The organism is Sulfitobacter sp. 1A13353 (assembly GCF_043557255.1).
GTDB classification, from domain to species: Bacteria; Pseudomonadota; Alphaproteobacteria; order Rhodobacterales; family Rhodobacteraceae; genus Sulfitobacter; species Sulfitobacter faviae.
The window spans coordinates 451,628-560,810 of the sequence record NZ_JBIFFS010000003.1; the positions used below are offsets into that span (position 1 = coordinate 451,628).

Here is a 109,183-nt window from a genome sequence, read left to right on the forward strand (position 1 = left end):
AGGCGTCACCCTGCATGTCTCTACGTATCGACATGACCCGCGAAGGGCCTCATCTTCCGTGAATGTCGCGACGGGGGTGGTTTTACGGCAGGGGTGCTAACGCGCGATAGCCGCAGCGTGCGCCGCCTGCGCAACGAAAAGGGGCGGACCCTTGGCCCGCCCCGTCGTCTTACATGTGGATCGGCCCGTCGCCGCAGGCCAGTGCGGCTTCGCGCACGGCTTCAGAATAGGTCGGATGCGCGTGGCAGGTCATCGCCAAATCCTGCGCCGAGGCACCAAATTCCATCGCGACGCAGACCTCGTGGATCAGGTCGCCCGCGCCGGGGCCGATGATGTGGCAGCCGAGGATGCGGTCGGTCTCCTTATCCGCGATCAGCTTGACGAAACCGTCGCCGGCAAAGACCGCTTTGGCCCGCGCGTTGCCCATGAAGGAGAATTTGCCGACTTTATAGGCGCGGCCCGCTTCCTTCAGCGTCGCCTCGGTCTCACCCACGCTGGCGACTTCCGGGTGGGTGTAGATCACGCCGGGGATCACGCCGTAGTTCACATGGCCATGCTTGCCCGCGATGACTTCGGCGGCGGCCATGCCTTCGTCCTCGGCTTTATGCGCCAGCATCGGGCCCTCGATCACGTCGCCGATGGCATAGACGCCTTTGACGGAGGTCTCCCAATGCTCGTTGACGGCGATCTGGCCGCGCTCGGTCATCTTGATGCCGAGATCATCGAGCCCCATGCCTTTGATCACCGGCTTGCGGCCTGTGGCGACGAGCACGGCATCGGCTTCAATCTCATGTTCGCTGTCGTCCTTGCGGAGCTTGTAGCTGACCGTGGCCTTGCCTTTGGCGACTTCGGTCTTCTGCACGGCAGCGCCCATGACGAAGTTCAGCCCCTGCTTTTTCAGCATGCGTTGGAAGGTCTTTTGCACCTCGGGGTCCATGCCGGGGGTGATCACGTCGAGGTATTCGACGACCGTAATCTCGGTGCCGAGACGGGCGTAGACGCTGCCCAGTTCCAGACCGATCACGCCTGCGCCAATCACCACCATCTTCTTGGGGATCTTGCCCAGTTCCAGCGCGCCGGTGGAGGTCACGACGGTCTTCTCATCGACCTCGACACCCGGCAGCCTTGCGGGCTCAGACCCGGAGGCGATGATGATGTTCTTGGCCTCATGGACCTCATCGCCGACCTTGACCTTGCCCGCCTCGGGGATCGACCCCCAGCCCTTGAGCCAGTCGATCTTGTTCTTCTTGAACAGGAATTCGATGCCCTTGGTGTTGGTCTCGATGGTCTTGTCTTTGTAGGTCAGCATCTGCTTCCAATCGACGGTCGGCGCTTTCGCCTTGAGACCCATCTCTTCGAAATTATGCTCGGCCTCATGCAGCATATGCGTGGCGTGGAGCAGCGCCTTGGAGGGGATGCAGCCCACGTTGAGGCAGGTGCCCCCGAGGGTCTCACGGCCTTCGACACAGGCGGTTTTCAGGCCCAGTTGCGCGCAACGGATGGCGGCGACATAGCCGCCGGGGCCGGAGCCGATCACGATGACATCATAGCTCGACATGGGGGGTCTCCTTAGCAGTCGGGTATTGCAGGCAAGGTATGAGGCGCGGGTTTCAGGTGCAAGCGCCGCTGCCTGCGGGTGTTGGGGGAAAGGGTTAAACGAGGGCCGCCAGCAGCATCAGCATGGTCGCGGCGAAACCGACGATCCAGATGAACGACCGATGCGGGCGCAGGCCAAGCGCATAGGCGGGAATATAGAGCAGCCGGGCGATGAGATAGACCCAAGCGCAGGCGGCGGTGAAGGCGGTGTTCTGGGCCGACATTTGCACCACGCCCACGGCGATGCCGAAAAGGATCAGCCCTTCGAAATGGTTGTCAAGCGCCCGACCCAGACGGGCGGTGCGGTCGCTCATCGCGCGCGACGGTTCACGGTCACGCGCCGACATGGTGTAGCCGGGGCCAAGCTCACGGTTGGCGGGCACGGCGTAGAGCACGAATTGCAGCCCCTGTAGCAGGGCCGCGAGGGTCAGGACGGTCAGCTCGGCGCTCATGCGGATTTCACGAAATAGGCGGTGGAACTGGTCACGGTGCCCTTGTCATCGCTGCTCAGCGCATCTGATCGGGCGAGCCAGTCATCGGCCTTTTTGCGGTCGTTCACATCCAAGAGAACGGAGGCTTTGCTGCTGCTGTCGGCGTGTTGCCAGATTTGCAGCACCGAGAGCCCCGCATTGCGCCGCGCCTCGGCATCGGCGTCGAATGCGTCTTTCCAAGCGGCGAAATCGGTGACGTCGAAGTGGCAGATCATCTGCATGGGAATGCCTTTCAGAGCGCGTGGAAATAGAGAACGGCGGTGGCGGCATAGCCCGCCAGCCAAGCGAGGGTGCGGATTGTCGGCACGCCAAGAGCGTAGACGATCACGTAGATGATCCGCGCCAGCAAGAAGACCTGGGCGGCGAGCAGTGTGGCGCTGTTGTTGCGGCCCAAGATCTCTACCAGCAGCACGGCGGGGGCGAAGATCGCCATGGCCACGACAGAGTTATCAAGCGCGCGGCCCAGACGTGCGGTCATGCCGGTGGTGGTGCGCGTCTCATCGCGCGAGGACATCAGGTAGCCCATCGACAGCTGCCGGGTCGCGCCCAGCACCTGCAAGAGGATCGTCAGCATGACCAGAAGGCCATAGGCGGCGAGGAGGGTGGTTTCGGTCATTTCTTTAGCTCCACATGAGGGGCCAATCGCATACCTTTTCGAATCTCGGTGCCATATGATTTCGGTACTCTTGCGAGCTCACAGATCTCTTGAATGTTCTGGCCTTTGAGTTGCTCGGCAAACTCAATCCCGAAGAGGTGAATCGACACGACCACCTGTCGTTCTGCGGCATTGTGATATCGATCGGCAAATGTATTGGCTAAATCTGCGGTTCTCATGGCCTTCTCCTTAAATTGAATGATGCAACAACTTCAGACTACATAATTCGATCTGAAACTTCGCCTATCATTCTTCTAAGAGCGACGGGCCGTATAGCGATAGGGCGGGGGTCGCCCCCCGCCCATAGTATCACAGATCCATCAACAGACGGCGCGGATCTTCGAGCATCTCTTTGACGCGGACAAGGAAGGTCACCGCGCCCTTGCCGTCGATCAGGCGGTGGTCGTAGCTGAGCGAGATATACATCATCGGACGGATCACGACCTCACCGTTGATCGCCATCGGGCGGTCCTGGATCTTGGCCATGCCGAGGATGCCGGACTGCGGCGGGTTCAGGATCGGCGCAGTCATCAGCGAGCCGTAGACACCGCCGTTGGAGATGGTGAAGGTGCCGCCGGTCATGTCGGCCATGGTGAGCTTGCCGTCACGGGCCTTCTTGCCCATGGCGTTCACCGCCTTCTCGATCTCGGCAAAGGACATCGCGTCAGCGTCCTTGATCACCGGCACCACGAGGCCCGTGGGCGTGCCCGCGGCGACGCCCATATGGACGTAGTTCTTGTAGATCACGTCGGTGCCGTCGATCTCGGCGTTGACCTCGGGGATCTCTTTCAGCGCGTGGCAGCAGGCCTTGGTGAAGAAGGACATGAAGCCCATCCGCACGCCGTGCTTCTTCTCGAAGTCGGCCTTGTAGGCGTTGCGCAGGGCCATGACCTCCGTCATGTCGACCTCGTTGAAGGTCGTCAGGATCGCGGCGGTGTTCTGCGCTTCCTTAAGGCGGCGCGCCATGGTCTGCTTGAGGCGGGTCATCTTGACGCGCTCTTCGCGGGCGGCGTCATCGGGGGCGGAAGCGGCGCGCGGTGCGGCGGGCTTCGCCTCGGCCTTGGGCGCGGCGGAGGTGCCAGCGGCCACGGCTTTGGCAACATCTTCCTTCATCACGCGACCATCGCGGCCCGAACCTGTGACCTGATCGCGGCTGATCCCCGCTTCGGCCATGGCTTTCTTGGCGGAAGGTGCGTCTTCGACATCTTTGCCATCGGCGGGCTTGGTCTCAGGCGCGGCACCGGCACCGGATTTGGCGTCTTCACCCTTGGGGGCAGCAGCGCCTGCGCCGGTGGTCAGCGCGGCCAGTGTGGCGGACGCTTCGACGGTGCTGCCTTCTTCGGCAAAGATCTCGGCCAGCACACCTGCGGCGGGGGCGGGGACTTCGACGCTAACTTTGTCGGTCTCCAACTCGCAGAGCATCTCATCGGCTTCGACCTTGTCGCCGACCTTTTTGAACCAAGTGCTCACGGTCGCTTCGGTCACCGATTCGCCCAAGGTGGGCACCTGTACGTCGATGCTTTGACCTTCGCGGGCGGCGACTTCGGTAGCGCCTGCGTCGATGGCTTTGGGCGCATCACCGCCACGGTCGGACTGGGAGGCGGCCTCATCGTCCTTGGCGGCTTCTTTGGCTTTCGGCGCGGCGTCCGAGCCAGAATCGCCTTCGCTGACATTGGCCAACAGGGCATCAACGCCCACGGTTTCGCCTTCTTGCGCAACGATCTCGCTCAATGTGCCAGCGACGGGGCTAGGCACTTCGACGGTGACTTTGTCTGTCTCCAACTCACAGAGCATTTCATCCACCGCGACGGTATCGCCGGGTTTCTTGAACCATGTGGCAACGGTGGCTTCTGTGACGGATTCGCCCAGCGTTGGGACGCGTACTTCGCTTGTCATGGTTTACTTTCCTTTGATGGTCAGCGCCTCGTCAACGAGGGCGGCTTGTTGTGCTTTGTGCTGGCTGGCCAGACCCGTGGCGGGCGAGGCCGAAGTGGCGCGGCCCACATAGGAGGCGCGGCCATGTTTCGCGTCGATGCGGCCCAGAACCCATTCGATATTGGGCTCGATGAAGGACCATGCACCTTGGTTCTTGGGCTCTTCCTGACACCAGATCATCTCGGCCCCTTTGAAGCGTTCCAGCTCCTTCACGGCGGATTGCGCGGGGAAGGGGTAGAACTGCTCGAAGCGCAGGAGGTAGATGTCGTCGATGCCGCGGGCGTCGCGCTCTTCCAGCAGGTCGTAATAGACCTTGCCCGAACACATCACCACGCGCTTGATCTTGTCATCCGCGACCAGTTTGGTGTCGGAGTTGCCCTTTTCGGCGTCATCCCAGAGCACCCGGTGGAAGCTCGACCCGGTGGTGAATTCATCGGCCTTGCTGACGGCCAGCTTGTGGCGCAGCAGCGACTTGGGCGTCATTAACATCAGCGGCTTGCGGTAGCTGCGGTGCAACTGACGGCGCAGGATGTGGAAGTAGTTGGCGGGCGTGGTGCAGTTCGCCACGATCCAGTTGTCGCCGCCACACATGGTGAGGAAGCGCTCCAGACGGGCCGAGGAGTGCTCGGGCCCTTGACCCTCATAGCCATGCGGCATCAGGCAGACGAGGCCTGACATGCGCAGCCATTTGCTCTCACCGCTTGAGATGAATTGGTCGAACATGATCTGCGCGCCATTGGCGAAGTCGCCGAACTGCGCCTCCCAAAGCGTCAGCGCATTGGGTTCGGCCAGCGAATAGCCATATTCGAAACCCAGCACCGCATATTCGCTGAGCATGGAGTCGATGACCTCATAGTCGGCCTGCCCCTCGCGGATGTGGTTCAGCGGATAGTAGCGGTCTTCGTTCTCTTGGTTGATGAAGGCCGAGTGGCGTTGGCTGAAGGTGCCGCGGGTGCTGTCCTGACCCGACAGGCGGACCTTGTAGCCCTCGGTCAGCAGGGAGCCGAAGGCGAGCGCCTCAGCCGTGGCCCAGTCGAAGCCCTCACCGCTTTCGAACATCTTCTTTTTCGCGTCGAGCAGACGGCCGATGGTTTTATGCAGCGGGAAGCCCTCGGGCGCGGTGGTGATCGCCTTGCCGACATCTTGCAGCGTCTCGGGGGCGATGGCGGTTTTGCCGCGCTGGTAGGACTTGTTCTTTTTGTCCATGCCGGACCACTTGCCGTCGAGCCAGTCGGCCTTGTTTGGGCGGTAGTCTTTCCCGGCCTCGAACTCATCGTTGAGATGGTTCTGGAAGGCGGTCTTCATGTCTTCGATCTCACCCTCGGGGATCAGACCGTCGGCTACCAGACGCGAGGTATAGAGGCTCAGCGTGGTTTTCTGTTTCTTGACGCTCTTGTACATCACCGGGTTGGTGAACATCGGCTCGTCGCCTTCGTTGTGACCGAAGCGGCGGTAGCAGAAGATGTCGATGACCACGTCCTTGTGGAACTTCTGGCGGAACTCGGTGGCGACGCGGGCGGCGTGGACCACGGCTTCGGGGTCATCGCCGTTGACGTGGAAGATCGGCGCCTCGACCACAAGCGCGTTGTCGGTCGGATAGGGCGAGGAGCGCGAGAAATGCGGCGCGGTGGTGAAGCCGATCTGGTTGTTCACCACGATATGCATGGTGCCGCCGGTCTTATGGCCCTTGAGGCCCGACAGCGCGAAACATTCGGCTACGACGCCTTGGCCTGCAAAGGCCGCGTCGCCGTGCAGCAGCACGGGCATGACGGCGGTGCGGTCCTCGTCGTTCAACTGGTCCTGTTTGGCGCGGACCTTGCCCAGCACGACGGGGTTCACCGCCTCTAGGTGGGAGGGGTTCGCGGTCAGCGACAGGTGCACGGAGTTGCCGTCGAACTCACGGTCCGAGGACGCGCCGAGGTGGTATTTCACATCGCCGGAGCCGTCCACATCGTCGGGTTTGAAGCTGCCGCCTTGGAATTCGTTAAAGATCGCGCGGTAGGGTTTCTGCATGACATTGGCAAGGACCGAGAGGCGGCCACGGTGCGGCATGCCGATAACGATGTCCTTGACGCCCAACTGGCCGCCGCGCTTGATGATCTGCTCCATCGCCGGGACAAGGCTTTCGCCGCCATCAAGGCCGAAACGCTTGGTGCCCATGTATTTGACGTGGAGGAATTTTTCGAAACCTTCGGCTTCGACCAGCTTGCTCAGGATCGCCTTGCGGCCTTCCTTGGTAAAGGCGATTTCCTTGCCGTAGCCTTCGATCCGCTCTTTCAACCAACCGGCCTGTTCGGGGTCGGAGATATGCATATATTGCAGCGCGAAGGTGCCGCAGTAGGTCGAGCGGACGATGCCGACGATCTGCTTCATAGTGGCCACTTCGAGGCCCAGCACATTGTCGATGAAGATCGGGCGGTCCATGTCAGCATCGGTGAAACCGTAGGACTTGGGGTCAAGCTCGGGCTGTTCGCCCATGTCGCGCATGCCCAGAGGGTCGAGCGTCGCGGCGAGGTGGCCACGAATGCGGTAGGCGCGGATCAGCATGAGCGCGCGGATGCTGTCGAGCACGGCGGCGCGGATTTGATCGTCGGAAACGGGCACGCCCTTTTCCTCGGCCTTCTTCTTGATCTTCTCGCCTGCGGCTTTCGCCTCGGTCGGTTCGGGCCAGACACCGGTCAGCGCGCCCATCACCTCGCTTTGGGGGGCGGGGGGCCAATCGGGGCGCGCCCAAGAGGGGCCAGCGGCCTCGGCCTGCGCGGTTTCGGCGTCATCGCCCATCGCCGCAAAGAACGTTTGCCATGCCTCGTCAACCGCGTTGGGATCGTTGGCATAGCGGGCGTACATCGCCTCAAGATATTCCGCGTTGTCGCCTTCCATAAAGGAAGAGGCGTGGAATTGTTCGTTGGCGGGTTGGTCGGTCATTGGGTCACCTTTGTTCGGCGGGGCAGACGGGACAGGGTCAGAATCAGGGTCGGTCTATAGTCAGGCCCGGGGCGGGGGGCCATAGGTATCAGAGGCGGAGGTGCAGGGCCCTGCGGAGCCGCCGGATCGGGCGTTTGCCCGCGGGCCGGCGCCGGGCGAAAGCGGGCAGAGATTGACCGCGGTCTGAATGTGCATCTTGCCCTCCTTCGCTGTCGGCGGCGCCGGGTGGTTTTTATCAAGACCCCGCAAAACATAGTGCTTTGCGGAGTGGGTCAATGGGCGGGCCGTGGCCCGCCCGGCAGGCATCAGCCTTTGTCGATCGCTTCTTTAACCGCTTCGCCCAGTGTCGCGGGGCTGTCTGCCACGACGATACCGGCTTCTTTCATCGCTTCGATCTTGCTCTCCGCGTCGCCTTTACCACCGGCGACAATCGCGCCTGCGTGGCCCATGCGGCGTCCGGGAGGGGCCGTGCGGCCTGCGATGAAACCAGCGGTGGGCTTCCAGCGGCCCTTCTTCTTCTCGTCGGCAAGGAACTGTGCCGCTTCCTCTTCGGCGGAGCCGCCGATTTCGCCGATCATGATGATCGACTGTGTTTCGTCATCGGCAAGGAACATCTCCAGCACGTCGATATGCTCGGTCCCTTTGATCGGGTCGCCGCCGATGCCCACGGCCGAAGACTGGCCGAGGCCCATGTCGGTGGTCTGCTTCACCGCCTCATAGGTGAGGGTGCCCGAGCGCGACACGACGCCGACGGAGCCGCGGCGGTGGATGTGGCCCGGCATGATGCCGATCTTACAGGCGTCGGGCGTGATGACACCGGGGCAGTTCGGGCCGATGAGGCGCGACTTGGAACCTTCGAGCGCGCGGGCGACGCGGGCCATGTCGAGCACCGGGATGCCTTCGGTGATGCAGACGATCAGTTCCATCTCGGCGTCGATCGCCTCAAGGATCGAGTCGGCAGCGAAGGGGGGCGGGACGTAGATCACGGAGGCATTGGCCTCGGTCGCGTGTTTGGCTTCGTGCACGGAGTTGAAGACCGGCAGGTCGAGATGCGTTTGACCGCCTTTGCCCGGGGTCACGCCGCCGACCATCTTGGTGCCATAGGCGATGGCCTGTTCGGTGTGGAACGTCCCCTGCGAGCCGGTCAGACCCTGACAGATGACTTTGGTGTTTTCGTTGACTAGTACGGCCATGATTTCTTCCTTGGTCGGTGATGTTTAATCCCGGGGGCAGGCCCCGGGGGCGTCAGACGCGGTGCGCCCGGTTGGTGGGATGGGCCGTGGCAGGCGCAGGGCCGGGCCACAGCAGGATGGCGACGAGGAACATGACCGGGATGCCAAGCTCCCCGATCTCCTCGACGACGAAGGCGGTGCGTTCGGCATCGGCGCTGACCTCGATCCCCAAGGGGGCGAGTTTGCGCGCGATGCCGTCGAGCAGTTTGTAAGCGACGGTGAAACCGATCCCCAGCAGGACGGCCCCCGCCCAAGCGCGGCCCCGAAACAGAGCCGTGAGATAGGGCCGGGCGTGACGCCAGAGCATCAGCAGGATGGCGGTGACGATCAGCGCAAGGATCAACCCGGCGATCAGCCTTTCGCCCAGCGGGACGCCCTCACCAGTATATTGCCGGGCTTTGAACAGGCCGCGGGTGAACAGGCTTTTGTCGAGGTCCAATTCACGCGCCGCCATGACCGCGAGTACCAGCGGCAGATACCAGACCCGCTGCACCGCGCCGCGCAGGGTCCAGACCAATGCGAGAATGCAAAGGATGTAACCCACGACGGAGAGGCTTTCGTAAAAGCCGCCTTCGGCCAGTAGCGTGGTTTGGGTGGCGGCGGGCAGGCCGTTCACGACGACCATCTGCGCGGCAAAGGCCAGGATCAGGGCAAGGATCACCCACCAGCCCGCGCGGGAAGAGGCAAACGCCTGTGTCATAGGCCCGCCTTTCGCGGGGCGCTGTCGCGCTTGGCCGCATGTTGGGTAAAGGGGGCGAGCGACAGCACGGGCATCAGTAAAGCTGCTCATCTTGATCGACCAATAGGTCCAGCACCCGCAGGGTCAGCAGACCCGCGCCCATGATCATCAGGCTGCGGCCAATGGAGCCAGTGAGGTTCGACGGCAGGATCATCGCCAGCCCGTCACGGGATTTCCGCGCGGCGCGGCGTAACCCGCGGTCGTGGCGCCGGTGGTTGACCGGTTCGGGCAGGCGCAGGGCGCCGGGTTGCCATTGGCGGATCAGAATGCCCGCCCCCGATAGCGCAATACCCGTCAGAACGGGGGAGGATTTGGGAGATTGATCCATACTGACCTCATTGCGTGATCGGGTGGGCGCGGCGCGGTGTCGTCGCATCTGCCCCCGCCGCCAAGGGGCGGCGGGAACGGTGATATCGGCCATGCCCGCGGGGCGCCGTGCCCTGCGGGAACGGCCAAAAAGGCTTAGCCTTTGACCGCTTTCACGATCTTCTGCGCGCCATCTTTCAGGTCGTCGGCGGCGATGACGTCGAGACCGGAGTTGTTGATGATCGCCTTGCCTTCTTCGACGTTGGTGCCTTCGAGACGGACAACCAGCGGCACTTGCAGGCCGACCTCTTTCACCGCAGCGACAACGCCTTCGGCGATGACGTCACAGCGCATGATGCCGCCGAAGATGTTGACGAGGATGCCTTTGACGTTCTCATCGGAGGTGATGATCTTGAACGCCTCGGTCACCTTCTCCTTGGTCGCGCCACCGCCCACGTCGAGGAAGTTGGCAGGCTCCGCACCGTAGAGCTTGATGATGTCCATGGTGGCCATCGCCAGACCCGCGCCGTTCACCATGCAGCCGATCTCACCGTCGAGCGCGATGTAGTTCAGGTCATACTTGGAGGCTTCGAGTTCCTTGGCGTCTTCCTCGGTCTCGTCGCGCAGGTTGGCGATGTCGGGCTGGCGGTACATGGCGTTGCCGTCGAAGCCGACTTTGGCGTCCAGCACCTTGAGTTCGTTGCCGGGCATGACGATCAGCGGGTTGATTTCCAGCATCTCCATGTCCTTCTCGATGAAGGCTTTGTAGAGCTGACCCATCAGCTTGACGCATTGCTTGACGGCGGCGCCTTCGAGGCCCAGCGAGAAGGCCACGCGGCGGCCATGGTAGGGCTGGTAGCCGGTCGCCGGATCGACGGAGAAGCTGAGGATTTTTTCAGGTGTCGCTTCGGCGACTTCTTCGATGTCCATGCCGCCTTCGGTGGAGCAGACAAAGGAGATGCGGCTGGTCTGGCGGTCGACCAGCAGGGCGAGATACAATTCACGCTCGATGTCGGAACCGTCTTCGATGTAGATGCGGTTGACCTGTTTGCCTGCGGGGCCGGTCTGGTGCGTGACAAGCGTCTTGCCCAGCATCTTCTTGGCTTCCTCGGCCGCTTCTTCCACGGATTTGGCAAGGCGCACGCCGCCCTTTTCGCCAGCAGCGGCTTCTTTGAAGCTGCCCTTGCCGCGACCGCCTGCGTGAATCTGCGCTTTGACAACCCAGAGGGGCCCGTCCATTTCGCCGGCTGCGTTCTTGGCGTCTTCTGCCTTCAGCACAACGCGGCCGTCGGAGACAGGGGCGCCATAGCTGCGCAGGAGGGCTTTTGCCTGATATTCGTGGATGTTCATGAAAACGGTCCCGTTTCTGTTCCAGTTGCCCCGTAGTATGGGGATGACTTTCGTTCCTGTAAGGGTTTTTGCCGAGAAAGCCGGGTTTGGCCAGTTAAAAATGAGTTTTGTGATCACACGATAATTACGTGTGATCACATTTCCGCTCAGCGGCTCCGAATCGGCTGATTTTTGCTTGAATAAGGGGGGATAGGCCGCCCCACCGAAGGGGCGGACCGGCTGTTTAGCGCGGCATGAGCGCCCAGTAATCGAGGTCAAGCAAAACCTCGGGGCGGTATTTTCCGGCCTCATCGCGCAGCTCGAAGGGGGCGCCGCCCTTGGTCGCCACAAGGCGCAGACGCAGCGCACCGACACCGGGGGCCGCAGTCTCGGCCATGTCGAGCACTTCGGTCCAGGCACGTACGGTATCGCCCGCAAGGCAGGGGTTGGCATGGGCGCCGCCGTTCAGCCCCACGACCATCTGCGCATTGGCCAGCCCGTTAAAGGACAGCGCGCGGGCCATGGAGATTACATGGCCGCCATAGATCAGCCGCGAGCCGTCGGGGCGGGCGGAGGTGTCGAAATGCACCTTGGCGGTGTTCTGCCACAGGCGCGTGGCCATCATGTGCTCGGCTTCCTCAATCGTAACGCCATCGACGTGATCGATCTTTTCGCCGACCTCATAATCGCCCCAGCGGTGCGGTTCCCCGGCGCGGGCGAAGTCGTAATTGGTAAAGTCGAGGCCCTGCGGGATGTGCAATTGATCCACAGTCAGCGCATCGGGCAGGTCCGGCAGGGTGGTCTCGGGCGCGGGGGCGTCGAGGTCACCTTTGCGCACCATGACCCAGCGGACATAGTCGAGCACCTTTTCGTCATTCTGGTTCAGCCCGGTGGTGCGGACCCAGACGACGCCGGTCTTGCCGTTGGAGTTCTGTTTGAGGCCGATGACCTCGCTTTCGGCGCGCAGCGTGTCGCCGGGCCAGACGGGGTGCAGCCAGCGGCCTTGGGCATAGCCCAGATTGGCCACGGCATTGAGCGAGACATCCGGCACGGTTTTGCCAAAGACGATGTGAAAGGCGATCATATCGTCGAGCGGGCTGGCCTTCAGCCCGCAGGACTGGGCGAAACTGTCGGCGGAATAGAGCGCGTGCCGCGCGGGGTAGAGCGCGTGATAGAGCGCACGTTCGCCCGCACCGACCGTGCGGGGCACCGCGTGATGCAGCACCTCGCCCAGTTTGTAGTCTTCGAAAAAGCGGCCCCGGTTGGTCTTGCTCATCACTGCTCGCCCAATTTGGTGTCGGGCGAATAGGTGCCGGGGGCGTCTTTCACCACGGCTTGGCCGCAGCGCATGACCCCGGCCTTGTGGTCCCATGTTTGGGTGGGAGAGCCGTAAAGCTCCCAGCCTTTGTTCAGCGCATCGGTGACTTTGTGGCAAAAGGCGGATGTATCTTCTTCGGAGAGGAAGCGGTAAACTTTCATGGAAGGCTCCGGGATCAATGGGGGAAGGGGATGACGCCGAGCCATGTGTGAATGCCGGCGACGAGAACGAAGAGGATCGTGGAGATCACGATGAGGCGGATATAGGTGGCGCGGCCTGCGTGGGGCGGGGGTGTCCAACCCGGCTCGGCGCGGTTGATCAGGATGACCTCGCTCACGGCCCAGCCCAGCATGGTGCCAAAGAGCAGGATGGAGGCGAGATCGCCGTTGACCAGAAGGTGTGCCGTGGCCCAGATCTTCACCGCCAGCAGTTGCGGGTGGCGGGTTTTATAGGCGGGCCATGCCTTGGCGCCCTTGGCGGCGCTGGAGCCGAAGACCCAGAAGGCCAGTACCATCAACAGGTTGTTGATGTGGATAAAGAAGCTGGGCGGGGTCCAGACCGGAATGAACTCCGCTGCGCGATAGCCCCAGATGATGAGGGCCAGCGCCACGACCAATGCGGTGGCGACCGCGCCCCGGCCTGCGGTGCCCATCTGCGCCCGTTGGGCAGGCATCAGGCGTTTGAGGAGATGGGCCCCGATCCAAAGGATCAGGCCGAGGATGAGGATTGTCATGGCGAAGGCTCCGGGCTCATGGCTGCAATTGCCGCCAGTTTTGCCAGTGTTTCGCGGGCGGTGGCAACATGGAGATTTTCCACGATTTTACCGTCGACGACCGCCACGCCCTGACCTGCGGCCTGTGCCTCTTCATAGGCGTCGATCTGGCGGCGGGCGAGGGCGGCTTCTTCCTCTGACGGGGTGAAGGCGGCATTCGCGATGTCGAGCTGCGCGGGGTGGATCAGGGTTTTGCCGTCAAACCCCATGTCGCGGCCCTGTTCGCATTCGGCGCGCAGGCCGTCTTCGTCTTTGAACGCGTTATACACCCCGTCGATGATCGCCACGCCATGCGCTTTGGCGGCCAGCAGGCAAAGCCCGAGGCCGGTGATCAGCGGCAGCCGGTCGGGGCGGAAGCGGGTTTGCAGGTCTTTCGCCAGATCGTTGGTGCCCATGACCATGGCCTGCAACTGGCGGTGCCCGGCTATGGCGGCGGCATTCAGCATGGCGCCGGGGGTTTCCATCATCGCCCAAAGGGGGATGTCGCCCACGATCTCGGCCAGCGCTTCGAGATCGGCGGGGGAGCCGACCTTGGGCAGGAGAATCGCATCGGGGTTCATTGCGGCGGCGGCGCGGGCGTCATCGGCGCCCCATTCGGTATCGAGCCCGTTGATCCGCACCACCCGCATCCGCGCGCCGTAGCCGCCTTCGGCCAGTGCCTCGGCCAATGTTTCACGTGCAGCGACCTTCTCATCGGGGGAGACGGCATCTTCGAGATCGAAGATCACCGCGTCGCAGACCAATCCGCGGGCTTTGTCCAAGGCACGGGGCTTGGAGCCCGGAATGTAGAGAACGGAACGCAGGGGGCGGGTTGTGGCGGTCATGAAAGGCTCCTCAGGCAGGGCGGCGCGCTGGCCGCCTAACATTGTTGCGCACAGAGGGGCATTTTTGTGCGAAAACTTCAAGGCAAAACATGCCGCGACGCAGCGAAGCTGTTGCGGTGATTTCCGCGCGGCGGATTAACCAGTCTTTCAGCCTTGGGGCGCACTGTCTGTTGCATCGCATCTGCCGCAGTTTCCAGCGCAGCGGATGCAGTCATTTCAACCAAGGCTGCTTTGGGGCCGGTGCGAAAGACGGCGCATTGCCACCCCCAAGGATCACGCCTTTCGATGCGAAGGCAGATGCTATGACAGGTTTCGTTAAATTTCTTCACCTCGCGGCGCTCACCGCGGCTTCGGCGATTGTGCTGGCCACCACGACCGAGGCGCAGACGCCGCGCAATTGCGCGCCGCGCGATCATGTGGTGCTGCGGCTGGCCGATGGCTATGGCGAGACGCGCCAGTCCATGGGACTGGGCGGCGATAATGCGGTGGTTGAGGTTTTCGCCTCCAACCAGACGGGCAGTTGGACGATCACGGTCACCGGGGTCAACGGTATCACCTGTCTCGTCGCCTCGGGCCAAGGGTTCGAGACGCTGGCGGAGGAGTTGCCCGCCAAGGGCGAAGACGCCTGAGGGCGGAATATATCGTGGAAGCGCGGGCGGCCTAGGGCCGCCTTTTCTATGTTTGGGGCCTGCCGCTGCTTGGGCGAAGTCCCGCCATTTATTTGTGCCGCCGTGGAACTGGAGAGGGCCATCCGGGTTGTGGTTCCAGAAGAGCAAGCAACGCTCATTTTTGGAAGGAGACCTACAATGAAACGTTTTCTGAGCACGACGGCCATCGTATTGACCATGACCGGCACAGCCTTTGCTGACGCGCATTCCGAAGGCTTTGGCAACGTTGCCGTAGAGCAGACTGATTTCCTTGCATCCGACCTGATCGGCATGCGCATCTACAACTCCGAAGCCGAAGTTGACGCGGCAACCCCCGTTGCCGATGGCGCCGAGCAGGAGTGGGATGATATTGGCGAGATTAACGACATCATCGTGTCGCAGGACGGCGAAGTGACTGCCGTGATCCTTGGCATCGGCGGCTTCCTTGGCATGGGCGAACGTGACGTTTCCATCTCCATGGACAAGATTCGCATCCTGAACGACGAAGGCGGTGAGCGCTTCCTCGTTGTGAACACCTCGAAAGAGATGCTGGAACAGGCGCCTGAGTTCGAACGTCCCATGATGGATGGCGAGCGGATGGAAGGCGACGCCATGAACGAGACTGACGCGAACGTCACCGTCATCAACGGCGAGACCGAAGCCGAAGAAATGGCGAACGATGTCGAAGCCGAGACCGAGGAAATGGCCAACGACGTAGAGGCCGAGACCGAGGAACTGGCGCAAGACACCGAGAACGCGGCCGAAAACCTTGAAGCCGAGACCGAAGAGATGGCCAATGACGTAGAGGCCGAATCCGAGGAAATGGCGCAAGAAGCCGAAACCATGATGGAGAACGCCGAAGCCGAGACAGAAGAAGCTGTCAACGAAGCCGAAGCCAACACCACCGTGATCACAGGCGACGAAACCGTTGAGCGTGAACTGCTGCCGCGCCCCGAAGTTGAGCGTGAAGGCTATGCCAATGCCGAAGCCGAGATGATCGAGCAGATGAGCGCCGAGGACCTTGAAGGCTCCTATGTCTATGGTGCCAACGACGAAACCGTGGGTGAGATCGACTCGCTGCTGATCGGCGACAACGGCCAGATTGACCGTGTGGTCATCAACGTGGGCGGTTTCCTTGGTCTGGGCGAAAAGCCGGTGGCCGTGACATTTGACGAACTTCAGGTTCTGCAAAACGTGGAAGGCGACGACGTGCGCATCTACATCGACAGCACCGAAGAGCGTCTGGAATCGCAGCCTGAGTACCAAGGCGACTAATTCTTCGCCTTAAAGTTCAGCAATTGGCCGCCCCTCGGGGCGGCCTTTTTCGTGGTGAGGGCAGGGGTTAGCCGCCCGCCAATGCTGCAACTTGCACGGGACCGTGCATTTCGGTATCTCCGGCGCAAATGAAACCTCTGTCGGAGACATGACCATGGCCAGACCCAAAATCGCGCTTATCGGCGCGGGGCAAATCGGCGGCACTCTCGCCCATCTCGCAGCGTTGAAAGAATTGGGCGATGTCGTCCTGTTCGACATTGCCGAGGGCACCCCTGAGGGCAAAGCTCTCGATATCGCGTCGTCGGGCCCCTCGGGCAAGTTCGACGCCACCATGTCGGGCACGCAAGATTACGCCGATATCGCGGGCGCGGACGTCTGCATTGTGACCGCCGGTGTGGCCCGCAAGCCGGGTATGAGCCGCGACGACCTGCTGGGCATCAACCTCAAGGTCATGAAATCCGTGGGCGAGGGCATTGCCAAGCACGCGCCCGACGCCTTCGTGATCTGCATCACCAACCCGCTCGACGCGATGGTCTGGGCGCTGCGCGAATTCTCGGGCCTGCCGCACAACAAGGTTTGCGGCATGGCTGGCGTGCTCGACTCCGCGCGTTTCCGCCACTTCCTCGCGACCGAGTTCAACGTATCGATGAAAGACGTCACCGCCTTCGTTCTGGGCGGTCACGGCGACACGATGGTGCCGCTGGTACGTTATTCCACCGTCGCAGGCATCCCTCTGCCCGATCTGGTCAAGATGGGCTGGACCACACAGGACAAGCTCGACGCGATCGTGCAGCGCACCCGTGACGGCGGCGCCGAGATCGTCGGCCTGCTGAAGACCGGCTCCGCCTTCTACGCGCCCGCCACCTCCGCGATCGAGATGGCCGAAGCCTATCTCAAGGACCAAAAGCGCGTTCTGCCCGCAGCGGCGCATGTCGATGGGGCCTACGGCTTGAACGGCTTCTATGTGGGCGTGCCCACCGTGATCGGCGCAGGCGGTGTTGAGCGTGTCGTCGAGATTTCGATGAACAAAGACGAGCAGGCGATGTTCGACAACTCCGTCAACGCGGTCAAAGGTCTGGTCGAAGCTTGCAAAGGCATTGACGAGAGCCTCGCCTAAGCCTCACGGCATACGAGTTTTGGAGCGCGTCCCAATCGGGGCGCGCTTTTTCGTTCAGGGGTGGGGCAGTTTTGTGATCACACTATAATATGCTGTGATCACAAAAACGAGTAGGACCACATCACTCTGTCATTTTTCCACCGAAACACCGGCCAAACCCGGCAGATTCCCCGCAGTTCCCCGTGACAGTCCTGTAAAAACCGCTATCAAGATGCAAAGCACAGGACAAAGCACAGGACAAAGGACCGCGCCATGGCCGACGTGAACCGGGGTAACCGCCCGCTTTCCCCGCATTTGACGATCTACCGCCCTCAATTGACCTCCATGACGTCGATTCTCACCCGGATCACCGGCAACGCGATGCTGATCACCGCGCTGCTTATCGTGTGGTGGTTCCTCGCCGCGGCCACGTCTCTTGAGTATTTCGACACCGTGAACGGAATTATGACCAGCTGGTTCGGTGATCTGGTCTTTACCCTGTCGCTCTTGGGCCTGTGGTATCACACGCTGGCCGGTGTGCGGCACCTGATCTGGGATACGGGCCGCATGCTCGATATCCCCACCGCGGAAAAGCTGGGCTGGACCGTGCTGATCGGATCGGTCGTGCTGACCATCCTGACCATCATCATCGTTTGAGGAGCGACACCATGGCATACATGACAGATCGCAAACGCGCCCGCGGCCTTGGCTCGGCGAAAACCGGCACCGCGCATTTCTGGGCGATGAAAGTCTCCTCGCTGGCGCTGTTGGTTCTGATCCCGCTGTTCGTCTTTACCTTCGGCAGTGCGCTCGGCGGCAGCTATGAAGAGATCCTTGCCTATTACGCGCGGCCCTTCCCGGCCATCGTGGCGGCGCTGACGCTGATCGTGGGCTTTAAACATTTCAATGACGGCGTGCAGGTGCTGATCGAGGACTATGTCCATGGGCTGGCCAACAAAGTCGCCCTCATCGTGATGACCATCATCAGCTACGGCGCAGCAGCGGTCGGCGTTTTCGCCATCGCCAAGCTCGCCCTGTAACAATACGCCCAAACGGGAGACCGATTAAATGGCAGCATATGAATACGAAACCCACGAATATGACGTTGTCGTGGTGGGGGCAGGCGGTGCTGGTCTGCGCGCGACTTTGGGCATGGCGGAGCAGGGGCTGCGCACGGCCTGTATTTCCAAGGTGTTCCCGACCCGCAGCCACACCGTGGCCGCGCAGGGGGGCATCGCCGCGTCCTTGAGCAACATGGGCCCCGACAACTGGCAGTGGCATATGTATGACACGGTCAAGGGCTCGGACTGGCTGGGCGACACGGATGCGATGGAATACCTCGCCCGCGAAGCGCCCAAGGCGGTTTACGAGCTTGAGCATTACGGCGTGCCCTTCTCGCGCACCGAAGAGGGCAAGATCTACCAGCGCCCCTTCGGTGGCCATACCACCGAATTCGGCGAAGGCCCCCCCGTGCAGCGCACCTGTGCCGCCGCTGACCGGACCGGTCACGCGATCCTGCACACGCTCTACGGCCAGTCGCTGAAGCAAAGCGCGGAATTCTTCATCGAATATTTCGCCATCGACCTGATCATGTCGGACGACGGTGTCTGCCAAGGTGTGCTCTGCTGGAAACTCGACGACGGCACCATGCATCTGTTCAGCGCCAAGATGGTCGTGCTGGCGACAGGCGGCTATGGCCGAGCGTACTTCTCGGCCACCTCCGCACATACCTGCACCGGCGACGGCGGCGGCATGGCGGCCCGTGCGGGTCTGCCGCTGCAAGACATGGAATTCGTCCAGTTCCACCCCACCGGCATCTACGGCGCGGGTTGCCTGATCACTGAGGGCGCGCGCGGCGAGGGCGGTTATCTGACCAACTCCGAAGGCGAGCGCTTCATGGAGCGCTATGCGCCGACCTACAAGGATTTGGCGTCGCGCGACGTGGTTTCGCGCTGCATGACGATGGAGATCCGCGAAGGCCGCGGTGTGGGCGAGAACAAGGATCACATCCACCTGCACCTGAACCACCTGCCGCCGGAGACGCTGGACCTGCGCCTGCCGGGCATCTCGGAATCCGCGCGTATCTTTGCGGGTGTAGACCTCACGAAAGAGCCGATCCCGGTGCTGCCCACCGTGCACTACAACATGGGCGGCATCCCCACGAACTACTGGGGCGAGGTGCTGAACCCGACCGCCGACAACCCCGACGCCATCGCACCCGGCCTGATGGCCGTGGGCGAGGCGGGCTGTGCCTCGGTGCATGGTGCGAACCGTCTGGGCTCCAACTCCCTCATCGACCTCGTGGTCTTTGGCCGCGCCGCCGCGATCCGCGCCGCCAAGATCGTCGACCCCGAAAGCCCGGTGCCCGCCCCGAACCTCAAATCGGTCGAGAAGGCTTTCGATCGCTTCGACGGTCTGCGCAATGCCAAGGGCGGCACGCCGACTGCCGAACTGCGCCTTGAGATGCAAAAGACTATGCAGGCCGATGCCGCCGTCTTCCGCACCGACAAGACGTTGGAGGAAGGCCGCAAGAAGATGATCGACGTGGCCGACAAGCTGAACGATCTGCATGTCACCGACCGCAGCCTCGTGTGGAACTCCGACTTGATGGAGACCTTGGAGCTGACCAACCTGATGCCCAACGCCACCGCCACGATCACCGCCGCCGCTGCGCGCAAGGAAAGCCGTGGTGCCCACGCGCATGAGGACTACCCGGACCGGAACGACGACGAATGGCGCAAGCATTCGCTGGCCTGGTTCGATGGCAACGATGCCAAGCTGACCTACCGCGCCGTGCACCTTGATCCGCTGACCAAAGAGGATGAAGGCGGCATCGACATGAAAAAGATCGCCCCCAAGGCACGGGTGTATTGATGGTCCGCACAGCACTCATCGCGGCCACGATGCTCGGCCTTTCGGGCTGTGTGGAGGTTCAGCAGGCGGTGGATGACACCGCCCGCCAGACCTCCAAAGGCGTGGTGACCGAGGTTCTGGCCACCCGTTTCCCGCAGGTGCCGAAAGAGCTGATCACCCCCTTCACCGATTGCATCATCGACAATGCCGACGCGCTGGAGCTGCGCGAATTGGCCCGCGCCACCGTGGTTGGCGTGGACGATACAACAACGGGCACCGTGCGCACCATCCTGTCGCGCCCCGAGACCCGTACCTGCCTGCTGGCCGCCGCGCCCGCAGCCGGTCTGACGCTTTAGGAGACGCATAATGGTTCAACTGACGCTTCCGAAAAACTCCCGCATGACCAGCGGGAAGACATGGCCCAAGCCCGAAGGGGCGACCAACCTGCGCGAGTTCCACATCTATCGCTGGAACCCCGACGACGGGAAGAACCCGGCGCTGGATACCTATTTCGTCGATATGGACGATTGCGGGCCGATGATTCTCGACGCGTTGATCAAGATCAAGAACGAGATCGACCCGACGCTGACCTTCCGCCGCTCCTGCCGCGAGGGCATCTGCGGCTCCTGCGCGATGAACATCGACGGGATCAACACGCTGGCCTGCACTTACGGCATGGAAGAGATCAACGGCGTGGTGAAGATCTACCCGCTGCCGCATATGCCGGTGGTCAAGGACCTGATCCCCGATCTGACCCACTTCTACGCCCAGCACGCCAGCATCCAGCCGTGGCTGGAAACCGACACGCCCGAGCCCCGCAAGGAGTGGAAACAGTCGATCGACGACCGTGCCAAGCTCGACGGTCTGTATGAGTGCATCATGTGCGCCTGCTGCTCGACTTCTTGCCCCAGCTACTGGTGGAACGGCGACCGCTACCTCGGCCCAGCGGCCCTGCTGCACGCCTACCGCTGGATCATCGACAGCCGGGACGAGGCCACGGGCGAGCGTCTGGATGACCTTGAGGATCCGTTCAAGCTCTACCGCTGTCACACGATCATGAACTGCGCCAAGACCTGCCCCAAGGGGCTGAACCCGGCGGCTGCGATCGCCAATATCAAGAAACTGATGGTCGAGCGCACCGTCTAATCCACCCAATCCGACAGGAAGGCCCGGCCAAGCGCCGGGCCTTTGGTTTTTCCCATGATCCTGCCCTTCGTCATCGTTATCGTCTTTGTGATCGTGCTGATCTTTGCCCGTCGCAACGCGCCCACGCGGGACTGCCGCTGGCGCGAAGACCGGGCGGGGGACAAAGGCGCGCTGCGCAAATACCACTGCGTCGCCTGCGGGGCCGAAGCCTACCGCAGCGAAGGCCCGCCCGACCGCTGCCTCAAAGGGCTCGACACCCCGCGTCTGTGACTTGCTTTTGCCCCCAGCCCGCCGCAAGCTTGCGGGAACAGGGGAGGCAGCAATGGGTGAGCGTTTCAAAGCAGATGTGATCGTCGTGGGGGCGGGTCTGGCCGGCATGGTCGCCGCCCATGAGGCCGTGCTGCGCGGCCGCCGGGTGCTGCTCATGGACCAAGAAGGCCCGCAAAGCCTCGGCGGGCAGGCCTATTGGTCGCTCGGCGGTCTCTTCATGGTCGACACGCCCGAACAACGCCGCATGGGCATCCGCGACAGCGCGGAACTCGCCTATCGCGACTGGATGGGCTCGGCGCAGTTCGACCGGGCGGAGGACGCCAACCCCCGCAAGTTCGCGCAAGGGTTCATCGACTGGGCGGCGGGCGACATGCGCGCATGGCTGCACCAGATCGGCCTGCGCTGGTTCCCGGTCGTCGGCTGGGCCGAGCGCGGCGGGGCAGGGGCCGGAGGCCACGGCAACTCCGTCCCGCGTTTCCACATCACCTGGGGCACCGGCACCGGCGTTGTGGCCCCCTTCGCGCGGCTAATGCGCGAACATGCAGCGGCGGGCAAACTGCGCCTTGGCTTCCGCCGCCGGGTCACACGACTGGTCGCCACCAATGGCGCAGTCACCGGCGTCGCAGGCGAGGTGCTGGAAGACAGCGACGCCCTCCGCGGGCAGAGCACCCCACGCAACGTCACCGGGCCATTCGAACATACCGCCGAATCCGTCATCCTCACCACCGGTGGCATCGGAGCCAACCATGATTTGGTGCGCCAACACTGGCCCACTGACCGCCTCGGCCCCGCCCCGCAACGCATGGTCAGCGGCGTGCCCGACTACGTCGACGGCAAGATGCACGGCATTGCAGCCGACGCCGGGGCCGGGCTCATCAACGAAGACCGCATGTGGCACTATTGCGAGGGCGTCCAGAACTGGGACCCGATCTGGCCCAACCACGGCATCCGCATTCTGCCCGGTCCCTCGTCGATGTGGTTCGACGCGCAGGGCGACCGGATGGAAGCCCCCTGCCTGCCCGGCTTCGACACGCTCTCGACCCTCAAACGCATCCTGCAAGCGGGCGAACACAGCTGGTTCATCCTGACGCAAAAGATCATCGAAAAGGAATTCGCCCTCTCGGGATCCGAACAGAACCCCGATCTCACCTCCGGCAAATGGGGCGAAGTCCTGAAGGCGCGCCTCGGGAAGGGGGCAACCGCCGCAGTCGAGGCCTTCAAAGAAAAAGGCGCGGATTTCATTGTCGCCGAGGACTTGGAAACCCTCGTCGCCCGCATGAACGCCCTCACACCCGAGACCCCCGTCGCCCCAGAGCACATCCGCGCCCAAATCGCGGCCCGCGACGGCCAATTGGGCAACCCCTTCGCCAAAGACGCCCAGATCACCGCGATCCGCGGCGCCCGCAACTACCGTGGCGACCGCCTGATCCGCACCGCCAAACCCCACGCCATCCTCGACCCGGCCAACGGCCCGCTCATCGCCGTGCGGCTCAACATCCTCACCCGGAAATCCCTCGGCGGATTGCACAGCGACACCCAAGGCCGCGTGCTCACGCCTGCGCGCACCATCCTCCCCGGTCTCTTCGCCGCCGGAGAGGTCTGCGGCTTCGGCGGCGGCGGCTACCACGGCTACAACGCCCTCGAAGGCACCTTCTTAGGCGGCTGCCTCTACTCCGGCCGCCTCGCCGGCCAACACGCCTGAAAGACGCGCCACACCCCCTCCCTTCATCCTTTCCCAAATACCTTCCGCACTCTCCCCACACGCGAGCGCCAACCAACGAAGCACCCCCCTCGCTCACACCACCCGCCAAGCCACGAAAAAAGGCGCGACCCCCGCCGCGCCCCTTCATCCTTTTTCAAATACCAATCCCGCCCTCTCAGCAGGCGCCGCACTCAGGCAAAGGCCGCCTCCAGCGCAATCTCGACCATATCGCCAAAACTCTTTTCGCGATCCTCCGATGGCAGCGCCTCGCCGGTCTGCAAATGATCGCTCACCGTCAGCACCGCCAAGGCACGCCGCTTGTGCCGCGCGGCCAGCGTGTAAAGCTCCGCCGCTTCCATCTCGACACCGAGGATGCCATGGCGCACCATCTGCTCGTCAAGGTCGGGGCGCTCCGCATAGAAAACATCCGAGGAATAGATCCCGCCCACATGGGTCTTAGCTTCGAGCTTTTCGGCGGCAGCGACAGCAGCGCTCAAAAGGCCGTAATCGGCGCAGGGGGCGTAGTTCAATTCGCGGAAAATGCCGGAGGAGGGCGAGGTGATCGTGCTCGCCGTCATGGCGATGATCACGTCACGGATGCCGACATGGGATTGCATGCCGCCACAAGAGCCGATGCGGATCAGGGTCTGCGCGCCATATTCGGTCATCAACTCATTGGCGTAGATCGACAGCGACGGCATTCCCATGCCCGAGCCTTGGATCGTCACCCGGTTGCCGCGCCATGTGCCGGTAAAGCCGAGCATGCCGCGCACTTCGTTGACCAGTTCGGCCCCTTCGAGAAAGGTCTCCGCCGCCCATTTCGCGCGGTAGGGGTCGCCGGGCATCAATACGGTTTCGGCGATATCGCCGGGTTTTGCGCCAATATGGACGGTCATTTCTGTCTCCTGATGTTTGGCGCATTTTGCCCGCGCAAGGCGGGCTTCACAAGGGCTGCGGTGGGGCAGGGGGTGTGACGTAAACTTCCGCTCGGCGCCGTGCGGGCGGTGACTATCGAATTCACATTTCCGTTAGCAATAAAAAAGCGCCGGTGAATTGCTATTCAACCGGCGCGAAATTCCCGTATTTCGGGAAGTATTAAACCCGCATCGTTTCCGGATCGGCACCATTCTCTACTTGGGCGCGGAACCAATTCGGCTGGCGGCCTTTTCCGGTCCAAGTCTGGGACGGGTTCTCCGGATTGGCGAACTGAGGCTTCGATTTCGGACCGGCAGGCGCTTTGCGCGGCTTCTTGGCCTTCTTGGGCGCGGGGGCCTCATCAGCTAACTCATTCAGGGAAAAGCCATATTCCGCCGCTGCCTTTTGCGCTGCCTTGCGTGCGGCGCGGCGTTCGCGCGCCTGCGCGGCCTGCAATGCCTTTTTGACATCCGACAGAAGTTTCTCCAGTTCCTTACGGCTCATGGATTTCAGGTCTTTTTCCATATCTGATATTTCCTTTCCAGATTGTGCTGGTAGAGGGAATTATAGAGGCAATAAGTTAATTGCACGATGTATTTTGTGTCAGCCTATTCCGCCGCCACCGCTTTGGGATCGGCGAGCGTAATGATATCCTGCATGATGACGTTTAATTCGAAGTCCTTCGGCGTATAGACCTGCGCAACTCCAGCGGCGCGCAAACGGGTGGCGTCGGCCTCGGGAATGATGCCGCCGACGATGACGGGAATATGGGTCAACCCGGCCTCGGCCATGCGTTTCATCAGGTCTTCGACCAAGGGCACGTGAGAGCCCGAGAGGATCGACAGGCCGACCACATGGGCGGCTTCCGTTTGTGCTGCTTCGACAATCTCCGCAGGTGTCAGACGGATGCCTTCATAGCTGATGTCCATGCCGCAATCGCGGGCGCGGACGGCGATCTGCTCGGCCCCGTTTGAGTGGCCGTCGAGCCCCGGTTTGCCGACGAGGAACTTCAGCCTGCGGCCAAGTTTGTCGCTGACCGCGTCTACCGCATCGCGCAGGTCGTCCAGACCTTCGGTCTTGTTGGACTGGCCTGCGGAAACACCTGTAGGGCCACGATATTCCCCGTGAACGGCGCGCATCTGCGCGGCCCATTCGCCGGTGGTCACCCCGGCTTTCGCAGCGGCGATAGAGGCGGGCATGATGTTCTCGCCCGCCTGCGCCGCGGCGCGCAGATCGGCCAGCGCCTGTTTCACGGCACCCTCGTCGCGCGCGCTGCGCCATGCGTCGAGCCGGGCGAGCTGGTCGGCCTCGGCGCCGGGGTCGGATTGCATGATATCGCCTGCGCCGGTCATCAGGGGCGAGGGCGCGCCTTGCTGCCATTTGTTTACGCCCACCACGACGGTTTCGCCGCTTTCGATACGCCGCAGCCGGTCGGCATTGCTTTCGACTAAACGTCCTTTCATGTAATCGATCGCGGAAATCGCGCCGCCCATACCGTCGAGATTCGCCAATTCGGCCCGCGCGCCTTCTTTGAGCAATTCGACCTTGGCATCGACCGCCGGGTTGCCGTCGAATAGATCGTCGAATTCCAAAAGGTCCGTCTCATGTGCCATGATCTGCTGCATCCGCATCGACCATTGTTGATCCCAGGGGCGGGGCAGGCCGAGGGCTTCGTTCCATGCGGGCAATTGCACGGCGCGGGCGCGGGCTTTTTTCGAGAGGGTCACGGCCAGCATTTCGATGAGAATACGGTAGACGTTATTCTCGGGCTGTTGTTCGGTCAGCCCCAGCGAATTGACCTGCACCCCATAGCGGAAGCGACGGAATTTGGGGTCTTCGACGCCATAGCGCGCGCGGCAAATCTCGTCCCAAAGGTCTACAAAGGCGCGCATTTTGCACATTTCGGTGACGAAACGGATGCCTGCGTTCACGAAGAAGGAAATGCGGCCCACCAATTTCGGGAAATCCTCTGCCGGGACGCGGGGTTTGAGCGCGTCGAGCACGGCGGTGGCGGTGGCCAGCGCGAAGGCCAATTCCTGTTCCGGCGTCGCGCCCGCCTCTTGCAGGTGGTAGGAACAGACGTTCATCGGGTTCCATTTCGGGACATTCGTATAGCAGAATTCGGCCACATCCGCGATCATCTTAAGCGATGGCGCGGGCGGGCAGATATAGGTGCCGCGGCTAAGGTATTCCTTGATCAGGTCGTTTTGCACCGTGCCTTGCAGCTTGGAGACATCCGCGCCCTGTTCCTCGGCCACCGCGATATAGAGCGCCAGCAGCCAAGGGGCGGTGGCGTTGATCGTCATCGAGGTGTTCATCTGCTCCAGCGGGATGCCATCAAACAGCGCGCGCATATCGCCGAGGTGGTTCACCGGCACGCCCACCTTGCCAACCTCGCCGCGGCTGAGCACATGGTCGCTGTCATATCCGGTTTGGGTCGGCAGGTCGAAGGCCACGGAAAGCCCGGTCTGCCCGCGCTCAAGGTTCGAGCGGTAGAGCGCGTTAGACGCGGCGGCGGTGGAATGGCCCGCATAGGTGCGAATGAGCCAGGGGCGGTCTTTCTGCGGTTGGGTCATCGTGGCCTCTTGAATCTGGGTTGCAATAAAGTTGCGTCATGACGTTGATAGGGGAAATAATATGCCTCTGTCAATTCGCTGCGTTGCGGCATCACTCGGGCCGCTTGGGCGGGCGGGAAACAGATAAATATTGTCCTCTCGCCCCTGCACTGTAAGGGTTAAGCCATGACGCAGACTGTGCAATTGCCCCTTTGGCTGTTCATCCTCATCGTGGTTTTCGCAGCCGTCACCGCGCTGAGCCACTTTCTGCTGCCTTCGGTGCGTTGGTTCTTTCGCCGGCGGCTTGAGCGGGCAGTAGCACGGTTGAACAAGCGGCTGACGCGGCCCATCGAGCCCTTCAAACTGGCGCGGCGGCACGACATGATCCAGCGGCTGATCTATGATCCGGAGGTCAGCCAAGAGATCGTCAACTATGCCCGCAGCAACGGGGTGCCGGAAAACGTAGCCTTTCAAAAGGCGCGGGAATATGCGCGCGAGATCGTGCCGCGGTTTTCGGCCTTCGCCTATTTCAGTTTCGGCATCCGCTTGGCGCGGCTGTTGACCAATACGGTCTACCGGGTCGAGACGGCGGTGAGTAACGAGACGACATTCGCCGCGCTGCCGCGGGATGCCACGGTGGTCTTTATCATGAACCACCGGTCGAACATGGATTACATGCTGGTGACCTATCTCGCCGCGCGGTCTTCGGCGCTGAGCTATGCGGTGGGGGAATGGGCGCGGGTCTGGCCGCTGAGCACGTTGATCCGCTCGATGGGGGCGTATTTCATCCGCCGTCGGTCGCGCGGGGCGCTCTATCGCAAGGTTTTGGCGCGCTATGTGCAGATGGCCACGACGGGCGGGGTGACGCAGGCCTTCTACCCCGAGGGCGGCTTGAGCCTGACCGGGGCCTTGCAGCCGCCGAAGGTCGGGCTTCTGTCCTATGTCGTGGATGGGTTCGACCCCGAGGGCGAGCGCGACATCATTTTCGTGCCGGTGGCGATTAATTATGACCGGGTACTGGAAGACCGCGTGTTGATCGCCGCCGGGCAGCGCGGGGACCGGCGTTTCGGGGCGCGGATCACGGTGGTTGTGGGCTTCGTGCTGCGCAAGATGTGGCGGCGGCTGCGCGGGCGCGACACGCGTTTTGGCACGGCGGCGGTGACCTTTGGCGATCCGCTGTCGTTGCGTCGCACCGGGGCCGGGGTGCCGGTGTCGGAGTTGTCCGAAATGTTGATGGACCGGATCGCGCAGGCGATGCCGGTGCTGACCGTGCCGCTGATCGCGCGGGTGATGTTGCAGGCCGCGCGCCCGATGAAGGAGGCCGATCTGCTGGCCGAAGTGGCTGCCACTTTGGAGCAGATGCCACCGCGCAATCGGGTGCCGAAGCCGGACGTCCTGCCCGAGCGGGTCGCCCGCGCCGTCGCGCGGCTCAAGAAACGTGGCGTCATTTCCGAAGGCCCAGAGGGGCTGGAGATCGTCGAGGGGCAGGGGCCTGTTTTGGCCTTCTACGCTAATTCCATTGCACATTTCCCCTGGGAGGATGCTGCACCTGCGGCAGAAATTGCTGCGACTGCTGGGTCATAAAATTACAAACGGCGGTATCTAGGGGTTGCATTGTTGCGCGGCGGGTCATATCCCGAAAGGGAGCCGCCGCGATTCTGCGGTGCGGCACAGACCTTGTAGACACCGATCACCGGCAGGAGGCCCACATGGCACTGGATACGAAACACGCCGAATATGACGCCCCGCAAAAGGACCTCTATGAAGTGGGCGAGATGCCCCCGATGGGGCATGTCCCGAAACAGATGTATGCTTGGGCGATCCGCCGCGAACGGCACGGCGACCCGGACAGCGCGATGCTGCAAGAGGTGGTCGACGTGCCCAAGCTCGACAGCCAAGACGTGCTGGTTCTCGTGATGGCGGCGGGCATCAACTACAACGGTGTCTGGGCCGCGCGCGGCGTGCCGATCAGCCCCTTCGACGGCCATGGCGAGCCCTATCACATCGCCGGCTCCGATGCCTCGGGCATCGTTTGGGCGGTGGGTGACAAGGTGACCCGTTGGAAGGTCGGCGATGAGGTGGTGATTCACTGCAACCAAGACGACGGCGACGACGAGGAATGCAACGGCGGCGACCCGATGTATTCTCCCAGCCAGCGGATCTGGGGCTACGAGACGCCCGACGGCTCTTTCGCGCAGTTCACCCGGGTGCAGAGCCAGCAGCTGATGCCCCGGCCCAAGCACCTGACATGGGAGGAAAGCGCCTGCTACACGCTGACGTTGGCGACCGCCTACCGGATGCTGTTCGGCCACGAGCCGCATGACCTCAAGCCCGGTCAGAACGTGCTGGTCTGGGGGGCAAGCGGCGGCCTTGGGTCCTATGCGATCCAGCTTATCAACACCGCGGGCGCCAATGCGATCGGCGTGATCTCGGACGAGAGCAAGCGTCAGTTCGTGATGGATCTGGGTGCCAAAGGCGTGCTGAACCGCAAGGATTTCAACTGCTGGGGCCAACTGCCCACCGTGAACACGCCGGAATATGCCGAGTGGTTCAAGGAAGCGCGCAAGTTCGGCAAGGCGATCTGGGACATCACCGGCAAGGGCGTGAATGTCGACATGGTGTTTGAGCACCCCGGCGAGGCGACCTTCCCGGTCTCCACTTTCGTGGTCAAGAAGGGCGGCATGGTGGTGATCTGCGCAGGCACAAGCGGGTTCAACCTGACTTTCGACGTGCGCTACATGTGGATGCACCAGAAGCGCTTGCAGGGCAGCCACTTTGCCCATCTCAAACAGGCGAGTGCGGCCAACAAGCTGATGATGGAGCGGCGGCTCGACCCCTGCATGTCCGAGGTCTTTAGCTGGGCCGATCTGCCCGAGGCGCATATGAAGATGATGCGTAATGAGCATAAGCCGGGGAATATGTCGGTACTGGTTCAAGCGCCGACGACCGGGCTGCGCACGCTGGAAGACACGCTGGTCGCCCGCGACTGAGCGTTACGGATCGGCTAAGATGAAACCCCCGTGGCTCCGGCTGCGGGGGTTTTGCGTGGTGCCCTGTCGAAACAGAGGCTTAGCGCCCGAAGCCCCGCTATTTATGGGGGGGCAGAAAGCGCGGATGGTGCAAAATAATGTACATGCTATGGTTGTATTAATCTGCCATTAACCAAAGCTGGGCGACCCTCATGCGAGATGATTGGATATTGGACGTTTTGGCCGATCTCAGGGCTTTTGCCATGGCGAACCAACTGCCGCGCACGGCGGAACAGTTGGACGACGCGGCGCTGATCGCTCTGGCTGAGATGTCCTTGCAACGCGAAAGGGCCGTGGGCCAGACGCATGAGGATAGAGCCGCATCTGGAACGGATTTGGGAAAGGCTGGCGCAGGCTGATGGCCAGCCCGCCCTTGGGCAGGCCTGCAAAGACCTGCGCGATCACTTTGGCATTCTGCACGTCGTCTATCACTGGGTCGACACGGCGGGGGTGCAATATGGCTGCGGCACCTATGGCGCGCTCTGGTCTGAGCGCTATCAGGCGCATAACTACCTGCGCATCGATCCCGTGGTCGCGGGCTGCTATCGCCGGTTCGAGCCGGTGGATTGGAAAGACCTCGATTGGTCCTCTCGCGCCGCGCGGCAGTTTCGCCGGGATGCTTTGGACCATGGGGTTGGCGATCAGGGGTTCTCGGTCCCGATCCGGGGGCCGCATGGGCAATTCGCGCTTTTCACCACGAACCACAGTTGCACCGATCGGGTTTGGGCCGCTTTCACCGCGCGGCACCGGCGCGATTTGATCTGGGCGGCCCATTGCTTCAACGAAAAGGCGCTGGCGCTGGCCCCGGAGCGGGCGCCGGGTGCCGTGCAGGCACTTTCCCCGCGCGAGGTGGATGCGATGACCCTGCTGGCGGTGGGCTACAGCCGCGCGCAGGTGGCTGACCGTCTGTCGATCTCGGAACATACGCTGCGGGCCTATGTGGAAAGCGCCCGCTTCAAACTGGGGGCGTCCAACACCACCCATGCCGTCGCCCGTGCGCTCAGCCGGGGGCTGATCGTCGTCTGAGGCAGATAATCCACATGAATCGCAGGCGCGCGGGGCAAAGCCATCTGGCCCCCGGCGCGGGGCTCATTTAGGGTCGCCCAATGACATCTACCGCGCTCACCTATTCCGAAGACCAAGCCGCCGCCCATGACAAGGTGGCCGATATGCTGCGCTCTGCGGGCATCGATCTGGACGACTCGCTTTTGATGCCGCCTGCGGGCGGGCCGGATCAGGTGATGGCGGTGACCGGCAAGGCCGGATCGGGCAAAACCCTGCTGCTGGCCGAGCTTTACCGCGCGCTGGAAGGGGCCGGGGTCGAGATCGTCTCGGGCGATTACGAATCGCGCAAGAAGCGCGAGAAGCGGACCTTGGCGATCCTCGCGCCCACCAACAAGGCGGCGAGCGTGCTGCGGTTGCGCGGGGTGCCCGCGACAACGATCCACCGCATTCTCTATACGCCGGTCTATCACCCTGAGTATGAGCGCATCGCCGAATGGCTGACCGGCAACGGTGAGAAGCCCGAGATCGAGGGCCTCAGCGAAATGGCGTTGGACCGGGCGGCGGCATTTTTCGCGAACAACAAGTCGGTGCCCGGGGCGTTGGCGGCGGCGGGGCTGCGCGGCAGTGATTTCATCACCGGCTGGAAGCGGCGGGAAGAGCCGTTGGACATCGGTTTCGTCGACGAAAGCTCGATGCTGGACGACAAGCAGTTCGAGGATTTGAAAGAGATCTTCCCAACGCTGCTGTTGTTCGGTGACCCGGCGCAGCTGGCACCGGTGGGGCAGTCGGGCACGATGGTCTTCGAGAAACTGCCCGAGAAGCGCGTCTTGAACCTCAACCGCATCCACCGGCAAGAGGCCGACAACCCGATCCTTGATCTCGCCCATGCGCTGGCCGATCCGCAGTTGGAGTTTCATGACTTCGAGCGGATGATCGAAGACGCGGCGCGCCGCGATGACCGCGTGGTCTGGGGCCAGCGTGTTGAGGTCGACCTGATGGCGCGCAGCCCGGTGCTGGTCTGGCGCAATGCGACGCGTATTCGGCTCATCAATGCGTTCCGCAGCGTGCATGGCGCGCCCGAAGATGCGTTGCTGGCCGGTGAGCCGCTGATCTGCGACGGGATCGAACTGCCGCTGAAACACCGCAAAAAACGGCTGGACCTTGAAGCGCGGGGCCTGATCAAGGGCGCGCAGGTGGTCTATCTGGGCGAGGGGCGCAAGCCCGGCTTCAGCCGCTTGCATGTGATCGGCGCCGAAGACCCGCAGGTGAGTGCCGCCTCGATCGTGAAGATCGAGAAACCCGACGAAGAAGAACCCTTCATCCCCTTCGCTGCGCGCATGGGGGCGACCTTTCTGCATGGGGCGGCGGTGACGATCCACAAGGCCCAAGGCAGCCAGTGGGAGAATGTGCAGGTCTTCGCCCCCGATCTTTATGCCGCCGCGCGGATGGGGCGGAGCGAGGCGGGGCAGCCGCTGTGGAAACGGCTGGCCTATGTGGCGATTACGCGCGCTCAGGAACGTCTGATCTGGGTGGTGCGCAACCGGCTCAGCAAGCCTTCGGGGCCGCTGCGGGTGGATGATCTGCGGGCCGCGCCAGCGGCGGCGCTGACGCTTGAGGCGACCGAGGATGGCGCGGCTTAGCGGCGCATGAGGCCGAAGACGGCAGAGGCGCCCCAGCCCGCGGCAACCGCGATGAAGAGCGACAGCAGCCCGTAGAGAAACGCCTGTTGATGGGCAAGGTTGAACAGCCAACGCTCCATCCCGACTTTGCGCACGTCGATGATCGTCTCATATTGCGCCACCACATCGCCGCCGCGCGTGAGGAAAATCCGCGTGTCATAGGCCCCTTCGGTGAGCGAGGCGGGCAGGGCGACGGCGGCGCGGAAGAGGGTTTGCTCATCCACCTTCACCCCGTCTTCGATAACTTGGTACAGGTTCGCATCCTTGCGCACACGGATCAGCGCGTCGGTGAATTGGGTGGGGTCCGCGATCTCCATCGGGGCGCCGACCGACCGGATGGCGCGGGGGATGGAGATGCGGTGGCGCAGGTCTTCGATGCGTTTGAGCACCTCGGCCAGCGGGCCGGAGGTGACCACAGCGTAGAAGCTCGGCGCGCGGTCGACCTCAACCGCGGCGGTGTTCACCCAGATGCCAAAGCGCCGCTCTTTCCGGCGCACCATGACCGGGGCCGAGGGGCCGGAGACGGTAATGACGACTTCGAGCGGCGCGCCATCGGGGATCGGGGTTTCGCGTTTGACGGCGCCGTAGACGAGGATCTCGGACCCGTCGAAATTGGTGGTGATGGAGACTTCGGCCTGGCTGAGGCCAAGCACGATTTCCTCTTCCGCCGTGGCGGTCAGGGCCGTGAAACACAGGCCAAGAAAGGCGATCAGCGCGCGCATCATTCCGCCGCCACCGGGCTGAGGGAATAGAGTTCCGCCGGTTCCAGCAACAGGTCAAGCGCCAGCTTGCCGCAGACCGCCAAGACCAGCACCGCGAGCAGGATGCGCAGCTGTTCGGCCTGCATCCGCACGCCGATCCGCGTGCCCACCTGCGCGCCGAGCACGCCGCCCACCAGCAGCAGCACCGCCAGCACGATGTCGACCGTCTGGTTGGTGGTGGCATGGAGCATGGTGGTGAAGCCGGTGACGAAGATGATCTGCAACAGCGAGGTGCCGATCACCACTTTTGTCGGCATGCCGAGCAGGTAGATCATCGCGGGCACCATGATGAAACCGCCGCCCACGCCCATGATCGCCGAAAGCATCCCGACCGCCGCGCCGACCAGCACCGGCGGGATCACCGAGATATAGAGGCCCGAAACCCGAAAGCGAATTTTGAACGGCAGCCCATGCACCCAATAGTGCTTCTTGCGTTTGACTCGGCCCCCCTTGCGGGTGCGGCGGATGGCGCGGAGCGATTCCACGAACATCAGCCCGCCGATAATGCCAAGGAAGACGACATAGCAAAGCGTCACCAGCAGATCGACTTGGCCGAGCGATTTCAGGTAGTTAAAGATGAACATGCCGATGCCGGAGCCGATCAGGCCCCCGGCCAGCAGCACCCAGCCCATTCGGAAATCGACCGTCTTTCGCTTGAGATGCGCCAGAAGCGCCGAGAAGGAAGAGGCCACGATTTGATTGGTCGAGGTCGCCACCGCCACGGCGGGCGGGATGCCGACAAAGAACAGCAGCGGCGTGATCAGAAACCCGCCGCCGACGCCGAACATGCCCGAAAGGATGCCCACGATGCCGCCCAATCCCAAAAGGAGGAAGGCGTTGACCGATACTTCGGCAATGGGCAGGTAGATTTGCATGACGTTTCCTAGCCCCGAACGGCCGCGCAGTTCAACATAGCTTGTCGCGGTGAGGCGACCACTTTGACAGGTTGCGCCGATCCGGCCCTCGGGTGCAAGGGCCGGAAGGAAGTGTCAACGTTCTTTCACATAGGGCTCGCCACCCGCGCGCGGCGGGATCGCTTTTCCGACAAAACCGGCGAGGATCACCACGGTCATCAGGTAGGGCAGGGCGCCCAGAAGCTGGCCCTGCACCTTGATGCCGATGACCGACTGGATCACGTCCGGTCGGGTCTCCAGCGCGCCGAAGAGGCCGAAGAGCAGGGTGGCCCAAAGGGCGTACCACGGACGCCACTTGGCGAAGATCAGCGCGGCCAGCGCGATGAAGCCGCGGCCCGCCGACATGTCCTTGACGAAACCCGCCTGCAGCGCGGTGCTGAGGTAGGCGCCCGCCACGCCGCAGAGCAGCCCCGCGATGGCCACCGCGGCATAGCGCAGACCCACGACCGAGACACCGGCGGTGTCGACGGCGGCGGGGTTCTCGCCCACCGCGCGCAGGCGCAGGCCGAAGCGGGTGCGGAACAGGATCCACCATGTCAGCGGCACGGCGAGGAAGGCGGCATAGACGAGGATCGAATGGCCCGAGATCAGCTCTTCGTAAAGCGGGCCGATGACGGGCACGCTCTCCATCGCCTCAGCGAAGGGCAGAGTGATCGGCTCGAACCGCGCGCCGCCGAAGAGCGAGGGGGTGCGGCCCCCTTGGGCGAACCAGTCCTGCGCGATCAGCACGGTCATGCCCGCGGCGAGGAAGTTGATCGCCACGCCTGAGATCAGCTGGTTGCCGCGGAAGGTGATCGAGGCAAGGCCATGCACGGCGCTAAGCGCCAGCGAAGAGGCGATGCCCGCCGCCAGACCCAGCCAGACCGACCCGGTGATTGAGGCGAGCGCCGCCGAGAAGAAGGCCGCGGCCAGCATCTTGCCCTCAAGCCCGATGTCGAAGACGCCCGCGCGTTCGGAGAAAAGACCGGCAAGACAGGCCAAGAGCAGCGGCGTCGCGAGCCGCACGGTGCTGTCAAGCAATTGGATGAGCGTGATGTAGTCCATAGGTCAGACCCGCTTTCTCAGGGGGGTATAGGGGCTCATTCCGCGCTCTCCGACTGGGCGCTGCGGGGGCCGGGTTTGGGCGGGCCGGGGCGGCGGAACATCAAGAAGAGACGCTCCAGCGGCATCCGCACCATATTGTCGAGCGCCCCGGTGAAGAGGATCACCAGCGCCTGGATCACGACGATCAACTCGCGCGGGATCGAGGTCCAGAGCGCAAGCTCCGCGCCGCCTTGGTAGAGGAAGCCAAAGAGCAGCGCGGCAAAGAAGACGCCCACCGGGTGCGAGCGGCCCATCAGCGCCACGGCGATGCCGATGAAGCCCGCGCCCTCGGTCGCGTTCAGCACCAGACGTTCGCTTTCGCCCATGACGTTGTTGATCGCCATCAGCCCTGCCAGCGCGCCCGAGATGATCATGGTGATCATGGTGATGCGCACGGGCGAGATGCCGGCGTATTTCGCCGCCGGCTGCGAATGGCCGTAGGCGCGGATTTCATAGCCCAGACGGGTGCGCCAGATCAGCATCCAGATCGCCACGCAGGCGCCGACGGCCACCAGCAGCGAGACGTTGGCGGGTGCGGATTTGGAGAAGGCGATGCCAAGGGGGGCAAGCAACTCGTGCAGGGTCGGCAGATGCACGGCCTCGGGGAAGCGGGCGCTGGCCGGGTCCATGCTGCCCGGCGGGCGCATGACGTTGACCAGCACGTAGTTCAGCAGCGCCGCGGCGATGAAGTTGAACATGATCGTGGTGATCACGACGTGGGAGCCGCGCTTGGCCTGCAGCCAGCCGGGGATCGCGGCCCAGATGGCGCCCAGAAGACCGGCCATGACGCCGCAACCGATCAGTGCCAGCGTCCAATGCGGCCACGGGATGTAGAGCGCGGCCAGCGCCACGCCAAGGCCGCCCAGCATCGCCTGACCTTCACCGCCGATGTTGAACAGGCGCGCGTGGAACGCCACGGCGACGGCAAGACCAGTGAAGATGAAGTTGGTGGCGTAGTACAGCGTGTAGCCCCAGCCATAGGTCGAGCCGAGCGCGCCCTTGACCATGAGATTCACCGCCGCGACCGGGTCTTCGCCGATCGACAGGATCACCAGCGCCGAGAGCACGGCGGCCAGCAGCAGGGAGATCAGCGGCACGAGGATCACCTCGGCCCATTTCGGCATCACGTCCATCTCAGACCTCCTTGCGCGCGTCGCCGCCCGCCCGGGCGAGATTGGCCTCGACCTCGGCCACGCTGTGTTCGTTCTCGGTATCGGTGATGCCTGCCATCAGCAGCCCAAGCTCCTTTTCGTCGGTCTGATCGGCGGCACGTTCGCCCATGATCTGCCCGTCGAACATCACCGCGATGCGGTCCGACAGGGCGAGGATTTCCTCGAGCTCGACCGAGACCAGCAGGATCGCCTTGCCCTGATCGCGCAGCGCAATGATCTGCTCGTGGATGAATTCGATCGCGCCGATGTCGACGCCGCGGGTGGGCTGGCCGATCAGCAAAAGATCGGGGTTGCGCTCGATCTCGCGGGCCAGAACGATCTTCTGCTGGTTGCCGCCCGAGAAATTCTTGGCCGCCAGCGTCGGGTCGGGCGGGCGCACGTCGAAACGGGCCATCTTGTCTTCGGCGTCGGCGCGGATCGCGGCGTGGTCCATCAGCATGCCGCTGTTGAAACGGTCGTCGTGGTGGTAGCCGAAGACGTTGTTCTCCCAAGCCTGGAAATCCATGATCAGGCCTTCGCGCTGGCGGTCTTCGGGCACATGGGCCACACCACGCGCACGGCGCGACTGGCCGTCGCTTTTCTTGCCCGAGAGGTCCAGCGGGGTGCCGTTGAGCGTAACGTTGCCGGTGCCGTCGGCATAGCCGCCCAGCACTTCCAAGAGTTCCGACTGGCCGTTGCCCGCAACGCCCGCGAGGCCCAGCACTTCGCCCGCGCGAATCTGAAGGTCGATCCCGCGCAGCCGCTCGACACTTTTGTCGTCGACGACGCGCAGCCCCTTGATGTCGAGGATCACCTCGCCCGGGGTGGCGGGCTCTTTGTTGACGCGCAAGAGCACCTTGCGCCCGACCATCAGCTCGGCCAGTTCCTGCGGCGAGGTCTCGGCGGTTTTCACGGTGGCGGTCATCTGGCCGCGGCGCATGACCGACACGGTGTCGGTGATCTCCATGATCTCGCGCAGCTTGTGGGTGATGAGGATGATGGTTTTGCCCTCGGAGCGCAGGCGGCCGAGAATGCGGAACAGCTGGTCGGCCTCAGCGGGGGTCAGCACGCCGGTGGGCTCGTCGAGGATGAGGATATCGGCCTGCCGGTAGAGCGCTTTCAGAATTTCCACACGCTGCTGCATGCCGACGCCGATGTCCTGAATCTGCGCGTCGGGGTCGACGTTGAGGCCGTAGTCGTTTGACAGTTCGATCAGCGTCTTGCGCGCCTTCGACAGCGAGGGCTTCAAGAGGCGGCCATCCTCGGCGCCGAGGATGATGTTCTCCAGCACGGTGAAGTTCTCGACCAGCTTGAAGTGCTGGAACACCATGCCGATGCCGGCGGCGATGGCGGCCTGGCTGTCGGGGATCTCGGTCTTGCGGCCACCGATGAAGATCTCGCCCGCGTCGGCCTTGTAGAAGCCGTAGAGGATCGACATCAGCGTCGATTTGCCGGCGCCGTTCTCGCCGATGATGCCGTGGATCGTGCCCGGCATGACGCGGATGGAGATATCTTTGTTGGCCTGTACCGGGCCGAAGGCCTTGGAGATGCCCTTGAGTTCGATCGCGGGGGCGGTATCGGTCATGTCAAAAGGTCCTGCGGGCGTTGCAGCCCTTGATCTGGCGTTGGTCCATCGCTGCCCCGGTCACGCTGTGGGGTTTTAAAAGGGGCCGCGCCGATGATCGGCGCGGCCCCGGGTGTCGATTGTGGATAAATTGGGCTCAGAAGTCCAGTGCCGGGCAGCTGTCGTTCTCGTAGTAGGAGACCACTTTGATCTCGCCGTCGATGATCTTCTGGCGCGCTTCGTCGACAGCGGCCTTCATCTCTTCGGTCACGAGATCTTGGTTATGTTCGTCGATGGCAACGCCAACACCTTCTTCGGCAAGGCCGAGGGTCACGACTTCGCCGACTTCGAGGTCTTCGCCCGCCATCATCGCGTCATAGACGGCGACATCGACGCGTTTCAGCATGGAAGTCAGCACCTTGCCCGGGTGCAGGTGGTTCTGGTTGCTGTCCACGCCGATCGACAGGATGCCTTCGTCGGCGGCGGTTTGCAGCACGCCCACGCCGGTGCCGCCCGCCGCGGCATAGACCACGTCAGCGCCTTGGTTGATCTGGGCCTTGGTGATCTCGGAACCCTTCACCGGGTCGTTCCATGCGGCGGGGGTGGTGCCGGTCATGTTGGCGATGACAGTGGCGTCGGGGTTGGTCGCCTTGACGCCTTGGGCATAGCCGCAGCCGAAGTGACGGATCAGCGGCACGTCCATGCCACCGACGAAGCCCACGGTGTCGCTCTCGGAGGCCATCGCGGCCATGACGCCGACGAGGTAGGAGCCTTCATGTTCGGCAAAGCTGACCTGACGGACGTTGGGCAGGTCGAGCCAGTTCACGTCGATCACGGCGAACTTGGTGTCGGGATAGTCGGGCGCGACGGTCGCCAGCGGATCGGCCATGGCGAAACCCATGGTGATGATCGGGTTGGCACCGGATTCGGCGAAGCGGCGCAGGGCCTGCTCACGCTGCGCTTCGGACTGCATCTCGATCTCGGCGAATTTGCCGCCGGTTTCTTCGGCCCAGCGGGAGGCACCGTTGAAGGCCGCTTCGTTGAAGCTCTTGTCGAACTTGCCGCCGAGGTCGAAGATCAGCGCCGGTTCAGCCGCTGCCGCGCCCGCGGTGAGCGCGAGGCCCGCAGCAGCGCCGAGGAATTTCGTCATGAGGGTCATTTGGTGTCTCCCGGGTTGTGGTGTCGGGCGGTCAATCAGATGCTGCCGCCACGGCGTTTGTGGATCATGTGATCAGGTATAATCTAGGGCGCAGGCGGGGGGTAGGGTCAACCGCTTTTTGAGGGCAAGCCGCCCGGATCGCCAGCGTGACCATGGGTCAAGACGCGTTGCAGGATGCAGGCATCGACGGGTGGGACGCCGCTCCGCGCGTAATAGGCACGGCGGGTGGCGATTTGGGCAAAGCCTTGATCCGCATAGAGCGCGCGGGCGGGCAGATTGTCAGCTGCGACTTCGAGAAAGGCACTTTCGCAGTCGGCGGGCAGGGCGGCGAGCCAGTCGCGCAGCAGGGCCCGGCCCAGCCCCCGACGTTGCTGCGCAGGGTCCACGGCAAGCGTCAGCAGTTCGGATTCGCCCGCGATGGTGCGGGTCAGGGCAAAGCCGCCGGGGCGGGTGAAAAGCTGCACGAAGGGGCTGTCGAGCAGGCTTGCGAACTCCGCCTCTCGCCACGGCCTGTCTTGGGTGAAGGCCGCAGCATGGAGTGTGGCGAGAGCCGCCGGTGTCACGGCAGCAGAACCGGTGCCGCGTCGCGGGCGGGCGCGGCATCGGCGGGGCGCAGGTAAAGCGGCGCGGGGCGCGGCGGACTGCTGGCAAAGCGACGCGCGGCGATGCGGGCGATGGCTTCGGCCACAGGCATTGCTGGCGGCTCTCCGCCCGCGCCGATCAGCGGGCCGGTGAAGGCCGGGAGGGCTGTGGCATCATGAAGCGCGGGCGCGGAAATGCCGGGGTTGTCAAAGCCTTGCAGAAATACTTGATCGCGGCGGGCATCCACCGCACAGGCGCAGGCACCGTCATGGCCTTCGCGCAGCGCGTCGAAGGCATCGACGCCGACTGCCGGGATGCCAAGACCAAGCGCCAGCCCACGGGCGGCAGAAACGGCGATGCGGATGCCGGTGAAATTCCCCGGCCCGATGCCGACGCCAAGCGCGGTGAGATCGGCATAGACCACGCCCGCTTCGGCCAGCAATTCTTCGCAGAGGACCAGCAGGCGTTCGGCCTGTCCCTTGGTCATCGGCTCGGTACGGGAAGCCAAGATCCGATCGCCCGACAGCAAAGCGGCCGCGCAATGCGCGGCCGATGTGTCGAAGGCCAGAATCAGTGGCCCTCCTGCGTGATGCTCAGGCAACCGGGCGCACCTCTGTGACCTCGGGGATGTAATGGCGCAGCAGGTTCTCGATGCCCATCTTCAGCGTCAGTGTCGAAGAGGGGCAGCCCGCGCAGGCACCCTGCATGTGCAGATAGACGACGCCGCGCTCAAACCCGTGGAAGGTGATGTCACCCCCGTCTTGCGCCACGGCAGGACGCACGCGGCTGTCAAGCAACTCTTTAATCTGGCCTACGATTTCACCATCTTCGCCGTCATGCGCGGCGTGGCCGGATGTGGGCTGGTGGTCGGAGGCCATGACCGGCTCGCCGGACTGGAAATGCTCCATGATGGCGCCCAGAAGGGCGGGTTTCACATGGTCCCATTCCACCGCATCTTGCTTGGTCACGGTGACAAAATCGGTGCCGAAGAACACGCCGGTCACGCCCTCGACCGCAAACAGCCGTTGGGCCAGCGGGGAGGTTGCCCCGGCTTCGGGGGAGGGGAAATCAGCGGTGCCCATCTCCAGCACGGTCTGACCCGGCAGGAACTTGAGCGTTGCGGGGTTCGGAGTGGATTCGGTCTGGATGAACATGGTGTGTACCTCGCTTTCGGCGTGGCTCCTGATATGCGCCTGCGCGGGCGGCAAGTCAAGGTTTAGAACCGTTCTAAATTGTGGCGCCGGGCATTGGGCGTGCGGCAGAGCGCTTAGGTGATCGCTTCGAGCCGTTCCTTGCTCAGATCGCCGGGCACGATGGTGATCGGCACGGGTAGGGCACCGGCAGAGCGCGACAACTGCGTGACCAGCGGGCCGGGGCCTTTCTTGCGGTCGCCGCTGGCGCCGAGCACCAGAACGCCGATGTCGGGGTCGTCGGACAGCTGCTGGATGATCTCATCCGTGGGTTCGCCCTCGCGGATGATCAACTCAGGATCGACGCCCTGTTTGTCGCGCATCCATTTGGCGAAAACCTCGAAATGCACCTCGATCCGTTCGCGGGCCTCTTCGCGCATCAGGTCGCCAACGCCGATCCAATGGTTGAACTCTTCGGGTGGGATCACCGACAGCACGGCCACGCCGCCCCCCGTGCGCGCCGCGCGCAGGGCGGCGAAACGCATGGCATTCAGACATTCGGTGCTATCGTCCAACACCACTAGGAATTTCCGCATCAAACCCTCTCTCCGCACCTCCTCCCGGTGCGGTGCGATCATGGCGCGGGCGGGCGGCGCTGGCAATTGCTTTCGCGCGCCGCTGCCATCCGGGCCTTCAGCCGCGCTGACTTGCGGCCCAATCCCAATACATTTCACGCACCCGGCGCGTGACCGGGTTCTGGTTGTTCCCGGTGCCATATTGCGTGTCGTCAAAGGCGCTGACAGGTGTGACCTTCATCATATTGCCCGACAGAAAGACTTCATCGGCGGCATGAAAATCGTCAAAGCTGAGGACGGTCTCATGCACCTTCATCCCCGCCTCGCGCATGTTCGACATATGCCGCGCACGGGTGATCCCGGCAAGGAAGGTGCCATTGGGAATGGGGGTAAAAACCTCGCCATCCTTGACCATGAAGACGTTGGCGCTGGCGCTTTCGGCGACATTGCCCATGGCATCGGCGACCAGCGCGTTGCCAAACCCTTTGGAGCGCGCCTCGACCATCATGCGGGCGTTGTTGGGGTAAAGGCAGCCTGCTTTGGCGTTAACGACGTTATCCTCCAGCACCGGGCGGCGGAAGCGGGTGCGGGTGAGGGTGGTCGCGGCCTCGGGCGGGGCCATGGGGATGGCCTCAAGGCTGATGGCAAAGCCGGTGGCACCTTCGCGCGGCACGATGCCCAACTCGTCACCCGCCAGCGCCCAATACATCGGGCGGATATAGACCGCCTGATCGCGCGAATAGCTCTTCAGCCCCTCGCGGCACATCTCGATCATATCCTCGGTTTCAACCGTGGGAGTGATCATCAGCGCGCGGGCCGAGCGGTTGATCCGCGCGCAATGCGCTTCCAGATCGGGGGCCAGCCCGTCGAACAGCCGCGCCCCGTCGAAAACGGTGGTGCCCAGCCATGCGCCGTGGTCGGCGGCCTTGATGGTCGGCAGATCGCCGTCGTGCCATGCGCCGTTGAAATAGGTCTTGATGTCTGTGCCGGTGGCCATGTGACGATCCTCAGGAATTGCTTCGGTAGATGCCCTCGGGCAGGTTCAGTGCCGCCGTCAGATCGCTCAGCTGCGCGGGGGACAGGGTGATCTTGGCCACACGGTCGGTTCGGGCGTCCCATTGCTCGATCGTGATTTGCCCCGCGAAGGCAGAGACGGTGACGTCCTCGCGCAGGGGGGCGTCGGATTCGTCGATCAGGGTGATGACGGTGGCGTCGAATTCATGCTCGATGGTAAACATGAGGGCACATTAGGCTTTGTGCTCGCGAGCGCAAGACAGGCTTTGTGCTCACGAGCGCAAGACAAGCTTTGTGCTCGCGCGCGCAAGACAGGGTTTGTGACGCCAAGCGCAAGACCGCCGTGGGGTGTCAAAGCGCCGTGAACGGGGGTGGCGGCGGCAGGGCGTCGTGATAGACAGGTGGCTCAAGGACCCCCGAGCGAGGATCAGCCGTGAAATTGTTAAATGCCCTTGGCGCATTTGCCGTCATCGCCCTGCTTTCTGCCTGTGAGGTGGCACCGATCCAAACAGGGCCGATCCCGGCCGACAGGCCGCAGACCACGGGGCAGACAAGCCCGCGGCTGAGCGCAAGCGCGGCGGCGCGGAGCTTTGTTCAGGTGGTCCGCACGCTCGAACCTGTGGCCGAACGGGAGTGTCGCAATCGGACGACGGGGATGAACTGTGATTTCAATATCGTGGTCGACGACCGCCCCGGCCAACCGGCCAATGCCTTCCAAACGCTTGACAAAAACGGCCGCCCCATCGTGGCGTTCACATTGGCGCTGATCGCCGATGCCCGCAACGAAGACGAGCTTGCCTTCGTGCTGGGCCATGAGGCCGCGCATCACATCGCGGGCCATATCGGACGCCAGCAACAGAACGCCATGGCAGGCGCGGTGATCTTTGCCGGTCTCGCCACGCTGAGCGGGGGCGATGCCAATGCCGTGCGCACGGCGCAGGAATTGGGTGCAGAGGTCGGCGCGCGGCGTTATTCCAAGGATTTCGAGCTTGAGGCCGACGCCCTTGGCACGATCATCACCGCGCGGGCGGGCTATGACCCGCTGCGCGGGGCCGAGTTCTTTACCCGCATTCCCGATCCCGGCGACCGTTTCCTTGGCACCCATCCGCCCAATAACGCCCGGATTGATATCGTGCGGCGCACAATGGCGGGGCTTTAACGGTTTGCGCAAACTGGGGCAGGTGCTGAACGACCGCGGGTCGAAATATGCGGTGTCGGGCTGCCCTGCGCGCAACCGGGCCGAGGTCGATGCCGCGTTGAAAGACCTCAAACGCGACAAATCCTACGCCAAGGCCACGCATAACACTTGGGCGGTGCTGCTGTCGGATGGCGGCCCGCTCAAAGGCGACGATGGCGAATCCGGCGCGGGCATGGTGATCCTGCGGATGTTGGAGCGTGAGGGGCTGACCGATCATCTGATCGTCGTCACTCGCTGGTACGGCGGCAAACATCTGGGCGGCGATCGGTTTCGCCATGTGCAGACCTGCGTGCGGGCCTATCTGGATGGGCCCGCGGGCTAAAGGCTGAGCGCGATGGCGGCAAAGAAACAGGCCGTGGCGACCAGCACGAAGACGTGCCAAATCGCGTTTTGATAGCGCATGCCGGGATGGGCATAGACCAAAGTGCCCGCCGAATAGGTCAGCCCGCCCGCGGCCACCAGCGCCAGTGCCGCCCCCGGCAGATTGTGCCACATCGGGTAGATTAACAGGACCGAGAGCCAGCCCATGCCGAGGTAGAGCGCGAGTGATCCGCGCGCATCGGTGCGCCAGAACCAGAGCTTGGCCACCGCGCCGATCACCGCCAGCGCCCAGACCACGCCGAGGATGCCATAGGCAAAGCCAGAGCCGATCACCATCACCAGCGGCGTATAGGTGCCCGCAATCTTGAAATAGATCGCCGCATGATCGACCCGGCCCAGGAAGGCGCGGCTGCGGTCGAAGGGCAGCAGGTGATAGATGGCAGAGGCAGTGAAAGAGGCAAGGATGCAGCCCGCGTAGATCGCGGTGGCGGTCAATTGCCCCTCTTGCCCGGCGGCATGGATCATCAAAAGGATGCTGGCTGGAATGGCGAAGCCAAGGCTCAGCACATGCACGGTGCCGTCGGCCAAAGTCTCAGCGATGGAGGTCGGATAGCCCATGACAGAAAGGTAGCAGCGAAACCGCCCTCTGCCATGGGTGACGAAAGGTAAAGCGCAGAGCCGGGTGGATCAGCGCGGTTTGTTGCCGTCGATCCAGCGCGACATCAGGGTCTTGTCGCGAAAACACTCCTGCGGGACATCGCGGCGTTTCAAGCGCGCGATGCGTTCGGCAAAGGCGACCTGTTTGGCGGAAGGGTAGGCGGCAAAGGGCCCCTCCAACGCTTGCGGTTTATGGGCGTCGATCCATTCCGACACCGCCGCGCGATCCGCTTCGATGCCTTTGGGGAGGTCTTCGCCCGTTCGCTTGGCGAGGGACTGGGCGTATTGCATCTGTTTCTCGGTCGCGGGCATGCGGCGGTCGGCCTGTTTGGGCTGCGCGCTATCGCTGCCACGGGGCGGGCTGCCTTGCTGCTCAAGGTCGAAGATGCCGGGAAACTGAGGTTGAAAAGACATGTGGTCATTCCTCTGCTACTGCGTTCTACATATAGAACAGAAAGGGAACATGTTCAAGTCTCTCCGCAATCTCGCCCTTCCATGATAGTATATCTAGTAGCGGGGGTGTTTTGTTCCACAATATCTGTGATGCGTCCGCTATCGTAGCTGTTCCGCCGCCTCTGCGATCAGTTCCGCCGTCTTCACCATCCGCGCGGGCAGGGGGCGCCCGCGCCGGGAGGCGAGCCAGAGGTCATGCCAACGCCGCTTGGGCAGAGGCAGCAGCCTGAGCCGGTCCTTGGCGGCAAAGGTTTCGACCCCGCTGCGGGGCAAAAGCGTATAGCCCACGCCCCGCGCCACTGCCGCTGGGATCTGACCGATCTGGTTCACATAGCCACGCAGGCGCATCCGGTCGGCCCCCGGATAGCTTTCCGGGAAATTGAGCTGGAGCAGATCGTCGGCATAGGCGAAGCCATCGGGGTGGGCGATGAAGCCCCGGCTTTCGAGATCGGCAAAACTTTCTATCCGTTCCAATGCATTAACCGGCAGCACGAGGCAAAGTTCCTCGCGCCCCAGATGCCGGGCCTCGAGCCTTGCGTGGGCAGGGTCATCGGCCAGCACGCCCAGATCAAACCGCCCATCGAGCAGCCCGGCGCGGATCGTGGCTTGGGGGGCGGCTTCGAGATGGAGGGAGAGGTCGGGCGCTTGGGCCATCCACTCCAGCAGCAGCGGCTGGAGCAGCATGGCGAAACTGCCGGAGCAGGCGATATGCACCACGCCCCGGTCGGGCAGGTCGGTCGCGATGCGTTCGCGCAAGCGTTGCTCTTCGCGGCGGCGGGCAAGGCCGGTTTCAAACAACGCTTCGCCCGCCGGGGTCAGGGTGAAGCTTTTGCCCTCGCGCGCGATCAGCGGCTGGTCCAACTGGTCTTCCAGCTTGCGCAGATGCTGCGACACCCCCGGCTGGGTCATGTTGAGCCGCTGCGCCGTGCGGGTGAAATGGCCGGTCTCGCAAAGGGTGGTGAAGGTCTCAAGCCAAGTGGCGTTCAGCATGGCAAACAGTTCGTTATGATTTCGATGAGATTTGATAATTTCACATGTGGGGTGCGCCTGTCTATCTCAACCTCAACGCAAACAGGAGACCGCATATGACCACCCCCCGTACCTTTTCCCACATCGGCCTATCCGTGCCGGACCTCGACGCCGCCGTGAAATTCTATTCCGAAGTTCTTGGGTTCTATGTCGTGATGCAGCCCACCGAAGCGGTGGAAGAAGACAGCGCCATCGGCGTCATGTGCACCGATGTCTTCGGCCCCGGCTGGGGTTCGCTGCGCATCGCCCATCTGGCGACAGCGGATGGCATCGGAATCGAAATCTTCGAGTTCCCGGGCAACTACGCCCCCGAAGAAAAGCTGGAGCATAAGCGCCACGGCACCTTCCACTTCGCCATCCAAGACCCCGATGTCGAAGGTCTGCTGGAGCGGATCATCGCGGCGGGCGGCAAGCAGCGGATGCCGGTGCGGGAATATTTCCCGGGCGAGAAACCCTACCGCATGGTCTATGTCGAAGACCCCTTCGGCATCGTCTTTGAGCTTTATAGCCACAGCTATGAGCTGACCTATTCGGCAGGCGCTTACGCCTGAGAGCAGCCCGCGGGGGCGTCAGGTGATCTGACGTCCCCAAAGGTCGTATTCGCCCGCCTCTTCGACTTCGACGGTGACGATGTCGCCGACCTTGAGGTTCTGGAAATCCTCGTCGATGAAGAGATTGCCGTCGATCTCGGGCGCGTCGGATTTGGTGCGGCAGGTGGCGGCGTCTTCGTCGATCTCATCCACGATCACGTCGAGGCGTTTGCCGACCTTGGCGGCGAGCTTGGCCTCGGAAATGGCCTGCGCCTTTTCCATGAAGCGCTCCCAACGGTCTTGTTTGATCTCGGGCGCCACATGATCCGGCAGCGCGTTCGACCGCGCGCCTTCGACGTTTTCGTATTGGAAGCAGCCGACCCGGTCGAGCTGCGCTTCGTCCAGCCAATCGAGCAGGGTCTGGAACTCCGCTTCCGTCTCACCCGGATAGCCGACGATGAAGGTCGAGCGCAGGGTGATGCCGGGGCAGGTGTCGCGCCATGCGGCGATCTCGTCGAGGGTTTTCGACGCAGCGGCGGGGCGGGCCATGCGTTTCAGCACGTCCGGATGCGCGTGTTGGAATGGAATGTCAAGGTAGGGCAGTACGAGGCCTTCGGCCATCAGCGGGATCAACTTGCGCACATGCGGGTAGGGGTAAACGTAATGCAGCCGCACCCATGCGCCGAGCGAGCCGAGATTCCGCGCCAGATCGGTGATATGCGCGCGGTGGCCGCGGTCTTCGGCATGTTTGATGTCGACCCCGTAGGCGGAGGTGTCTTGGCTGATGACCAGCAGTTCCTTGACGCCATTGTCGACCAGCCGCTCGGCCTCGCGCATCACCGCATGGGCGGGGCGGCTTTGCAACCGGCCCCGCATGTCGGGGATGATGCAGAACTTGCACTTGTGGTTACAGCCCTCGGAAATCTTGAGGTAGCTGTAATGCCGTGGCGTGAGCGAGACCTGCTGCGCGGGCAGAAGGTCGATGAAGGGATCGGGCGCGGGCGGCACCGCGCCATGCACCGCGTCGAGCACCTGTTCGTATTGGTGCGGGCCGGTGACGGCGAGGATGCGGGGGTGATGTTCGCGGATGTAATCGGGCTCGGCCCCCAGACAGCCGGTGACGATCACCTTGCCATTTTCCGTCAGCGCCTCGCCGATGGCATCAAGGCTTTCGGCCTTGGCGCTGTCGAGAAACCCGCAGGTGTTCACGATCACCGCATCAGCGCCCGCGTAATCGGGCGAAACGCCATAGCCCTCGGCGCGAAGCCGGGTCAGGATGCGTTCGGAATCGACCAATGCCTTGGGACAGCCGAGGCTGACCATGCCGATGGTCGGCTGGCCGGGGCGGGCGGGATCGCTGATCTTCGCCTGCGGGGCGAGGTCGGGGCGCAGATTGGGTGGGTTTGTGCTCATGGCTTGCGCTATAAGGCAAGCGGATGAGCGGGGAAAGAGCCGCCGGGCAGGAGGAGAGAGCCATGAGATGGATTATACGGGTCATCGGCGCGCTGTTGCTGATCGTCGTGATCATGCTGGGGGCGCTGTTCCTGCTGCCCGGCGAACGGATCGCGCGGATCGCCAGTGAGCAACTCAGCCGGATGACCGGGCGGGAGGTGTCGATCACCGGCGATGTGGGCGTGACGCTCTGGCCGGTGCTGGGGGTGACCGCGGGCGGGCTTGAGGTCGGCAATGCCGATTGGACCGACAAGGGCGCGCTGCTGACGGCGGCCAATGCGGCGATTGGGGTGGATGCGGGCGCGCTTTTGCGTGGTGAGATACGGATCACCAATATCGCGGCGCAAAGTCCGGTGATCCGGTTGGAGCAACGCCTTGATGGGCGGGCGAGTTGGCAGTTCACCGACAGCGCCAGCGGCGCGCGGTTGGAAACCGAGAGCGCGCCGAACGCTAACCGGCGGCCACTAAGCATTCAGAAACTCACGGTAACCGATGCCACGCTGATCTATGACGCGGAAGGGGCGGATGTGCTGCGCTACGACGGTGTCGATCTGGCGCTGGACTGGCCCGAGCGGGGCGGGGCGGCGGAGATCACCGCCAGCATGGCGCCAGCGAGCGAGCCGGTTCAGCTTGCTGCGCGGATCGAAGGATTTGCGGATTTTCTGGAGGGCGGCGTGCAGCCGCTGCGGGCGGAGGTTACGACGGGCGGGGGTGAAGCCCTGTTCGACGGGCGCGGCGCGCTCAACGGGGCGCTGGCGGGGGATATTCGGATCGACAGCCCCGATACGGTGCGGTTTCTGGCGTCGCTCGGCGCGGGCGCTGTGACGCTGCCACGCGGTTTGGGCCGGTCGGTCGATCTGCGATCTGGGCTGACCCTGACGGCGGATCGGCGTCTGTCGCTGCGCAATCTCGCGGTGGATTTGGGCGGCAACAGTCTGGCCGGGCAGGCCGATCTGGCCCTGAACGGCAGGCCGCGGATCACCGCAAACCTGCGGACCGGGGCGCTGGACCTTTCGGCCCTGTCCGAGGAAACGGGTCAGGCCGCAGGTGCCGATAGCACCGCTACGGCGGAGACAGAGGGCTGGTCACGGCAAGAGATCAACGCCGATTGGCTCGCGGCTTTTGACGGGAACATCGCCCTGAGCGCGGGAAGCGTCGATCTGGGGCAGCTCGACCTTGGCCCCACCCGTGCCGTGCTGCGCAATGAGCGCGCGCGAATGGTCTTTGATCTGCAGGATATGAACGCCTATGGCGGCAAGGTCGCGGGGGAGTTTGTGATGAACAACCGCGATGGCCTGTCCGTGGGCGGCAGGCTGCAAGCGCAGAACGTGCAGATGCGCGACCTGCTAGAGGATACCGCCGGGGTGACGCGCTTTACCGGGGCGGGCGATGCCGAACTGTCGTTCCTCGGGGTGGGGCAGTCCATTGACGCGATCATGCGCTCGCTCAGCGGCTCTGGCGCGCTGTCCATGGGGCGCGGCACGATTGCGGGGATCGACTTGGACGCGCTGCTTGGCTCCGTCGATGCCGAAGGCGGCAGCACGGTGTTCGATTCCGTCCAAGCGACGTTCGAGATCGCCAAGGGCGTCTTGCGCAACGACGATCTGCTGATGCTGCTGCCGAATTTCAACGCGACGGGGGCAGGGCAGGTCGATCTGGGGGCGCAGAGGCTGGATTATACGGTCACGCCCAAGGCGCTGCGCGTCAATGCGTCGCGCGGTGGGCTGGCGGTGCCGGTGCGGATCAGGGGGCCTTGGGCTGAGCCTGAGATCAAGGCCGACCTGCGCGCCGCGATTGATCTGAACTTTGCCGAAGAAAAGCAGCAGGCCGAAGAAGTGGTGCGCCAGAAAATACAGGAGGAATTGAACATCGCACCCGACGACACCCGCTCGACCGAGGATATCGTGAAGGATGAGTTGGAGAATGCGGTCAGACGCGAGTTGTTCAAACTGTTCGACTAGCCGCCCCACACCGCCCCCTGCCGCCGCTTGGCGAAACTCATGGTGGCGTAGGCGGGCGGGCTGCGGTAAGGCTGACGCGACATTCTAGGAGAGGCGCAATGGCCAACGATCTTTTCAACAGCTTCATGACCGGCCCCGACGAACAGGGCCGTTTCGGCGATTTCGGCGGGCGCTTTGTCTCGGAAACGCTGATGCCGCTCATTCTTGAGCTGGAAGAACAATATGAGAAGGCCAAGACCGACGACAGTTTCTGGGCCGAGATGCACGACCTCTGGACCCATTACGTCGGCCGCCCCAGTCCGCTCTATCACGCCGAGCGGCTGACCGAGCATCTGGGCGGTGCCAAGGTCTATATGAAGCGCGACGAGTTGAACCACACCGGCGCGCATAAGATCAACAACGTGCTGGGGCAGATCATCCTCGCCCGCCGCATGGGCAAGAAGCGCATCATCGCCGAGACCGGCGCGGGCCAGCACGGTGTGGCCACGGCGACGGTCTGCGCCAAGTTCGGTCTGAAATGCGTGGTCTACATGGGCGCGCATGATGTTGAACGTCAGGCCCCCAACGTCTTCCGCATGCGTCTTCTGGGCGCCGAGGTGGTCCCGGTGACCTCCGGCCGCGGCACGCTGAAAGACGCGATGAACGACGCGCTGCGCGACTGGGTGACCAACGTGCGCGACACCTTCTATTGCATCGGCACCGTGGCCGGGCCGCACCCCTATCCGGCGATGGTCCGCGACTTTCAGTCGATCATCGGCAAGGAAGTCCGCACCCAGATGGAAGAGGCCGAGGGCCGTCTGCCCGACACGGTGATCGCCGCCATCGGCGGGGGCTCCAACGCCATGGGCCTGTTCTACCCCTTCCTCGACGACAAATCGGTGAACATCATCGGCGTCGAGGCCGGCGGCAAGGGCGTGGACGAGAAGATGGAGCATTGCGCCTCGCTCACCGGTGGGCGTCCGGGCGTGCTGCATGGCAACCGTACCTACCTGTTGCAGGACGACGACGGGCAGATCCTTGAGGGTTATTCGATCTCTGCCGGGCTGGACTATCCCGGCATTGGCCCCGAGCATTCCTGGCTGCATGACATCGGCCGGGCGCAATATGTCTCGATCACCGACCGCGAGGCGCTGGAGGCGTTCCAGCTGTGCTGCGCGCTTGAAGGGATCATCCCGGCGCTTGAGCCGAGCCACGCGCTGGCGCATGTACTCAAGATCGCGCCGGAACTGCCCAAGGATCACCTGCTGGTGATGAACATGTGTGGCCGGGGCGACAAGGACATCTTCACCGTTGCCCGCGCATTGGACTTCGACATGGGTGAATTCGCCTAAATTCCCATCCGAATCCGAGTCGAGTTTGACGGGGCCGCGTGAAAACGCGGGCCCGTTTTTTATGCGACAACGCGCGGTATGTGATTTGCGCATAAACTTTGGGCAGGGGCCAAAGTTCTTTGCCGAAAAAGCGCGAAAAAACTTTCACATCGCGAAAAGACCGGCTAGCCTTTCGTTGCAGCCCGCGCGCCTGCCCGCGAAACCCCGTTTCGCCCTTGCAGGCTTGACGCTAAGGCAATCCACCCCCGTATTTAGCGCCCGATTGGCTTCGTAAACCAAAGTTTACGACGCTCTTACAGGGGTTTAGATCGGACGATTTAAACCCGCGGCAGATAGCCAATCCCCCCTCGAATGCCCTTTTTCCTGTCATCCCAACGACGCCGCGTCACCGATGAGCGGCTCGCAACCCAACCCGGGACTGAAAGGAACACGACATGAAAAACGCATTCGCAACCGCCACACTGATCCTTGCCACAGCAGGCACCGCCGCCTTCGCACAGGGCATGGAAGGCCAGCAGGTCGGCTATACCGCAGATAACGCAGACGCCGCCTATTCGACACGCAACGTCACTTCCGACGCTCTGAGCTTTGACGACCTGCGCGCCGAAACACCTGCCGAGGCGACAGCGACCGTATTCGTCACCACACAAGACGCACAAGAAGATGGCCGTTTCGTCCGCTAAACGCGGGCCACGGCTCCTCCCCCTAACTTTCTCCCCCGAAAGGCTAAAACGATGAAAAAGACACTCGCAACAACCGCACTGATCCTCGCCACCGCAAGCACTGCTGCTTTCGCTCAAGGCATGGAAGGCCAGCGCATCGGCTATAACGACAAGACCGACAATGGCGTTTCCTACTCCAGCCGCAGCGAAGCCGTGGACGAGACCAAGCTGGAAGTCTTCAAAGAAGGCATCCTGCGCGCCGAAGACCTGTCCGACGTGACCATCACCGTCTTCCCGACCGCGCAGAGCGACGCTTCGGTCAACCGTTTCCCGCGCTGATCGCCGCGCGCCACTCACTTTCCCCCGAAAGGACACGACATGAAAAAGACACTCGCAACCACCGCCCTGATCCTTGCCACAGCAGGCTCCGCCGCTTTCGCACAGGGCATGGAAGGCCAGCAAATCGGCTATAATGACAAAGCTGATGCAGGCGTTTCCTACTCCAGCCGCAACGACGCGGTCGACAATGTGAAGCTGGACATCTTTAACAGCGGCACCTTCCGCGCAGAAGACACATCCGACGTGACCGTCACCGTCTTCCCCGCCGCGCAAGACGCCGAGAAAGTGAACCGTTTCCCGCACTGAGTTCGGCTCGATGCCTGCTAAGGCATTGCGGTAAAACAGTCTTCCGGCCAGCCAAGCAACCCTGAACTGGCCTCAAGAGAATGCACTCGCCCCCCGGGGCGGGTGCCAAATCACTAAGGGTTGATCAGGGCGCATGCCCGCCATCCCTTGCACTTCGGTCCGCCGCGGTTAAATACGGCGAACACCAAGGCAAGGCTTCACCATGAATAATAAGAAAAAGATCGCACTGTGGGTTATCGCCGCTCTACAGTTCAACGCCACTGTCTATTTCGTGCTCGTTTTTGCACTGGAGGGGCGCGGCGTGACGCTTTTCGGCACCCCGCTGGCCGACATTGGGCCGAACAAGGGCATTCAGGTTTTGGGTCTGATTCTCGGGGTCGTTCTGGGCTGGATGGCACTGCGGATGAGCCTCCAGCGGGCCGAGCGGGCAGAGACGGCGCTGCGTCATTGTACGGTGGAATTCGCCGATGTGCTCGAAGAACACTTTCGCGAATGGCACCTCACCCCGGCAGAGCGGGACGTGGCGATTTTTCTCACCAAGGGTTTGAATACACGCGATATTGCCGAGATGCGCGGCACGTCCGAAGGCACCGTAAAGGCGCAGACCAATGCGATTTACCGCAAGGCGGGCGTGACCGGGCGGACCCAGCTTCTCAGCACCTTTATCGAAGACTTGATGGACGATTCCCTGATGCCGCGTCCCAAGTCGAAACTGCAACTCTGCCACGCGGCCTAAGGGCGGCGTGGCGCCTTAGCGCGTCAGTTCCAGAATATCGAAATCGCTTTCCACTGCCGGTGACGGGAACAACAGCCGCGCGCGGGTGGGGCTGACCCGCTGGAACACGGCCACGTCGCTTTGTACTTTGCCGCCTGAGGTGAAATCTTCGGGCAGATCGGCATAATCGGGCGGCGTTTCGCCCCGGACATAGCCCACCCCGGCATAGATCGCGCGGCCTTCGCGCAGGGTAATCTCGCCCTTGGTGAGCTGTGATCCGGTGAGTTTTTCAAAGGTGAAACCGCGATTGCTGGCGGTAAAGCGGCATTTGAACGGGCTATAGGCCACAAGCGGGCTGATCCCGCCCAGCTTGATCGTGCGGCAAGACCAATCGCCCTGCAAATCGGCGGAGAATGCGACCTGAGGTTGCCCAGAGAGCGCGCGGGTCAAGATCGCCACATCCCCCGCGTCGCCCCCGTTCAGCGCTTGCATCATGGCGACGCCAAAGGCGGCGTCGAAGGTCTCTAACCGGGCGCTATCGACGGGGCGCAGGGTGGTTTCCGCCCAAGCGGTGACGGGCAGAAGCAGCAGGAGGGGCAAGAGGCGCAGGCGCATGGTTAATCCTCGCTGGGGTCGATGGCATGGTCGCGCAGCACCTCCAGCGGCACGATATCGAGCGCGCGCAGATGCGTGGCGGCCAGATGCACCCGCGGGGCGCAGCCCTCATCCGCGGCTTGCAGGAACCGCGCGGCACAGAGGCACCATGCGTCGCCCGGCTTCAGCCCGGCAAAGCCAAACTCGGGGCGCGGGGTGCTGAGGTCATTGCCGACATATTTCGAATAGGCCAGAAACTCCGCCGTCATCACCGCGCAGACCGTATGGCTGCCCTGATCCTGCGCGCAGGTGTTGCAATGGCCATCGCGGAAAAAGCCCGTGACCGGATCGGTCCCGCAGATGGCGAGGGGCTGGTTCAGAACGTTGATGCTGTCGTCCGGGGTCATGGCTTCCTTTCTGTCTCAGCTTTCCTCGTCGAGTGAGGCCGCGATCTGGCGGAAAATCTCGATGTTTTGTTCCGCCACCCCCGCCTCACGGAATTTGCGGTCGGCGGCATTGGTGGCGATGACCACATCACGGGCGCTGTCGACATAGATGTACTGCCCATAGATGCCGCGCGCCATATATTCCCCCTCGGGCGCGCCCTGCGGGATCCACCATTGGTAGCCATAGCCGATGCGGCCCTCGGCGGTGGGGGCGGTGGGGCTGGTTGATTCTGTTACCCAGTCTTCGGGCACGATTTGCTGGCCGTTCCATTGCCCACCTTGGGCGAACATCTGGCCGAAACGGGCATAGTCGCGCGTGGTCATATTGAGGCCCCCGAGCACGAAGGCGGTGCCGGAGCCATCGACGATGTAATAGGGCGCATGTTCCAGCCCCAACGGCGCGATGACCTTCTCGCTCAGCAACTCGGGCACGCTGCGCCCGGTGGCACCACGCACCACCATGCCGATCACATGGGTGTCGATCGACACATATTGCCACTGGCTGCCCGGCGCGGTGAAGGTCTCGGACAATTCGGCGGTAAAATCGTCGAGCTCGCCGCCAAGCGCCACCACCCGGCCCATGCGGTTGATGTCTGAATCGTAGTCCAGATAATCTTCGTCAAAGGTGACGCCGCTGGCCATATGCAGCACGTTGCGCAGACTGGCCCCGTCATAGGCGCTGCCCTTCAGGCTGGGGGCATATTTGGTCACCGGATCGTCGAGGGATGCGATCTGGCCCTCCTCCAGAAGGATGCCCACCAGCGCCGAAAGATAGCTTTTCGCCACCGACCAGCTGATGCGGCGGTCCTCGGGGCCGGTGCCTTTGAAATAGTTCTCATAGACGATGGCGCCGTCTTTCAGCACCACCAACGCGGTCACGTCCCGCGCCGCGATCCAGTCGTCCACCGCCTCGGGCAGTTCGGTTTCGGGGCCATAGGGAAGCTCGGTCGTCAGCCCGTCCCCGCGCGAAACGGGGGCGGAGAGGAAAGCACCGTCCATATGGCTGAAGTTGTGCACGATCTTCTCTTCGGAGAAGAGAGAGTTCACCGCCAAGAGCCGTTCGATCTCTTCCCGCTTCCAAAGGCCGATGACGATGGCCGCCAACAAAAGCGCCAGCAAGACCCGGCCCAGCCATTTTCCGAATGTACGCATGATATCCCCCCTGTTGGCCCACAGTGAACCACGGCGCGGGGGCGGGGGCCAGCCCGACATTGCGTCAGGAGGGGCGTCAGCAGGGGCGTGAGGCCGAAAGCGTCAGCGGAAGCGGTCCATCAGCTTTTGCAGCGGCGATTGGGGCTCTGCCTCCGGCTCGGGTTTGCTGGGGGCGGGCTTTGGCTGGGCTTCGGTGGGTTTCTTAGGCCCCTTGCTGCCGGTGCCCGAGCGGGGCGGGGCCACGCGCAGCGCCACGGCATTCATGAAACGGCCAGTGTCGCCCCGTGCAAGATCCGCCGCCCCGTCCGAGACGCCGCGCAGCACATCGTCCAGCCAACCTTCGTCTGCTTTGGGGAAGTCGCGCAGCACATAGCCCGCCACCGCGTCCTTATGGCCGGGGTGGCCGATGCCCATGCGCACACGGTCATAGTCCGCCCCGATATGCGCGTGGATCGAACGCAGCCCGTTGTGGCCTGCATGGCCGCCGCCGGTCTTGCATTTGACCTTACCGGGGGCGAGGTCCAATTCGTCATGAAAAACAATCACATCAGCGGGGTCGATCTTGTAGAACTTCATCGCCGCCTGAACCGATTGGCCGGAGTTGTTCATAAAGGTTTCGGGCTTGAGCAGCACCGCCCGGTCAGAGCCGAAACGCCCCTCGCTGACGCTGCCCTGAAACTTGCCCTTCCACGGGGAAAACCCGTGGTCATCGGCAATGCGGTCCAGCGCCATGAAGCCGATGTTGTGACGGTTGCGGGCATATTTCGCGCCCGGATTGCCGAGGCCGACGATCAGTTTCATGGGCGAGGTCTCCTTTGGTTTCGCCTATCTTAACAAGCGGGGCGGGAGAATGTCCCCAAGGTCGCCGGAAATTTTTAGAATTTCCGGGGCGATTTCTTTGAAAGAAATCGGGCCCCAAACGCAAAACGGGGCCGCGCGATGCGACCCCGTTTCAGCACAGCCTTGCGGCGCGCTATTATTCACCGTCGGGCGGGCCCATTTCGGTTGTCGGCACTTCGTCCGCTGCCGTGTCGTCATCGTCGTCATCCGACGCGGCCAGACCAGCAGGTGCAGAGATCGTGGCGACGACGAAGTCGCGGTCGATCGTGGGTTTCACACCCTCGGGCAGGTCGACGCGGCTGATGGTCGCGCTGTCGCCGATTTCGAGGCCGGTGATGTCGACGGTCACATGCTCGGGGATGTCCGCGGCGGTGACGACCAGTTCAACTTCCGGACGGACCAGAGTGAGCACGCCACCCTTTTTCAGGCCGGGGCATTCTTCTTCGCCTTTGACGTCGACGTTGATGAACAGGTTGATCTTGGTGGTCCGCTTGAGGCGCATCAGGTCGATGTGCGTGGGCAGGTCCTTGACAACGTGGCGCTGAACGTCGCGGCAGATCACACGAACGTCGTCGTGGCCTTCAACCTTGAGGTTGAACAGGGTCGCTTTGAAGCGGCCTGCGCGCAGCTTGGTCAGCAGCTTGTTGAAGGGGATGTTGATCGGCAGCGGCTCTTTGTCGCCACCAAATACGATACCAGGAACCATGCCGTCACGACGTGCTTGGCGAGCGGCGCCCTTGCCTGTCCCCGCGCGTACCTGGGCTTCAAGATCAGGAATCTCTCCGGCCATTTTAGTCTCCAAATTTGTTAGGGCGGGAATCCTCCAAGGCTGTATTCCCGCGTGAAGCCGCGCGTATAGACCGGTTTTGCCCGGCTGGAAAGGGCAAAAGGGCCGGGGCGGCGCTATTACTGCGGCGTGCGCAGATAGCCGTCCGCCGCCATAAGCCGGTCATAGAGGGCGAACTCCTTGGCGCGTGCGGCGCGCAGGCGGGATTCGACCTCCTGCGACAGGGGCGCGGGCAGATCGGGTGAGACGTTCTTGGGCTTGAGCTTGACCTCCCGCCCCAGTCTTTCGGCCAGAAAATCGCGAAAGGCCGGTTGGCGTTCATAGGCGAAGAGGTGCTCGACCAGCAGGTCTTCACGGTCAGAGGTCAGAAAGGAAAACTGGCTGCCGATCTGCGCGCGGGGCGGGGGCGTGTCGGAAATGACTTCAAGCGCGAAGTCCTCGAAGCTCAGCCCCTTGGTGCTGAGCGGTTTGCCATCCAGCCGGGGCTGGCTGCGGTAGCGATACCAGCTTCGGATTTGCTCGACAGGGTTGCGCATCACCGCCAAAGCCTCGGGGGAGGCCGAGAAGGTTTCCTGCAAAAAGGGCAGAACGCGCCGCCGATAACGCAGGGCCGTCAGATGTTTGCGCCCCCGCGAAAAGATGATCTCGGCCTCGGGCTTCAGCGCCATTTCGACAGCGGTGGTCCCGGTTTTTGGCGTGGCGAGAAAGGTAAGGTCGCGGCTGAGAAAGATCAGCATGTGCCCGGATCGCGCGGCCGTTCCTGCCAATCACCGCCAAAGTTGCGCGGGATCAGCAGGTTGTGCCGCCCGAGGTTGGCGATTTGCGTCTCTCCGCAGAGCGCCATGGTCAGATCCAACTCGCGGTGGATCACCTCCAGCGCGCGGGTCACGCCCGGCTGCCCCATCGCGCCCAGCCCATAGATGAAGGCGCGCCCGATGTAGGTGCCCTTGGCCCCCATGGCCATGGCTTTGAGGACGTCCTGACCCGAGCGGATACCGCCATCGAGATGCACTTCGATCTGGTCGCCCACCGCGTCGAGGATCTCTGGCAGCATACGGATCGAGCTTAGCGCCCCATCGAGCTGCCGCCCGCCGTGGTTGCTGACGATGATCGCATCGGCCCCGACTTTCAGTGCCATGCGCGCATCCTCGGCATCCAGAATGCCCTTGAGGATGACCTTGCCGCCCCATTGCTCTTTGATCTTGGCAATCTTGTCCCAATCGAGAGAGGGATCGAACTGCTCCGCCGTCCAAGCACCAAGGTCGGCGTTGTCGGTGACCCCATGCACATGGCCCACGATATTGCCGAAATGCCGCCGCTTCGCGCCCAGCATCTCGCGCCCCCAGCCCCATTTGGTGGCAAGGTTGGCGAGTGTTTTGACCGTCAGTTTGGGCGGGGCGGAAAGGCCGTTTTTCAGGTCTTTGTGGCGCTGTCCGAGGATTTGCAGATCAAGCGTGATGACGAGGGCCGAGCAGTTCGCGTCCTTCGCGCGCTGGATCAGGCGGCTGACATAATCCTGATCGCGCATGGTATAGAGTTGAAACCAAAAGGGTTTCGTCGTCGCCTCTGCCACGTCTTCGATGGAGTTGATGGACATGGTCGACAGGGTGAAGGGCACGCCAAAGGCTTCGGCTGCGCGCGCGGCTTTGATTTCCCCGTCGGCACATTGCATCCCCGTCAGGCCCACGGGGGCGAGGGCCACCGGCATGGCCACGTCCTCGCCGATCATCTGCGTCGCCGTGCTGCGCCCCGACATATCCACGGCGACCCTCTGGCGCAGGCGGATTTGGTCAAAATCGCTGCAATTCTCACGGAAAGTCTGCTCGGTCCAGCTGCCCGATTCCGCGTAGTCGTAGAACATCTGCGGGACGCGGCGTTTGTAGATACGTTTGAGATCGTCGATGCTGGTGATGACGGGCATGGGCCACCTGTGCTGAATGGGTTAACTTTTGGTAGCAACTGGTGGGGGGCTTGGCAATTGGGAAGGCTGCGGCAACGAAAAAGCCCGCGCGGCCAGTGGGGCAGCGCGGGCTTGGGGTCGATTCCCAGGGAGAGGGGGGTTACGCTGAATGCGCCCCGTCGGCCAGTGACTTCACAAAGCCCAGCACATCCTTTGCGCTGTCGCCATTGGCGATCCGGCTTACGATGGCCGAGCCGATCACCACACCGTCGGCCACTTCGGCGATGGCGCGGGCTTTCTCGGGCGTGTTCACGCCAAAGCCCACGATGACGGGCAGGCCGCTGGCCTTTTGGATGCGCGCCACCTCGGGCGAGACGTCCGCGGCATTGGCTTCGGCCGAGCCGGTGATGCCGGTGATCGAGACATAATAGACGAAGCCGGAGGTGTTCTGCACCACGCGCGGCAGGCGCTTGTCGTCTGTCGTGGGTGTGGCGAGGCGGATAAAGTTCAACCCGGCGTCCTGCGCGGGCAGGCAAAGCTCGATGTCTTCTTCGGGCGGCAAGTCGACCACGATCAACCCGTCGATCCCGGCGTCTTTGGCCTCTTTCAGGAAGTTTTCGACGCCCATGGAATAGATCGGGTTGTAATAGCCCATCAGCACGATGGGTGTCGTGTCGTCATTCTCGCGGAAGGCGCGGACCATTTCCAGCGTGCGGTTCAGCGTCATGCCCCCTTCGAGGGCGCGTTGACCGGCAAGCTGGATCGTTGGGCCATCGGCCATCGGATCGGTGAAGGGCAGGCCAAGCTCAATGATGTCGACCCCGGCAGCAGGCAGGCCGCGCACGATTTCCAGCGAACGGTCGAAATCCGGGTCGCCCGCCATCACATAGGAGACAAACGCCTTTTTGCCGCGGGCGCGGAGGTCTTCGAATTTGGCGTCGATACGGGTCATGTGGCTTGCCTCATTTGGTGCTTTCCTCGGCAATGCCGAATGTCGCGGTGAAAATCAATCCACCGCGGTGCAGGGGGCGGCAAAATTCGCCTCCGGTGGGCGCCTATGGCACGCCGCGCCCTTCCATTTTGCGCAAAGCCTCCTATCTCATGGGCCATGAATTATGTACTCGCCCTTTTCCTGCCGCCGCTGTCGATCCTGCTGATCGGACGGCCGATCCTGTCCATCGTGGTCTTCCTGATCTGGCTGCCCGCGATCATCTTCTCGGGCGGGTTGACGCATCCGATGTTCATCCTGCTGGCTTGGATCCTGATCTATCAGGCGCATCAGGACCGACGCGCGCGCTGAGCCTTGCGCTTTGCGGCCCTTACCCCTAACACACGCGCAGCTTTTATAGGGGTATCGTCATGGGTTTCAAAATGGGCATCGTCGGTCTGCCGAACGTCGGCAAATCGACCCTTTTCAACGCGCTGACCCGCACCGCTGCGGCGCAGGCGGCGAATTTTCCGTTCTGCACCATCGAGCCCAATGTCGGCGAGGTGGCGGTGCCCGATGCGCGGCTCGACAAGCTGGCCGAGATCGCCAGTTCGAAAAGCATCATCCCCACGCGCATGACATTCGTCGACATCGCCGGTCTGGTCAAAGGTGCGTCGAAGGGCGAAGGCTTGGGCAACCAGTTCCTCGCCAACATCCGCGAAGTCGACGCCATCGCCCATGTGCTGCGCTGTTTTGAAGACGGCGACGTGACCCATGTCGAAGGCCGCGTTGACCCCGTGGCCGATGCCGAGACCATCGACACCGAACTGATGCTCGCCGATATTGAGAGCATCGAAAAACGTTTGCAAAACATCGTTCGCAAGGTGCGGGGCGGTGACAAGGAAGCGGTCCAGCAAGAGCGTCTGATGCGCATGGCGCTGGAAGCGCTGGAAGACGGCAAGCCCGCCCGCGTGGTCGAGGTCGACGAGGACGACGCCAAGGCTTGGCGCATGCTGCAGCTGCTGACCACCAAGCCCGTGCTTTACGTCTGCAACGTGGGCGAATCCGAGGCCGCCGAAGGCAACGAACATTCCGCCAAAGTCGCCGAGATGGCCGCCGCACAGGGCAATTCCCATGTGGTGATCTCGGCCCAGATCGAGGAAGAGATCAGCCAGCTCGAAGCCGAAGAGGCCGAGATGTTCCTTGAAGAAATGGGGCTGAAGGAAGCCGGGCTCGACCGGCTGATCCGCGCGGGCTATGAGCTTTTGCACCTAGAGACTTATTTCACCGTCGGCCCCAAGGAGGCGCGCGCTTGGACCATCAAGTCCGGCACCTCCGCGCCCAAGGCGGCGGGGGTCATCCACGGTGATTTCGAAAAGGGTTTCATCCGTGCCGAGACCATCGCCTATGATGATTTCGTAAGCCTCGGCGGTGAGGGCCCTGCAAAAGAAGCAGGCAAGATGCGGGCTGAAGGCAAGGGCTATATCGTCAAAGACGGCGACGTGCTGCACTTCTTGTTCAACACCTGATCAGCGGGGCAGGGGGCAAGGCTTCCGCACACGTAAAAAGCCCGGCAGCGCGCGCTGCCGGGCTTTTTGTTTGTTAGGGCAACAGCTTACTTGCTGTCGTTGCCCGTGCCAAAGCCACCGTAGACATAGCCTTCACCGGGGCTGCGCAGGGCGTTGCGTGTGCTCATCACGGTGTCGCGGTTCTTGTCGGTGTCGGCGGTGTTCAGCATGATGTCGTTCGCCTTGGTCGAGGCATGCGGGTTCCGCATACGGTCATTGTTGCCATAGACGTCGCTTGCGTCAGCGTTCACCGAAGTGTCGAGGAAAATGTCGTTGTGACGGGTGGAGTTGTCGGCAACGGCAGCGGTGGAGATCAAAGCGGCGGCGGCGGTGGTCATGATGAGTTTCATAGCGTGTTCCTTCAGGTTTCTCTTAAATCGCGTCAGTGCGATGTCATTGTTTGTGGTGAAGTAACGGGCGCTCCGCCGTGAAAGTTTCGCTGCGGTTGCGAGATTGGAGGTGGGGCGGGGCGTTTTGCTTGTTCGGAGGAAGGCTGCGGTCTGTTTTTCTGTATATATTCAGTTAGTTGCTATATCCCTCGCATTGTTTCACAAGTTATTCACGCTGCCGTGTAAGTTGCTACAGCCACGACAAATGGCAGGGAAATGCCAGTGGTTGGGGCTGCTGGGATGGCTGCTGCTGCACAGCAGCACAGTTGATCACGCAGTATCCTGTCTCAGCGCGGTGGATCAGCGGGCGGGAAAAAGAAACCCACCGCAAGAAATGCAGAATTTCCCACGAATTTCGCCTTGCCCCTCGGGCGCGACCTCTTTAGACGGGTCGACGGAGACGTGGCCGAGTGGTCGAAGGCGCTCCCCTGCTAAGGGAGTAGGCCCGGAAGGGTCTCGAGGGTTCGAATCCCTTCGTCTCCGCCACCCACACCTGCACGATAGCACCGCCCCCGACCGGGCTGTCATCGCATACGCCCCTAGCGTACCCCCGCTTTGCAACTTCGTTACATTTGCCCGGCACGGTCTTACCAGCCCTCCGCCTTATTCTCGGCAGAATTTTCGGCCAGCATTCTAAACATCCGGGGGGACCAGATCCTTGGCGATGGCGGCGAGACGCCCCATCGCTCAGCGAAAAGGAGGTTCCAGATGTTGGTTAACGTAAGAGACTGGTCTCGCATCCTGCATAATTGTATCTTCTCCGATGCCGATCAGTCGCTCTGTGCAAGGGCGTGGCAATACCGGGAGGTGAGCGTTCTTTGGGCGCTTTGGGTCATGATCTTCACCCCGGGCCATTGCGAGCGGAGTTTCCGCCACCACCGCAAGATGCTGCGCCTCACGGCGCGCAGGTCCCCGGGCAGCGGCGGGTAACAAAGCCGCCAACAAGCACGTTATCCCCGCGGAATTCTCCGGCTGGGCAGTTGCATGCAGATGCATTCACGTTCACTTTGCCGGCAACGCCGCAGGCGGCCGGTTTGACCGCGCCGCTGGCCTTACCCAAGCAAAGGACAGCTATGCTTCGTCACGATCCCATTTACCCGTCCCACCGATCTCCTGTGGTTGCCGACAATGTCGTCGCGACCTCTCAACCTTTGGCCACGCAGGCCGGTCTCTTGATGATGCAGCAGGGGGGCAATGCGGTGGATGCGGCGATCGCCACCGCCGCGGCGCTGACGGTGGTGGAGCCTACGGGCAATGGGCTGGGTTCTGACGCTTTCTGCATCCTGTGGGATGGGGAGAAGCTGCATGGGCTCAACGCCTCGGGCCGCGCGCCTGCGGCTTGGTCGCCTGAGCGGTTCCCCGATGGCATGGTCGAGCATGGTTGGGACAGTGTCACCGTGCCGGGCGCGGTCAGCGCTTGGGTCGAATTGATGGAGAAGTTCGGCAAGCTTGATCTGGCAACGGTGCTGGCCCCGGCGATCCGCTATGCCGAAGAGGGCTTCCTCGTCTCGCCCACCATCGCGACGCTCTGGGCGCGCGGGGCCGAGGTTTTGGGCAAGCAGCCGGGCTTTGCCGAGACATTTCTGCCCGAGGGCCGCCCCCCGCGCGCGGGCGAGCGGTTCCGCAACCCCGGCGCCGCACGCACCCTGCGGCTGATCGCCGAGACCAATGGCCGCGCCTTTTACGAGGGGGAGATCGCCGAAGAGATCGTGGCCCATGCCAAGGCCAATGGCGGCGCGATGACCATGGCGGATCTGGCGGCCAATAAGCCCGAATGGTGTGGCACGATCAGCCAAAGTTTTGACGATGTGGAACTGCATGAAATTCCGCCAAACGGGCAGGGGATCGCCGCGCTAATGGCGCTCGGCATTTTGGAGCATAGCGATATCCGCGCGCATGGCGCAGACGACCTGATGGCGGTGCATTTGCAGATCGAAGCCTGCAAACTCGCCTATAGCGATCTGCATGCCTATGTGGCGGATCGGACGGCCATGACGGAGGTCGACGAAAAGGCGCTGCTCGATCCCGCGTACCTCAAGTCCCGCGCCGCGCTGATCTCGACCGAGAAGGCGCAGGACTTTGGCGCGGGCGCGCCCAAGCAAGGCGGCACGGTTCTGATGAGCACGGCGGATGCGTCGGGCATGATGGTCAGCTTCATCCAGTCGAACTACGCGGGCTTCGGCTCGGGCGTGGTGGTGCCGGGGACGGGCGTATCGATGCAGAACCGCGGCTTTGGCTTCACCACCGAGCCGGGGCATCAGAATATCGTGGCGGGGGGCAAGCGGCCCTTCCATACGATCATCCCCGGCTTCGCGATGAAGAACGGCCAGCCCCTGATGGCCTATGGCATGATGGGCGGCCCGATTCAGGCCCAAGGTCATATGCAACTGCTGCTGCGCACGCAGCTTTGGGGGCAGGACGTTCAGGTCGCCGCCGATGCGCCGCGCTGGCGCATTCTGTCGGGGCTGGAAGTGGCTTGCGAGCCGGCGATGGCGCCCGAGCTTTTGCAAGGGCTGCGCGATTTGGGTCATGTCGTCCATGTCGAAGCGCCGGACAACGCTTTCGGTTTCGGCGGCGCGCAGCTGGTGCAGCGTCTGCCCGAGGGCGGATATTCCGCCGGGTCCGATCCGCGCAAAGACGGGCAGGCGGCGGGTTTCTGATCCGGGCGTCTTTGCCCATGTGAGTTTGGCATGGCCCGTTCCAGGGCCATGCCGTTTTGTTTTCAGCCTTGCCCGCGCATCGCGTCGACCGACCACGGCCCCGGCCCGGCGGCTGCGAGGTAGAGAAAGCCAAAGCTGTAAAGCGCCGCCAGTTCACCGCCATTCAGCAGCGGAAAGAACCCCTGCGGCATATGCGCGATGAAATAGGCCACCGCCGTCAAGCCGCTCAGGATAAAGGCTGACAGGCGCGAGAACAGGCCGATCACCAGCAAGACGCCAAAGACCAATTCGATCACGCCCGCGATTCCACCCATCGAGGCGATCGACACGCCGTTCATCGGCCCGGCTGGAAAGCTAAGGATCTTGGTCGTGCCATGTTGCAGCACCAAGAGCCCCGACATGATGCGGAAAAGCGAGAGTATCTGCGGCTGGTAGGGGGAGAGGAAGGTCATGTTTTCCCTTTCAGGACATTGAGTTGTTCATACGAGCCCAGTTTCAACCGCAGCCCGCGCAACCCGTCCAGCCCTAAGCGCCGGGGGAGGAGATGTGTAACGGACCTGTGATGCCGGCCCCCGGTGCCGAACCGTGTCGCGGGGCGCATTTCACGGGCGTTTGCAGATAATCGAAAAAAATTCACTTCAATCGGTCAATTGCTCTTGCGCACCCCGGACCGCCCGCGTTAAAGAGCCGCTGTCCGAGGGCGTTGCCCGAAAGACAGACATAGGCATTCCGGCGTAGCTCAGCGGTAGAGCAGTTGACTGTTAATCAATTGGTCGTAGGTTCGATCCCTACCGCCGGAGCCAATCTCTCCTAGAGATCAATTAGATAAAGCCGCCTCCGCAGGCGGTTTTTCTTGTTCTCAGGAGGGGATGGAATGCTCTTCTTGTAGCGCAGAGATGGGTTCCGACCTTAGCCAATCGCCCCTTGCCCCCCCCTCAAACAGCCACCACAACCGTATCCCCAATACGATGCACCCGGGCCGAAGTCCCATAAACCTCCGAAAGCATCGCATCCGTCACAACCTCTCGCGCTGCACCGTGATGCGTGATCCGTCCGTCCTTCATCGCCACGATCTGATCGGCATAGGCGGCGGCGTAATTGATATCGTGCAGCACGATCACGATGGTCCGGTCATGGGTGCGGGCGAGGTCTTGTAATGTGTGCATCAGGCCGCGCGAGGCCGCGATGTCGAGGTTGTTAAGCGGCTCGTCGAGCAGGATATAATCGGTCTCCTGCGCAAAGGTCATGGCCACCTGCGCGCGCTGGCGTTGCCCGCCTGAGAGCGTGTCGAGGCGGCGCTCGGCGAGGGGGGCAAGGTCGAAGGTGGCCAGTGCTGCCTCCACCCTTTCGCGGTCTTCCGCGCTCGGGCGGCCCTTGTGGTAGGGGTAGCGGCCAAAGCTCACCAACTCGCGGACCGTCAGCAGGGGGGCCGCATCGCTGGTTTGGGGCAGGATGGCCAAGCGTCGGGCCAATGCGTCGTTCGCGCAGGCGCCGATTTGCAGGTCATCGACCATGATCTGCCCGTGCTGAAGCGGGATCAGCCGGGCGATCAGCGACAGAAGCGTCGATTTCCCCGCGCCGTTGGGGCCGATCAGCGCCGTGATCCCGCCGCTCTGCAAGGTCAGATCGATCTCGCGCAGGGTCGGCTTGCCGTCCCGGTCGTGGTTCAGGTCACGGATGGTGATCATCTGGGTTTCCTCCGCAGCAGCAGGATTAGAAAGACAAGGCCGCCAAGCACATCGACGATGACGACAAGCGGGGTCGAGGAGCGCAGGGCGCGCTCCAGCACCATCTGCCCGCCGACCAGCGTGATGGCCGATACCAGTCCCGCCGAGGGCAGCATGATGCTATGAAACATCACCGGGGTGATCTGCCGCGCGACGCTGACCACCAAGAGGCCGAGAAAGGCCATCGGCCCCACCAGCGCGGTCGAGACCGAGACGAGGATCGACACGAGGACCAGCACTTGGAACATGCCGCGCTTCGGGTCTTCGCCGAGATTGACGGCGCTTTCATCGCCCAGCGACAGCACGTCGAGCCGGTGGCGCATCCGCCAAGCGGCGATCAGCGCGCCGCCGGTCAAGAGGGCGGCGAGGGTGAGAAGCGGGGTATCGACGCGGCCAAAACGGGCAAAGGCATTGGCCTGTAGGACCATGAATTCATTGGGGTCGATGACCCTTTGCAGAAAGCTTGAGACCGACCGGAACAGCCCGGCAAAGATGATGCCCGTCAGGATCATGCGAAACAGGTCATGTCCGCCGCGGCGCAAGAGAGTGCCGAAAAGCGCCAGTGCGGCCCCCATCAGCAGGAGGCTGTTCACCAGAAACTGCGCAATCTCAGGCAGTTGGGTAAAAGTCTGGCCGCCGAGCACGAAGATCAGCACCGTCAGCGTCAGCAGATAAAGCGCATCGAACCCCATGACCGAAGGCGTCAGAATGTGATTGCGGGTGATGGTCTGGAACAGCACCGTGGCGGTCGAGACCGAGACGGCGACCAGCAGCAGGGCGATCAGTTTATTGGCGCGAAACGATAGGACAAAGCCCCAGTTCCCCCGCGCGCCGAGCCCGAGATAGAGCGCGATGCAAAGGCCCAGCAGCGCCAGAAGCCACCAAAGACGCTTAGGATACATGGCGTTTCGGCCCATGCAGCAACCACAGGAACAGCAGGGCGCCCACCACGCCGAATACCGTGCCTACGGGGATCTCATAAGGATAGCGGATCAGCCGCCCGAGAATGTCGCACAGCAGCACGAGGCCCGCGCCGGTCATCGCGGTGAGCGGCAGGCTCCGCCGTAGGTTGTCGCCTGCCAGCCGGGCCACGATATTGGGCACGACCAGCCCGACAAAGGGGATCAGACCCACTGTCACTACGGTTAGGGCGGTGACGATGGAAATGGCCAGCAGCCCGAGCACCATCGTCTGCCCGTAGTTCAGGCCAAGGTTGATGCTGGCCGTGCGGCCCATGCCGATGATCGCGAATTGATCGGCGGCGAGATAGGTCAGCGCCGCCACCAGCGCCACCAGCCACAGCAGCTCATACCGGCCTTGCAACACGCCGGAGAATTCACCGTTCATCCAAATCTCGACATATTGCAGCAGGTCCGCCTGATAGGCGATGAAGGTGACCGCCGCCCCAAGGATGCCGCCGTAGATCAGCCCCACCAGCGCCACCAGCAAGGGCTGGGTTGGGGGCAGGCGCTGCACGATGGCCAGAAACCCCGCGCCCGCCGCAAGGGCGGTGAGGGAGGCGAGGACCATCTTGACGAAGATTGAGGCCCCCGGCGCGAAGAGGGTGACCAAAAGGATGCCAAGCGCCGCGCCTTGGCCCGTGCCCGCGGTCATCGGTTCGACGAAACGGTTGCGCACCAGCATCTGCATGATGGCCCCGCTCACCGCCAAGGCCCCGCCCGAGATCACCACGGCGATGGTGCGCGGCGCGCGGCTGACCACCAGCAGTTCCAAGGCCGCCGGATCAGACCAGAGCGCCGCCCAGGACAGGTCGATCACCCCGACGAAAAGCGAGGCGACCGACAGGACCACAAGGAGACAGGCAAGGGCAAGCGCCACGGGCTTACTGCTCCGTCAGGGCGGCGTTGATCTCATCCAGCGTTCGGGTCATCGACTGGATGCCGCCGCCTGCGATGTAGATGGGCGCGGCGCTTAGATGGACGACTTGGCCGGTTTTCCATGCGGTCGTCTCATGCACCAATGCGTTGTCGAGCGTGGCACGCGCGCCTTCGCTTTCCTGACCGATGGCGGCCATCCGGTCGATCACCAGCAGGATGTCGGGGTTGGCCTCGCGGATGAATTCAAAGCTGATCGCCTCACCATGGTTGGCCATCTCGACATCCTGCACCGCTTCGGGCAGACCAAGCGCCTCATGCAGCCAGCCAAAGCGCCCGCCGATGCCATAGGCGCTGATCTTCGGCCCATTGGTCATCACGATCAGTGCGCGGCCTTTGCCCGCCAGCGCGTCTTTCGTCTGGGCGAGCTTGTCTTGAAAGGCGCTCGTCAGGGCTGCGGCCTCATCCTCTTTGTCAAAGATCTTGCCATAGGCTTCCAGCCGGGCGAGCCCTTCGCCGATGGTGTCTTGCCAAATGGTCATGTCCAGCGTCGGCGCGATCCGCGCCAGTTCCGGCACCTGTTCGGAGCTCCGGCCCCCGGCGATGATCAGGTCGGGGTTCAGGGCAAAAAGCGCCTCGTAATCCGGCTCGAAAAGGGAGCCGATGATCTCAGTACCCGCTGCCGCGTCTTCGAGGTAGGGCAGATAGACCGGGCGCACCAAGCCCTGCGGTGTGACGCCGAGCGCGGTAAGGCTGTCGAAGGCCGCCAGATCGTAGACCGCCACCGTGGCGGGGGTAAGCGGCGCTTCGGCAGGGCCGCGAGCGGTGTCGACCGTCACGGTCTCGGCCAGCGTGGGCGTGGCGAGAAGCAGGGCCAAGAGGGCAAGGGGTTTGATCATAGCGGTAACTCTTTCATCAGGGAGGAGGGGAAGCCGGGCCGGTGTTTACCATTCCAAAGGTCCGGCTTAGGACTAAGGCAGAAAATGCATCCGGAGAGAGCGCCATGCCGACGACCACAGGATTTTACCAAACCGAGAACGGCTCGAAATACTTGCAGCAGCTGTGCAAACATTTCGGCCATAAGATCGAGACATCTTACGACAGTGAGAAGGGCTATGCCGCTTTCGAGATGGGCACGGCCTATATGACGGCGGACAGCAAGGGCCTCACCGTCACGGCGACGCTCGACGATCCCGAGATGGTGCCTGCGCTGCATAGTGTCATTGACCGGCATCTTGAAACTTTCGCCTTCCGGGAAACAGAAAAGAACATGGTTTGGACGGTCGAATAGGCCGCCCCTTCACAGAAAATCCCGGCGCCGTAATGGGCGCCGGGTAAAAGGCCGAACCGGGGTACGACCAAGCGTAGCGTTTGATCAGAAGACGATCTCAGCGCTGAGGCGGATAGAGCGGCCCGGCTCGGTCAGCGGCTCCACTTCGCCCACGAACTCTTGGCCATAGGTGGCGCGGCTGCTGTATTGCTCATCGAAGAGGTTGTTCACCTCGGCGCGCAGGGTCAGGTTGTCCATCCGCTTGGGCGTGTATTCGGCAAAGACATTGGCGATCGTGTAGCCGTCCAACTCCGGACCGCTGCCGCCTGTCGCGGCGTCATAGGTATCGTCAAAGTCGAAAGCGACCTGCACGTCACCACCCAAGAGAACCCCGTTGTTCAAACGATGCGCCACTTGGAAGGTCAGGAAATCGCCCATCGGCATGGTCAGGTAGTTGCCGTAGTAGGAATCGGCAGAGCGGCCATTGATCTCGGTGTCGATGCGGGCAAAGCCAGCGCGGAAGAAACCATCTTCCCATGCGGTGCCGAGACCCAGTTCGAAGCCGCGCGATTGCACATCCGCAGTGAAGGCCGGGCCACCGCGATAGCTGGCGGCGCGGGCGTTGTCGATGTTGGTAGCGAAAAGCTTACCGTCGAGGACCCATGCGCCCATGGTGTAATTCGCGGCGAGGTAGAGGTTATCGGCGGTGACTTCCTCGATGCCGGAACCATAGTCCCACGCGGGGTTGAGGATATAGTTCTCGGCCAGTTCCAGACCGCCCCAGACATGGGAATAGCCCGCGCTGATCGTCAGGTCGTCCGAGACATCATATTCGCCCGAGATATTTCCCGAGAGGCCCGATTCAGACTGCGAGGAACCGTCGGTCCCCTCGAAATCCTGAAAATCGGCCCGCGCCCCGAAGGACAGCCGCGTATTGCTGCTGGGCTCCATCCGCGCTTGGGCGAACAGACCGATGTTGCTGAGTTTCTCTGTCGCCGCCTCACGCGCGCCGGAGGACAGGGCGAGATAGTCCAGATCGGCTTCGTCGGAGTAGAAGTCGAGACCTGCGTTCAACTCACCCCAGCTCAGCGCGAAACGGTTTGAGAATTCGCCGCTTAGGCTCATGGTTTCACCGCTGGTGATCGAATTGGTCGACAGCGCCGACTCGTCGTTAACCAGTTTGGTGCCGCTATAGGCCAGCCGTGCGGTGGGGTTCCACATCGCCGTCGGCGTGGTGTCGCTGTAGCTCAGGACGATATTGGTGCGCTCCAGATCATAGGGGCGGTCTGCGGGAAGCGGGCGGCCCCCGACGATGGCACCGAGGTTTGCCCGGTAGGGCCGGATTTCATCGTCGACCACCCGTTCGTAAGACAGCTCGACCCGGTCGCCGCTCTGCGCCTCATAGGCCAGTTTGCCCAGCCCGCTGAGCAGGTCGGTGCCCGAGCCGATGATCTCGTCCCCATTGCCATCTTCGCGCAGCCCGCCATCGGCGACCTTTGCAAAGCCGAGGTATTCAAACCCGCCCTCGCGGCCATAGACCGACAGGCTGTTCGAGAAGATGTCGCCGTTGCTGTCGTATTCCAGCTTGTAGCGCCCGCCAAAGGTCTCACCCGGGGCCAGCAGGTCGCTCGCGTCTTTGGTCTCATAGGCCAGCGCGCCGCCCAAGGCGCCGGGGCCGGCATCGGCCGGGGCCACGCCGGGATCGACGCGGGCGGCTTTCAGCAGCGCGGGGTCGATCAGCGTGGTGGTATTGTGGTGGAACACCTTGTTGTTCTGCCGCGCGCCGTCGATGGAAATGGCGAGGTTGTTCTCCTCGATCCCGTTCACATAGACCTTTTGCGACATCGGGATCGAACTGCCGACCGCAATGGTGGGCTCGGCCACGAAAAGCTCGGACAGATCGGCGGGATTGCTCAGCGCCAGCCCTTCGCTGGAAATTGAGATGTCATCGTCTTCCATCCCCGGAACGGCTGGCATCTCAAGGACGATGGTGCCCAAGAATGCTTCGTCGTTATTGCTCTGCGCATGGCCTGCGGCGGGAATCATCCCCGCGGCGAGGCAAACAAATGCATGTGTCGGTTTCATTAAAGTTCCCCTTACTCAAAATGCCCGGAACCAGAAAATGACCCCTCAGACGGCTTTGCGGCGATTCCTTATAGAAACCGTCAGGAATCTCAAGAGGCTTGGTTTGAGCGTGGGGCTGCCTGTGTCTTTTGGGTAAAGGTAGGGGGTGGCAGCAGGGGTGCGGGGCCGTGGATCACCTTGGAAAAGGGGCGGCTCGGACCGCGAAGAGGTGCATTCCCCTTGGCCCCCGAAAGCGCAGGCGGCCTCGTCAGCCACCCGACCCACGGTCACAGCCGCCCAAAGCAACCCTGCCAAAACAAACGGCATTTTCCGCCACTGTCACAAATCTTTTGCACTCTCAGGCCACAAGGAGCCGCGATGCGCCGAAGTATAAATTGACCAACTGGTCTAACGCGCGCATTCTGCCGACAATGAGTACACTAGAAAGAGGATTTCCCATGACAAGAACCATTCTGCTGGCCGGCACCATGCTGGCGGGGCTCGCCTCCGTGGCCCAAGCCGACACGCTGCGCCTTTTGACATGGGGCGGCTACGCACCTGAGGATGTGGTCGCGAAATTCGAAGAAGAGACCGGCCATACCGTCGAAGTCACGAAATCCAACAACGAAGAGATGATCGCCAAGCTGCGCGCCACAGGCGGCGGTGGTTTCGACCTCGCCCAGCCTTCGCAAGACCGCATTATGGGGCCGCAGATGGAATTCGGCATCTACAAGCCGATCGATGTCTCCAAGTTGAACAAAGAGCTTTTCATCCCCTCCATGCTCGACGCGACCATGGCCAACACCACCGTGAACGGCGATGTCTACGGCGTGCCGCACGTCTGGGGCACCTCCGGTCTGGTGATGAACACCGCCGAAGCGGGTGACACGGTCAAGGACTATACCGACCTCTGCGCGCCCGAAGTGGCGGGCAAAGTGTCTTACCGCCTGAAGCGTCCGACGCTCATCGGTTTCGCCTTCGCCATGGGTGAAGACCCCTTTGCCGCCTACGACGACGAGGCAAAATATGCTGAGATCATGGGCAAGGTCGAAGAGAAGCTGATCGAATGCAAAGAGAACGTCAAAACCTACTGGGGCGGCGGCGATGAGCTGATGAACCTGCTGCGCTCGGGCGAGGTGACCGCCTCCATGGCATGGGACACCGGCGGCTGGAAGCTGAACGACGACAACGCCGACATAACCTTCGTGGCCCCAGCCTCGGGTGCGCTGGGCTGGATCGACACCTTCGTTCTGCCCGCCAAAGGGCAGGCCGACGATGTGGCCTATGAGTGGATCAACTTCGTCATGCAGCCGGAAATCGCGGCGATGATCACCGCAGCGGCGGGCAACTTCACCGCCTCCGCAGGCGCGGATGAGTTTGCCGAAGACAGCCTGAAAGCCAAGTATCAGAACAGCTTCCCGCAAGAAGCCGTCGACAATATCAAATGGTATCCGCCGGTGCCCGCCGGTCTGGAAACCATCGAAGGCGAAGTGCTGGACCGTGTCCAAGCTGCCAACTGATAACTGACCCTACGAGCGGCACCCTCATATTGGGGGTGTCGCATCTTTATACGGAATTCACATGACCCCAGATCTGGAATGCGTCGACCTCGTTAAGCGGTTCGGCGATACCACCGCTGTTAATAACGTCTCCTTCACGGTGCCGCCCGGCAGTTTCTTCTCCATCCTCGGGCCTTCGGGCTGCGGCAAAACAACAATCATGCGGATGATCGCGGGGTTTCTCGACCCCACCTCTGGTGACATTCGGATCAAGGGTGGCTCGGTGCTTGATACGCCGCCGAACAAGCGCCCGGTGAACATGGTGTTCCAGCATCTGGCGCTTTTCCCGATGATGACGATTGCCGAGAACATCGGCTACGGGCTGCGCCGTCGCGGCATGCCCAAGGCCGAGATCGCGCGCAAAGTCGACGAGGCGCTTGACCGGATCGGCCTGCCGGGCATCGGCGCGCGCAAGGCGGATGAGCTTTCGGGCGGGCAGAAGCAACGGGTCGCCATCGCGCGCTGCATGGTGTTGGAGCCTGACGTGCTGCTGCTGGATGAGCCGCTGGGGGCGCTGGACCTCAAGCTGCGCGAACATATGAAGGTTGAGCTGAAGGCCCTGCAAGCCGCCTTTGACACGACATTCGTCTATATCACCCACGACCAATCCGAAGCGCTGGTGATGTCCGACCAGATCGCAGTGATGAGCAATGGTCAGTTCGAGCAGGTGGGCCGGGGTCAAGACCTCTACTACCGCCCCGAAACGCCCTTCGTCGCCGGTTTCATCGGGGAATCGAACCGCTGGAAGGGCCGGATCGAACGGGTGGAGGGCGACGCCCTGCAACTGCGCACCGACAGCGGGCTTGCCATGTGCGCCACCGGCGTGGGCCTTGTCCAAGGGGCAAAGGCTGAGATTTTCGTGCGGCCCGAATCCATTCGGCTGGCTGCCAGTGCCGATGCGCTGTCGGGGTTCGACAATCAGCTAAAGGGCACTGTCACCAGCCTGTTGTTCAACGGCGCGGCTTCCCGCGTCTTGGTGCAGGATGATGTGGGCGAGACGCTCGAAGTCACGCTGCCGCAATCGGGGGAGTTCTCAAGCCTGAAACGCGGCGACGTGGTGCATATCGGCTGGGGCGCGGGGCAGGCGACCTGCTTTGGGGTCGCGTGATGCGCAGCCAATCCCGACTGACATTCTACCTGCTGCTGACGCCCTTGGTGTTGTGGCTGGGGCTTTTGATCATCATCCCGCATATCGACATGCTGCTGATCTCGCTGCGCGAGCGGATCAGCTTTGGCGTCTATGAAACCAGTCTGGCGCAATATGAAAAGGCGCTGACCGAACCGCTGTATTTACGCACCTTCTGGCGCACGGCGGTGATGTCGGTGCTGGCAACCGCGCTGACGCTGCTGATCGCCTTTCCGGTGGCCTATTACATCGCCAAAATGGCGAAGGGGCGCTTGCAGCAGGTGTTGTTCCTGCTCTGCCTGATCCCGTTTTACGTCTCGGAACTGGTGCGCACCTTTGGCTGGATGATCCTGCTGCGCGAGACCGGTCTCGTCTCGAACCTGTTGCAATGGGTGGGGCTGGCGGACCGTCCGGTGGAGTTGCTTTATACCGATGCCACGATGATGGTCGGGCTGGTCTATACCTCTATGCTTTTCATGGTGGTGCCGCTTGTCACCACGCTGGAAAGCCTCGACGACAGCGTGATCGAGGCGGGCTATGATCTGGGCGGCAGCGGGCTTTCCGTCCTGCGTGAGATCATCATCCCCCATGCCATGCCCGGTATTGTGTCGGGCTGTATCGTGGTCTTCATGCTGAGCTTGGGCAACTACCTGACGCCGACGATGCTGGGCGGCAAGGACAGTCTGTGGTTCACCGAAATGATCTATAACCAGTTCATCGTGCGCTCCAATTGGGAGCTGGGCGCCGCCTTTGGCTTTATGCTTTTGGTGCTGTCTTCGGTGATCGTCTGGGGGATGCTCTGGCTGACGGGCCGGACCCTCAAGGAAACGATGGGGTGATCCAATGATCCCGACAATCCCGCAATCGCGCAGCTTTCGCATTGTCTACGGTGGCTATGTGGCGCTGTTCTTTCTCTATCTGGCCCTGCCGCTGACCGTGGTGGCGGTCTTCGCCTTCAACGACAGCCAGTTCCCCTCTCTCCCGTGGGAGGGGTTCACATGGAATTGGTTCTTTGGCGAGGAGCGCCCGCAGATCGGCGTCTTTCACGAACGCGGCATTCTGCGCGCGGTCGGCACCTCGGCCTTTGTGGCGCTTTGCGTGGCGGTGCTTTCCGTCTGCGTGGGCACGACCAACGCCTTTTTGTTCAACCGCTATGAGTTCCGTGGCAAGGGGTTCCTCTATGTGCTGATGCTGCTGCCGCTGGTGATCCCCGGCATCGTCTTAGGCATCTCGGTGCTGGTGTTCTCCTCAACACTGGCCAATGGCGTCTGGGACTTGGCACAGATCGACATTCAGGCGCTGCGCCCCGGTCTGCTTTTGGTGATCCTTGGGCAGTTCAGCTTTATCACCACCATCGCCACGCTTGTAATCTCGGCCCGGTTGCAGAAATTCGACCGGACCTTGGAAGAGGCGGCGCTGAACCTTGGCGCGGACCGGCTGACGGCGGTGCGCACGATCACGCTGCCCTTCCTTGCGCCTGCGATGGTCGGGGCCGTAGTGGTGGCGTTTTTGATGAGCTTCGAGAACTTCAACACAACGCTGATGCTCGTGGGCTCCGACGCGCCGCTGACCATCGCCATGTTCGACCGGCTGAAAGAGGGGTCGACCCCGCTGCTGAACGCCGTGTCGCTGCTCTTGATGCTGGGCTCGTCGCTTTTGGCGCTGCTGGTGATCCTTTTCCAGAAAAAGGGTTAAGCCCCCTCGGCAGGCCCGCCAGCCGGGCCTGCCGCTTTCGGCTAGAGTGCGGCACGCACCGCCCGGCTGAACCTTTCAAGCGAATCCGCATCCTCCGCCAAATGGCGCCTCAGCGACCGGGGCAGTTCAAGCTGCACCCCCGTGCCCTTGCGGGTGCGGTTGCAAATGTTCGTCTCATGCAGGCCGGGCAGGGTGGTGTTTACCTCCGCCCCGAAGCCCGCCGCGCGCAGGGCGGCACCAATGGCATCGCGCATCACGTTGTCCCGCCCGCCAAGCCATACGGTTTCTGTGCCATCGTCTTTGCGGCCATGTACGGCGATGGCCCCCTCGGGGCCGCCGACAAGCGCCAGCGCCTGCGGCTCATCGAAACGGTGCGAGGTGATGTGAAAATCCCCATGCGCCCCCGGCTTTAGCGCCTCGAAGACATAGAACGACAGGTCGCGCCCCGCGATGGCCTTGGCGATCAGGCCCGTCTCGGGTTCGATCGTGCCGCCATGCGGGGCCAGAATGACGACCGCGCTGCCGCGGTCCTCGGCCCGGATGCGGTAATCGACGCCCGCGACCATCTCGGCGGAGAGGTCGGCAAAATTCTGGAAGCGATCTGCCATAAAGGCTCCTGTTAAATGGCGGTTACACGTCGAGCTTGCGGACCGTTTTGCGGATCAGCCCGTCCTTCCGCTCCAGAAACACGATCTCGCCGAATTCGATCTTCAGCCATTCCTCTGCGTTTTCGGTCAGAGGCTCCGACGCGAGGATGGCCGAGGTTGCCTCCCCTTCGGGGCAGGCGTCGATGTCATAGGTGTTCGCATAGTCCTGAAAATTCGCCCCGGTCAGCAGGTAGATCGGCTCGAGCAGCATCGACAGGGGCAGGTCCTCATCCCGCAGCTTTTGCCAATCGCCTGTGACATCCGTCTCGCCCTCATGGCCGCAGCCAAAGTTCGCGCCGATGATCCGCTCCCGGCTGACCAGCGCGATCTTGAGTTTGGTGAGCGCGGCGAGGTCGAGGTCGCGGGCAGCCTTGCAGATCACCTGCAACAGCTTTTCAAACCCGCGCTGCACGTCTTCGTCGCTGTCGCCCTCCAGCAGGGACAGCAGCAGCACATAGAGGAATTCCGTATCCGTCGTGCCGCGCATCTGGGTGAGGTAGCGATCCTTGCAATGGGGCAGGAGCTCGCGCTGCAATTGCCGCCAATGGGGCAGGGCGCCGTTCTGGGCGATGATCCACGGCGTATGGTCAAAGGAGAACGGGTGGCAGTTCTCATCGGCCTGCACCACGCTGGCGTCATAAGAAGCCGCGCGGATATGCGACAGCAGCGTGTGCGCCTGAAGGCTAGGGATCACCGATTTGGCGTTGTCGTCGTGAAAGGCGGCCTTGGGCCGGTGGTAGCGCAGCGGCGCTTCGGGATGCAGAAGATGGTCGCTCCAGGCGGCGAAACCCCATCCGGCCAGTTGCAGGCTCGGGTGCAGTTCCGGGTCGAGGCTTTGGTTCAGCAGGCTGTTCTCAGGCGCAAGGAGCAGCGACTCGATTGGCAGTTCAGGTCCGATATAGGCGAGGAAGCGGCACATGGTTTTCCTTACTCTTGAGATATTTCAGCGACTTCGAAAAAGGGTTTGAAGGGCTGAGATAGAGCAAGGCGCGCGAAAATCGACTTGGGACGCGGCAGCGCAGTTAGGGCGAGGCGCCCGTCGGCTGGGGGCAGCCCGGCAAACGGGCCACCCGAGTTCATAAATCAGATGTCAGAGATATAATCCGCGGAGACATAGCCCTGCACCTCAGGCGCATCGGCGAGTGAGACGCGGCACCACAACTGCCCGATCTCGGTCACGCAGTCCCGGCGGTTCAGGACGGTGCCGTCGGGCAGCCCCATGATGATCCCGAAATCCAAACCCGGCCCGGACCGCAGTTTCAAAAGCTCATCCGGTCCGGTGCGGTGCACCATCACGCGGTCACTGGCCACGCCCGCGCAACCAGCGATGAACATAGCGGTGGAAACGGCTGCGAATGTAATACTGCGCATGATCTGCCTCTCTTTTGTTTTCTTTCTCATAGATCGAAAACCGGGCTGATCCTAGCCGCCTTATTCCGTCGCCGCCTTGCACTGCTCCAACGCCCGTTTCAACGAATGTTCGTCATAGGGTTTCATCAAACTGACATAGCGCGCCGCCTCTGCATCGCCTTCGGCATATTCCCGCGGATCGGCGCCCGAGGCGATGATCACGGCGATCTCGGGGCGCAGCTGCGTCACATGCTGCACCAGTTCCATGCCAGAGCCATCGGGCAGGCCAAGGTCGGTGAACATGACATCGAACCGCTCTGTCTGAAGGCTGCGCTCCGCGGCGGCGACGCTGTCGGCCTCGGTTACCGCATAGCCCAGATCAGAGAGCATATCCGCCGTGGCCATGCAGATCAGCGCATCGTCTTCGACCAACAGCACCTTCGGCGCGTCATCGGTGCTCGGCGCGGTCTCCGCCGCTGGCGGGGCGGTGTCGGCATTGGTTTGGCGCGAGAGGATCTCATGGATTTTCAGCGCCAGCCGTTCGCGGGTGTAGGGTTTGCTCAGCAGATCGACCCCTTCGTCGAGCCGTCCGGCATGAACGATGGCGTTCTGCGTATAGCCCGAGGTAAAGAGCACGCCGACATTCGGCAGATGCGCCTTGGCCTCGCGGGCAAGCTCGGGGCTGCGGATTTTGCCGGGCATGACCACATCGGTGAACAGCAGCTTTATCTGCACCCCGCTTTTGACGATTGCCAGCGCGCTGTCCGCATTCTCGGCGGTAAGCACGCCATAGCCAAGATCGCGCAGTTGATCGACGGCGGTCTCGCGCACGGCGGCATCGTCTTCGACCACGAGGATCACCTCGCCGCGGCCGGTGGGCGTGTCGGTGGTGGCGGGCAGCGGGGTGCTTTCCTCCTTGCGCTGTGTGCGTGGCAGGTAGACCCGCACGGTCGTGCCTTGCTTCTCTTCGCTGTAAAGCTTGATGTGCCCGCCGGATTGTTTGACGAAACCGTAGACCATGCTGAGGCCCAGCCCCGTGCCCTCTCCGGTCTCCTTGGTGGTGAAGAAGGGGTCAAAGACCTTCTCCATGATGTCGGGCGGGATGCCCGTGCCGGTGTCGGTGATCGCCAGCATGACATATTGGCCCGGCGCCACGTTCGGATGGTTCTGCGTATAGGCATCATCCAGCGCGGCATTGCCCACTTCGATCGTCAGCTTGCCGTGATGAGCCATCGCATCGCGCGCGTTGATAGCGAGGTTCAGGATCACATTCTCCAACTGCGCCAGATCGACAAGACAGTTCCACAGGCCCCCCGAGATCACCGTTTCGACCTCGATCCCTTCGCCAAGCGTGCGGCGCAGCATGTCGTCCATGCCCCGCACCAATCGGCCAAGGTTCTGCGGTTTCGGCTCCAAGGGCTGCTGCCGCCCAAAGGCCAGCAACTGCGCGGTGAGCTTGGCCCCGCGCGACACGCCCGCCATGGCATTGTCGACGAACCGCCGCTTGGCGTCGCCCTCGGGCAATTCTTTCGACAGAAGTTGCAGGTTGCTGCCCACCACTTGCAGCAGGTTGTTGAAGTCATGCGCGATGCCGCCGGTCAACTGGCCCACGGCTTCCATCTTTTGCGCCTGCACCAATTGCGCCTCAAGCCGGTCCCGCTCGGCCATGGCCTCTTCGATCTTGGTTTTCAGCGCGTTGTTGAACTCGATCTCGGCATTGCGGGCGCGCAGTTCTTCGCGCAGGTCGCGCACCTCGATCACCGTGCCCACGGTTTTGCCGGTCTCGTCCTTCATCGGGGAGGCGGTGAAACCCACGGGGTAGAAGCTGCCGTCCTTATGGACAAAGGTCTCTTCCCCTTGGGTCTGGTGGTTCTCGGGAAAGGCGCGGTCGATGGCGCAGTCTTCGATGGGAAAGTGCCGCCCGTCCGGATGGGTGTGGTGGATCACATCATGCAGCGGTCGGCCCGCGGTTTCTTCGAACCGATAGCCGGTCAGCTCTTCTGCGGCGCGGTTCATGAAAACGCATTGCTGCTTGTCGTCCATCATGAAGATGGCCATCGTCGTGTTGCTCAGGATGGCGTCCAGCCGGGCCGAGACTTTGGTCAGCGCCGCGTTGGCCTCTTTTTGTTTCGTGATGTCCTGAATGGCCGCGTAGAGGACCGGGTCATTCTCGGTCACGATCAATTGCAGATGGGTCAGCACGTTATAGCGCGACCCGTCCTTGCGCTGGTGGATCGTCTCATATTCCAGCGCCGTCTTCTCACCGCTCAGCAGCGGTTGGACGAGTTCCAGAAACGCTTCGCGCGAGAGTTCGGGCTTGATGTCCCAAGCCGCCATGCCGCGCAGCTCATCCATCGAATAGCCAAGGTTCTCCCGCGCGCCGCGATTGGCGAGGGTGAAGGTGAAATCTTCGACTGAAAACAGGTAAACTTCGCTGGCCGCATCTTCGACGATCTGGCCAAGGCGATCACTCGCCAATCTGAATGCTTCTCGCACCACTTTCCTCAAACTTGTCGGCCATGATGACCGGCTAAATTATTCTGCAAGATGCAGGTTTGCTTAACCTAGCCTTATGGAGCGACAAGACGAGGGCAAAAAGCCGCATTCGTACAAGGGGCGGGTTTTCGCGCAGATAAAAGAGAGAGGCGCACCCGCCAAAACCGGCGGATGCACAGGGGGCCGGGCGCGGTCACGCCACGCGGTTGCCCATGGCATAGACCGAAGCCAGGATCGGCGCGTCTTTCATGATGTCAAAGAGGATCAGATCGGCCCGCGCGCCCAGAGCGATCTCGCCCCGGTCGGTCAACCCTGCATGATGCGCGGGCGTGCGGGTCACGGTGGCGAGCCCGCGTGCCATATCGCCCCATAGGTTGCCCAGTTGCACCGCGCCCAGCAAAAGGGCTGCGGGCACATAGTCGGACGACAGGATATCGAGCAGGTCCAGTTCCGCCAGTTCCTTGGCCGCGACATTGCCCGAGTGCGAGCCGCCGCGCACGAGGTTCGGCGCGCCCATGATCGTGGCGATGTCTTGGGCATGGCACGCCTCTGCCGCTTCGCGGGTGGTGGGGAATTCGGCCAGCCGCACGCCATGGGCATAGCTGGTCGCGACCTGTTCGGCGGTGGTGTCGTCATGGCTGGCCAGCGCTGCGCCATAGCGCGCCGCCGCCGCCACCGCTGCCGCTTCATGTTTCGCGCCAAGCCGGTCCTGCAATCCATGTAGGAAGGTAACGTAATCGCCAAAATCCTCCCGCGGCAGGCCGTTCTTGCCGCAGACGTAGTCCTCGAATTTTTGCACGTCGCGGAATTGCCGCTGGCCGGGGGTGTGATCCATTAGGCTGACGATGCCGACCTTGTCGTCGGGGCCAAACTCGGCCAGTTCCTCCTCCAGCGTTTCCGAACAGATCTCGGCGCGCAGGTGGATATGGTGGCTGATCGCCAGCGCCCCGCTGTCGCGCATCATCAGGATCTCATCGGCCATGTCGCGGGCGTATTTCCCGTAACGTTTGCGCCCTTCGTCCGAGAGGATCGACCCCACCCGGATCGCGTCGAAAACCGTGGTGATCCCGGTGCCCGCCAGTTCGCGGTCATGGGCAATGATTGCGGCACGGTGCGGCCAGTCGACCTTGGGCCGCGGCTTCATATGGCGCTCAAGGTTGTCGGTGTGCAGTTCCACCAAACCGGGGGCGAGGTAGCGCCCCTCGCAATCGACCGCCCCCTGTGGCACGGCGGAGCCTTCGGCGATATCCGCAATCACCCCGTCGCGCAGCACCACGCTGCCGGGGATCACCGCATCGGGCAGGATGATTTTAGCATTGGCGAGAATGGTTTCTTTTGTCATGTGAAGGTCACGCTTGTTGCGCATCCATGGATGCAGGGAGAAGATGAATGAAGTTCGACCGCTACGCGATCTATTACACGCCCAAGGGCGCATTGGCCGAGGCTGGGGCCGCTTGGCTGGGGTGGGATTTGGCGCGCGGGCGTGCCGTGGCGCATCCTGAGGTCGCGGGGCTGGACGTGGCCGCCCTGACCGAAACGCCGCGCAAATACGGGCTGCACGCGACGGTCAAACCGCCGTTCGTACTGGCCGAAGGCACATCGGCTGACGGGTTGCTGGCCAAGTTCAAGACGCTTTGCACGCGGCTTGCGCCCGTCACGCTGGATGGGCTGGCGCTGACCCAGCTGGGCCGGTTTCTGGCGCTGACGCCCGAGGGGGACACCGCCGCGCTCAACACCATGGCCGCCGAGGTGGTGCGCGGCCTTGATACTTTCCGCGCGCCACCGACCGAGGCCGATCTGGCCCGCAGGCGTCAGGCCAATCTGACCCCGGTGCAAGAGGCTAACCTCAGCCAATGGGGCTACCCTTATGTGATGGAGGCGTTCCGCTTTCACATCACCCTGACCGGCAAACTGCCCAAGGGCGATCTGCCGCAGGTCACCGCAGCGCTGGCCCCCTATATCACGCCGCATCTGCCGCAGCCCTTCGTGCTGGACAGCCTGACGCTGGTGGGGCAGGCCCCAGACGGTATGTTCCATGAGGTTCACCGCGCGGCCCTTTCGGGATAAAGCGCCGCCAGCGCCAGTGCCACGGTTTGCTTCAGCGGGCCGGAGTTGTCGATCTCGATGGCGGCGATATGGTCGGGCAAGACCCGTTCGGCGCGCGCCAGCCGGGCGGTGATTTCCGCTTCACTCTCGCGCCCACGGCCCCGCAGCCGCGCGGCCAGCACTTCGGGCGCGGCGGTGAGCGACAGCACCTCGAACCGGTCAAACCTGAGCTTCGCTTCGGTCAACACCGCGCGCGAGAGGTTGGCCAGCACGTCGCGCCCCTCGGCCAGCGCCATATCGACCGCGATGGGGATGCCATAGCGCAGCCCATGCGCGGCCCAGCTGAGGGCAAAGGCGCCCTCCGCCTCCAGCCGCAGGAACGTGGCCTCGTCGATCCCGTCGAAGTCTTCGCCGCCCGCTTCGCTGGGCCGGGTGATGGCGCGGCGGGCGAGGAAGAGATCGGGCTGGGCCTCGGCAAGCGCTTCCATCACGCTGTCCTTGCCCACGCCCGACGGCCCCACAACCGCGATGAAACGCCCGCTCATGCCGCCAATCCGGGGGTGAAGCGGGTCACGTCCACTTCGCGGTCGCAGATTTGGTCGCGGGCGGCTTCGTCGTGGAAGATGCCCAAGATCGCCGTGCCACGGGCCTTGGCCTCTTCGATCAGCGCCAGCACCGTGGCGCGGTTGGTGGCATCAAGGCTCGCCGTCGGCTCGTCCAGCAGCAAGACGGGGTAGGGATGCGCAAAGCCGCGCGCGATGTTCACCCGCTGCTGCTCCCCGCCGGAAAAGGTCGTGGGGCTGAGCTGCCAAAGTCGTTCGGGGATGTTGAGTTGTGCGAGCAATTCTCCGGCCCGCGCCCGTGCCTCGGCCTCGCTGCTGCCCACCGCGCGCAGCGGCTCGGCCACGACATCCAGCGTTGCCACCCGTGGCACGACGCGCAGGAACTGGCTGACATAGCCCAGCACATGACGGCGCAGCTCCAGTATCTCGCGCGGGGCGGCTTGGGCGACATCCAGATCGCCGACCATGATCCGGCCCGAGGCGGTCAGGTAGTTGCCATAGATCATCCGCATCAGCGTCGATTTCCCGGCGCCCGACGCCCCGGTCAGCGCCACGCATTCGCCCCGCGCGACGGTCAATTCACCGCCGCGCATCACCGGGATCACCGCAGCGCCTTGGTTGTGCAGGGTGAAGGATTTGCTCACATTTTCCACGCGTATCATGGTTTAGCCTTGCTCGGTATAATTCTGAAATTGAATGGTTTTCTTTGCATGTTCACACCTGTAGCACGCTAGAGACCAAAAGCTGCGTATAGCCGTGCTGCGGGTCGTCGAGCACCTGATCGGTCAGGCCGGTTTCCACCACATGGCCGTCTTTCATCACCATCAACCGATCCGCCAAGAGCCGCACCACCGCCAGATCATGGGTCACGATGATGGCGCTCAGCCCCATCTCGCGCACAAGCCCGCGCAGCAGGTCGAGAAGCCGCGCTTGCACGCTCACGTCCAGCCCGCCGGTGGGTTCATCCATGAAGACCAGCCGCGGCCCGGTCACGAGGTTTCGGGCGATCTGCAAACGCTGCTGCATCCCGCCAGAGAAGGCCGAGGGCCGGTCGTCGATCCGGTCTTCGTTGATCTCGACCCGGCCCAGCCAATCGGTGGCGCTGGCGCGGATGTCGCCGTAATGCCGCGCGCCCACGGCCATCAGCCGCTCACCCACATTGCCGCCTGCGCTGACGTTCATGCGCAGCCCGTCGCGGGCGTGCTGGTGGACAAAGGCCCAATCGGTGCGCGACAGCATCCGGCGCTCCGGCTCGCTCATCGTCACCGTGTCGCGTAGCCCATCGGCGCGGGTGTCGAAACGCACCGCCCCGCGATCTGGGGTCAGATGCCCCGCCAGCGTGTTCAGCAGCGTCGACTTGCCCGAGCCGCTTTCGCCGACGATCCCCATGACTTCGCCGGGGTAGAGGTCAAAGCTGACATCGGTGCAGCCGATCCGCGCACCATAGAATTTCGCGATGTTTTCAACTTGCAACAAGGGGGTCATGCCATGCCCTCGACCACAGGTGCCGCATCCGCGCCGCGATGTCCCGCCGCCTGACGGGCCGCGCAATAATCGGTGTCGGAACACATGAACAGACGCCCGCCAGCGTCATCGACGATCAACTCATCCAGATAGCTGTCCTCGGCTCCGCAGAGGCCGCAGGGATGGTCGGCCTTACTCGCCTCAAAGGGGTGGTCCTCAAAATCCAGCGAGACGACCTGCGTATAGGGCGGCAGCGCATAGATCCGCTGCTCGCGCCCCGCGCCGAAGAGTTGGATCGCGGCCATTTCCAGTTTCGGATTGTCGAATTTCGGGATCGGCGAAGGGTCCATCACATAGCGCCCCCCGACCTTGACCGGATAGGCATAGGCCGTGGCAATCGCTCCGTGCTGGGCGATGTCTTCGTAAAGTTTCACATGCATCAGCCCGTATTCCTCCAGCTCGTGCATTTTGCGGGTCTCGACCTCCGAAGGCTCAAGAAAGCGCAGCGGTTCGGGGATTGGCACCTGATAGACCAGCACCTGATCCTCGCGCAGCGCGGCTTCGGGGATGCGGTGGCGGGTTTGGATGACGCTGGCCTCGGTCGTGGCTTCGGTCACCGCGACGCCAGCGGTCTTTTGGAAAAAGCGGCGGATCGAGACGGCGTTGGTCGTGTCGTCGGCCCCTTGGTCGATCACCTTGAAGGTATCCTCGGGCGTCAGCACCGCGGCGGAGACCTGCACCCCGCCGGTGCCCCAACCGTAAGGCATCGGCATCTCGCGGCTGGCAAAGGGCACCTGATAGCCCGGGATCGCCAGCCCTTTCAGGATCGCGCGGCGGATCATCCGCTTGGTCTGCTCGTCCAGATAGGCAAAATTGTAGTCGTTCATGCCCCGGTCCTCCTGCAAGTCCTGGTCACTCTGTGTCATGGCAGGGCTCATTCCGCGGCCTCCCGTGGTGCGTCTTGCGCCGCGGCTGTCGCCTCGCGGCGCAGTTTGCGGATCAGTTCGAGTTCGGATTGGAAATCGACGTAATGGGGCAGTTTGATATGCTCCAAGAACCCCGTCGCCTGAATGTTGTCGGCGTGATAGAGCACGAATTCCGCGTCCTGCGCAGGCGCCCCGAGGTTGTCTTCGCCCAACTCCTCCCAACGCAATGCCCGGTCCACCAGCGCCATGGAGATCGCCTTGCGCTCAGACATGCCGAAGACCAGCCCATAGCCGCGGGTGAACTGCGGCGGCTCGGTTTTGGAGCCTGCAAATTGGTTCACCGTCTCACATTCGGTCAGCTCGACCTCGCCGATCTCGATGGCGAAACCCAGTTCGGGAATATCCATTTCGACCGCGACTTTGCCGATGCGCAGTTCCGCGACAAAAGCGTGGTTGCGCGCATAGCCGCGTTGCGTGGAATAGGCCATGCCGAGCACGAAGCCCTCGTCGCCGCGGGTCAGCGCTTGCAGGCGCAGGTCGCGGGTGGCGGGAAGTTCCAAAGGCTCGCGGGTTAGGTCGCGCGGCGGGGTCTTGCTGTCCGTGTCGCGCTGCATCAGCCCTTCGCGGTCGAGGAATTCCATGATGTGCGGCGTCTCCGCGGGCGGCTCGCCCTCGGACGCTTCGGGGGCCGGGGGCACCTCACCATCGGCGGCGAGTTTGAAATCCAGCAGCCGGTGCGTGTAGTCGAAGGTCGGCCCCAAGACCTGTCCGCCCGGCGCGTCCTTGAAGGTGGCCGAGACGCGGCGGTCGCAGGCCATGGTTCCGGTGTCCATCGGGCGCGAGGCCCCGAAACGCGGCAGGGTGGTGCGATAGGCGCGGATCAGAAACACCGCTTCGATCAGATCGCCCCGCGCCTGTTTGATCGCCAGCGCAGCGAGGTCGGGATCATAGAGTGAGCCTTCGGCCATCACCCGGTTCACCGCCAGCGTCATCTGCTCGCGAATTTGCGCGACGCTGAGTTCGGGCACCTTTGCGTCACCGCGCCGCTCTTCGGCAAGCCATGCGTGGGCGTTGTCGATCGCCCGCTCGCCGCCTTTTACCGCTACATACATCAGGACACCTTTGTGTTTCGGGGCAGCGCCGCCAGACGGTCGCCGCAGGTGAAAATGAAATCCAGCCCACGCGGGAAGAGCGCCGCGTTCTGCTGGAAGGCGGCGCGCTCGGGCAGCGACAGTGCCGCAGTATCCTTGATGCCGGGGCCGGAGAGGGTCGCGCCATCGCCGCGCAGATCATCCACCTCGACGATCAGCGTGGCAGAGCGGTCGGGGTAGGCGGCGGTCCCGAGGGGGAAGTCGCCGCGCGGCAGGTCGTCCCATGCGCCCAAGGCGAATTGTGCCGCAGTTGCGGGGGCGAAGGGCGCGCCGGTGTGGAAGGTGATCCAATCGCGCACTTCGGGCCGGTCGAAGCCGGGCGCGAGGTAGAGCGGCGTTTCGGGGTCGCAGAGCGTCAACAGGACGACCCCGGCGGCGGCGGAGAGACCCGCAGGCGGTTCGGCCCCGGTCACGCTGTTGATCTCCCCCGGTTTGGCCATGGCGTTCATCACCGCGCGAAAGGCAAAAGCGGCGTCTTTGGGCGCGTCGCGAAACCCACCTGTCAGCGATAGGGTCTGCATCAGTCTTCTCCTCTGACCATGGTGAAAAAGTCGACCTTGGTGGCGGCGGCCTTGGCGGCACGGCTGGCGCGGTGCTGGCCCTCGATCTCGGCCAGCGGGTCGAGCAGTTTGGCGCGGACCTCATCCGCCGCATCGCCCTGCATCAGCGCGTCGGTAAGGGCTGCTTGCAGCGCCTTGTCGCGGCTGCGGCCCTGCACATAGGCGTGGCCGTCTGCCCCATCCGTCAGCCGGACCGAACAGCGCGTGACCGACATCTCGCCCATGTTGAAGGCATCGCCCACAGCGCCCATGCGGCCCCGCAGCATGACGCCGCCGATCTCAGGCGCGCGGAGCACCTCATGGGCGGGCAGGGGGCCGAAGCCCTCCCAAAGCCGGGCGAGATCGCGGGCCTCGGCCCGTGCGAGCAGGCCCATCCACGCCTGCCTGTCGCGGGACTTTTCCTTGGTTTCAACCGTCATCTAGACACCTTGTGCATTTGTCTAATTTACTATACAACTAGACAAGTATTAGCCGCTGGCCTTCCGCTGGCGCAAGCTTGGATATGTGAAACTTCTGCGACATGGCCCGTACTGCGATCTGGAAAACCATCACCGCCGCCCTGACCCATGACATCGCCGCGGGGAAATACGCCCCCGGTGACCGGCTCCCGACCGAGGCGCAGTTGGCGGCGCGCTTTGGGGTCAATCGCCACACGGTGCGCCGCGCGATCAGCGACATGAACGAGAGCGGGCTGACCTATAGCCGCCGGGGGGCGGGGGTCTTCGTGGCGCAGCGGCCCACGGATTATCCAATCGGCAAACGGGTGCGGTTTCACCAGAACCTCGCGGCGGCGGGGCGGGTGCCAGCCAAGGAGGTTTTGACCTTGGAGACACGCGCCGCCTCGGCCCATGAGGCCGCGCAGTTGGGGCTGGGTGGGGATGCAATGGTGCATGTCTATGAGGGGCTGTCACTGGCCGATGAGCAGCCCATCGCGATCTTTCGCAGCATCTTTCCCGCCGCGCGGTTTCCCGACCTGTTGGCGGCGCTTGAGGCCAGCCGCTCGGTCACCACGGCCTTGGCGCAGGGCGGGGTGGCGGACTACACCCGCGCCTCGACCCGGCTGACGGCGAAACTGGCCAATGCCACGCAGGCGCTGCATTTGCGATTGTCCGAAGGCGCGCCGATCCTGCGCTCGGCGGGGATCAACGTGGACCCCGAAGGCGTGCCGGTGGAATACGGGGTGACGTGGTTCGCGGGTGACCGGGTGACGCTGACGCTCAACCCCGGCGACTAGCCGTATTTCTCAAGAAACGCTTCGGCGGGCAGGGTTTGGAAGTCCTTGAGCGATGCTTGCAGTCGATCATGCGGCCAATCCCACCACGCCAATTCCTCCATCCGCGCGGCGATGCTTTCGGAAAAGCGGCGGCGCAGCGGTTTGGCGGGGATGCCGGCGACGATCATATAGGGGGCGACATCGCGGGTGACGATGGCCCCGCCTGCCACCACCGCGCCGTGCCCGATGGTTACCTCGGGCCGGACCTGCGCGCCGTGGCCCAGCCATGTGTCATGGCCGATCACCGTGCGGCGGCTGCGGCGCAGGGCGAACCAGTCGGCGTCATCCTCGGCCCCGTCGAAGTAGTCCCCGGCGCGGTAGTGGAAGTGGTGCAGGCTGGCCTTTTCCATCGGGTGATCGGTGGCCCCGATGCGCACACTGGCGGCGATATTGCTGAACTTGCCGACTTGCGTGTTGGCGATGTCGCACCAGCGGTCGCAATAGGAGTAATCCCCGATCTCGGAATGGGCGAGGCGCGTGGCGCGCCCGATCTCGACATAGCGCCCGAACTGCGTGTCAGTCACTTCGCAGTCCGGGTGAAGGAAGGGCGCATCCGCTTTGAGACGCGCCATCAGTGGCCCGCCTCATTGCCCGCGATCAGTTTGCGGCGCAGCCAGCCCGAGAAGCTGTCCATCGCCACGACCATCAGAATGATCAGCACGATGTAATAGCTCACCTCTTCCCAGTCTTTCTGGGTGATGATCGCTTGGGTCAGCAAAAGACCGATGCCGCCCCCGGTGATCGCGCCGATGATGGTGGCAGAGCGGGTGTTGGATTCCAGATAGTAAAGTACTTGGCTCAGCAGAACCGGGGTGATCTGCGGGATCACGCCAAAGCGGTAGCGCTGCACGGGGGTGGCCCCGGTAGAGGCGATGCCCTCGATCTGCTTGTCGTCCACATTCTCAAGCGCTTCGGAGAAGATTTTGCCGAAGGTGCCGGTATCGGTCAGCAGGATTGCAAGCGATCCGGTCAGCGGGCCGGGGCCAAAAGCGCGTGACAGCACGATGGTCCAAATCAGCCCGTCGACCCCGCGCAGGAAGTCGAAGAGCCGCCGCGCGGCAAAGCGCAGACCGCCAAGCGGAGAGAAGTTCTTGGCCGCAAGAAACCCCAGCGGCAGGGCGATCATCGCCGCGCCAAAAGTGCCGAGGAAGGCCATGAGAACGGTCTCGACCAGCGCCCAAGCCACATCGCCGTGACGCCACATCTTGTTGGTCCAAAAGTCCTGCCAGATCGCGCCATATTCACCGCTGCGCAACAGCTCAAGCGGGGACATGCCGTAGTAGGGGCTGTCGAGCGTGAAGAAGAACAGCTCCCACCCGTTGAAATAGCGGAAGACCTCGGCGCGGTTGCGGGTGATCGTCAGGCGGCCTGCCTCCGTGGTCACGGCAAGACGGTTTTTCGAGGCGTTGATCCACGCGGGCAAGGGGCCATCGGGCAGGGTGGCGTTGACGCCGCTGCGCCCCGGCGTGGCGGTGATCAGCCCGTAGCCCGGCACGTCATAGCGCACCTCTGGCCCCAGTTTGACGGTATGGCCGTTGCCCAGCTCGACGATAGAAGTCTCGCCCAAGGTGACCCAATCGGGGGCGGTGCCGGGGGCATAGCGGCCCTTGCGCTCGCCTTCGATGGCGATCTCCATCTCGCCGTTGCGGTTGTCGCGGGCGACATGGGTTTTGTAGCTATAGCTGTCGGCCACCAGCGTCTTCATGTTCGACACGTTGATGCGATAGCCCAGCCCTGCCACGTCAAAGGCAAAGAAGACGTAAGTGAGGTAGGCAAGGGTCAGCACCGGGGCGGCAAGGCTCGCCATGCGTTTGCGCCGGAAGCTACGGCTGGCGACCTGCTGAGCGGGGAGGGTGGAAGCGGTAAGGTCGGTCACAGGATGGCTCCCTTGTCCTTATAGGCGCGGCCATGGGTCAGCCGATCACGGAAATGGCTTGAGACTTGGTCGACGATGATGATGGTGCCGAAGAGCAGCAGAAAGATCGCCGCCGCCTCGTCGAATTTGCCTTGGCCCCAAGACATCGTGTTGCGCAGGTCATAGCCGATGCCGCCTGCGCCGACGAAGCCAAGGATGGCCGAGGCGCGGATGTTGATCTCGAACCGCAGCAGCGCATAGGAGAGGTAGTTGGGCGCGACCTGCGGCACGACGCCCAAGACCATCCGTTGCAGCCAGCCTGCGCCAACGGATGCCAGCCCGTCCACGGGTTTGAGAGAGGCGTTCTCGTTCACCTCGGAGAAGAGCTTGCCAAGCGCGCCCACCGTATGCAGCGCGATGGCGATCATCGCGGGCACCGGGCCGCCGCCCAGAAGGAAGATCAGCACCAGCGCGACGACGATCTCAGGCACCGCGCGCAGCACGTCCAGCAGGCGGCGCAGCGGCGCTACGAGCCACGGCGCGGGGGCAAGGCCGCGGGTGGCCAGAAGGGCAGCGAAGAAAGCCAGCAGCGCGCCGATCAGCGTGGCGGCCCCGGCGATGTTCACCGTCTCGATCAGAGAGGGGAGGTATTTCACGAAATAGCCGGGCAGCAGATGGATGCGCTCCCAAGCCTCGCCCAGTACATCGGCGGGGAAGTCAAAGATATTGGGCAGCCCTTTCCAGAAACCGCCTGCGTTGCGGGCATTGGCGGTGCCGAAACCGCCGATCAGCAGGGCCAGGAAAACGACCAGCAGGATCATGTTCATCACCCGCTTTTGTCGGGTGTGGGCAAGGTAATCCGCCGTGATCTGCGGTGCGGTGGTGGTCTGGTGCATCTGTCGTCCCCCTATGACGACAGGCCCCGACAATCGTTGTCGGGACCTGCCAGATGTCTTGTAATCGCTGCGATCAGTTGGATTTCGCCTTGCGCGCTTCGACGATGGAAACATAGGCGTCATGCGCGATCGGATCGAAACCAAGGCTCTCGCCCGCGGCCACGCCGTAGGCGCAATCGGCGTCTTTCTCGTGCAGTTCATCCACCAGTTGGGTCATCGTCGCCTTGACCTCTTCAGGCAGGGCCTTGCGCAGCACGACCGGGCCTTCGGGGATCGGCTTGGAGCGCCAGATTTCCACCAGATCGTTCATGTCGACGAGGCCCGCGTCCACAGCTTTGCGCAGCGCGCCGGAGTTGTAGCCGTCTTCCCAGTTGCCCTGACCGTCGGCCCATGTCACGCCGCCGTCGACGTCACCGTTGTTGACCGCGACGATGGTCTGCTCATGGCCGCCGGTGAATTTCACTTCGCCGAAGTAATCGCCGGATTCCATCGTGGCACCGGTGGTCTGGGGGATTTCGATGGAGGGGATCAGGTAGCCCGAGGTGGAGTTCGGATCGCCAAAGCCAAAGACCTTGCCCTGCATGTCTTCGAGGCTCTCGATGCCCGCATCTTTGCGCGCGAAACCGATGGAGTGATAGCCGTAGGAGCCGTCGAGGTTGATCTTGACCAGCACCGGCTCGACCGCTTCGGGGTCTTGCAGGTGCACGGCGGCATAGGCCGAAGCGCCCAGCCATGCCATGTCGAGCGTGCCGCCCAGCAGACCTTGGATCACGCCGTTATAGTCGGCCGGGGCAAAGAGTTTGGCCGGAACGCCAAGGCGCTCTTCGGTGTAGCCGCGCAGACATTCGTAGGAGTTCATCCGGTCCTGCGCGTTTTCCCCGCCGAGGATGCCGATGCGGAATTCGTCGATCTCGGCACTTTGGGCCATGGCGGTGCCGGTGAGGGCCGTGGTTGCCAAGGCGGCGGCGATGAGCTTTTTCATTGTGTCGTCTCCGTTTACAAAAAATGCCCTTTGGGGCGGGTCGTGTCAGGCTGGCACTTTGTCCAGCGTTTCGATCTCGGTTGAGGTGGCAGCTTCGGAAAAGCTGCTGTCCGCACAGTAGATTTCGCGGGCCATGCTGGTGGTCAGCTGCTCGGGCGTGCCGTCAAAGACGATTTTCCCGTCGCGCATCCCCACCACGCGGTCGCAATAGCGGCGCGCGGTATCCAGCGTGTGAAGGTTGGCGATGACCATACGGCCGTCTTCCTCGTGAATGCGACGCAGCGATTGCATCACCACCTGCGCGTTCATCGGGTCGAGGCTGGCGATGGGTTCATCGGCCAGAATGATCTGCGGGTCTTGCATCAGGGCGCGGGCGATGGCGACGCGCTGTTGCTGCCCGCCGGAAAGCGCCTCGGCCCGTTTGGGAGCGTGCTGTGCGATGCCCAGCCGGTCGAGAATTTCGATGGCGCGGGTGATGTCGGCATCGGGGTAGAGGTTGAAGATGCTGCTGAGCGTCGAGCGACGGTTGAGCGTGCCGTGCAGCACGTTCGATACCACATCCATCCGCGGGACGAGGTTGAACTGCTGAAAGATCATCGCGCATTCCGCCTGCCAGCCACGCCGGGCCGCGCCGCGCAGGGCGGTCACATCGCGCCCTTGAAACAGGATCTGCCCCGAGGAGGCATCGGTCAGCCGGTTGAGCATCCGCAGGATTGTGGATTTCCCCGCGCCGGAGCGGCCGATGATTCCGATCATCTGCGGCTTGTCGACCTCTAGGTTGGCGCGGGCCACCGCTGTGTTCGCGCCGAATGTTTTGGTCAGTTCAGAAATGACGAGCATAAGTCCCCCGGGGTTTGCGGGGCGAGCTATCGCAGCGGTGAATGTCACGAATGTTTAAGTTTGACGAAGCTTTTGTAACGCGTCCCTTTTTGCGGAACGGCTGTCCAAGCGTGCGCGTTTGTGCTTGTTTTATATGCGGTTGTGCGACGCTCCTTCCGCTGCGCCGGGGGGCGAGAGCGGCGAAGATGCGGGGACCGAGAGGCCGCCAATCCCAATGAACCAAGGGTCTGCGAAATAAGGCTTGCGGAACAAAGCGCCGGGATTAATGCTTTCTCTCTTAAGGCGGTTCAGATAGGGCCGCATCTGGTCAGGCCGCGCAATTGGCGCAGCGACCGTTAAGATCTTTGGCCGGATCACCGCGCGCGCAGTGTCCTCCACCCGCGCCCCCTATGGTGAGACAGGCCCCCGACAAGCATTCAAAGGAGCGCGTTCATGGACGCCCAAGTTATCGCATTTCTGATTCTGCTGCCGATCACGCTGGTTTTCGTCTACGCAGGCATCCACGAGTTTCGGCGCTACAAAAGCGAGGGCAAGGCGAACTACGGGTTGGTCTTTGACGAGGAAAGCGGCACCACCCATGTCAGCGGCATCGCCGAAGACGAAGACCCGTTCGACCCCGAAGACTTTGACCCCAACGATTACAACGACCCCGAAATCAAAACCGACACGGATGAGCGCAAATCGTGAGCGCGAAGCGTCTTTGCGCTGCGCTGCTGCTCTGGTCGGCGCTGCCCGCGAACGCTGACACCCCCGCCGAGATCGTGATCTTGGGCGAGGTGCACGACAATCCCCATGCCCATCTCGAACAGGCCGCCGCATTGAAGGCGCTGCGTCCTACGGCTGTGGTGTTCGAGATGCTCACCGCCGAAGAGGCGGCAAAGGCCGACGCCGATCGCAACCAGATTGCGCAGGCTTGGGCGGCGAGCGGGTGGCAGCGCTTCGATATCTATGCCCCGATCTTTGACGCTTTGGGAGACGCCCGCATCATCGGCGCCGCCGCTCCGCGCGCTGCTGTGCAGCGCGTGTACCGCGAGGGGGCAGCCGCGCTCTTCGGGTCTGATGCGCCGCGCTTTGGCCTTGACCAAACCTTGCCGGAGGATCAGCAGGTCGCGCGGGTAGAGTTGCAATTCGCCGCCCATTGCGAAGCCATGCCGCGCGAGATGATGGGCGGGATGGTCGCCGTGCAGCGCTACCGCGACGCCACCTTCGCCCGCGCCGCGCTCGACGCGCTCAAAGCCTACGGCCCGCCGGTGGCGGTGATCACCGGCAATGGCCACGCCCGCACCGACTGGGGCATTCCCGCCCTCATCGCCCGCGCCGCGCCCGAGGTCACGACCCATGCCATCGGCTTTGTAGAGGCCGAGACCGCGGTGCCTCTCGATGAGATCCGCCTCATCCCGCCCGCCGAGCGCGACGACCCCTGCAACGCCCTGATTGAGAATTAAAGGACAGGCCCATGTATCTTGCCATGAACCGTTTCACCGTCTTGCCCGAGAATGCCGCCGCTTTCGAAGCGCTTTGGCTGAACCGGGAAAGCCACCTGAAGGAGAGCGAAGGGTTCGTCTCCTTCCACATGCTCAAAGGGCCGGAGGCGGAGGGGGCGATCCTCTATGCCTCTCACACCGTTTGGGAGAGCGAGACGCATTTTCGGGCTTGGACGACCAGCGATGCCTTTCGCGCCGCCCATGCGCGGGCGGGACAGACCCGCAAGCTGCACGAGGGTTCACCGCAGTTCGAAGGCTTTAGCGCCATTCAAAAGATCGACGCGGAATAACGCGGAAGGGCCGGGGTTTCTATACTTGACTAAAATAATCAGATTAAGTAGCCGTTAAAGGAACCCGGGCGTTTCGCCGGGGTATGTACGACTTTACGCCGAAACCGTCCAAGCCACCGCGCGTCGGAAGCCCGGATGTCAATGGAAAGGAGCCCGCCCCGTGAGGACACCTGTGACCACGCCCGAGCCAATGAGCCATGCCCGGCTACAGACCCCATCCAACAACAGCTGGCGCGACATCGCGCTTGGCAGCAACGATGCCGCAGCCTGCGACGGTTTTGGGCTGGAGCATCTCATCGATCTGCAACGCGCCCGCCAAATGGGAGAGATGGCATGAGCCTGATGCAAAAACTGCCCGATCCATCGCCCGCCGCCCAACCGGCCCAAGAGGCCGTGCATGATGCCCGCGCCTTGGTGCCCAATGGCTCGACCGCGAATATCGTCTTAGACGGCCAGACCTATACGCTGCGCATCACGCGGGCGGGCAAGTTGATCCTGACCAAATAAGCCTGCGCGCTTTCCCAAAGCGCGGCTTGCCCTGTGGGCGCGGCGTCTTTACTGACGCGCCATGCCCTGCCGTCTTTGCCCACTCTTGCCGCTGACATGCTGGCCCTGCTGAGCCTGTTCTTCGCGGCGCTGCTGGCGGCCACCCTGATCCCCGCGCAATCCGAAGCGGTGCTATTGGGGCTGATGTGGTCGGGCGCTCATGCCACGGCGCTTCTGTGGCTGGTGGCGACGCTGGGGAATGTGCTGGGATCGCTGCTGAACTGGTGGCTGGGCCGCTACCTCAGCCATTTCGCCGATCACCGCTGGTTTCCCTTCTCGGCCAAGCAGATGGCCCGCGCCTCTGGCTGGTATCGGCGTTGGGGCTATTGGAGCCTGCTGGCCAGTTGGGTGCCGATCATCGGCGATCCGCTGACCTTGGCCGCGGGCATGTTGCGCGAACAGCTTTGGCGGTTTTTGCTGATCGTCACCCTTGCCAAGGGCGGGCGTTACCTTGTTCTGATCCTGATCGCCCGCGGAGTTCTGTGACCCTTAGTGCGGGGTGATCCCTTCGAGCGGCGGCAGCGGGTTGGGCGCGGTCACAAGATGGGCGCGGCGCTTTTCGTAAAAGGCGTTGCCGCCCGCGGTCACCACATAATGCATGTTGTTGTAGTTCGCATTGTACCACGCCGCGTGAAAGAATTTCGCGCGGGTGACTTTGGGGTGACGCTCTCCCTGCAGCACCGCCAGTGCCGTGGCGCGGGCCAGCGGGGCGCCGCGGTCGGTCATCGGTTTCGTCATCACGCCGGGGGCGAATTGATTGGGCTGACCGACCACGCCGCAGACCGTGTCAGGGAAGGCGTCGGAGTGGACGCGGTTCAGCACCACCGTGCCCACGGCCACCATCCCGTCGCGGCTGGAACGGTTGGATTCGAAATACATCGCGCGGGCCATACACTCCACCTCATCCGCCGGGACCGCGACGACTTCGGTCTGCTTGCCACCGCAGGCGGCGAGCAGGCCAAGGCCCAAGAGCAAAGCGGCAGTGCGGAGTTTCGGGGGCTGAACGCGCATGGGCGGCCTTTCTGGCTGAGGGGGCAGGTGGGACATAATTTTCCAGCAAACACGGGCAGAGGCAAGACCCGCGCCCGGCTCCGGCGGTATCCCTCCGGGCGGGGCGCGCGGGGGGCGCTTGGGCTGGGGATTGATCTAGTGTAATGCTTGGTCAAACAGTCATGATCGCAGCAGGCCGCCCTATGAAAGTCACCTACCGGGATGTGAAAACCGACATCCTGTCAAAGATCACCAAGGGCGAGTGGCCATTGGGCAGCCTTGTGCCCAATGAGGTCGATCTGGCCGAGACCTATGGCTGCGCCCGGGCGACGGTCAACCGCGCCATGCGCGAATTGGCCGAAGAGGGGTTCATCGAAAGGCGGCGCAAGGCGGGGACGCGGGTGCGCATGGCCCCCCTGCGGCAGGCCCGTTTCGACATTCCGCTGGTCCGGGCCGAGATCGAAGAGAAGGGCGCCGACTACCGGTATTCGCGGGTGAGCCACCGGGTCGAGCCTGCGCCCGACTGGCTGCGCGCCCGGCTAAAAATGGGCGCGGGGTGCGAGGCGTTGCATCTGGTCTGCATGCATTACGCCGATGGCGACCCCTATCAATTTGAGGACCGTTGGATCAACCTCGCCACCCTGCCGCAGGCGCGGGAGGAGAGTTTCACCGATGTCGGGCCGAACGAATGGCTGATCTCGGCCATTCCCTTTTCGGATGTGGAGATCAGCCTTTCCGCTGGTCTGGCCGATCAGCGGTTGAGCGAATACCTCGCCTGCGGCTTGGGCGATCCGGTCTTTACGGTGGAGCGGTCGACGTGGTGGGAGGGGCAGGCGGTGACCTATGTGCGGCTGTCCTACCGCCCCGGCCACCGCCTGACGACGCGCTATTAAACTGCCGCCGCCGCGGGTGGGCGGCGGCGCTCAGCGCTCAAAGGATACCCGGCAGGTTCAGCCCATGTTCGCGGGCGCAATCGCGCGCTTCGTCATAACCCGCATCCGCATGGCGCATCACGCCCGTTGCCGGGTCGTTCCAGAGCACCCGCTCGATCCGGCGGTCGGCGTCCTCGGACCCGTCACAGCAGATCACCATGCCAGAGTGCTGTGAGAAGCCCATGCCGACCCCGCCGCCGTGGTGCAGCGACACCCAAGTCGCCCCCGAGGCGGTGTTCAAAAGTGCGTTCAGCAGCGGCCAGTCCGACACCGCATCAGAACCGTCTTTCATCGCCTCCGTCTCGCGGTTGGGCGAGGCGACGGAGCCACTGTCGAGGTGGTCGCGGCCAATCACCACCGGCGCGCTGAGTTCGCCTGTGCGGACCATCTCATTGAAGGCCAGCCCCAGCTTGTGGCGCACGCCTAAGCCCACCCAGCAGATCCGTGCGGGCAGCCCTTGGAAAGAGATACGCTCCCGCGCCATGTCGAGCCAGTTGTGCAGATGCGTGTCCTCAGCGAGGATTTCCTTCACCTTGGCGTCGGTCTTGTAGATATCCTCAGGATCGCCCGACAGCGCCGCCCAGCGGAAGGGGCCGATGCCGCGGCAGAACAACGGGCGGATGTAGGCGGGCACGAAACCGGGGAAGTCGAAAGCGTTCTGCAACCCTTCCTCCAGCGCCATTTGGCGGATGTTGTTGCCATAGTCGACCGTGGGGATGCCCGCGGCGTGGAAATCGACCATTGCCTGCACCTGCACCTTCATCGAGGCACGGGCGGCTTTTTCGACGGCTTTGGGATCGCTCTCACGTTTCTCGCGCCATTCGCCCATCGTCCAGCCCTGCGGCAGGTAGCCGTTCACCGGGTCATGGGCCGACGTCTGGTCGGTCACGATATCGGGGCGGACCCCGCGTTTCACCAGTTCGGGAAAGACATCTGCCGCATTGCCCAGAAGCGCCACGGACTTCGCCTCGCCCGCGGCAGTCCAGCGGTCGATCATCGCCAGCGCTTCCTCAAGGCTGTCGGTCTTTTCATCGACATAGCGGGTGCGCAGGCGGAAATCGATGCTGTCGGGATTGCACTCCACCGCCAGACAGCAGGCCCCGGCCATGACCGCGGCCAAAGGCTGCGCGCCGCCCATGCCGCCCAAGCCCCCGGTGAGGATCCATTTGCCTTTGAGATCACCGCCATAGTGCTGGCGGCCCGCCTCGACGAAGGTCTCATAGGTGCCTTGGACGATGCCTTGGCTGCCGATGTAGATCCACGATCCGGCGGTCATCTGACCGTACATCGCTAGACCCTTCTTATCGAGTTCGTTGAAATGGTCCCAATTCGCCCAATGCGGCACGAGGTTGGAATTGGCGATCAGCACGCGCGGGGCGTCCTTATGGGTTTGGAAAACCCCCACGGGCTTGCCCGATTGCACCAGCAGCGTTTGGTCCTCTTCCAGCGCGCGCAGGGAGGCGACGATCTGGTCATAGTCCTCCCACGTCCGCGCCGCGCGCCCGATGCCGCCGTAGACGACCAGCTCATGCGGGTTCTCGGCCACGTCGGGGTGCAGGTTGTTCATCAGCATCCGCAGCGGCGCTTCGGTCAGCCAGCTTTTCGCCGAAAGATCGGTGCCGGTGGCGGGATAGACGTCACGGGTGTTCTTGTGCGGATCGCTCATGCTGTGCCTTTCAGGGTAGGGGCCAGTGCGGCCAGAGTTGTCAGGATATCGGTCAGATGGACGCGCAGCCGCGCGGCCTTGTCGGGGTCATAAGGCCAAGGCGGAGCCTCGGCGCCGAGGTAGCTGCTTTGCGCCAGTTCCATCTGAATCGCGTGGAGCCCTTCGGCGGGGCGGCCATAGTGGCGCGTGGTCCAGCCGCCTTTGAAGCGCCCGTTGGTGACGGCGGTGTAGCCGGGTGCGGCGGCGCAGATCTCGGCGACGGCGGCTTCGATCTCCGGCGCGCAGGTGGCGCCGAGGTTCGTGCCGATGTTGAAATCGGGCAGCGGGCCGTCAAAGAGGAAGGGGATCAGCGAGCGGATCGAGTGGCAGTCATAGAGGATCGCGACCCCATGCAGGTCGCGAACGCGGGCCAGTTCAGCCTCAAGCGCTGCGTGATAGGGCGCGTGGTATGCCACGCGGCGGGCCTCAACCTCGGCTGCGTCGGGCGGGGGGGTCCAGATGTCCTGCCCGTCGAAATCCGTCAACGGCACCAGCCCGGTGGTGTTCTGCCCGGGGTAGAGCGATGCGCCCGAAGGGGCGCGGTTGGCGTCGATGACATAGCGGTGGAAGGTCGCGCGCACCGTGGTCGCGCCGGGCAGCAACCCGTCGTAGAGCCGGTCGATATGCCAATCGGTATCCGCCAATTCCCGCCCGCGCGGGTTCAGGTCGCGCCGAATGGCCTCGGGCAGGTCGGTGCCGGTGTGGGGCAGGCCGAGCACGATGGGGCTGTCGCCGCGGGTGATCTCGACGGGGGTGATCTCGACGGGGGTCATGTGGAAAGCCCCGGCATGTTGCAGGCGGCGGCGCGGGTGATCTCACCGCTCGCCACCATCCGTGCCGCGCGTTCCAGATCGGGGGCGAGGTAGCGGTCTTCCTCCAGCGTCGCGACCTCTTCGCGGACCCGCGCGACCACCCGCTGCAAGGTCTCGCTGGTGGCCAGCGGCGCGCGAAAGTCGATGCCCTGCGCGGCGCAGAGCAGTTCCACCCCAAGGATGCGGTTCAGGTTCTCGACCATTTGCCCGAGCCGTCGCGCGCCATGGGCGGCCATGCTGACGTGATCTTCTTGGTTGGCCGAGGTCGGCGTGCTGTCGGTAACGCAGGGGTTGGCGAGATGTTTGTTCTCGCTCATCAGGGCGGCGGTGGTGACTTCGGCGATCATATAGCCGCTGTTGAGGCCGGGGGTCGGCGTCAGGAAGGGCGGCAGGTTGAAGCTGAGCACCGGGTCCACGATCAGCGCCACCCGGCGCTGCGCGATGGCGCCGATCTCGGCCACGGCCAGGGCGATCATATCGGCGGCGAAACCCACCGGTTCGGCATGGAAATTCCCGCCCGAGACGATGAGGTCCGCCCCCGTCAGCACCAGCGGGTTGTCGGTGGCGGCATTGGCTTCGACCTCCAGCGTGGCGGCGGCCATGCGCAGCACGTCCATCGCGGCCCCCGTCACCTGCGGCTGGCAGCGGATGCAATAGGGGTCTTGGACACGGGCATCATTCGCCACATGGCTTTCGCGTATTTCCGAACCTGCAAGCAGGGCGCGCATGGTCTCGCCCGCCTCGATCTGGCCCCGGTGGCCGCGTAGGGCGTGAATTTCCGGTTGCAGCGGCGCGGTGGAGCCCATGATCGCATCCGTCGACAGGGCCGAGATCACCAGCGCCGAATTTGCCGCGCGCCATGCGTCGAACAGCCCCGCCAGCGCGAAGGCGGTCGAGAATTGTGTGCCGTTGATGAGCGCCAGCCCTTCCTTGGGGCCGAACTCCAGCGGGATGAGACCAGCGGCGGCCAATGCCTCTCCACCCGGCATGACGCGGTCTTCGAACTCCGCCTCACCGTGGCCCATCATCGCGGCGGCCATATGGGCCAAGGGGGCCAGATCGCCCGAGGCGCCAACAGAGCCTTGCGCCGGGATCACCGGGGTCACGCCTCGCTCAAGCATGGCTTCGATCAGGTCCACGACCGCCAGCCGCACGCCCGAGGCACCGCGCCCGAGGCTCAGCAGTTTCAGCGCCATCAAGAGCCGCGCATGGCCGCGCGGGATCGCGGGGCCGACACCGCAGCAATGCGACAGGATCAGGTTGCGTTGCAGCGCCGCCGTATCTTCTGCCGCGATCTTGACCGAGGCGAGCTTGCCGAAACCGGTGTTCACGCCGTAAACGGCATCCTCGCCCGCCACGGCCCGAGCGATGCGGGCATGGGCGTCTTCGATTGCGGGGCGGCAGGCGGGGTCGAGCCGCACCGATGCCTCTTCGCGGTAGATGCGGGCCAGATCGTCCAAAGTGGCCGCGCCGGGGGTGAGGGTCAGGGTGGTCACGATTGGCCTCCGAAAATGCGGGAATGAAGCGGGTTGAAGCCGATGCGATAGGCAAGCTCGGCCGGGTGTTTGATGTCCCAAACGGCGAGGTCGGCGCGCAGGCCGGGGCGGATCATGCCGCAATCCGCCAGCCCGAGCGCGCGGGCGGCGTGCTGCGTGGCGCCGCGCAGCGCCTCTTCCGGCGTCAGGCGGAACAGGGTGCAGCCCATGTTGAGCGTCAGCAGCAGCGAGTTCAGCGGCGAAGAGCCGGGGTTGATATCCGTCGCCAGCGCCATCGGCACGCCATGGCGGCGCAGCAGGTCGATGGGCGGCGACTGGGTCTCGCGCAAGGTATAGAAGGCACCGGGCAGCAGGACGGCGACGCTGCCCGCCTCGGCCATCGCGATCACGCCGCTCTCATCCAAATATTCGATATGATCCGCCGAGAGCGCGCCATAGGAGGCCGCGAGCCGCGCGCTGCCCAAGTTCGACAATTGCTCGGCATGAAGTTTCACCGGCAGGCCCAATTCCCGCGCCACGTCAAAGACCCGCGCGATTTGGGCGGGCTGAAAGGCGATGCCCTCGCAGAACCCGTCGACCGCATCTACCAGCCCTTCGGCATGAGCCGCACGCAGGGCGGGGAGGCAAACATCGTCGATATAGGCATCCGCGCGGCCTGTGTATTCGGCAGGCACCGCATGGGCGCCCAGGAAGGTGGTGGAGACGCGGATCGGGCGCTGCTGGCCAATGGCGCGGGCGGTGCGGAGCATGCGCAGCTCGGTCTCGATATCCAGACCATAGCCGGATTTGACTTCGATGGCCGTGACCCCTTCGGCGATCAGCACGTCGACGCGGCTCAGGGCATCGGCCAGCAACTCTGCCTCATCGGCGGCGCGGGTGGCGGTGACGGTTGAGACGATGCCGCCCCCGGCGCGGGCGATTTCTTCATAGCTGGCCCCCTCCAGCCGCATCTCGAACTCTCGCGCGCGGTCGCCGCCGTGCACGATATGGGTGTGGCAATCGATCAGCCCGGGGGTGACAAGCCGCTGGCCCAGCGATTCGGCGGGCAGGTCGCGGTAGCCTTGCGGCAGATCACCGCGCGGGCCGACCCATGCGATCTGGCCCTCGGCAATCGCGATCGCCGCATCTTCGATCAAACCATAGGGCTGTGGGCCATCCATCGTCGCCGCCGTGAGGTCGACCAAGACCCGATCCTGCGCTGTCATCCTATCGCCTCCTCCTAAGGTTTCGCTTTTCTACATCGGTTTTATTTGCTATATGTCTATACATAAAAAAGCAAAGGGCCGTCAAATGATTTTCGCTACACATGCAAAGCTGCCGCAGGGATGGGCGCGTGACGTTCGGATCACGGTTGCCGATGGGCGGGTGACACAGGTGGAAACCGGGCAGACACCGCAGGCCGATGACACCCGTGTCGACACCCTGCTGCCCGCGCTGGCCAATCTCCACAGCCACAGCTTCCAACGCGCCATGGCCGGGATGACCGAGACGCGCTTGGCCGGAAAGGACAGTTTCTGGACATGGCGCGATTTGATGTATCGCTTCACCGCCCATCTGACGCCCGCGCATATCGAAGCCATCGCGGCCTTCGTCTTCCTAGAGATGCAAGAGGCCGGTTTCGCCAGCGTGGGAGAGTTTCACTACCTCCACCACCAAACTGACGGCACGCCCTATGACGATCTGGGGGAGCTATCGGCCCGGATCGCGGCGGCGGCGGCGCAGACGGGGATCGGGCTGACCCATCTGCCGGTGCTCTATACCTATGGCGGGGCGGGGCAGCAGCCCTTGCAGGCGGGGCAGGCGCGTTTTGGCAATGGGGTGGCGCGCTTCGGCACGCTGGTTGAGCAAGCGCAGCGGGCGGTGCGGGACCTGCCCCCCGATTGCCGCGTCGGCATCGCGCCCCATTCGCTGCGCGCCACGGCCCCTTCGGAGTTGACCGAGGTGCTGGCCGCCCATCCCGATGTGCCGGTCCATATCCACCTCGCCGAACAGCCCAAAGAGGTCGCGGATGTCTCCGCTTGGCTTGGCGCGCGCCCGGTCGAGTGGTTGCTGGCCAATGCCGAGGTTGCCGAGAACTGGTGCCTGATCCACGCCACCCATATGACGGAAGGTGAGACCGCTGCCATGGCCCGCAGCGGCGCGGTGGCTGGGCTCTGCCCGGTGACGGAGGCCAATTTGGGCGATGGGCCGTTCAACGGGCCGGGCTACCTTGCCGCCGGGGGGCGATTTGGCATCGGATCGGATTCAAACGTGTTGATTTCGCTAACTGAGGAATTGCGCACGCTGGAATATTCGCAACGTCTGCGGGATTTGGCACGCAATGTGATGGTGGCGGGTGAAGGCTCGGTCGGGGCGGCGCTTTACACAGGTGGGGCGCGTGGCGGGGCCCAAGCGCTTGGCCGAGGCCGGGGCGAGATTGCCGTGGGCGAATGGGCCGATCTTGTGGCGATCGACAGCCAAGACCCGGCGCTCTGCGCGCTGCGGCCCGACCAATTGCTCGACGGTCTGGCCTTTGCCGCCAAGGACCGGGTGGTGACCGATCTGTGGTCAGCGGGCCGCCATGCGGTGACGGGCGGGCGGCACCGGCAGCGGGATCGGATCGTGGCGGGTTACCGTCGCACCATGGCAGAGGTGATGGCGCTTTTGTGAAACCTTCCCTTCCGGGAACTTTAGCGCGGTCTGCCGGGTTGGCCCGGTAACGAAGACCGCGCGAAGTGCTGCGCGGCATAGCCCGAAGACAGCGAAAGGGAGCGGATCATGAGTCCACCAGACACGAACCTCAAAAAACAGGAAAGCCGTCACAAATGGCCCCTGATCGGCATGGCGCTTGTGGTGATCTTCGGCGTCGGGATCATCGTCTATTGGACGGGCGAGGAAGTCGCCACCGCGCCCGAGACGGAAGAAGAAGTGATCGTCGACGAGGAAAACGTCATTGAGGGCGACGATGAAGCATCGGTGCCGATCGCCCCTGATTGATCCAAACGGACAGCACCCAAATGCGAAACCCGGAAGCCTCGGCTTTCGGGTTTTGTTGTTTGACCTCGGCCGCGCGGGCGGGCCATCTTGCACCGGTATCAAGGGCAGCAGGGCAGGCACATGTGGTATTTGGTAGGGGACATCGGCGGCACCAATCTGCGCCTCGCAGCGGTAGACCCGGCGGGGGCGGTGGTGGAACGCCGCAGCCATCCCACCGACGGGCTGACCACCTTGCCCGATGCCTGCGCGACGCTTTGTGCCGAAATGGGCCGCCCGCCCGAAGGGGTCGCCATGGCGGTGGCCGGGGTGGTTGTCGACGGGCAGGTGCGGATGACCAATGCGGCGCGCAGCATCTCGCGCGATGATCTGGCGCGGGCCTGCGGTTTGGACCCCGCCAAGGTGTTGTTGCTCAATGATTTCGAGGCGGCGGCTTGGTCCTTGGCCACGCTGGATGCGGATAAAGTGACCTATCTTCAGGGCGGGCCCGACCCGGAACCAGGGGCGCGGGTGATCATCGGCCCGGGGACGGGCCTTGGCGTTGGGTCTTTGGTCTGGCAGGGCGCCCGGCCCACGGCGGTGCCGGGCGAAGGCGGGCATCTGCGGCTCACCCCCCATAGCGCCGAGGAAGTGGCCTATTTCGAAGCCCTAATCGCGCTTTGGCCCGAGGTGCAGATGGGTGAGGGGCTGGCGGTCGAGGCCGAGGCGATCCTGTCGGGCACCGGCATGCCCTATTGGTATCGCGCCATCGCCTCCGCCCGGGGCGAGGCGGCGCATTTAGAGGGGGCGGCGGCGATCTTTGCGGCGGCCAAGGACGGGGAGGACACGAGCGCCTGTCGCGCGGTTGCCTTGATGGTGCAGTATCTTGGCGGGGTCGCGGGGGATCTGGGCTTGGTCATGGGCGCGCGCGGGGGGGTCTTCATCACGGGGGGCGTGGCGCAGCAGAACCCGTGGATGCTGGATGACAGCTTCCGCGCCGCCTTCAACGCAGGGGGGCGGCACAGCAAATGGCGCGCGGCGATGCCCTTGGGCCTGTGCAGCGACCCCGACTTTGGCCTGCTGGGCGCGCGCAACTGCCTGTTTGTCCAGAATGAACGCCCCCTGCCGGATTGACAGCAGACAACGGGCCGCCATGATTGCCGCAGCAGTCGGAGTGCCCTATGCCAAACCTCAATGACCCGAAACGCCAGTTCTTGGCCGAATTGTTCGACACCGCCGTCGCCGCCGCCGATCCGCATTTGATCCTGAAAGACCAGCTGCCGCCGCCGCCCAAAGGGCGCACGGTGGTGATCGGTGCGGGCAAGGGGGCGGCGCAATTGGCGCAGGCGTTCGAGGCCATCTGGCCGCACCCCTATGACGGTGTCGTGGTCACCCGCTACGGCTATGGCGCGCCCTGCGAGCGGATTAAGGTGCTGGAGGCCGCCCATCCGGTGCCCGATCAGGCCGGGGTCGAGGCTGCCCGCGCCTTGCAGGATGCGGTGCAAGGTCTGGGGCCGGAGGATCAGGTGATCGCGCTGGTCTGCGGCGGCGGCTCATCGCTTTTGCCCGCTCCGCCCGAGGGGCTGACGTTGGAGGATTTGCAGGCGTTGAACGCGGCGCTTTTGGCCTCGGGCGCGCCGATTTCGGTCATGAATGACATCCGCAAGCAGTTCAGCACGGTCAACGGCGGACGTCTGGCGGAACTGGCCCATCCCGCGCGGGTGGTGAGCCTTGTGGTCTCTGATGTGCCGGGGGATGATCCGGGGGCCGTGGCCTCCGGCCCCACGGTGCCGGGCTGGCGTACTGCGGCGGCGGTGTTGGAAGAGGTGGCCGCGCGGGGGTTGGAACTGCCGGGGCGCTGCATGGCGTTTCTGGAAAAGGCGGCAACGCAGCCTCAGGAGGATGCGCCAAGCACGACGCAGACCCATGTCATTGCCTCCGCCGGTCTGTCCCTTGCCGCCGCGGCCAAGGCCGCGCAGGCGCGGGGGGTGAACGCGTGGATCCTGTCGGACGCGATCGAGGGTGAGGCGCGGGAGGTGGCGCTGGTCCATGCGGCCCTCGCCCGGCAGGCGCAGGAAAGCGGTTTTCCCCATCCCGCGCCGCTGGTGCTGCTCTCGGGCGGTGAGACGACGGTCACCCTGCGCCACAAGGGGCGCGGCGGGCGGAATGGTGAGTTTGCGCTGTCCCTCGCGCTGGCGCTCGAAGGGCAGGAGGGGATCACGGCCTTGGCCGCGGATACCGATGGTATCGACGGGTCAGAGGATAACGCGGGCGCTTTCGTGGAGGCAGGCACGGCGGCTGCGATGCGCGCGGCGGGGGTGGACCCGCGCGGCGCTTTGCAGCGCAACGATGCTTTCGGGGCCTTCGAGGCGATAGATGCACTGTTTCACACCGGCCCCACCGGGACCAATGTGAATGATTTTCGCGCCCTTCTGATCGGCGATCTGCCGGACCTTTCGCCCGCCACGGGGCAGATTTAGGACCGGTCGAAGACGATCACATTGCGCCGCGCGGCCCCGGTCTTGGTGTCGGCAATCGCCTCGTTGATCTGATCCAGCCGCCAGCGGCCAGAGATCAGACTGTCGAGTTGCAGGCGGCCCTGAAGATAGAGGTCGACCATCCACGGAATGTCGCGCTGGATCACCACATCGCCCATTTTGGAGCCGACCATGCCTTGCCCTAGGGCGGCGAGGACCACCGGTTCATAGCTGGCCTCGGCCCCGCTGTGGGGCATGCCGACCATGATCACCCGGCCCCCGGCGGCGAGGTAGCGCGGCGCGGTTTCATAGGCGGGGATCGCGCCCACGGTGACGATCACGGCATCCGCCCCGCGCCCCATGGCCTTGAAGGCCGCGCGCCACGGCTTCGCCTCGGTCGCGAGCACAGTGTCGGTCGCGCCGAATTCGCGGGCGATGGCGAGTTTGTCTTCGGTCATGTCGACCGCCACGATCCGCCGAGCGCCCGCGATGCGCGCGCCCTGGATGGCGTTGAGGCCGACCCCGCCCGCGCCGATCACCACCACGTCTTGTCCCGCCCGCAGGCCCGCCGCATTGACCACGGCGCCGACGCCGGTGATCACGCCGCAGGCGATCAGGCAGGCGGCGTCTTTGGGAATGTCATGCGAGATTTTCACCACCTGCGACCGGTCTACGACGACCTTCTCGGCGAAACCGCCGGTGTTCATCGCTTGAACGAGCGGTGTGCCCTCCGCCGTTTGCAGCGGCCCTTCGGGCGCTTGCGGGGTTTCGCAGATCGTCGGCTGGCCCGAGGCGCAGTTGGGGCAGCTGCCACAGGCGCGGATCAGGGTGACCACCACGCTGTCGCCTTCGGCCAGACCCTGCACATTCGGCCCCACCGCGCTGACCCGACCTGCGGCCTCATGCCCATAGACGGCGGGCAGGGTGCCACCCCAGCCGCCTTCGGCAAACAGAATGTCGGAATGGCAGATCGCCACGGCATCCAAGGTCACTTCAACCTCGCCCGATTGCGGTGCGTTGATGCGGATGTCTTCGACGCTCAGCGGTGTGTCAAAGGCATGGCAGACGGCGGCTTTGATGGTTTGCAATGGCCTGTCCCTTTCTTTCAATTTTCGCCAGCCTGACGCGGATGGGCCGGTGGCGCAAGACGGGGAATGGGCCTACTGCGGGGAAGTTTCACCTTGTGACGTGGAGGTAGGGCGGCTGGCAAAGAGCGCCAAGCCGCCAAGGGTCAGCAAAAGCGCCAGCAGGAAGGGCGCGCCGGGCAGGTAGAGCGCAGCTTCCGGCGCGGTAAAATAGGCGAAAACCGCCGTCATCGTCAGCGGCGAGAGGATCATCGCCAGCGCGGTGGAGGAACTGAGCGCGCCGTGCAGCTCCCCTTGGGCATCGGCGCTGACGCGGGCCGACATGATGCCTTGAAGCGCGGGCGGGATCACACCGGCCAGCGCGGCGAGCGGGGTCATGATCAGCGCCCAAGTGCCTGAGGTCAGCACGGTCAGCGCGGCAAAGGCGGCAAGGGCAAAAACATGGCCCAAGATCACCGTGGCGCGCGCGCCCAAGCGGCGGATCACGGGGCCGATCAACGCGCCTTGGACAAGCGCCATCAACACGCCGAAGAGGCCCAGAGACAGGCCGATCATCGTCGGCGACCAGCCAAAACGCTCGACCCCGAAATAGGCCCAGACCGCCGGATAGGCGGCAAAGCCCACATGGTAGATGAAATAGACAGCCAAGAGCCTGCCGACCTCGGGCAGTCGGCCAAGGGCGCGCAGCGCGCCCAGCGGATTGGCCCGCCGCCAGTCGAAGGCGCGGCGTTGCGTCGGGGGCAGGGTTTCGCGCAGCACGGCCCAGCCAAGCACCGCATTGCCCGCCGCCAGTACCGCTGCCGCCCAAAAGGGCGCGCGGGTGCCATATTCGCCCAAGACGCCGCCCATCAGCGGCCCCAGAACAAAGCCCGCGCCAAAGGCCGCGCCGATCAGCCCGAAACGCGCCGCGCGGTCCTGCGCCGGAGAGATATCGGCCATATAGGCCGAGGCCGTGGCATGGGTCGCCGCCGTGATGCCCCCCACGAGCCGCCCGATCAGCAGCAGCCAGATGCTGCCCGCGAGTGCCATCACGCCATAATCCACCGTCATCACGATCAGCGCCAGCAGCAGGACCGGGCGGCGGCCAAAACGGTCGGAGAGCCCCCCCAGTACCGGGCCGAAGAGAAATTGCATCGCGGCAAAGCCCGTGGCCAACACCCCGCCCCAAAGGGCCGCATCGCTCAGCCCGCCGCCGCGAACTTCGCGGATCAGGTCGGGCATGACGGGCAGGATCAGGCCGACGCCCATGGCATCGATCATCACCGTCACAAGGATAAAGATCAGTGGCAGCGGCATTCGGTCAGATGTGATCCGCGCAGGGGCCAAAGGCAAGGGCGGACGTCGCGATATGGCGTGAATGCGGCGCGCGTTGCAGGCGTTTGACCCGCTCGCTGCCGGAGACACTTGCCGCCACGATCAGCCCTGCGCCTTCGGGATATGCCCGACACTGGCGAGAAAATCGTTCAACGTTTCTGCGTATTCCTGCGGCTGCTCGACACAGGGCAGATGGCCCGCGCGGCGGATCAATTTGAATTTCGAGGCCGGGATCAGGTCCATCAATTCGCGCACCAGATCTGGCGGGGTTGAGCCATCTTCCGAACCTGCGATGCCAAGCGCGGGCAGGCGTAGACCGGAGGTTGGCGT

Annotated in this window: 120 protein-coding genes and 2 tRNA genes (1 of these 122 only partly in view); 48 read left to right on the forward strand and 74 right to left on the reverse strand. The window is 63.4% G+C overall.

Annotated features, from left to right (window positions below):
• Nucleotides 1–169 precede the first annotated feature (169 nt).
• The 15 genes from lpdA to ACGYLO_RS09525 form a co-directional block, all read right to left on the reverse strand.
• Nucleotides 170–1,558, reverse strand: a complete 1,389-nt coding sequence (gene lpdA, locus ACGYLO_RS09455) for a dihydrolipoyl dehydrogenase (RefSeq protein ID WP_271689332.1) — start codon at nt 1,556–1,558, stop codon at nt 170–172.
• 94 nt (nt 1,559–1,652) lie between these two features.
• Complete coding sequence (locus tag ACGYLO_RS09460) at nt 1,653–2,048, reverse strand: MAPEG family protein (protein WP_271689333.1); 396 nt, start codon at nt 2,046–2,048, stop codon at nt 1,653–1,655.
• Complete coding sequence (locus tag ACGYLO_RS09465) at nt 2,045–2,308, reverse strand: hypothetical protein (RefSeq protein WP_271689334.1); 264 nt, start codon at nt 2,306–2,308, stop codon at nt 2,045–2,047. Before ACGYLO_RS09465 ends, ACGYLO_RS09460 begins: the two co-directional genes overlap by 4 nt.
• An 11-nt stretch (nt 2,309–2,319) precedes the next feature.
• Entirely contained in the window at nt 2,320–2,703 is a 384-nt protein-coding gene (locus tag ACGYLO_RS09470; protein WP_271689335.1) for an MAPEG family protein, read from the reverse strand.
• Nucleotides 2,700–2,921: a hypothetical protein gene (locus ACGYLO_RS09475; RefSeq protein ID WP_271689337.1), complete on the reverse strand. Its 222-nt coding sequence runs from the start codon at nt 2,919–2,921 to the stop codon at nt 2,700–2,702. The genes ACGYLO_RS09470 and ACGYLO_RS09475 overlap by 4 nt, the downstream gene beginning before the upstream one ends.
• 130 nt (nt 2,922–3,051) lie before the next feature.
• Nucleotides 3,052–4,638 (reverse strand): 2-oxoglutarate dehydrogenase complex dihydrolipoyllysine-residue succinyltransferase, encoded by a 1,587-nt coding sequence (odhB, locus tag ACGYLO_RS09480; protein WP_271689338.1) that lies wholly within the window; start codon nt 4,636–4,638, stop codon nt 3,052–3,054.
• A gap of 3 nt (nt 4,639–4,641) precedes the next feature.
• Nucleotides 4,642–7,602 carry a 2-oxoglutarate dehydrogenase E1 component gene (locus ACGYLO_RS09485; RefSeq protein ID WP_271689339.1) on the reverse strand — a complete coding sequence of 987 codons (2,961 nt, stop codon included), beginning with the start codon at nt 7,600–7,602 and terminating at the stop codon, nt 4,642–4,644.
• Between the two features lie 305 nt (nt 7,603–7,907).
• Nucleotides 7,908–8,795 (reverse strand): succinate--CoA ligase subunit alpha, encoded by an 888-nt coding sequence (gene sucD / locus ACGYLO_RS09490; RefSeq protein WP_067261915.1) that lies wholly within the window; start codon nt 8,793–8,795, stop codon nt 7,908–7,910.
• 52 nt (nt 8,796–8,847) lie between these two features.
• Complete coding sequence (locus ACGYLO_RS09495) at nt 8,848–9,534, reverse strand: hypothetical protein (protein WP_271689340.1); 687 nt, start codon at nt 9,532–9,534, stop codon at nt 8,848–8,850.
• 73 nt (nt 9,535–9,607) lie between these two features.
• A complete protein-coding gene (locus ACGYLO_RS09500; RefSeq protein ID WP_271689342.1) occupies nt 9,608–9,901 on the reverse strand; it encodes a hypothetical protein in 294 nt (97 codons plus the stop codon).
• A gap of 134 nt (nt 9,902–10,035) precedes the next feature.
• Complete coding sequence (gene sucC, locus ACGYLO_RS09505; protein ID WP_067261910.1) at nt 10,036–11,229, reverse strand: ADP-forming succinate--CoA ligase subunit beta; 1,194 nt, start codon at nt 11,227–11,229, stop codon at nt 10,036–10,038.
• 223 nt (nt 11,230–11,452) lie between these two features.
• A complete protein-coding gene (locus ACGYLO_RS09510) occupies nt 11,453–12,484 on the reverse strand; it encodes a MaoC family dehydratase (protein WP_271689343.1) in 1,032 nt (343 codons plus the stop codon).
• Nucleotides 12,484–12,687, reverse strand: a complete 204-nt coding sequence (locus tag ACGYLO_RS09515) for a DUF1737 domain-containing protein (RefSeq protein WP_067261906.1) — start codon at nt 12,685–12,687, stop codon at nt 12,484–12,486. The genes ACGYLO_RS09510 and ACGYLO_RS09515 overlap by 1 nt, the downstream gene beginning before the upstream one ends.
• A 14-nt stretch (nt 12,688–12,701) precedes the next feature.
• Nucleotides 12,702–13,259, reverse strand: a complete 558-nt coding sequence (locus tag ACGYLO_RS09520; protein ID WP_271689344.1) for an NnrU family protein — start codon at nt 13,257–13,259, stop codon at nt 12,702–12,704.
• The gene (locus tag ACGYLO_RS09525) at nt 13,256–14,122 is read right to left on the reverse strand and encodes a CoA ester lyase (RefSeq protein WP_271689345.1); all 867 of its coding nucleotides are present in this window, start codon (nt 14,120–14,122) and stop codon (nt 13,256–13,258) included. Before ACGYLO_RS09525 ends, ACGYLO_RS09520 begins: the two co-directional genes overlap by 4 nt.
• Before the next feature lie 302 nt (nt 14,123–14,424).
• Between ACGYLO_RS09525 and ACGYLO_RS09530 the strand changes: the two genes are divergently transcribed.
• The 10 genes from ACGYLO_RS09530 (at nt 14,425) to ACGYLO_RS09575 (ending at nt 23,111) form a co-directional block, all read left to right on the forward strand.
• Nucleotides 14,425–14,751 carry a hypothetical protein gene (locus ACGYLO_RS09530; protein ID WP_271689346.1) on the forward strand — a complete coding sequence of 109 codons (327 nt, stop codon included), beginning with the start codon at nt 14,425–14,427 and terminating at the stop codon, nt 14,749–14,751.
• 177 nt (nt 14,752–14,928) lie between these two features.
• Nucleotides 14,929–16,044 carry a PRC-barrel domain-containing protein gene (locus ACGYLO_RS09535; RefSeq protein WP_271689347.1) on the forward strand — a complete coding sequence of 372 codons (1,116 nt, stop codon included), beginning with the start codon at nt 14,929–14,931 and terminating at the stop codon, nt 16,042–16,044.
• Between the two features lie 154 nt (nt 16,045–16,198).
• The gene (mdh, locus tag ACGYLO_RS09540) at nt 16,199–17,161 is read left to right on the forward strand and encodes a malate dehydrogenase (RefSeq protein ID WP_067261933.1); all 963 of its coding nucleotides are present in this window, start codon (nt 16,199–16,201) and stop codon (nt 17,159–17,161) included.
• Between the two features lie 252 nt (nt 17,162–17,413).
• Complete coding sequence (sdhC, locus tag ACGYLO_RS09545) at nt 17,414–17,797, forward strand: succinate dehydrogenase, cytochrome b556 subunit (protein WP_067261898.1); 384 nt, start codon at nt 17,414–17,416, stop codon at nt 17,795–17,797.
• An 11-nt stretch (nt 17,798–17,808) separates the two neighbouring features.
• Nucleotides 17,809–18,180, forward strand: coding sequence for a succinate dehydrogenase, hydrophobic membrane anchor protein (gene sdhD / locus ACGYLO_RS09550; protein ID WP_067261896.1), 372 nt, complete (start codon nt 17,809–17,811; stop codon nt 18,178–18,180).
• Nucleotides 18,181–18,208: 28 nt separating this feature from the next.
• Nucleotides 18,209–20,014 carry a succinate dehydrogenase flavoprotein subunit gene (gene sdhA, locus ACGYLO_RS09555; RefSeq protein WP_271689348.1) on the forward strand — a complete coding sequence of 602 codons (1,806 nt, stop codon included), beginning with the start codon at nt 18,209–18,211 and terminating at the stop codon, nt 20,012–20,014.
• On the forward strand, nt 20,014–20,349 hold the full coding sequence (locus ACGYLO_RS09560) for a hypothetical protein (protein WP_271689349.1): 336 nt from the start codon (nt 20,014–20,016) through the stop codon (nt 20,347–20,349). The genes sdhA and ACGYLO_RS09560 overlap by 1 nt, the downstream gene beginning before the upstream one ends.
• A gap of 10 nt (nt 20,350–20,359) precedes the next feature.
• A complete protein-coding gene (locus ACGYLO_RS09565; protein ID WP_067261891.1) occupies nt 20,360–21,139 on the forward strand; it encodes a succinate dehydrogenase iron-sulfur subunit in 780 nt (259 codons plus the stop codon).
• A gap of 54 nt (nt 21,140–21,193) precedes the next feature.
• Nucleotides 21,194–21,409: a hypothetical protein gene (locus ACGYLO_RS09570; RefSeq protein ID WP_067261889.1), complete on the forward strand. Its 216-nt coding sequence runs from the start codon at nt 21,194–21,196 to the stop codon at nt 21,407–21,409.
• A gap of 52 nt (nt 21,410–21,461) precedes the next feature.
• Nucleotides 21,462–23,111, forward strand: a complete 1,650-nt coding sequence (locus ACGYLO_RS09575; RefSeq protein ID WP_271689350.1) for an FAD-binding dehydrogenase — start codon at nt 21,462–21,464, stop codon at nt 23,109–23,111.
• A gap of 191 nt (nt 23,112–23,302) precedes the next feature.
• Here the strand turns inward: ACGYLO_RS09575 and deoD are convergent, their stop codons facing one another.
• The 3 genes from deoD to ACGYLO_RS09590 form a co-directional block, all read right to left on the reverse strand.
• A complete protein-coding gene (gene deoD / locus ACGYLO_RS09580; RefSeq protein WP_209217445.1) occupies nt 23,303–24,007 on the reverse strand; it encodes a purine-nucleoside phosphorylase in 705 nt (234 codons plus the stop codon).
• A gap of 199 nt (nt 24,008–24,206) precedes the next feature.
• On the reverse strand, nt 24,207–24,551 hold the full coding sequence (locus tag ACGYLO_RS09585) for an H-NS histone family protein (RefSeq protein WP_271689351.1): 345 nt from the start codon (nt 24,549–24,551) through the stop codon (nt 24,207–24,209).
• An 83-nt stretch (nt 24,552–24,634) separates the two neighbouring features.
• Nucleotides 24,635–26,602 (reverse strand): protein meaA, encoded by a 1,968-nt coding sequence (locus ACGYLO_RS09590; protein ID WP_271689352.1) that lies wholly within the window; start codon nt 26,600–26,602, stop codon nt 24,635–24,637.
• A 165-nt stretch (nt 26,603–26,767) separates the two neighbouring features.
• Between ACGYLO_RS09590 and ACGYLO_RS09595 the strand changes: the two genes are divergently transcribed.
• The 5 genes from ACGYLO_RS09595 to ACGYLO_RS09615 all read left to right on the forward strand — a co-directional run bounded on the left by ACGYLO_RS09595 (nt 26,768) and on the right by ACGYLO_RS09615 (nt 32,255).
• Nucleotides 26,768–28,165 carry a 1-acyl-sn-glycerol-3-phosphate acyltransferase gene (locus ACGYLO_RS09595; RefSeq protein WP_271689353.1) on the forward strand — a complete coding sequence of 466 codons (1,398 nt, stop codon included), beginning with the start codon at nt 26,768–26,770 and terminating at the stop codon, nt 28,163–28,165.
• Between the two features lie 125 nt (nt 28,166–28,290).
• Entirely contained in the window at nt 28,291–29,571 is a 1,281-nt protein-coding gene (gene ccrA / locus ACGYLO_RS09600; RefSeq protein ID WP_209217441.1) for a crotonyl-CoA carboxylase/reductase, read from the forward strand.
• Nucleotides 29,572–29,762: 191 nt separating this feature from the next.
• Entirely contained in the window at nt 29,763–29,969 is a 207-nt protein-coding gene (locus tag ACGYLO_RS09605) for a hypothetical protein (protein WP_271689354.1), read from the forward strand.
• Complete coding sequence (locus tag ACGYLO_RS09610) at nt 29,917–30,636, forward strand: LuxR family transcriptional regulator (protein WP_271689355.1); 720 nt, start codon at nt 29,917–29,919, stop codon at nt 30,634–30,636. Before ACGYLO_RS09605 ends, ACGYLO_RS09610 begins: the two co-directional genes overlap by 53 nt.
• An 80-nt stretch (nt 30,637–30,716) precedes the next feature.
• Complete coding sequence (locus ACGYLO_RS09615) at nt 30,717–32,255, forward strand: ATP-dependent RecD-like DNA helicase (RefSeq protein WP_271689356.1); 1,539 nt, start codon at nt 30,717–30,719, stop codon at nt 32,253–32,255.
• Here ACGYLO_RS09615 and ACGYLO_RS09620 read toward each other — a convergent pair.
• The 12 genes from ACGYLO_RS09620 to ACGYLO_RS09675 all read right to left on the reverse strand — a co-directional run bounded on the left by ACGYLO_RS09620 (nt 32,252) and on the right by ACGYLO_RS09675 (nt 42,451).
• Entirely contained in the window at nt 32,252–33,019 is a 768-nt protein-coding gene (locus tag ACGYLO_RS09620; RefSeq protein WP_271689357.1) for a TIGR02186 family protein, read from the reverse strand. The two genes, ACGYLO_RS09615 and ACGYLO_RS09620, sit on opposite strands and share 4 nt — an antisense overlap.
• The gene (locus ACGYLO_RS09625) at nt 33,016–33,930 is read right to left on the reverse strand and encodes a sulfite exporter TauE/SafE family protein (RefSeq protein ID WP_067261874.1); all 915 of its coding nucleotides are present in this window, start codon (nt 33,928–33,930) and stop codon (nt 33,016–33,018) included. The genes ACGYLO_RS09620 and ACGYLO_RS09625 overlap by 4 nt, the downstream gene beginning before the upstream one ends.
• 114 nt (nt 33,931–34,044) lie before the next feature.
• A complete protein-coding gene (locus tag ACGYLO_RS09630) occupies nt 34,045–35,013 on the reverse strand; it encodes an ABC transporter permease (RefSeq protein ID WP_271689358.1) in 969 nt (322 codons plus the stop codon).
• Nucleotides 35,014–35,048: 35 nt separating this feature from the next.
• Entirely contained in the window at nt 35,049–36,185 is a 1,137-nt protein-coding gene (locus ACGYLO_RS09635; protein ID WP_271689359.1) for an ABC transporter permease, read from the reverse strand.
• Between the two features lies 1 nt (nt 36,186).
• Entirely contained in the window at nt 36,187–37,788 is a 1,602-nt protein-coding gene (locus tag ACGYLO_RS09640; protein ID WP_271689360.1) for an ABC transporter ATP-binding protein, read from the reverse strand.
• 136 nt (nt 37,789–37,924) lie between these two features.
• Nucleotides 37,925–38,926: a BMP family protein gene (locus tag ACGYLO_RS09645; protein WP_271689361.1), complete on the reverse strand. Its 1,002-nt coding sequence runs from the start codon at nt 38,924–38,926 to the stop codon at nt 37,925–37,927.
• A gap of 107 nt (nt 38,927–39,033) precedes the next feature.
• Nucleotides 39,034–39,489 (reverse strand): GNAT family N-acetyltransferase, encoded by a 456-nt coding sequence (locus ACGYLO_RS09650; RefSeq protein ID WP_271689362.1) that lies wholly within the window; start codon nt 39,487–39,489, stop codon nt 39,034–39,036.
• Complete coding sequence (tsaB, locus tag ACGYLO_RS09655; protein ID WP_271689930.1) at nt 39,486–40,082, reverse strand: tRNA (adenosine(37)-N6)-threonylcarbamoyltransferase complex dimerization subunit type 1 TsaB; 597 nt, start codon at nt 40,080–40,082, stop codon at nt 39,486–39,488. Before tsaB ends, ACGYLO_RS09650 begins: the two co-directional genes overlap by 4 nt.
• 19 nt (nt 40,083–40,101) lie before the next feature.
• The gene (locus ACGYLO_RS09660) at nt 40,102–40,662 is read right to left on the reverse strand and encodes a NifU family protein (RefSeq protein ID WP_067261530.1); all 561 of its coding nucleotides are present in this window, start codon (nt 40,660–40,662) and stop codon (nt 40,102–40,104) included.
• A 113-nt stretch (nt 40,663–40,775) separates the two neighbouring features.
• Nucleotides 40,776–41,234, reverse strand: coding sequence for a universal stress protein (locus ACGYLO_RS09665; protein WP_040700546.1), 459 nt, complete (start codon nt 41,232–41,234; stop codon nt 40,776–40,778).
• A 97-nt stretch (nt 41,235–41,331) separates the two neighbouring features.
• Entirely contained in the window at nt 41,332–42,210 is an 879-nt protein-coding gene (locus ACGYLO_RS09670) for a branched-chain amino acid aminotransferase (protein WP_271689363.1), read from the reverse strand.
• Between the two features lie 10 nt (nt 42,211–42,220).
• Nucleotides 42,221–42,451, reverse strand: a complete 231-nt coding sequence (locus tag ACGYLO_RS09675; protein ID WP_067261534.1) for a hypothetical protein — start codon at nt 42,449–42,451, stop codon at nt 42,221–42,223.
• A 209-nt stretch (nt 42,452–42,660) separates the two neighbouring features.
• Between ACGYLO_RS09675 and ACGYLO_RS09680 the strand changes: the two genes are divergently transcribed.
• Together ACGYLO_RS09680 and ACGYLO_RS09685 are read left to right on the forward strand one after the other, a co-directional pair.
• Nucleotides 42,661–43,386, forward strand: coding sequence for a M48 family metallopeptidase (locus ACGYLO_RS09680; RefSeq protein WP_271689364.1), 726 nt, complete (start codon nt 42,661–42,663; stop codon nt 43,384–43,386).
• 4 nt (nt 43,387–43,390) lie between these two features.
• On the forward strand, nt 43,391–43,747 hold the full coding sequence (locus ACGYLO_RS09685) for a YigZ family protein (RefSeq protein WP_271689365.1): 357 nt from the start codon (nt 43,391–43,393) through the stop codon (nt 43,745–43,747).
• On the opposite strand, the gene ACGYLO_RS09690 is transcribed toward ACGYLO_RS09685, so the two are convergent.
• The 3 genes from ACGYLO_RS09690 to ACGYLO_RS09700 all read right to left on the reverse strand — a co-directional run bounded on the left by ACGYLO_RS09690 (nt 43,744) and on the right by ACGYLO_RS09700 (nt 45,846).
• On the reverse strand, nt 43,744–44,364 hold the full coding sequence (locus tag ACGYLO_RS09690) for a hemolysin III family protein (RefSeq protein WP_209217431.1): 621 nt from the start codon (nt 44,362–44,364) through the stop codon (nt 43,744–43,746). The two genes, ACGYLO_RS09685 and ACGYLO_RS09690, sit on opposite strands and share 4 nt — an antisense overlap.
• A 69-nt stretch (nt 44,365–44,433) precedes the next feature.
• Entirely contained in the window at nt 44,434–44,817 is a 384-nt protein-coding gene (locus ACGYLO_RS09695) for a hypothetical protein (RefSeq protein ID WP_394376399.1), read from the reverse strand.
• A gap of 138 nt (nt 44,818–44,955) precedes the next feature.
• Entirely contained in the window at nt 44,956–45,846 is an 891-nt protein-coding gene (locus tag ACGYLO_RS09700) for a LysR family transcriptional regulator (protein ID WP_276154467.1), read from the reverse strand.
• Nucleotides 45,847–45,941: 95 nt separating this feature from the next.
• On the opposite strand from ACGYLO_RS09700, the gene ACGYLO_RS09705 reads away from it, so the two are divergent.
• Complete coding sequence (locus ACGYLO_RS09705; RefSeq protein ID WP_209217428.1) at nt 45,942–46,436, forward strand: lactoylglutathione lyase family protein; 495 nt, start codon at nt 45,942–45,944, stop codon at nt 46,434–46,436.
• An 18-nt stretch (nt 46,437–46,454) separates the two neighbouring features.
• On the opposite strand, the gene rimO is transcribed toward ACGYLO_RS09705, so the two are convergent.
• Nucleotides 46,455–47,828: a 30S ribosomal protein S12 methylthiotransferase RimO gene (gene rimO, locus ACGYLO_RS09710; protein ID WP_271689368.1), complete on the reverse strand. Its 1,374-nt coding sequence runs from the start codon at nt 47,826–47,828 to the stop codon at nt 46,455–46,457.
• Nucleotides 47,829–47,890: 62 nt separating this feature from the next.
• Between rimO and ACGYLO_RS09715 the strand changes: the two genes are divergently transcribed.
• The 6 genes from ACGYLO_RS09715 to ACGYLO_RS09740 all read left to right on the forward strand — a co-directional run bounded on the left by ACGYLO_RS09715 (nt 47,891) and on the right by ACGYLO_RS09740 (nt 53,202).
• The gene (locus ACGYLO_RS09715; protein ID WP_271689369.1) at nt 47,891–49,828 is read left to right on the forward strand and encodes an AsmA family protein; all 1,938 of its coding nucleotides are present in this window, start codon (nt 47,891–47,893) and stop codon (nt 49,826–49,828) included.
• Between the two features lie 98 nt (nt 49,829–49,926).
• Entirely contained in the window at nt 49,927–51,159 is a 1,233-nt protein-coding gene (trpB, locus tag ACGYLO_RS09720) for a tryptophan synthase subunit beta (RefSeq protein WP_067263216.1), read from the forward strand.
• Between the two features lie 434 nt (nt 51,160–51,593).
• The gene (locus ACGYLO_RS09725; protein WP_209217424.1) at nt 51,594–51,842 is read left to right on the forward strand and encodes a tryptophan synthase subunit beta; all 249 of its coding nucleotides are present in this window, start codon (nt 51,594–51,596) and stop codon (nt 51,840–51,842) included.
• A gap of 51 nt (nt 51,843–51,893) precedes the next feature.
• Entirely contained in the window at nt 51,894–52,160 is a 267-nt protein-coding gene (locus ACGYLO_RS09730) for a tryptophan synthase subunit beta (protein ID WP_271689370.1), read from the forward strand.
• A 39-nt stretch (nt 52,161–52,199) separates the two neighbouring features.
• Nucleotides 52,200–52,466, forward strand: a complete 267-nt coding sequence (locus ACGYLO_RS09735) for a tryptophan synthase subunit beta (RefSeq protein WP_271689371.1) — start codon at nt 52,200–52,202, stop codon at nt 52,464–52,466.
• Nucleotides 52,467–52,668: 202 nt separating this feature from the next.
• Nucleotides 52,669–53,202 carry a LuxR C-terminal-related transcriptional regulator gene (locus ACGYLO_RS09740; RefSeq protein WP_271689372.1) on the forward strand — a complete coding sequence of 178 codons (534 nt, stop codon included), beginning with the start codon at nt 52,669–52,671 and terminating at the stop codon, nt 53,200–53,202.
• Nucleotides 53,203–53,217: 15 nt separating this feature from the next.
• Here the strand turns inward: ACGYLO_RS09740 and ACGYLO_RS09745 are convergent, their stop codons facing one another.
• From ACGYLO_RS09745 to trpA, 8 genes are all read right to left on the reverse strand, one after another.
• Nucleotides 53,218–53,796, reverse strand: coding sequence for a DUF4893 domain-containing protein (locus tag ACGYLO_RS09745; RefSeq protein ID WP_271689373.1), 579 nt, complete (start codon nt 53,794–53,796; stop codon nt 53,218–53,220).
• A 2-nt stretch (nt 53,797–53,798) separates the two neighbouring features.
• Nucleotides 53,799–54,182, reverse strand: a complete 384-nt coding sequence (locus tag ACGYLO_RS09750; protein WP_271689374.1) for a DUF2237 family protein — start codon at nt 54,180–54,182, stop codon at nt 53,799–53,801.
• Between the two features lie 15 nt (nt 54,183–54,197).
• On the reverse strand, nt 54,198–55,373 hold the full coding sequence (locus tag ACGYLO_RS09755; RefSeq protein WP_271689375.1) for a serine hydrolase: 1,176 nt from the start codon (nt 55,371–55,373) through the stop codon (nt 54,198–54,200).
• A gap of 102 nt (nt 55,374–55,475) precedes the next feature.
• Entirely contained in the window at nt 55,476–56,174 is a 699-nt protein-coding gene (gene pth, locus ACGYLO_RS09760; RefSeq protein WP_271689376.1) for an aminoacyl-tRNA hydrolase, read from the reverse strand.
• A gap of 175 nt (nt 56,175–56,349) precedes the next feature.
• A complete protein-coding gene (locus ACGYLO_RS09765) occupies nt 56,350–57,003 on the reverse strand; it encodes a 50S ribosomal protein L25/general stress protein Ctc (RefSeq protein WP_271689377.1) in 654 nt (217 codons plus the stop codon).
• 116 nt (nt 57,004–57,119) lie between these two features.
• Nucleotides 57,120–57,737, reverse strand: coding sequence for a hypothetical protein (locus ACGYLO_RS09770; RefSeq protein WP_271689378.1), 618 nt, complete (start codon nt 57,735–57,737; stop codon nt 57,120–57,122).
• A complete protein-coding gene (locus ACGYLO_RS09775) occupies nt 57,731–58,921 on the reverse strand; it encodes an alpha-hydroxy acid oxidase (protein ID WP_067261685.1) in 1,191 nt (396 codons plus the stop codon). Before ACGYLO_RS09775 ends, ACGYLO_RS09770 begins: the two co-directional genes overlap by 7 nt.
• 139 nt (nt 58,922–59,060) lie before the next feature.
• Nucleotides 59,061–59,852: a tryptophan synthase subunit alpha gene (gene trpA / locus ACGYLO_RS09780; protein ID WP_271689379.1), complete on the reverse strand. Its 792-nt coding sequence runs from the start codon at nt 59,850–59,852 to the stop codon at nt 59,061–59,063.
• Between the two features lie 156 nt (nt 59,853–60,008).
• On the opposite strand from trpA, the gene ACGYLO_RS09785 reads away from it, so the two are divergent.
• Together ACGYLO_RS09785 and ychF are read left to right on the forward strand one after the other, a co-directional pair.
• Nucleotides 60,009–60,200, forward strand: coding sequence for a hypothetical protein (locus ACGYLO_RS09785; protein WP_067261693.1), 192 nt, complete (start codon nt 60,009–60,011; stop codon nt 60,198–60,200).
• Between the two features lie 59 nt (nt 60,201–60,259).
• Nucleotides 60,260–61,357, forward strand: coding sequence for a redox-regulated ATPase YchF (ychF, locus tag ACGYLO_RS09790; protein ID WP_271689380.1), 1,098 nt, complete (start codon nt 60,260–60,262; stop codon nt 61,355–61,357).
• 86 nt (nt 61,358–61,443) lie between these two features.
• On the opposite strand, the gene ACGYLO_RS09795 is transcribed toward ychF, so the two are convergent.
• Complete coding sequence (locus ACGYLO_RS09795; protein WP_271689382.1) at nt 61,444–61,746, reverse strand: hypothetical protein; 303 nt, start codon at nt 61,744–61,746, stop codon at nt 61,444–61,446.
• A 435-nt stretch (nt 61,747–62,181) separates the two neighbouring features.
• On the opposite strand from ACGYLO_RS09795, the gene ACGYLO_RS09800 reads away from it, so the two are divergent.
• From ACGYLO_RS09800 to ACGYLO_RS09810, 3 genes are all read left to right on the forward strand, one after another.
• A tRNA-Ser gene (locus ACGYLO_RS09800) sits at nt 62,182–62,271 on the forward strand.
• A gap of 222 nt (nt 62,272–62,493) precedes the next feature.
• Complete coding sequence (locus tag ACGYLO_RS09805) at nt 62,494–62,715, forward strand: hypothetical protein (RefSeq protein ID WP_394376400.1); 222 nt, start codon at nt 62,494–62,496, stop codon at nt 62,713–62,715.
• Nucleotides 62,716–62,858: 143 nt separating this feature from the next.
• Nucleotides 62,859–64,445, forward strand: a complete 1,587-nt coding sequence (locus ACGYLO_RS09810) for a gamma-glutamyltransferase family protein (RefSeq protein ID WP_271689383.1) — start codon at nt 62,859–62,861, stop codon at nt 64,443–64,445.
• A 62-nt stretch (nt 64,446–64,507) separates the two neighbouring features.
• Here the strand turns inward: ACGYLO_RS09810 and ACGYLO_RS09815 are convergent, their stop codons facing one another.
• Nucleotides 64,508–64,897, reverse strand: a complete 390-nt coding sequence (locus ACGYLO_RS09815; RefSeq protein ID WP_271689384.1) for a DoxX family protein — start codon at nt 64,895–64,897, stop codon at nt 64,508–64,510.
• A 276-nt stretch (nt 64,898–65,173) separates the two neighbouring features.
• On the opposite strand from ACGYLO_RS09815, the gene ACGYLO_RS09820 reads away from it, so the two are divergent.
• Nucleotides 65,174–65,248 (forward strand) — tRNA-Asn (locus tag ACGYLO_RS09820).
• Between the two features lie 132 nt (nt 65,249–65,380).
• On the opposite strand, the gene ACGYLO_RS09825 is transcribed toward ACGYLO_RS09820, so the two are convergent.
• The 4 genes from ACGYLO_RS09825 to ACGYLO_RS09840 are packed head-to-tail and all read right to left on the reverse strand — an operon-like array spanning nt 65,381 to nt 68,906.
• On the reverse strand, nt 65,381–66,133 hold the full coding sequence (locus tag ACGYLO_RS09825) for an ABC transporter ATP-binding protein (protein ID WP_271689385.1): 753 nt from the start codon (nt 66,131–66,133) through the stop codon (nt 65,381–65,383).
• Nucleotides 66,130–67,074, reverse strand: coding sequence for an iron chelate uptake ABC transporter family permease subunit (locus tag ACGYLO_RS09830; RefSeq protein WP_271689386.1), 945 nt, complete (start codon nt 67,072–67,074; stop codon nt 66,130–66,132). Before ACGYLO_RS09830 ends, ACGYLO_RS09825 begins: the two co-directional genes overlap by 4 nt.
• On the reverse strand, nt 67,064–68,011 hold the full coding sequence (locus tag ACGYLO_RS09835) for an ABC transporter permease (protein ID WP_209217408.1): 948 nt from the start codon (nt 68,009–68,011) through the stop codon (nt 67,064–67,066). The genes ACGYLO_RS09830 and ACGYLO_RS09835 overlap by 11 nt, the downstream gene beginning before the upstream one ends.
• A gap of 4 nt (nt 68,012–68,015) precedes the next feature.
• Nucleotides 68,016–68,906: a siderophore ABC transporter substrate-binding protein gene (locus ACGYLO_RS09840; RefSeq protein WP_271689387.1), complete on the reverse strand. Its 891-nt coding sequence runs from the start codon at nt 68,904–68,906 to the stop codon at nt 68,016–68,018.
• Between the two features lie 104 nt (nt 68,907–69,010).
• On the opposite strand from ACGYLO_RS09840, the gene ACGYLO_RS09845 reads away from it, so the two are divergent.
• Nucleotides 69,011–69,298, forward strand: coding sequence for a DUF2218 domain-containing protein (locus tag ACGYLO_RS09845; protein WP_271689388.1), 288 nt, complete (start codon nt 69,011–69,013; stop codon nt 69,296–69,298).
• 84 nt (nt 69,299–69,382) lie between these two features.
• Here the strand turns inward: ACGYLO_RS09845 and ACGYLO_RS09850 are convergent, their stop codons facing one another.
• Entirely contained in the window at nt 69,383–71,362 is a 1,980-nt protein-coding gene (locus ACGYLO_RS09850) for a TonB-dependent receptor domain-containing protein (RefSeq protein ID WP_271689389.1), read from the reverse strand.
• Nucleotides 71,363–71,799: 437 nt separating this feature from the next.
• On the opposite strand from ACGYLO_RS09850, the gene ACGYLO_RS09855 reads away from it, so the two are divergent.
• The 4 genes from ACGYLO_RS09855 to ACGYLO_RS09870 all read left to right on the forward strand — a co-directional run bounded on the left by ACGYLO_RS09855 (nt 71,800) and on the right by ACGYLO_RS09870 (nt 75,721).
• Nucleotides 71,800–72,861: an extracellular solute-binding protein gene (locus ACGYLO_RS09855; RefSeq protein WP_136720422.1), complete on the forward strand. Its 1,062-nt coding sequence runs from the start codon at nt 71,800–71,802 to the stop codon at nt 72,859–72,861.
• A gap of 61 nt (nt 72,862–72,922) precedes the next feature.
• Nucleotides 72,923–74,008 (forward strand): ABC transporter ATP-binding protein, encoded by a 1,086-nt coding sequence (locus ACGYLO_RS09860; protein ID WP_271689391.1) that lies wholly within the window; start codon nt 72,923–72,925, stop codon nt 74,006–74,008.
• Nucleotides 74,008–74,865 carry an ABC transporter permease gene (locus ACGYLO_RS09865; RefSeq protein ID WP_209217402.1) on the forward strand — a complete coding sequence of 286 codons (858 nt, stop codon included), beginning with the start codon at nt 74,008–74,010 and terminating at the stop codon, nt 74,863–74,865. Before ACGYLO_RS09860 ends, ACGYLO_RS09865 begins: the two co-directional genes overlap by 1 nt.
• A 4-nt stretch (nt 74,866–74,869) precedes the next feature.
• Nucleotides 74,870–75,721, forward strand: a complete 852-nt coding sequence (locus ACGYLO_RS09870) for an ABC transporter permease (RefSeq protein WP_067261320.1) — start codon at nt 74,870–74,872, stop codon at nt 75,719–75,721.
• Between the two features lie 41 nt (nt 75,722–75,762).
• Here ACGYLO_RS09870 and ACGYLO_RS09875 read toward each other — a convergent pair whose 3' ends face one another.
• From ACGYLO_RS09875 to ACGYLO_RS09895, 5 genes are all read right to left on the reverse strand, one after another.
• On the reverse strand, nt 75,763–76,329 hold the full coding sequence (locus tag ACGYLO_RS09875; RefSeq protein ID WP_394376401.1) for a poly-gamma-glutamate hydrolase family protein: 567 nt from the start codon (nt 76,327–76,329) through the stop codon (nt 75,763–75,765).
• Nucleotides 76,330–76,351: 22 nt separating this feature from the next.
• Nucleotides 76,352–77,287 carry a class II glutamine amidotransferase gene (locus ACGYLO_RS09880; RefSeq protein ID WP_271689394.1) on the reverse strand — a complete coding sequence of 312 codons (936 nt, stop codon included), beginning with the start codon at nt 77,285–77,287 and terminating at the stop codon, nt 76,352–76,354.
• Between the two features lie 164 nt (nt 77,288–77,451).
• Nucleotides 77,452–77,739, reverse strand: coding sequence for an SH3 domain-containing protein (locus tag ACGYLO_RS09885; protein ID WP_209217398.1), 288 nt, complete (start codon nt 77,737–77,739; stop codon nt 77,452–77,454).
• A gap of 60 nt (nt 77,740–77,799) precedes the next feature.
• On the reverse strand, nt 77,800–80,214 hold the full coding sequence (locus ACGYLO_RS09890) for a PAS domain S-box protein (protein ID WP_276155718.1): 2,415 nt from the start codon (nt 80,212–80,214) through the stop codon (nt 77,800–77,802).
• Between the two features lie 193 nt (nt 80,215–80,407).
• Nucleotides 80,408–81,556 (reverse strand): alpha-D-ribose 1-methylphosphonate 5-triphosphate diphosphatase, encoded by a 1,149-nt coding sequence (locus tag ACGYLO_RS09895; RefSeq protein ID WP_271689396.1) that lies wholly within the window; start codon nt 81,554–81,556, stop codon nt 80,408–80,410.
• Between the two features lie 47 nt (nt 81,557–81,603).
• Here ACGYLO_RS09895 and ACGYLO_RS09900 point away from each other — a divergent pair, with 47 nt between their 5' ends.
• Nucleotides 81,604–82,281, forward strand: a complete 678-nt coding sequence (locus tag ACGYLO_RS09900) for a DUF1045 domain-containing protein (protein ID WP_271689397.1) — start codon at nt 81,604–81,606, stop codon at nt 82,279–82,281.
• Here ACGYLO_RS09900 and phnN read toward each other — a convergent pair.
• Genes phnN through phnG form a run of 7 tightly spaced genes read right to left on the reverse strand, consistent with a single transcriptional unit; the run spans nt 82,257 to nt 87,343 of the window.
• The gene (phnN, locus tag ACGYLO_RS09905) at nt 82,257–82,805 is read right to left on the reverse strand and encodes a phosphonate metabolism protein/1,5-bisphosphokinase (PRPP-forming) PhnN (protein ID WP_271689398.1); all 549 of its coding nucleotides are present in this window, start codon (nt 82,803–82,805) and stop codon (nt 82,257–82,259) included. The genes ACGYLO_RS09900 and phnN overlap by 25 nt on opposite strands.
• A complete protein-coding gene (phnL, locus tag ACGYLO_RS09910) occupies nt 82,802–83,485 on the reverse strand; it encodes a phosphonate C-P lyase system protein PhnL (RefSeq protein WP_209217393.1) in 684 nt (227 codons plus the stop codon). The genes phnN and phnL overlap by 4 nt, the downstream gene beginning before the upstream one ends.
• A 52-nt stretch (nt 83,486–83,537) precedes the next feature.
• Entirely contained in the window at nt 83,538–84,308 is a 771-nt protein-coding gene (gene phnK, locus ACGYLO_RS09915) for a phosphonate C-P lyase system protein PhnK (protein ID WP_007117460.1), read from the reverse strand.
• Nucleotides 84,305–85,174, reverse strand: coding sequence for an alpha-D-ribose 1-methylphosphonate 5-phosphate C-P-lyase PhnJ (locus tag ACGYLO_RS09920; protein WP_271689931.1), 870 nt, complete (start codon nt 85,172–85,174; stop codon nt 84,305–84,307). Before ACGYLO_RS09920 ends, phnK begins: the two co-directional genes overlap by 4 nt.
• 47 nt (nt 85,175–85,221) lie before the next feature.
• Nucleotides 85,222–86,325, reverse strand: coding sequence for a carbon-phosphorus lyase complex subunit PhnI (locus tag ACGYLO_RS09925; protein WP_271689399.1), 1,104 nt, complete (start codon nt 86,323–86,325; stop codon nt 85,222–85,224).
• Nucleotides 86,325–86,885, reverse strand: coding sequence for a phosphonate C-P lyase system protein PhnH (gene phnH / locus ACGYLO_RS09930; RefSeq protein ID WP_271689400.1), 561 nt, complete (start codon nt 86,883–86,885; stop codon nt 86,325–86,327). The genes ACGYLO_RS09925 and phnH overlap by 1 nt, the downstream gene beginning before the upstream one ends.
• Nucleotides 86,885–87,343, reverse strand: coding sequence for a phosphonate C-P lyase system protein PhnG (gene phnG, locus ACGYLO_RS09935; protein WP_271689401.1), 459 nt, complete (start codon nt 87,341–87,343; stop codon nt 86,885–86,887). The genes phnH and phnG overlap by 1 nt, the downstream gene beginning before the upstream one ends.
• A 101-nt stretch (nt 87,344–87,444) precedes the next feature.
• Here phnG and phnF point away from each other — a divergent pair, with 101 nt between their 5' ends.
• Nucleotides 87,445–88,158, forward strand: coding sequence for a phosphonate metabolism transcriptional regulator PhnF (gene phnF, locus ACGYLO_RS09940; RefSeq protein WP_271689402.1), 714 nt, complete (start codon nt 87,445–87,447; stop codon nt 88,156–88,158).
• Here phnF and ACGYLO_RS09945 read toward each other — a convergent pair.
• From ACGYLO_RS09945 to phnC, 5 genes are all read right to left on the reverse strand, one after another.
• Nucleotides 88,155–88,769, reverse strand: coding sequence for a chloramphenicol acetyltransferase (locus tag ACGYLO_RS09945; protein WP_271689403.1), 615 nt, complete (start codon nt 88,767–88,769; stop codon nt 88,155–88,157). The two genes, phnF and ACGYLO_RS09945, sit on opposite strands and share 4 nt — an antisense overlap.
• On the reverse strand, nt 88,769–90,004 hold the full coding sequence (gene phnE, locus ACGYLO_RS09950; RefSeq protein ID WP_271689932.1) for a phosphonate ABC transporter, permease protein PhnE: 1,236 nt from the start codon (nt 90,002–90,004) through the stop codon (nt 88,769–88,771). The genes ACGYLO_RS09945 and phnE (ACGYLO_RS09950) overlap by 1 nt, the downstream gene beginning before the upstream one ends.
• Before the next feature lie 65 nt (nt 90,005–90,069).
• On the reverse strand, nt 90,070–90,948 hold the full coding sequence (gene phnE, locus ACGYLO_RS09955) for a phosphonate ABC transporter, permease protein PhnE (protein WP_271689404.1): 879 nt from the start codon (nt 90,946–90,948) through the stop codon (nt 90,070–90,072).
• A gap of 73 nt (nt 90,949–91,021) precedes the next feature.
• Nucleotides 91,022–91,930, reverse strand: a complete 909-nt coding sequence (phnD, locus tag ACGYLO_RS09960; protein WP_271689405.1) for a phosphonate ABC transporter substrate-binding protein — start codon at nt 91,928–91,930, stop codon at nt 91,022–91,024.
• A gap of 45 nt (nt 91,931–91,975) precedes the next feature.
• The gene (phnC, locus tag ACGYLO_RS09965) at nt 91,976–92,770 is read right to left on the reverse strand and encodes a phosphonate ABC transporter ATP-binding protein (protein ID WP_271689406.1); all 795 of its coding nucleotides are present in this window, start codon (nt 92,768–92,770) and stop codon (nt 91,976–91,978) included.
• Between the two features lie 432 nt (nt 92,771–93,202).
• Here phnC and ACGYLO_RS09970 point away from each other — a divergent pair, with 432 nt between their 5' ends.
• The 6 genes from ACGYLO_RS09970 (at nt 93,203) to ACGYLO_RS09995 (ending at nt 95,576) form a co-directional block, all read left to right on the forward strand.
• Entirely contained in the window at nt 93,203–93,457 is a 255-nt protein-coding gene (locus tag ACGYLO_RS09970) for a hypothetical protein (protein ID WP_209217383.1), read from the forward strand.
• Nucleotides 93,454–94,215 (forward strand): ChaN family lipoprotein, encoded by a 762-nt coding sequence (locus tag ACGYLO_RS09975; protein ID WP_271689407.1) that lies wholly within the window; start codon nt 93,454–93,456, stop codon nt 94,213–94,215. The genes ACGYLO_RS09970 and ACGYLO_RS09975 overlap by 4 nt, the downstream gene beginning before the upstream one ends.
• Before the next feature lie 11 nt (nt 94,216–94,226).
• Nucleotides 94,227–94,544: an antibiotic biosynthesis monooxygenase gene (locus ACGYLO_RS09980; protein ID WP_209217381.1), complete on the forward strand. Its 318-nt coding sequence runs from the start codon at nt 94,227–94,229 to the stop codon at nt 94,542–94,544.
• Nucleotides 94,545–94,704: 160 nt separating this feature from the next.
• Entirely contained in the window at nt 94,705–94,881 is a 177-nt protein-coding gene (locus ACGYLO_RS09985; protein WP_271689408.1) for a hypothetical protein, read from the forward strand.
• Nucleotides 94,882–94,886: 5 nt separating this feature from the next.
• The gene (locus tag ACGYLO_RS09990; protein WP_082851946.1) at nt 94,887–95,051 is read left to right on the forward strand and encodes a hemin uptake protein HemP; all 165 of its coding nucleotides are present in this window, start codon (nt 94,887–94,889) and stop codon (nt 95,049–95,051) included.
• 96 nt (nt 95,052–95,147) lie between these two features.
• Nucleotides 95,148–95,576 (forward strand): YqaA family protein, encoded by a 429-nt coding sequence (locus tag ACGYLO_RS09995; RefSeq protein ID WP_271689933.1) that lies wholly within the window; start codon nt 95,148–95,150, stop codon nt 95,574–95,576.
• A 3-nt stretch (nt 95,577–95,579) separates the two neighbouring features.
• On the opposite strand, the gene ACGYLO_RS10000 is transcribed toward ACGYLO_RS09995, so the two are convergent.
• Nucleotides 95,580–96,101, reverse strand: a complete 522-nt coding sequence (locus tag ACGYLO_RS10000; protein WP_271689409.1) for a cell wall hydrolase — start codon at nt 96,099–96,101, stop codon at nt 95,580–95,582.
• 182 nt (nt 96,102–96,283) lie between these two features.
• On the opposite strand from ACGYLO_RS10000, the gene ACGYLO_RS10005 reads away from it, so the two are divergent.
• A complete protein-coding gene (locus ACGYLO_RS10005; RefSeq protein ID WP_271689410.1) occupies nt 96,284–96,973 on the forward strand; it encodes a UTRA domain-containing protein in 690 nt (229 codons plus the stop codon).
• 37 nt (nt 96,974–97,010) lie between these two features.
• Here ACGYLO_RS10005 and hutU read toward each other — a convergent pair whose 3' ends face one another.
• Genes hutU through hutI form a run of 4 tightly spaced genes read right to left on the reverse strand, consistent with a single transcriptional unit; the run spans nt 97,011 to nt 102,230 of the window.
• A complete protein-coding gene (hutU, locus tag ACGYLO_RS10010; protein WP_271689411.1) occupies nt 97,011–98,678 on the reverse strand; it encodes a urocanate hydratase in 1,668 nt (555 codons plus the stop codon).
• Nucleotides 98,675–99,475 (reverse strand): N-formylglutamate deformylase, encoded by an 801-nt coding sequence (gene hutG / locus ACGYLO_RS10015; RefSeq protein ID WP_394376402.1) that lies wholly within the window; start codon nt 99,473–99,475, stop codon nt 98,675–98,677. The genes hutU and hutG overlap by 4 nt, the downstream gene beginning before the upstream one ends.
• 11 nt (nt 99,476–99,486) lie before the next feature.
• On the reverse strand, nt 99,487–101,025 hold the full coding sequence (hutH, locus tag ACGYLO_RS10020; protein ID WP_271689412.1) for a histidine ammonia-lyase: 1,539 nt from the start codon (nt 101,023–101,025) through the stop codon (nt 99,487–99,489).
• The gene (gene hutI, locus ACGYLO_RS10025; protein WP_271689413.1) at nt 101,022–102,230 is read right to left on the reverse strand and encodes an imidazolonepropionase; all 1,209 of its coding nucleotides are present in this window, start codon (nt 102,228–102,230) and stop codon (nt 101,022–101,024) included. The genes hutH and hutI overlap by 4 nt, the downstream gene beginning before the upstream one ends.
• A gap of 85 nt (nt 102,231–102,315) precedes the next feature.
• Between hutI and ACGYLO_RS10030 the strand changes: the two genes are divergently transcribed.
• The 4 genes from ACGYLO_RS10030 to ACGYLO_RS10045 all read left to right on the forward strand — a co-directional run bounded on the left by ACGYLO_RS10030 (nt 102,316) and on the right by ACGYLO_RS10045 (nt 106,457).
• Nucleotides 102,316–103,674, forward strand: a complete 1,359-nt coding sequence (locus ACGYLO_RS10030) for a formimidoylglutamate deiminase (RefSeq protein ID WP_271689414.1) — start codon at nt 102,316–102,318, stop codon at nt 103,672–103,674.
• A 108-nt stretch (nt 103,675–103,782) separates the two neighbouring features.
• On the forward strand, nt 103,783–104,001 hold the full coding sequence (locus tag ACGYLO_RS10035; protein ID WP_209217373.1) for a hypothetical protein: 219 nt from the start codon (nt 103,783–103,785) through the stop codon (nt 103,999–104,001).
• Nucleotides 104,002–104,121: 120 nt separating this feature from the next.
• Nucleotides 104,122–105,111 (forward strand): ROK family protein, encoded by a 990-nt coding sequence (locus ACGYLO_RS10040; RefSeq protein WP_271689415.1) that lies wholly within the window; start codon nt 104,122–104,124, stop codon nt 105,109–105,111.
• 47 nt (nt 105,112–105,158) lie between these two features.
• Nucleotides 105,159–106,457: a glycerate kinase gene (locus tag ACGYLO_RS10045; RefSeq protein ID WP_271689416.1), complete on the forward strand. Its 1,299-nt coding sequence runs from the start codon at nt 105,159–105,161 to the stop codon at nt 106,455–106,457.
• On the opposite strand, the gene ACGYLO_RS10050 is transcribed toward ACGYLO_RS10045, so the two are convergent.
• From ACGYLO_RS10050 to pcaD, 3 genes are all read right to left on the reverse strand, one after another.
• Nucleotides 106,454–107,542 carry a Zn-dependent alcohol dehydrogenase gene (locus tag ACGYLO_RS10050; RefSeq protein WP_271689417.1) on the reverse strand — a complete coding sequence of 363 codons (1,089 nt, stop codon included), beginning with the start codon at nt 107,540–107,542 and terminating at the stop codon, nt 106,454–106,456. The genes ACGYLO_RS10045 and ACGYLO_RS10050 overlap by 4 nt on opposite strands.
• Before the next feature lie 72 nt (nt 107,543–107,614).
• Complete coding sequence (locus tag ACGYLO_RS10055; RefSeq protein WP_271689418.1) at nt 107,615–108,835, reverse strand: TCR/Tet family MFS transporter; 1,221 nt, start codon at nt 108,833–108,835, stop codon at nt 107,615–107,617.
• A gap of 120 nt (nt 108,836–108,955) precedes the next feature.
• Nucleotides 108,956–109,183, reverse strand: partial view of a 3-oxoadipate enol-lactonase gene (pcaD, locus tag ACGYLO_RS10060; protein WP_271689419.1) — the 3' end only. It continues 576 nt past the right edge of the window; only the last 228 of its 804 coding nucleotides appear in the window; the start codon falls outside the window, past its right edge; its stop codon occupies nt 108,956–108,958.

Coding starts and splice junctions, on each gene's coding strand:
- ACGYLO_RS09625 (WP_067261874.1), bottom strand. CDS start 33,930: ATGCAAATCTACCTGCCCATTGCCGAAGTATCGGTCAACGCCTTCCTC.
- ACGYLO_RS09475 (WP_271689337.1), bottom strand. CDS start 2,921: ATGAGAACCGCAGATTTAGCCAATACATTTGCCGATCGATATCACAAT.
- ACGYLO_RS09630 (WP_271689358.1), bottom strand. CDS start 35,013: ATGGACTACATCACGCTCATCCAATTGCTTGACAGCACCGTGCGGCTC.
- ACGYLO_RS09860 (WP_271689391.1), top strand. CDS start 72,923: ATGACCCCAGATCTGGAATGCGTCGACCTCGTTAAGCGGTTCGGCGAT.
- ACGYLO_RS09470 (WP_271689335.1), bottom strand. CDS start 2,703: ATGACCGAAACCACCCTCCTCGCCGCCTATGGCCTTCTGGTCATGCTG.
- ACGYLO_RS09740 (WP_271689372.1), top strand. CDS start 52,669: ATGAATAATAAGAAAAAGATCGCACTGTGGGTTATCGCCGCTCTACAG.
- ACGYLO_RS09715 (WP_271689369.1), top strand. CDS start 47,891: ATGAGATGGATTATACGGGTCATCGGCGCGCTGTTGCTGATCGTCGTG.
- phnD (WP_271689405.1), bottom strand. CDS start 91,930: ATGAAAAAGCTCATCGCCGCCGCCTTGGCAACCACGGCCCTCACCGGC.
- ACGYLO_RS09870 (WP_067261320.1), top strand. CDS start 74,870: ATGATCCCGACAATCCCGCAATCGCGCAGCTTTCGCATTGTCTACGGT.
- ACGYLO_RS09815 (WP_271689384.1), bottom strand. CDS start 64,897: ATGACCTTCCTCTCCCCCTACCAGCCGCAGATACTCTCGCTTTTCCGC.
- trpB (WP_067263216.1), top strand. CDS start 49,927: ATGGCCAACGATCTTTTCAACAGCTTCATGACCGGCCCCGACGAACAG.
- ACGYLO_RS09510 (WP_271689343.1), bottom strand. CDS start 12,484: ATGAGCAAGACCAACCGGGGCCGCTTTTTCGAAGACTACAAACTGGGC.
- sucD (WP_067261915.1), bottom strand. CDS start 8,795: ATGGCCGTACTAGTCAACGAAAACACCAAAGTCATCTGTCAGGGTCTG.
- ACGYLO_RS09615 (WP_271689356.1), top strand. CDS start 30,717: ATGACATCTACCGCGCTCACCTATTCCGAAGACCAAGCCGCCGCCCAT.
- sucC (WP_067261910.1), bottom strand. CDS start 11,229: ATGAACATCCACGAATATCAGGCAAAAGCCCTCCTGCGCAGCTATGGC.
- ACGYLO_RS09970 (WP_209217383.1), top strand. CDS start 93,203: ATGGACGCCCAAGTTATCGCATTTCTGATTCTGCTGCCGATCACGCTG.
- ACGYLO_RS09750 (WP_271689374.1), bottom strand. CDS start 54,182: ATGACCCCGGACGACAGCATCAACGTTCTGAACCAGCCCCTCGCCATC.
- ACGYLO_RS09515 (WP_067261906.1), bottom strand. CDS start 12,687: ATGAAAGTTTACCGCTTCCTCTCCGAAGAAGATACATCCGCCTTTTGC.
- ACGYLO_RS09805 (WP_394376400.1), top strand. CDS start 62,494: ATGTTGGTTAACGTAAGAGACTGGTCTCGCATCCTGCATAATTGTATC.
- ACGYLO_RS09460 (WP_271689333.1), bottom strand. CDS start 2,048: ATGAGCGCCGAGCTGACCGTCCTGACCCTCGCGGCCCTGCTACAGGGG.
- ACGYLO_RS09565 (WP_067261891.1), top strand. CDS start 20,360: ATGGTTCAACTGACGCTTCCGAAAAACTCCCGCATGACCAGCGGGAAG.
- ACGYLO_RS09590 (WP_271689352.1), bottom strand. CDS start 26,602: ATGACCCAACCGCAGAAAGACCGCCCCTGGCTCATTCGCACCTATGCG.
- ACGYLO_RS09795 (WP_271689382.1), bottom strand. CDS start 61,746: ATGAAACTCATCATGACCACCGCCGCCGCCGCTTTGATCTCCACCGCT.
- ACGYLO_RS10030 (WP_271689414.1), top strand. CDS start 102,316: ATGATTTTCGCTACACATGCAAAGCTGCCGCAGGGATGGGCGCGTGAC.
- phnE (WP_271689932.1), bottom strand. CDS start 90,004: ATGGCGAGCCTTGCCGCCCCGGTGCTGACCCTTGCCTACCTCACTTAC.
- phnH (WP_271689400.1), bottom strand. CDS start 86,885: ATGCAGACCCTATCGCTGACAGGTGGGTTTCGCGACGCGCCCAAAGAC.
- ACGYLO_RS09855 (WP_136720422.1), top strand. CDS start 71,800: ATGACAAGAACCATTCTGCTGGCCGGCACCATGCTGGCGGGGCTCGCC.
- ACGYLO_RS09690 (WP_209217431.1), bottom strand. CDS start 44,364: ATGGGCTATCCGACCTCCATCGCTGAGACTTTGGCCGACGGCACCGTG.
- ACGYLO_RS09990 (WP_082851946.1), top strand. CDS start 94,887: ATGCAAAAACTGCCCGATCCATCGCCCGCCGCCCAACCGGCCCAAGAG.
- phnG (WP_271689401.1), bottom strand. CDS start 87,343: ATGACGGTTGAAACCAAGGAAAAGTCCCGCGACAGGCAGGCGTGGATG.
- ACGYLO_RS09645 (WP_271689361.1), bottom strand. CDS start 38,926: ATGACCCTCATGACGAAATTCCTCGGCGCTGCTGCGGGCCTCGCGCTC.
- ACGYLO_RS09840 (WP_271689387.1), bottom strand. CDS start 68,906: ATGATCAAACCCCTTGCCCTCTTGGCCCTGCTTCTCGCCACGCCCACG.
- lpdA (WP_271689332.1), bottom strand. CDS start 1,558: ATGTCGAGCTATGATGTCATCGTGATCGGCTCCGGCCCCGGCGGCTAT.
- ACGYLO_RS09785 (WP_067261693.1), top strand. CDS start 60,009: ATGAATTATGTACTCGCCCTTTTCCTGCCGCCGCTGTCGATCCTGCTG.
- ychF (WP_271689380.1), top strand. CDS start 60,260: ATGGGTTTCAAAATGGGCATCGTCGGTCTGCCGAACGTCGGCAAATCG.
- ACGYLO_RS09675 (WP_067261534.1), bottom strand. CDS start 42,451: ATGTTTACCATCGAGCATGAATTCGACGCCACCGTCATCACCCTGATC.
- ACGYLO_RS09725 (WP_209217424.1), top strand. CDS start 51,594: ATGAAAAACGCATTCGCAACCGCCACACTGATCCTTGCCACAGCAGGC.
- ACGYLO_RS09865 (WP_209217402.1), top strand. CDS start 74,008: ATGCGCAGCCAATCCCGACTGACATTCTACCTGCTGCTGACGCCCTTG.
- ACGYLO_RS09640 (WP_271689360.1), bottom strand. CDS start 37,788: ATGACCGATACCGCCCCCGCGATCGAACTCAAGGGCATCTCCAAGGCC.
- ACGYLO_RS09745 (WP_271689373.1), bottom strand. CDS start 53,796: ATGCGCCTGCGCCTCTTGCCCCTCCTGCTGCTTCTGCCCGTCACCGCT.
- ACGYLO_RS09465 (WP_271689334.1), bottom strand. CDS start 2,308: ATGCAGATGATCTGCCACTTCGACGTCACCGATTTCGCCGCTTGGAAA.
- ACGYLO_RS09825 (WP_271689385.1), bottom strand. CDS start 66,133: ATGATCACCATCCGTGACCTGAACCACGACCGGGACGGCAAGCCGACC.
- ACGYLO_RS09810 (WP_271689383.1), top strand. CDS start 62,859: ATGCTTCGTCACGATCCCATTTACCCGTCCCACCGATCTCCTGTGGTT.
- ACGYLO_RS09535 (WP_271689347.1), top strand. CDS start 14,929: ATGAAACGTTTTCTGAGCACGACGGCCATCGTATTGACCATGACCGGC.
- ACGYLO_RS09770 (WP_271689378.1), bottom strand. CDS start 57,737: ATGCTGATCTTTCTCAGCCGCGACCTTACCTTTCTCGCCACGCCAAAA.
- ACGYLO_RS09530 (WP_271689346.1), top strand. CDS start 14,425: ATGACAGGTTTCGTTAAATTTCTTCACCTCGCGGCGCTCACCGCGGCT.
- ACGYLO_RS09830 (WP_271689386.1), bottom strand. CDS start 67,074: ATGTATCCTAAGCGTCTTTGGTGGCTTCTGGCGCTGCTGGGCCTTTGC.
- ACGYLO_RS09495 (WP_271689340.1), bottom strand. CDS start 9,534: ATGACACAGGCGTTTGCCTCTTCCCGCGCGGGCTGGTGGGTGATCCTT.
- ACGYLO_RS09500 (WP_271689342.1), bottom strand. CDS start 9,901: ATGGATCAATCTCCCAAATCCTCCCCCGTTCTGACGGGTATTGCGCTA.
- ACGYLO_RS10045 (WP_271689416.1), top strand. CDS start 105,159: ATGCCAAACCTCAATGACCCGAAACGCCAGTTCTTGGCCGAATTGTTC.
- ACGYLO_RS09670 (WP_271689363.1), bottom strand. CDS start 42,210: ATGGCCACCGGCACAGACATCAAGACCTATTTCAACGGCGCATGGCAC.
- ACGYLO_RS09920 (WP_271689931.1), bottom strand. CDS start 85,174: ATGAACGACTACAATTTTGCCTATCTGGACGAGCAGACCAAGCGGATG.
- ACGYLO_RS09765 (WP_271689377.1), bottom strand. CDS start 57,003: ATGGCCGGAGAGATTCCTGATCTTGAAGCCCAGGTACGCGCGGGGACA.
- ACGYLO_RS09845 (WP_271689388.1), top strand. CDS start 69,011: ATGCCGACGACCACAGGATTTTACCAAACCGAGAACGGCTCGAAATAC.
- ACGYLO_RS09620 (WP_271689357.1), bottom strand. CDS start 33,019: ATGATGCGCGCGCTGATCGCCTTTCTTGGCCTGTGTTTCACGGCCCTG.
- ACGYLO_RS09695 (WP_394376399.1), bottom strand. CDS start 44,817: ATGTCTTTTCAACCTCAGTTTCCCGGCATCTTCGACCTTGAGCAGCAA.
- ACGYLO_RS09885 (WP_209217398.1), bottom strand. CDS start 77,739: ATGCGCAGTATTACATTCGCAGCCGTTTCCACCGCTATGTTCATCGCT.
- phnE (WP_271689404.1), bottom strand. CDS start 90,948: ATGCACCAGACCACCACCGCACCGCAGATCACGGCGGATTACCTTGCC.
- ACGYLO_RS10000 (WP_271689409.1), bottom strand. CDS start 96,101: ATGCGCGTTCAGCCCCCGAAACTCCGCACTGCCGCTTTGCTCTTGGGC.
- phnL (WP_209217393.1), bottom strand. CDS start 83,485: ATGATACGCGTGGAAAATGTGAGCAAATCCTTCACCCTGCACAACCAA.
- ACGYLO_RS09520 (WP_271689344.1), bottom strand. CDS start 13,259: ATGACAATCCTCATCCTCGGCCTGATCCTTTGGATCGGGGCCCATCTC.
- ACGYLO_RS09995 (WP_271689933.1), top strand. CDS start 95,148: ATGCTGGCCCTGCTGAGCCTGTTCTTCGCGGCGCTGCTGGCGGCCACC.
- ACGYLO_RS09485 (WP_271689339.1), bottom strand. CDS start 7,602: ATGACCGACCAACCCGCCAACGAACAATTCCACGCCTCTTCCTTTATG.
- hutI (WP_271689413.1), bottom strand. CDS start 102,230: ATGACAGCGCAGGATCGGGTCTTGGTCGACCTCACGGCGGCGACGATG.
- phnN (WP_271689398.1), bottom strand. CDS start 82,805: ATGAGCGGGCGTTTCATCGCGGTTGTGGGGCCGTCGGGCGTGGGCAAG.
- ACGYLO_RS09925 (WP_271689399.1), bottom strand. CDS start 86,325: ATGTATGTAGCGGTAAAAGGCGGCGAGCGGGCGATCGACAACGCCCAC.
- pth (WP_271689376.1), bottom strand. CDS start 56,174: ATGAAACTGATCGTCGGCCTCGGCAATCCGGGCGCGAAATATGCCCGC.
- ACGYLO_RS09945 (WP_271689403.1), bottom strand. CDS start 88,769: ATGGCGCGTCTCAAAGCGGATGCGCCCTTCCTTCACCCGGACTGCGAA.
- ACGYLO_RS09635 (WP_271689359.1), bottom strand. CDS start 36,185: ATGGACGTGATGCCGAAATGGGCCGAGGTGATCCTCGTGCCGCTGATC.
- ACGYLO_RS10055 (WP_271689418.1), bottom strand. CDS start 108,835: ATGCCGCTGCCACTGATCTTTATCCTTGTGACGGTGATGATCGATGCC.
- phnF (WP_271689402.1), top strand. CDS start 87,445: ATGGCCCGTACTGCGATCTGGAAAACCATCACCGCCGCCCTGACCCAT.
- ACGYLO_RS09850 (WP_271689389.1), bottom strand. CDS start 71,362: ATGAAACCGACACATGCATTTGTTTGCCTCGCCGCGGGGATGATTCCC.
- ACGYLO_RS09900 (WP_271689397.1), top strand. CDS start 81,604: ATGAAGTTCGACCGCTACGCGATCTATTACACGCCCAAGGGCGCATTG.
- trpA (WP_271689379.1), bottom strand. CDS start 59,852: ATGACCCGTATCGACGCCAAATTCGAAGACCTCCGCGCCCGCGGCAAA.
- ACGYLO_RS09605 (WP_271689354.1), top strand. CDS start 29,763: ATGCGAGATGATTGGATATTGGACGTTTTGGCCGATCTCAGGGCTTTT.
- hutU (WP_271689411.1), bottom strand. CDS start 98,678: ATGAGCGATCCGCACAAGAACACCCGTGACGTCTATCCCGCCACCGGC.
- ccrA (WP_209217441.1), top strand. CDS start 28,291: ATGGCACTGGATACGAAACACGCCGAATATGACGCCCCGCAAAAGGAC.
- ACGYLO_RS09730 (WP_271689370.1), top strand. CDS start 51,894: ATGAAAAAGACACTCGCAACAACCGCACTGATCCTCGCCACCGCAAGC.
- ACGYLO_RS09735 (WP_271689371.1), top strand. CDS start 52,200: ATGAAAAAGACACTCGCAACCACCGCCCTGATCCTTGCCACAGCAGGC.
- ACGYLO_RS09570 (WP_067261889.1), top strand. CDS start 21,194: ATGATCCTGCCCTTCGTCATCGTTATCGTCTTTGTGATCGTGCTGATC.
- ACGYLO_RS10005 (WP_271689410.1), top strand. CDS start 96,284: ATGAAAGTCACCTACCGGGATGTGAAAACCGACATCCTGTCAAAGATC.
- phnK (WP_007117460.1), bottom strand. CDS start 84,308: ATGACCCCCTTGTTGCAAGTTGAAAACATCGCGAAATTCTATGGTGCG.
- ACGYLO_RS09575 (WP_271689350.1), top strand. CDS start 21,462: ATGGGTGAGCGTTTCAAAGCAGATGTGATCGTCGTGGGGGCGGGTCTG.
- phnC (WP_271689406.1), bottom strand. CDS start 92,770: ATGCTCGTCATTTCTGAACTGACCAAAACATTCGGCGCGAACACAGCG.
- ACGYLO_RS09775 (WP_067261685.1), bottom strand. CDS start 58,921: ATGCCCGTCATCACCAGCATCGACGATCTCAAACGTATCTACAAACGC.
- ACGYLO_RS09980 (WP_209217381.1), top strand. CDS start 94,227: ATGTATCTTGCCATGAACCGTTTCACCGTCTTGCCCGAGAATGCCGCC.
- sdhD (WP_067261896.1), top strand. CDS start 17,809: ATGGCATACATGACAGATCGCAAACGCGCCCGCGGCCTTGGCTCGGCG.
- mdh (WP_067261933.1), top strand. CDS start 16,199: ATGGCCAGACCCAAAATCGCGCTTATCGGCGCGGGGCAAATCGGCGGC.
- deoD (WP_209217445.1), bottom strand. CDS start 24,007: ATGACCGTCCATATTGGCGCAAAACCCGGCGATATCGCCGAAACCGTA.
- sdhC (WP_067261898.1), top strand. CDS start 17,414: ATGGCCGACGTGAACCGGGGTAACCGCCCGCTTTCCCCGCATTTGACG.
- ACGYLO_RS09875 (WP_394376401.1), bottom strand. CDS start 76,329: ATGGCAGATCGCTTCCAGAATTTTGCCGACCTCTCCGCCGAGATGGTC.
- sdhA (WP_271689348.1), top strand. CDS start 18,209: ATGGCAGCATATGAATACGAAACCCACGAATATGACGTTGTCGTGGTG.
- ACGYLO_RS09525 (WP_271689345.1), bottom strand. CDS start 14,122: ATGACCGCCACAACCCGCCCCCTGCGTTCCGTTCTCTACATTCCGGGC.
- ACGYLO_RS09660 (WP_067261530.1), bottom strand. CDS start 40,662: ATGTTCATCCAGACCGAATCCACTCCGAACCCCGCAACGCTCAAGTTC.
- ACGYLO_RS09595 (WP_271689353.1), top strand. CDS start 26,768: ATGACGCAGACTGTGCAATTGCCCCTTTGGCTGTTCATCCTCATCGTG.
- ACGYLO_RS09895 (WP_271689396.1), bottom strand. CDS start 81,556: ATGACAAAAGAAACCATTCTCGCCAATGCTAAAATCATCCTGCCCGAT.
- ACGYLO_RS09705 (WP_209217428.1), top strand. CDS start 45,942: ATGACCACCCCCCGTACCTTTTCCCACATCGGCCTATCCGTGCCGGAC.
- ACGYLO_RS10040 (WP_271689415.1), top strand. CDS start 104,122: ATGTGGTATTTGGTAGGGGACATCGGCGGCACCAATCTGCGCCTCGCA.
- ACGYLO_RS09755 (WP_271689375.1), bottom strand. CDS start 55,373: ATGCGTACATTCGGAAAATGGCTGGGCCGGGTCTTGCTGGCGCTTTTG.
- ACGYLO_RS09560 (WP_271689349.1), top strand. CDS start 20,014: ATGGTCCGCACAGCACTCATCGCGGCCACGATGCTCGGCCTTTCGGGC.
- ACGYLO_RS09665 (WP_040700546.1), bottom strand. CDS start 41,234: ATGCGGAAATTCCTAGTGGTGTTGGACGATAGCACCGAATGTCTGAAT.
- rimO (WP_271689368.1), bottom strand. CDS start 47,828: ATGAGCACAAACCCACCCAATCTGCGCCCCGACCTCGCCCCGCAGGCG.
- ACGYLO_RS09700 (WP_276154467.1), bottom strand. CDS start 45,846: ATGCTGAACGCCACTTGGCTTGAGACCTTCACCACCCTTTGCGAGACC.
- ACGYLO_RS10035 (WP_209217373.1), top strand. CDS start 103,783: ATGAGTCCACCAGACACGAACCTCAAAAAACAGGAAAGCCGTCACAAA.
- ACGYLO_RS09585 (WP_271689351.1), bottom strand. CDS start 24,551: ATGGAAAAAGACCTGAAATCCATGAGCCGTAAGGAACTGGAGAAACTT.
- ACGYLO_RS09610 (WP_271689355.1), top strand. CDS start 29,917: ATGAGGATAGAGCCGCATCTGGAACGGATTTGGGAAAGGCTGGCGCAG.
- ACGYLO_RS09880 (WP_271689394.1), bottom strand. CDS start 77,287: ATGTGCCGCTTCCTCGCCTATATCGGACCTGAACTGCCAATCGAGTCG.
- odhB (WP_271689338.1), bottom strand. CDS start 4,638: ATGACAAGCGAAGTACGCGTCCCAACGCTGGGCGAATCCGTCACAGAA.